Raw genomic sequence first — 94829 nt, forward strand, 5'->3', positions numbered from 1 at the left:
GAGGAGTACCCAAGTCTGGCTGAAGGGGTCGGTCTTGAAAACCGAGAGGCGTCGAAAGGCGCGCGGGGGTTCGAATCCCTCCTCCTCCGCCATCACTTTCGTTTGCTTATATTGTGCCGGCTTAGCTCAATTGGTAGAGCAACTGACTTGTAATCAGTAGGTTGCGGGTTCAAGTCCTGCAGCCGGCATCATTGTGGCGGCTATGGCGAAGTGGTTAACGCACCAGATTGTGGCTCTGGCATTCGTGGGTTCGATTCCCACTAGTCGCCCCATAACATCACATTTTACTTCATTATGCGGGTGTAGTTTAGTGGTAAAACCTCAGCCACGAGCGACGCTTCGTCGAGTAAACTACGAGTTGCCTCGACGCATCCATCATCTTTGAATATGCTAGTAGAGGAAGAGGCATGACTGAGCGAGATGAATGTTGTTGCTTATTATAAAATTCGACGTGCGGGTGTAGTTTAGTGGTAAAACCTCAGCCACGAGCGATGCATCGTCGAGAAAGCGGCGAGTTGCCTCGACGCATCCATCTTCGTTGAGTATGCTAGTAGAGGAAGAGGCATGGTCGGGCGTGGTAAATGATTGTAGGTATACTGAATTGAAGCGTGCGGGTGTAGTTTAGTGGTAAAACCTCAGCCTTCCAAGCTGATGTCGTGGGTTCGATTCCCATCACCCGCTTACGTGGGCCTATAGCTCAGCTGGTTAGAGCGCACGCCTGATAAGCGTGAGGTCGGTGGTTCAAGTCCACTTAGGCCCATTTGTATTTCTAAATGTTATGTTTTTATTCCGCAGTAGCTCAGTGGTAGAGCACTCGGCTGTTAACCGAGCGGTCGTAGGTTCGAATCCTACCTGCGGAGCCATTTGGAGAAGTACCCAAGTGGCTGAAGGGGACGGTTTGCTAAACCGTTAGGTCGCGTTTTGCGGCGCGCGGGTTCAAATCCCGCCTTCTCCGCCATTGCCACATATGGCCCGTTGGTCAAGTGGTTAAGACACCGCCCTTTCACGGCGGTAACACGGGTTCGAATCCCGTACGGGTCACTAATAAAAGTAGGGCTAACCTTGCAAGGTTAGCCCTACTTTTTTGTATTAGATGCATCGTTTTTCTAAACATTATCCTCATTTTCGTACGGTTCACTCACGTCATTTCTCTTTTCTAAAAACTTTTTTCCATACTCGCCATGTTGATGAATAGATGGATGTTCCACCTGAACAGTTACATGAGAGAGATTGTATTTTTCCTTTAGCAGTTCATTAATAGCTAAAATGATGCAAAACGGCTGGATGCATTCGTTGATAAGAACATGCGCTGTTAAAGAATAATGATCGGTTGAAATGGCCCAAATATGCAGTTCATGTACATCTTCAACCCCTTCAACAGCGAGAATATCGGTGCGAATACGCTCGATGTCAAATTGAGGGGGCACGGCATCCATTAAAATAAAATATGATTCACGAACAATTTTTGCACCGCCTATAAAAATAATAGTACCAATCACGATGCTAATAAGCGGATCGAACATATATAGCCCTGTAAAGTAAATGAGTATGGCTGAAATAATGACACCGATGGAACTTAATAAATCACCAATGAAATGCCATAATGCGCTTTTTACATTTAAATTTTCTTCTTCCTTTATGCTCCTACTTAAGACGATGGTTAATATGAGATTAACGACAAAACCGATCGTTGCGATCGTTAACATGAGTGAAAACTGAATGTTTTCAGGATGAATAAAACGACGAATCCCCTCAATGAAAATCCCAATAGCAATAATCATGAGCGCTAGTCCGTTCAAAAATGACGCAATAATTTCAAAACGTAAATAGCCAAACGTAAATCTTTCATTGGGAGGACGGGAAGCTAAGTAAATCGCAATCATGCTTAAGCTTAATGCAATGACATCAGAAGCCATATGTACTGAGTCTGACAACAAGGCGAGGGAGTTGGATAAAATGCCTCCAATGATCTCCACAATCGTGAAAAAAGTTGTTAATATCAATGTCGTCCAAAGCGCCTTTTTTGACGCAGTTTGTGCTTTCATATGTGGCAAGTGATGATAATCGTACATTATGCATTCCCCTTATTTAAATTTAATATTAAAAAATATAAATAATAATTACTATAAACTAGTTTATATAATTATTATTTGATACTCAAGTGATAATTATATGAACGTTCATATTGATTTTCATTTCGTCACATTTTTATGTGATTTGTTGAACGATGTTGAAAAATATCTTAATTTTCTTACAGGAATTTTATATAGCTTTGTGTAATATATTCAGTACGTAATTGTTTTTGGGCATTTTATTTCAGAAAGGGTGAGAAGGTGTATGTTAACGATGAGTCCAACTGATTTGCAGATGCATTTATTCCATGAAGGAACATTTTATCAAAGTTATCAATTATTTGGCGCGCATTTAGTGAAACAAGATGGAACGATTGTCACTCGTTTTTGTGTATGGGCTCCACATGCTAAGGAAATTCGGCTTGTTGGAACGTTTAACAACTGGAACGGGGAACAACATAAATTAACAAAAATAAATGAACAAGGAGTATGGATGATTGTTGTCCATGAAAATTTAGAAGGGCATCTATATAAATACGAAATTATAACAAAAGATGGACGCACCTTTCTTAAAGCTGACCCATACGCGTTTTATGCAGAAGAACGCCCCAATACTGCCTCTATTGTATATGAATTAGATGGATATAAATGGAATGATCAGGCATGGCAAAGGAAGAAAAAACGTAAACGGGTTTATGACCAACCTATGTTTATTTATGAAGTTCATTTTGGTACATGGAAAAAGAAAGATGATGGGCAGTTTTATACATATAGGGAGATGGCAGATGAGTTAATTCCTTATGTTGTTGAACATGGATTTACTCATATCGAGTTGTTACCACTTATTGAGCATCCGCTCGATCGCTCGTGGGGATATCAAGGAACAGGTTATTATGCTGCAACAAGTCGGTATGGAACGCCACACGATTTGATGTATTTCATCGATCGGTGCCATCAAGAAGGAATTGGTGTCATTTTAGATTGGGTTCCTGGACATTTTTGTAAAGATGCACACGGATTGTATATGTTTGATGGTGAACCGACGTATGAATATGTGAATATGCAAGATCGCGAAAATATTGTTTGGGGAACGGCGAATTTTGACCTAGGAAAATCGGAAGTGCATAGTTTCTTAATTTCAAACGCTCTGTTTTGGCTTCGGTATTATCATATTGACGGTTTTCGTGTCGATGCTGTTGCGAACATGCTTTATTGGCCGAACAGCGATGTGCTACATCCAAATCCATATGCGATTTCATTTTTAAAAAAGCTGAATGAAGTTGTATTTGCTTTTGATCCAAGCGTGCTAATGATTGCAGAAGATTCAACTGATTGGCCGAAAGTAACAGCGCCGACGTATGATGGCGGGTTAGGATTTAACTATAAATGGAATATGGGCTGGATGAACGACGTGTTAAGTTATATGGAAACGGGCATGAGTGAACGAAAACATATGCATCACAAAATGACATTTTCTCTACTTTATGCTTATACGGAAAACTTTATTTTACCTTTATCCCATGACGAAGTAGTACATGGAAAAAAATCGTTGTTGAATAAGATGCCCGGCGATTATTGGGATAAATTCGCCCAACTTCGCTTGCTTTACGGCTATTTTATGACTCATCCAGGAAAAAAACTATTATTTATGGGTGGAGAGTTCGGACAGTTTGATGAGTGGAAAGATTTAGAACAACTCGACTGGGTGCTATTTGATTTTGATATGCATCGAAAAATGGATGATTACGTGAAATCCCTCACGTATTTTTATAAAAAACAAAAGGCACTATATGAATATGATCATGATCCAAATGGGTTTGAATGGATTGATGTGAACAACGCTGAACAAAGTATTTTTTCTTTTATTCGGCGCGGAAAAAAAGAGGAAGATACGCTAATTGTTGTTTGTAACTTCACAAATGTTGTATATGACAATTACAAAATTGGTGTGCCATTTCTGACATCATATCGGGAAGTATTCAACAGCGATGATGTGATGTACGGTGGTGCGGGACATATAAACAAAAAGCCACTTAAGGCATGTGAAGAACCATATCACGGAAAGCCGTACCACATTCGAATGACGATTCCGCCGTATGCTATCACTATTTTACGGCCAACTAGAAAAAGAGAAGGGAAGGAAAGCTATGGTACGAAAAAAGTGCGTCGCTATGCTGCTCGCAGGGGGACAGGGAAGTAGGTTAAGTTCATTAACAAAAAATTTAGCTAAGCCCGCTGTGCCGTTTGGAGGAAAGTATCGCATTATTGATTTTACGTTAAGTAATTGCGCCAATTCCGGTATTGATACAGTTGGCGTGCTGACTCAATATCAACCGCTAGAGTTAAATACGTATATTGGAATTGGTAGTGCATGGGATTTGGATCGGAAACATGGAGGGGTGGCCGTTCTTCCACCGTATGCAGAATCTTCTGAAATGCGGTGGTATAAAGGAACAGCAAACGCGATTTATCAAAATCTAAACTATTTAGAGCAATACGATCCGGAGTATGTGCTCATTCTTTCAGGTGACCATATTTATAAAATGAACTATGCGCATATGCTACAATACCATATCGAGAAAAAGGCAGATGTGACGATTTCTGTTATTGAAGTGCCATGGGAAGAAGCGAGTCGTTTTGGCATTATGAACACAAATGAGGAGATGGAAATTGTTGAGTTTGAAGAAAAGCCAGCTCATCCGAAAAATAATTTAGCCTCCATGGGCATTTATATTTTTAAATGGTCTGTTTTAAAAGAATATTTGGAAATGGACAATCGCAACGATCGTTCGAGTCATGATTTTGGCAAGGATATTATCCCTTTACTTATCGATGAAAAAAAGCGACTTGTTGCCTATCCATTTAAAGGATATTGGAAAGATGTCGGTACAGTAAAGAGTTTATGGGAAGCAAATATGGATTTACTCGAAGATACCCCGGCATTAAACTTATTCGATCATACGTGGCGCATTTATTCTGTCAATCCGAATGAGCCACCGCAATATATTGCTCCATATGCGCAAGTAAAAGAATCTTTAGTGAATGAAGGATGCATTGTTGAAGGGCATGTAGAGCATTCTGTATTGTTCCAAGGGGTGCACATTGCACAAGGTGCAACGGTAAAAGATTGCGTTGTTATGCCCAATGCGGTTATTGGGAAAAATGTATACATTGAAAAAGCGATTGTTCCACCGAACATAGAAATTCCAGACGGAACTTCCATTTATGCTAGTTCATCTGAAGGGGAAGTCATTCTTGTAACAGAGGGGCTTTTGGGACATTTTTCAGAGAGAGAGGATGAAAAGCTGTGGGAAAATTAATGCTTGGGGTCATTGATGCTACAACATATAAGAAGGAAATGAACGATTTAACGCTCCAGCGTTCGATTGCGGCTGTCCCGTTTGCTGGGCGTTACCGATTAATCGATTTTGTTTTGTCGAATATGGTAAACTCATGTATTGAAAGTGTCGCTATTTTTCCAAAGTATCAATATCGCTCGTTAATGGATCATCTTGGTTCGGGGAAAAATTGGGATTTGAACCGAAAACGTGATGGATTATTTTTTTTTCCTTCGCCTGATCTTCCGATTTCCCATATCGGCTCGTTTCAACATTTTCAACAACATATTGACTACTTTTTGAGAAGCACGCAAAAATACGCTCTCATTTGCAATAGCTATACAGTATGTAACATTGATTATGAAGAAGTGTTAAAGCGTCATATTACCAACCGTTGCGACATTACCCGCATATGTCATCGTGGTCAATCACTTGATATGTTTATTTTAGAAACATCATTGTTGCTTGATTTAATTGCAAATCAACAAAACAATCGTTACCAAAGTATTGTCGACGTCGTCAATGATGAAACGAACGGATTAACGGTATGCGACTATGAATATAATGGGTACGTTGCGATCATCGATAGCATCGAGCGTTATTTTTATCATAGTTTGGAGCTTCTTCAACCAGATGTGTGGAAACAGTTGTTTTTAAAAGGGAGACCTATTTATACGAAAGTAAAAGATGAACCACCGACAAAGTATACATCGCACGCTTGCGTTCGCAATGCGATGATTGCGAACGGATGCATCATTGAAGGAAAAGTTGAAAATAGCATTATTTCGAGGGCAGTTAAAATCGGAAAAGGAACTGTTGTCCAAAATAGTGTTGTCATGCAAAAAAGTCAAATTGGAGAAAATTGTTACCTCGAGTATGTCATCATAGATAAAGATGCTCGTATTGGCGATGGCGTTCAATTGATCGGGACGCCGAAGGAGCCAATCGTCATTCGAAAAGGGACAATACAAGGAGCGCTGATGAAATCGTGAAAGTGTTATTTGTTGTATCAGAATGTGTACCATTTGTGAAAACAGGCGGTTTAGCCGATGTTGCTGGTGCGCTACCAAAAGAGCTGAAAAAGCTCGGAACCGATGTGCGTGTCATGTTGCCGAAATATGGATTGATTCCGCAACATATGCGTCAAAAAATGAAAAAAATAGCTGAACTCGTTGTTCGCGTTGGCTGGAGAAGGCAATATTGTGGAATTGAACAGTTAGAACATGAAGGAATCACATACTATTTCGTCGACAACGAATATTATTTTAAACGCGATTCATTGTATGGGCATTACGATGATGGCGAGCGTTTTTCATATTTTTGCCGGGCCGTTCTGGACTGTCTTCCGGTCATCGACTTTCAGCCAAATGTCATTCATTGTCATGATTGGCATACAGGAATGATCCCGTTTTTGTTGCGTGAAGAATATATGAGAAATTCATTTTACGCACAGATAAAAACGGTATTTACAATTCATAATTTGCAGTTCCAAGGCATTTTTCCACGCGAAATTTTGGGGGACTTGCTAAATTTAAGCGACCGCTATTTTTCAATTGAACATTTAGAGTTTTACGGACATGTCAGTTTTATGAAAGGGGCGCTCGTCTCCGCACATCTGATCACTACTGTTAGTCCGACGTATAAAGAAGAGATTCAAACACCGTATTACGGTGAGCGGCTTGACGGACTGTTGCGTGCGCGAAGCTCACATTTAGTTGGTATTTTAAATGGGATTGATGATGGAATATATAATCCGAAAAAGGACCCATATATTGCAGTGCCATATGATGTGACGACGATTGCGCGAAAAAGCATAAATAAACGGGCGCTTCAACAACATTTTTCGTTACCGTCAGAGGAAGATGTTCCGGTAATTGCGATCGTTTCGAGATTAACAAAGCAAAAAGGGTTGGATTTGGTCAAATGTGTATTTCATGAAATCATTGCTGAACACGTGCAAATGATTATTCTCGGAACAGGAGAGTGGGAATTTGAACATTTCTTTCACGAAATGGCAATGACGTATCCGGATCGTGTGCGGGTATATATCGGCTTCTCGGAGCAGCTTGCCCATCAGATTTATGCCGGTGCTGATATGTTTTTAATGCCATCTCAGTTTGAGCCGTGCGGTCTTGGGCAGCTCATTGCGATGCGTTACGGGGCTGTGCCGATCGTCCGAGAAACAGGTGGATTAAACGATACGGTGCAGTCATTTAACGAATTCACGAAAGAAGGAACAGGTTTTACGTTTAAAAACTTTAACGCCCATGACATGTTATATACGATTCAACGAGCTCGTTCATTTTATGAACAAAAAGAAATATGGGAAAAAATTATAGAACAGGCGATGAGTCGCGACTACAGTTGGGCCAAATCAGCATTTAAATACAATCAATTATACGACGAACTAATGGCTGGGAGTGACATCTATGTTCACGAATAAAGAAGAGTTTAAACAGACATTTTTAAAACGATTAGAAATGATGTACGGAAAACGTTTTTGGGAGTCAACCGTTCTTGATCAATACAATACGTTAGGTCATATGATTCGAGAGTATATTAGCAAACATTGGATTCAGACGAACGAACGATACCGTGCTGAGCATAAAAAGCAAGTATATTATTTATCGATTGAATTTTTGTTGGGACGGTTGCTAGGAAGTAACTTAATGAATCTTGGCATACGAGATGTTGTCGAAGAAGGGTTGAAAGAACTAGGGATTGAATTGAGCCACATTGAAGAAGTCGAAATCGATGCGGGACTAGGAAATGGAGGGCTTGGGCGCCTAGCTGCTTGTTTTTTAGACTCGCTTGCTTCGCTTGACTTGCCCGGGCATGGTCAAGGTATTCGATATAAGCATGGGTTGTTTGATCAAAAAATTGTAAATGGTTATCAAGTCGAACTCCCGGAACAATGGTTGCGTCATGGAAACGTTTGGGAAGTGAAAAAAGAGGATTTAGCGGTAGAAGTCAATTTTTGGGGGAAAGTGGAATGCTACGAACAAAACGGTCGGTTAACGTTTCGACATTATGATACGGAAAAAGTGATGGCCGTCCCTTACGATATGCCTGTTATCGGATATGATACGACGACTGTAAATACGTTGCGACTATGGAGTGCCGAGCCTGCCAAATTTCCGCTTCATAAGCATGTGATGCAATATAAAAGGGAAACGGAAGCAATTTCTGAATTTTTATACCCTGATGACACGAATGATGAAGGGAAAATTTTAAGACTAAAACAACAATATTTTCTTGTTGCTGCAAGTATCGGGAGCATTGTACGTGATTATCGTCAGCGGTACGGACATTTACATCATTTCCATCGCCACGTAGCTATTCATGTGAATGACACGCATCCTGTATTAGCGATTCCAGAACTTATGCGCATCTTGCTAGATGAGGAAGGAATGGGATGGGACGAAGCGTGGCATATTACGACGAATACGATTTCTTATACGAATCATACAACATTATCTGAAGCGTTAGAAAAATGGCCAATCTACATTTTTCAACCACTTTTGCCGCGAATTTATATGATTGTGCAAGAAATTAACGAACGGTTTTGTCGTGATTTATGGAATCGATATCCTGGTGATTGGAAAAGGATTGAGGAGATGGCCATCATTGCTCACGGATTAGTGAAGATGGCTCATTTAGCAATTGTAGGAAGTTATAGTGTAAATGGGGTCGCGAAAATCCACTCTGAAATTTTAAAGCATCGCGAAATGAAATGGTTTTATGAGTATTTTCCAGAAAAATTTAATAATAAAACGAACGGTATTACACATCGACGTTGGCTATTAAAAGCGAATGATCAACTTTCCACACTCATTAGCGAAGCCATTGGAACAGAATGGATAAAACAACCAGATCAGCTCATTCAACTAAAAAAGTATACAACGGATCGCTCGTTTCAAGAGCAATTGGCAAAAGTGAAGCACTTCCATAAACAACAATTAGCAACATATATTCAAGAAAAAACAGGGGTTATTGTGGATGATTCGTCGATTTTTGATGTGCAAGTGAAGCGGCTGCATGCATATAAACGGCAGTTGTTAAATGTGTTGCATATTATGCATTTATATAATCGTCTAAAAGAAGATGAGCATTTTGCCATGCATCCGCGCACGTTCATTTTTGGCGCAAAAGCATCACCGGGATATCATTATGCGAAACGAATCATTAAGTTAATTAATTCCGTGGCGCAAAAAGTGAATGGTGATGAGCAAATTAACGGGCGATTAAAAGTCATTTTTTTAGAAAATTACCGTGTTTCGTTAGCAGAAAAGATTTTTCCAGCTGCTGATGTGAGCGAACAAATTTCGACAGCTAGTAAAGAAGCATCTGGAACGGGAAATATGAAATTCATGATGAACGGAGCGATTACGATTGGAACACTTGACGGGGCAAATATTGAAATTTTAGAGCGCGTTGGTCATGATAATATGTTTATTTTTGGGTTAACCGCGGAAGAAGTGTTGCATTATTATGCAAATGGCGGTTATCATTCGTATGAATATTATCATCATGATCAGCGCATTCATCAAGTGGTCAACCAACTTGTGAATGGCTTTTTCCCTGATGCATACGACCATTTTGAACCGATTTACGATTCGTTGCTCGCCCATAATGATCAATATTTTGTTTTGCGCGATTTTGCATCGTATGCTGATGCGCAACAGCGGGTTGGGACAACGTATGAAAATCGCAATAAATGGCTAGAAATGAGCGTCGTAAACATCGCTTGTTCGGGATATTTTTCAAGCGACCGAACCATTGAAGAATATGCTCACGACATTTGGCGCATTCACTAGCAAAAAAGGGATTGTGGCATTAGCTCACAACTTTCCGAAAGTAGCCGGCATCCGTCAGCTACTTTCATTAAACATCGAGAAAATATAAAAGCAAGTGGAGAGAAACGAATTGTTTTTCTCCACTTGTTTCATTTTAGGGACTTATCGGACAGTCCTTTTTTAAGAAGTATAAGGATCTTTCTCATAAGCAGGAAGATCACCGAGCGGGGACATAAGATGTTCATCATCAAGCATTTGTTCGTATTGCTCGTGGACGATATTTGGATAAATGGTAATACCTGTTCCGTAAAGGTCTGTTGCTGCAAATGTTTCAAATGGCTCTACGTATCCAATTTGTTCCCCTGCGTCGATATACATTCGATCATAATGTTCCGCATCTTCTTGCACGTCGGAAGGTGTATCGGACGTACCGAAGCGAGCAACCTTTTGCCAGCTATCTTCGGCATCAAATGTTTCTGCGTCTTCATGAACGACAAATTCGCCGAATGGGGGAGACAGCACGCTTTCTTCAATGGGACGCTGTTGTGAAACTGCTTGATCGGTGCTATGTTCTTTACAAAACGTCGTTTTTGGAATGGCTTCAAGACGCTCCAATGGAATTGGTTTTCCACATACTTCACAAATTCCATATGTCCCTTCTTCCATCGCTTGTAATGCGCGCTCGATATCGTGAAGCTCTCGTTCCGTATGCTCGTTTAATGCGAGATCTTTTTCCCGCTCATACAGCTCTGTTCCGCTATCTGCGGGATGGTTATCGTAGTTCGATAACTCCCCAACGGAATCATAGGTAGACGTTTTTGTGAGCCCGAAATGGTCGTTTTGCTTTAGTCGCTGTTCGATTTGTTGTTTTTCTTGCAATAACCGTTTACGCAAAGCGGCTACATGATGCAATATCATCCCTCCTTAACGTTTCGCTACGTATAGTATTTACTAAAAAGAAAAAACCATAGCGCGAAGGCTATAGTTTTTTTAGCTAGCTATTGTATCCAGTAATGAATGAATAGACCAACGACAAGTAAAAAGCCGAATTGTGTATTTGTTTGAGCTGTTGCTTTCATGGCTGGCATCATTTCGATTGGTTTTGTTTTTCCAACAAATCCTTTCGTCGCTTGCCACGCCTTTGGTATGCTGAAAAATACGAGCAACGTCCATGGTGAGATGGTTTTGCTAAAAACAAGCGATGCGATCCATAAAAACGATGCAATAAACATGCTACCTAATAGCCAAATGGCTCGTTGTCTTCCAAGCAAAATAGCTAATGTTTTCCGACCGCTTTTTTTATCTCCATCTAAGTCGCGAATGTTATTGGCTAACAAGATGGCCCCGACTAAAATAGAGATAGGGACGGAGACAAGCATAGGTGTCGTTGTAATCGTGCCTGTTTGAATAAAAAATGAAATTAAAATAATAGTAAATCCCATAAAGAAGCCTGCCGCTAACTCTCCAAACGGCGTATAAGCAATTGGAACAGGTCCACCCGTATAAAAATATCCAGCAGCCATGCAAACCGTGCCGATGACAGCTAGCCACCAACTGCTATTGGCGCAAATGTAAACGCCGAGTAGCATAGCGATCGCAAAGAAAGACCAAGCGAGCAATAAAACAGTTTTTGGCGAAATGCCATCGCGAACAATAGCTCCACCGATTCCGACAGATTCGGGTGTATCGAGCCCTCTTTTATAATCGTAATATTCATTAAACATATTTGTTGCAGCTTGGATAAATAATGAGGCAACGAGCATGGCAATGAATAAAGGGGAGTGAATTGGTTCTTCATCTACGGCAAGCACCGTACCAACGGAAACAGGAATGAACGCCGCAGTCAGCGTATGTGGTCGCAATAGGCGCCACCAAACGCGCCAGTCTCGTTTATAGCGAACAGTTCCGATATTTGAACGTACTGGTGTTGGCATACCCTTCTTCTCCTTTAAGAAAAATGTCGTTCACAATAAGTTTAGGGAAGAGGGGAAAATGTGTCAATGTTTTGACAGCATAAATTGTTTCCTATCTCTAAAAAACAATATTATAATGGAAAAGGGATAAAAAGTTTAAGTATAGGCGTGATACAAGGTGGTTACTTTATATCAAAGCAAAGTTATTGACCAAGTGCGTGATGCGTTAAACAAAAAAAGGCATATGGCTAGTGTCGCTGTAAAAATAAAACAAATCGACCCACTCACCTTTTTTGAAGCTGGCGCAAAGTTATTCCACGGTCAGCGTTTTTACTGGTCAGATTGTTTGCGTGAACAAACGTTTGTTGGGCTTGGACATGCGTACGTCATAAAAAGCGAAAATAAGACGAGTGAGCGGTTTCGTGAAGTGGAATATGCATGGAAACAAATGGTGGAAGGCGCTTTCATTCAAGGTGAAGGACCGCTTATGTTTGGTGGATTTGCTTTTGATCCGATGAAGCGATCAGCTGAACATTGGGATAACTTCCCTTCTGCTCAGTTTGTTGTGCCTACATTTTTGTTGACGAAGAAACAAGATGAAACGTGGCTTACAGTTAACGTCGTTCATGAATCCCTTGAACAAATCGAGCATATGATAGATTCGTTATTTGCACAGCACGAGGAAGGGAAATGGGGCGGCTCGTACGTTGTAAAAAAAGAGGAAGTCGCGCGTGATCATTGGCTTCATGCTGTTCATCATGCAATGCGTCTCATTCAGCATGGAGTCATTGAAAAAGTTGTTTTAGCTCGTGAACTGGTTCTTTCCTTTTCTGAGCGGCTAAACTATGCCCATGTGTTGCGCTCGTTGCGCGAACAACAGCCGATGAGCTATATTTTCGCATTTGAAAACGGATCACCTTGCTTCATCGGGGCATCACCGGAACAGCTTGTTAAAAAGAACGAAGATATATGTGAGACAGCTTGTTTAGCAGGGTCTATTCGTCGTGGGCATACGATAAAGGAAGATGAAGAGCTTGGTCGATGGTTGTTAAGAGATGAAAAAAATCGTCACGAGCATGCGTTTGTAGTCGATATGATTGAACGTGCGATGAACGAAGTATGTGCGGAAGTCATCGTTCCGAGTGAGCCGGTTCTCTTAAAAATGCGACATATTCAACATTTGTACACACCTGTTCGTGCGAAAGTTCACGATGACGTTTCTATTTTTTCACTTGTTGAACGACTACATCCGACACCAGCGCTCGGAGGATTTCCAAAAGAAAAGGCAGTACAAACGATTCGGGAGATTGAGCCGCTCGATCGCGGATGGTATGCTGCTCCAATTGGTTGGGTTGATGCTAAAGGAAATGGAGAGTTTGCGGTGGCGATTCGATCGGCATTACTTCATGATCATGAAGCGCATTTATTTGCTGGATGTGGTATTGTTGCTCACTCTAATCCGCGTAGCGAGTATGAGGAAACGAATGTAAAGTTTAAGCCGATGTTATTAGCGTTGGAGGGGAAATGAAGATGAATGACATGACGGTATACGTTGCAGCGTTTGTTGAGCAATTAGCTCATATGGGGATACAGCAAGTTGTAGTTAGTCCAGGTTCCCGTTCTACCCCTCTTGCGATGATTATGGCAGAACATCCAGCTTTAAATATTCACGTCCATATTGACGAGCGTTCTGCTGCCTTTTTCGCATTAGGCATCGCGAAAGTTTCTGGGAAGCCAGTCGCTCTCGTTTGCACATCTGGAACGGCAGTGGCCAATTATTACCCAGCAATCGTTGAGGCATATTATGCCCGTGTTCCGCTTGTCGTTGTTACAGCTGATCGGCCTCATGAACTGCGCGATGTCGGAGCGCCACAGGCGATTGATCAACTGCATATGTACGGTTCGTATGTAAAATGGTTCGTTGATATGGCTCTTCCAGAAGGGAGTGAGCAGATGATTCGCTATGCGGAAATGGTAGCTGCCCGTGCAGTATGTGTTGCATCATCTGTTCCGAAAGGCCCGGTTCACATTAATGTTCCGCTACGCGAACCGCTCGTTCCTAAAATCAACGAACCATTATTTTCGTCATCTTCTTCCGCTCGTGCTGTCTACAAAGGAAGTAAGCATCTGAGCGAAGACATGATCGATGAATTGTATGAACAGCTGCACAATGTCGAAAAAGGGGTAATTGTATGTGGAGATTTGCATGTAGAAGGGTTTTCTGAAGCGGTTGTTCAGTTAGCTGAAGCATTGCAATATCCTATTTTAGCTGATCCGCTCTCTTCCTTGCGAACAGGTGTACATGAAAAGCGGTTCATTATTGAATCGTATGATGCGATGTTAAAATGTGAATCGTTTATGAAACGGTTCGCTCCAGATGTAGTGATTCGTTTCGGAGCAATGCCTGTATCTAAATCGCTTTACGTTTGGTTACAACATCATAAACAAGCGAAACAAATTGTCGTCGATGAAGCAGCACAGTGGCGAGATCCGACATTATCACTTCATACGCTTGTTGAGGCAAATGAAGTGCAATTTTGTTATCAATTAGCTGAACGTGCTTTTGCTGCGAACCGTTCGTCACAATGGGTCAATGAATGGAAAAAAATGAATGAGCAAGCGAAGCGAATATTGTTGCAAGCAAAAGAAGAAGAGGCTATGTTCGAAGGAAGAGTGTTTATTGAATTATGTGAACTATTGCCTGATGGGGCGACTCTTTTCGTCGGAAACAGCATGCCGATTCGCGATGCGGATACATTTTTTATGTCATCGAATAAACGAATTCGCTTATTAGCCAATCGTGGGGCAAACGGAATTGATGGGGTTGTATCGAGCGCTCTCGGGGCAAGCTATGTTGCCCAACCGCTTGTGCTAGTCATTGGAGACTTGTCGTTTTATCACGATGTAAATGGTTTACTTGCGGCTAAATTACAAAAGCTACATGCGACAATCATCGTATTAAACAATAACGGTGGAGGCATTTTCTCCTTTTTGCCACAGGTGAATGAACGAAAGCATTTTGAACGGTTATTTGGAACGCCGACGCATTTATCATTTCACCATGTTGTCGACATGTATGACGGGCATTATGAAAAGGTAGAGACGTGGGAACATTTCCGTCAAGCGTTAACAAATGCATTTTCCCGTGAGACGTTAAATGTCATTGAAGTCCCTTCGTCACGCGAATATAATGTCAAAATCCATCAAAAATTGTGGAAAGATGTTTCCCAGGAAATGTGCAACTTGTTGAATAAAGGGGAATGGGCATGAAGTTTGTCATTCATGGGCAAACGTATTATGTAGAAATGTACGGAAGCGGGCAGCCGCTCTTATTGCTGCACGGCTTTACAGGCAGCTGTCGCACGTGGCATCCGTTTGTTGAAGCATGGGGCGAGCATATGCAATGCATAGCGATCGACATCGTTGGTCATGGACGGACAGATGCCCCTTCTTCTGTCGAGCGATATCATATTGAAACGGTCGCGAAACATATTGCTACATTGCTTGAGCAATTGGAAATAAAAAAAGCTCACGTCTTAGGCTATTCCATGGGTGGGAGGCTTGCGCTAACATTTGCGGTTCGTTATCCGCATCTTGTTCAAACATTAATATTGGAAAGCAGCTCCCCAGGATTAAAGACGGAAAAGGAGAGAATAAAGCGGCGCGAAGAAGATGAGCGATTAGCACAGTTTATTGAAAAACATGGGGTGGCGTCGTTTGTTGAGCGATGGGAAAACATCCCGTTGTTTTCTTCGCTCCAACGTCTTCCATTAGATGTACAACAACAATTGCGTGAAGAACGTCTGCAGCATCAAGCGATCGGGTTAGCGAACAGTTTACGTGGCATGGGAACAGGAGCCCAACCTTCTTGGTGGGACACGTTGCACCAATTGACAATGCCAACATTGTTGATTTGTGGAGAAAATGATGAAAAGTTTTGTCGAATCGCGTCAGAAATGGTACAATTATTACCAAACGGAACGCTCATTACCGTTCCGCATGTTGGGCATGTTGTGCATATTGAACAGCGTGAACGGTTTTGTACACTTGTTCAACAATTTGTGTTAAGAGGAGGCTTGTTGTATGGCGATTGAATGGATAAAAGAGAGGGAATATGAAGATATTTTATATGAAACGTATAACGGCATTGCGAAAATTACAATTAATCGCCCAGAAGTACATAATGCGTTTCGCCCGAAAACGGTCATGGAGTTAATTGATGCATTTGCTTATGCCCGTGACGACTCGAATATTGGTGTGATTATTTTGACGGGAGCAGGTGGCAAAGCGTTTTGCTCTGGCGGTGATCAAAAAGTGCGTGGGCATGGGGGATATGTTGGCGACGATCAAATTCCACGCTTAAACGTGCTGGACTTGCAACGTTTAATTCGCGTTATTCCAAAACCAGTCATTGCGATGGTCGCTGGTTATGCAATTGGTGGAGGTCATGTGCTACATGTCGTGTGTGACTTAACGATTGCAGCAGATAACGCGATCTTCGGACAAACAGGGCCGAAAGTTGGAAGCTTTGATGGCGGGTATGGGGCTGGTTATTTAGCACGTATTGTCGGCCATAAAAAAGCGCGTGAAATTTGGTATTTATGCCGCCAATACAATGCTCAAGAGGCGTTGGAAATGGGATTAGTCAACAAAGTTGTTCCGCTTGAGCAACTTGAAGAAGAAACGGTGAAATGGGCGGAGGAGATTTTAGAAAAGAGCCCGACAGCGATTCGTTTCTTAAAGGCTGCATTTAATGCCGATACAGATGGACTTGCAGGTATTCAACAACTTGCTGGAGATGCAACGCTTCTTTACTATACAACGGATGAAGCTAAGGAAGGACGCGATGCGTTTAAAGAAAAGAGAAAACCGGACTTCAAGCAGTTCCCGCGTTTTCCGTAAACACGACAGCAGCTTGATGTGTGCGCATCAAGCTGTTTTTTTGAAGGTGGTGTGAAGATGATTCCAAATTGGTTACGTCAACGTGCACATTTAACTCCGAATCGTGTAGCGCTATACGACGACACACAATCGATTTCATTTGCGGAACTTCATGAACGAGCGGTAAAACGGGCGCGGCAACTCGCGTATCTCGGTGTAAAAAAAGGTGACGTTGTAGCTGTTTTAATGAAAAATAGTGTGCACATGGTTGAAATTATTCACGCCATTCAATATATTGGAGCTATTGCTTTATTGCAAAATGTTCGGTTGTCAGTTGAGGAAGTAAGGTGGCAACTTGAACATAGCGGAGCCCGTTTCGTTATTTGTGATGAATCGTTTCCTGATGAACGAGCGGTCATATGGAATGAGTTTGTTCATATGGATGAACGAGATGGACAATGGCAAACGATGTACAATTTTGACGATGTGGCAACGATTATGTATACATCAGGAACAACAGGGAAGCCGAAAGGTGTCATGCAGACGTATGGGAATCATTGGTGGAGTGCGATCGGTTCTGTCCTTAACCTCGGATTGCGTGAAGATGATTGCTGGCTTGCAGCAGTTCCTTTTTTTCATGTTAGCGGTTTGTCCATTTTAATGCGTAGCGTGATTTATGGAATTGGAGTGTACATCATGTCTTCGTTTGATGCAAAGCGCGCGAACGAGTTCATTGCTCAACGGAACATAACGATCATGTCCGCTGTGAGTACAATGGTACAACAAATGGTTAAGGAATTGAAACAGCCGTATCCTTCGTCTTTTCGTTGCATGCTCATCGGTGGCGGTCCAGTGCCGGAGTCTTTATTGCAAAGGTGTGATCGTTTGAATATACCTGTATATCAAACGTACGGAATGACGGAGACAGCTTCCCAAGTTGCTACATTATCCCCGGAGGCGCGCCATAAGCATGGTTCAGCAGGAAAGCCGCTTTTTCATATGAACATTCGGATTGAAAAAGACGGGGAAATTATGCATGCAAATGAAGCGGGAGAAATTGTTGTCAAAGGCCCGAGCGTGATGAAAGGATATTGGCGAAATGAGCAGGCGACGGCCGCTGTTTTAAAAGACGGTTGGTTATATACCGGGGACATCGGATATATTGATGAAGAGGGATTTTTATATGTGCTCGATCGTCGCTCGGATTTAATTATTTCCGGTGGTGAAAACGTATATCCAGCTGAAATTGAATCCGTACTTTTGCAACATGAAGTTGTCAAAGAAGCGGGAGTGGTCGGTGTAGCAGATGAAACATGGGGACAAGTGCCATATGCGTTCGTTGTGTTAAATGATGAACACATAACAGAAGAGAAATTAAAGCAATTTTGTATGAATAAACTCGCAAAATATAAAGTGCCAAAACGAATTCAAGTTGTTGATCATTTGCCGCGCAACGCTGCGAACAAGCTGATGCGTCATGAGCTAAAAAAGTGGGTGAAACAATAAAGGAGGCAGGGGTGCCTCCTTTATTGATATCCTTTTGCTGTTTCTTTCGTAATTTTTTCTTTGAACAACTTGTAGCTCCAAAGTTGGTAACTAATGATGATAGGAACCATAACGATCGCAACACCGAGCATAATTTTTAAGTTTAGTTCGCTTCCCGCTGCTTCAAAAAGTGTTGTGCTATATTTCTCATCGATGCGCGAAGGAAGCATGTTTGGGAACATACCGATAAAGCCTGTTGCCATAAGTGTGAAAATAGTTAAGCAAATGTTTGCAAATGCAAGCCCGATTCGTTTTTGCCATACGAACAATAACATAAGCAACGCACATACGAAAGTAAGGGCAGGTACGATCCAAAGAATCGGAGCTTTCGTAAAGTTATCAAATAGTGTTGTCCGATTGCTTGTCGCAACAAAGAAAAGAGATAGTACGACAGCAGCGACAACAGAAGCTGGCCGTGCAATTTGATATGCTCGTTGTGCCACATCACCAACAGTTTTAATCATAATCCATAAAGCGCCAGATACAATGAATAAGCTTGTGAACAACAATCCACCTAATAGCCCATATGGATGTAACAAGCCGAGAAATGTTCCTTCATACCCCGAAGGTCCGATTTTTAAACCGTAAAATAAATTAGCAAAGGCGACGCCAAATAAAAGTGCTAAGGCAACACTACTAATTGTAAATGCCCACTTCCAACTTGTTTGCCAACGTTTCGACTCGTCTTTATGCATAAATTCTAATCCTGCTGCTCGGAAAAAGAGAGCGAATAAAATAAGCATCATTGGTGTGTACAAGAAGCTAAATAAGTCTGCATAAACGGCTGGAAACGCGGCGAATGTCGCCCCACCTGCTGTAATTAACCATACTTCGTTTCCGCCCCAAAAAGGTCCAACGGCTTCTTGAAGCTGATTTCTTTCTTGACGGTTTTTCGCTAAAAACGGGAATAACATTCCTGTACCGAGTGTATATCCATCTAAAACAAAGTAAACTGTCCAAATCAGCCCCCACAAGCCGAACCAAATGATCGCAACTGTTTCATGAGACATGTTGAACTTCCCCACCTTTCGTAGCTGTGGATGCATACGGTCCTTTTTTCGCATATTTCAACATTAAGTACACGTCAGCAATAAGCAAAATCGTATAAAACACGACTAAGCTGACGAGCGAGAAAAGGATTTGTGAGAGCGAGATTGGCGATACTGCCTCAGCTGTACGCATGAGACCATAAACAGTCCACGGTTGGCGACCGACTTCCGCAACGACCCATCCAGCATTAATCGCAACGTACGGTAACAAAACGGAATACATGACTACCTTTAAGAAGCGTTTTGATTCAATTAATTTATTTTTACGATACAAGTAAAACCCATACCAACATAAAGCGACGAAATATAGTCCGAGTGCGACCATTAATCGAAATGAGTAAAACACAATATTGACGTTCGGTCGTTCGTCTTTCGGAATTTGATCAAATCCAACGACTTTTCCATCAAACGAATGCGTATAAAAGTAACTTCCGAGCTTCGGAATCGTTAAAAATTCAACGATATTTCGTTCGTTTTTTGGATCCGGAATTTGAATAATATGAAAAGGTAACCCCTCTTTCGTTTCCCAAACAGCTTCTAGTGCTGCTCCTTTAGCAGGCTGCATCTTTGCCGCAAACGATGCTGATTTATGACCGATAAATGGTGTTGCTGTTGTCGCGATAAGACCTAGAATAAGTGCATACTTAAACGATTTTTCGAAAAATACGACATGCTGCTTACGCAACAAATGCCATGCGCTAACAGCCATCACAAAAAACGCTCCAACAATATAACAGCTAACGATTGTGTGCACAAACATATGCCAAGCATATGGATTCGTCACAACTTCCCAAAAGTTTTGTAGTTCGATGCGACCGTTTCTCTCAATATACCCGACCGGATTTTGCATAAACCCGTTTGCTGTAATAATCCAAAGTGCTGAAATGTTTGTACCGAGCGCAACCATCCAAATCGAGAACGCACGAAGCTTTGGAGAAATTTTGTCCTTCCCAAATAGCCAAATCCCCATAAATGTCGATTCTAAAAAGAAGGCAACGAGCGCTTCAATAGCGAGCGGAGAGCCGAAAATATCCCCCATATATTTTGAATACTCTGACCAGTTTGTGCCGAATTGAAATTCCATTGTAATGCCTGTGACAACCCCGAGAACGAAGTTAATTGCAAATAGTTTCCCCCAAAAGTCTGCCATTTGCCGATAAAGTGGATTTTTTGTTCGTACATGTTGTGTTTCCATCCATGCAATTAAAACAATAAGTCCAATCGTTAATGGAACGAACAAAAAATGATAAAAAACTGTAATGGCAAATTGAAAACGGCTAAGCAAAAGGACGTCGCTCATCTATCTCCCTCCAAGACGTTAAATATTTTTATATGTATAAGAGTAACCGCAACAAGTGAGAAAGAAGTGAGGGAAATGTTGCAAAGGTGTGACGATAATTTAAAAAAATGTGTCTATTTACTATGATTAACGTGAAAAAGAGAAACCTCCTTGCGATGGGCAAGGAGGTTATTTTCACTCGTTCGGTTGGAATGTTTTACAGTCCGTTTCTGTTGAGCTCGTCGCTATGGAGCCAGCATGGCTTACGATGTAAATGGCGTCTGCACTACATCGATTGTCTTGCGACCAAAACTGACAATTTTGTACTTCACAAAGTACATCTTTTGCCATGACCATTCCCTCCTTTCGATATGCTGATGTTAGTGTTGACAAAAGATTCACAAGGCATAACATGAAAAAACGAGCAAAAATAGTGAGAATTTTTATCATTAAATATTGACATAGATAATCATTCTCAATTAGAATGTAGTTGTGCAGTATAAAACAAAAAGTCGGAGGGAATGAGATGTCATCGTTATTAGTTGTTGGAGCTGATCATTTAGGAAACATTACTGATAAATTAAAAAGCTCAGGGTTCAAGGAAATTATTCATTTAGATGGAAGAAAAGTGAATATGGTGAAGCGACAAATTCCGGAGCACGTTGATATCGTATTCGTTATGACTGATTATATTAACCATAATTTAGCGAAAGTCATTAAACAAAAAGCGAAAGATCAGCATAAGCCGATTTATTTTGTGAAGCGTTCATGGAGCTCGATCCAAACGGTTATTCAACAAATGGGGGATGAACTAAGGGGGAGATGACATTGTGGCAATCGTTTTTAAATGACGTGCTAGCTTATCATTACAATATATCTCCATCTCATCGTTCATCGCTTACGTTGCTAAAAGGGATTGAACGGGCAACATCATCGTTTTCAATCGCTTCTTTTGACTCTCCCGTTACATATTATAAAACGATTGCGCAAATGACTGACTATTTGCTTCGTTTCGTTGCTCATGATCGGTCATTTGTTCATATATTTGACGAACGTGTAGCATTTATAACTGCATCTTGTACGTCTGAAACATGCGTTGTCCCATCATGTATGAATGTTTTCATTTTTGATTGCACCCCATCATTGCACGTATGTCGCCAATTTGAAGAACGGTTCGGACAAAAACCGAGAGCAGTGCGAATGTATTACGTCATGAAAAATCGTTTATTTCACGTCGTATTGAAAAACGAAGCATCTTTTACACACTTATTATAAAAAACCGGGCGACTACCCGGTTTTTTATAATTCATCAAATCCGTTTATATCTGTTGTTTTTGTGTATGACCGTGGGCGCGCTTCAAAAAAGTCAGTCTTTCCTAAGTTTACATTTTCGTCGCTAAACACGCGAATCCATGGCATACAATTTTCATCAGCATCGTATCGGTCATCTAGCCCAAGCATACGTAGCCGTTTATTTCCAAGATATTCGATATATTTTTCCATCTCTACTACATCAATCCCATCTATATCGCGTAACACGAAGCGCGACCATTCTACTTCATAACGGATCGCTTCATCGATGTAATCATATATCCATGCAGAAAATGATCCATCTTCATCAATATGTCGATTTTCCCATAATACAGCGCGAACAAGTTGAGAAATAAAGTAGCTATGGCATAGTTCATCTTTGTTGATATAGCTAATCATTGTAGATGTTTTTAACATTTTTTCATTTCTAGCCAAGTTATAGAAAAAGGCGAAACCGGAGTAAAAATTAATCCCTTCTAACACGAGTGAAGCGACAAGAGCCTGACAAAACGTTTCAACAGTTGGTTGTTCACGAAATGCTTCATATACGCGGATGACATGTTCATTTCGTTTATAAATATGTGGGTTCGTGCGCGCCATTTCAAAGGCGCGATGTTGCTCAGACAACTTTTCTATAGAAGCAAGAACGTAAGAATAAGATTGGTTATGAACGACTTCCTGTTGTTCAATAATGGAAAAAATAGCTTTTACGCTCGGATCTGTAATGTATTCTTTCATTGCTCCAATAAAGTTCGGCTGAACGGAATCTAGAATGGAGAGCAAACCGATAATGTGTAAAAATGCATCACGTTCACGTTCGCTTAAATGACGCCATTGTTTAATGTCATCAGACATGTTAATTTCAAATGGCGTCCAAAAGTTTCCAAGTAACATTTTGTATATATCATAAAAATGATTATATTTAATATCGTTCCAATTTAAAATGCCGCTTGCTTTTCCATTTATAATGCTTGTTGCTTTATTTGGATGCGACGGTTCCAACAATTTCACTTTCGTCAATAACAAAACGTTCGACCTCCTGCAATAGTTGTTGTACGAAAATAGCTGGCAAATGTTTTTGGTGACCGCGCGGCGATTGCTCGATTTTTAGCGTACCAAGTACCGATGTAACTTTTTGTAAATGGTACGCCATTTCATCGACAGCCCGGCAATAGTACGTCCACATTTGATCTCCTGTGCCAAACAGCGCCACAGGGGGCAAAGGAAGTTTTCGTTCTTTAATGAGAAAACGTAACAGTTTTCTCATCTCATCTGGAAGTTGTCCATTCCCCCACGTATATGAACCGAATAAAAGAAGGTGTGTTTCACGGATGAGCGACTCGATTGCAAATGCGTGTTGGACATCGATTGTTTTTACAGCATGTCCGTACGATAGAAAAGCTTGTTCAATCAAAAGGGCAACTTCTTTTGTGTTACCAGTTTTTGATGTATAACAAATAAGAACGTTCATTTGTTTCTCTCCCTTATGATGAGCAAACGTCGCATTCTTCAATTGTTACTGCTGTGCTACGAACGTAATATGTCGATTTCAATCGTTCTTTCCATGCGGTTAAGTGCAAGTCAAGAAGATCTTTTGCTTTAATTGTGTTGTATACATATAAATTAAAGCTTAAAGACTGATCGACATGTTTTTGTCGCGCTGCATTTTGACGAATGCTCATTTTTTGATCCACTTCGTAAGCGTTATCGTAATACCAATACGTTTTGGCGCATAAATCAGGTACGGTCACCGGAATTTTATAATTCTTCTTTTCTTCAAAATATAAACGGTTAAATACAGGGTCGCATGACGCTGTTCCGTTTGCTAAAACGGAAGTCGAAGCATTCGGTGCGGGTGCCATTAAATAGCCGTTTCGTACACCGTGCTTCATGACTTGTTGTTTTAAATCGTCCCAATCTAAATCATCATGTGATGTGTAACCACGAAGTTCAAAGTATGCGCCTGTATGCCAATCCGAACCCTCAAAAGCAGGATACGCTCCTTTTTCTTTCGCTAATTCCATGCTCGCTTTAATTGTGAGATAAGCGATTTTCTCAAATAATTTATCGGCAAATTGAACGCTTTCTTCACTATTCCACTTCATACCTTTTAACGCTAATAAATGATGCCATGAGAACGCTCCTAGACCAATTGCTCGATATTTTTTGTTCGTTATGACCGCCTGTAACACTTCGATACGGTTTTCGTTTAAGTCGATGACGTTATCTAACATGCGAACTTGAATAGGAATCAACCGCTCTAATACATCGTCTTGTACCGCACGAGCTAAATGAATGCTTGATAAGTTACATACGACAAAGTCGCCCGGTTTTTTATGGACAATAATTTCTCCATCTTGTGTGTATTCTTTTGTTACTGTAGTAGCTGACATATTTTGCATAATTTCGGTGCACAAATTAGACGAATAAATCATTCCTGCATGTTTATTTGGGTTCATGCGATTCGCTTCGTCGCGATAAAACATATACGGTGTTCCTGTTTCTAATTGTGATTTCATGATACGTTTCATAATTTCAATGGCAGGTACACGCTCTTTACTTAAATCAGGATGGTTGACACATTCTTCGTATTTTTCTCGGAATGAGCCTGAACCACGTTGTTCATCGTAAAAATCTTCAAGTCCTAATGGGTTTCCGCCTTTGTCTTTCCAACCCATCACTTGTTTCACTTCATGCGGGTCGAATAAATACCAATCCCCACGTTTTTCGACTTGTTCCATGAATAAATCAGGAATGCATACGCCGTAAAATAAGTCATGGCATTTTTGTCGCTCATCGCCATTGTTCAGCTTCGCATCTAAAAAGGAGAAAATGTCTTTATGCCAAACGTCTAAATAGACGGCAATCGAACCTTGACGTGTTCCTAATTGGTCTACGGATACCGCTGTATTATTTAATTGCCGCATCCACGGAATGACACCTGATGATACGCCTTTAAATCCTTTAATATCAGAATTTCTTGCACGAATTTTCCCTAAATATACACCAATTCCGCCGCCGCCTTTAGATAGGCGTGCAACGTCTGTATTCGATTCGTAAATGCCGATTAAGCTATCGTCGACTGTATCAATGAAACAACTCGATAATTGACCGTAAGATTTACCTGCGTTTGCATACGTTGGTGTCGCTACTGTCATATATTGATTAGATAGCGCCCAATACGCTTCTTTTACAAGCTCCATGCGCTTTTCTTTCTTTTCGTTAGCCATGAGTGTTAGCGCAATTGTTAAGAATCGCTCTTGTGGCAATTCGTAAATCTCGCCATTGTAGCCCTTGGCTAAATAACGATCAACTAATGTTTTTAAGCCGATATATGTAAATCTTTCATCTTTTTTCGGATCGATCCATGCGCTCGCTTCTTGTAACTCTTTTTTCGTATATTGCTCAAGTAAAAACGAATCGTAAATGCCAAAATCGCAGAGCGTTGTTTGCAATTCATAAAAGTAGCGGTATGTTTCGGATACATTGTAGCCGCGGTTTGTAGCTGCTTCATCGTATAGTTGTTGTAAATAGAGGCGAGCCGCTACAAATGTCCAATCTGGTTGTTCGACGGTGATTTCATCAAGTGCATTTAAAATGAGTTTGTTCATCATGTCGTCGTATTTTCGTGTGTGCGCAAGTGCACGCACGGTACGCTCGATGTACCGCTCACTTGATAAGTGTGGAAAGTCTTTGAAAATATGAGACAATAGCGTGCGAATCGTTTCTTCATTTACTTCAGTTCGTTCTTTTATGTGCATCATGTAAAATCCCTTCCCCTTATAAAATAAAAAACATCCGCTTTTGTTGAGCGGATGAAACGATGGAAAAAGGCATGCTTTCACCATCGTTTCATCTTCTCAATCCCCGAAGAATATGAAACGGTACAAGCAAGGCAGGTCTCCTGACTCGCGCTTCATCCTACTTTGGATTCCTTCCCATATATGCGCCACAAAAGCTGACATATACAGTGGTGTTGTTTCCATTTCGTCTGCGCACACAGTTGCGGGGACAGTTCTGGATTCGCACCAGATTCCCTATTAAGTCCGTTCGGACACCTTTGCTTGTCGGTTACAATTACAATATATAGTTATTATATTGTTTGTATATCACAATATGTTGTATGAAAAACGTTTACGTTTAAAACTATAGCGGAAAATTTCAACATTTGCAATCATTATTTTTCATCATTTGCTAAATAACGATGATCTTTCATAAACAGACGCCAAAAATAAAGGAAGCGCCATTAATTTTTCCGATTACTTCCATAAAACCTGGCCATAGAAGGGAGAGCTGCACTCCTGCAATCGTACCGGATGGAATGGCTACACCAAGCAAAATGGCGAGCGCTTTTGTCCAGCGATTAGCCATAAGAGCATAGTCGTTATCTTTCGTTTTTTGATACGTGAGTTCCGCAAGTAAAATCATAAGTGGAATGCCGACGCCCAGCGTTGCGAAAATAATATGAAACGCCATTGTAGTTCCAAACAACGTTCTTGCTGTTAATACGTGGTCCATACCGAAATGTTCATCCCTTTCCATACAATGTCGTTTCATAGTTTGATGTGAAAAGGGAAAAAATATACAAAAAAATAAAGCGACCGTCGTGGTCGCTTATTGCAATGCTTTTTTTAATGCTAATATGTTTTCATTCATAATCGTAAAGTAATCTTTGTTATTTTTTATATCATCGTTTGTACGTGCTTCTAGGTTATGAAGAATAAGCACGTCTGCTCCAATTTCATTTTTGACAACTTCAGCAATTTTAGAAGTGACATTTTGCTCAAAGAAAATGTAACGTATGTTGTTGTCTTTTGCGGTTTGAATGATTGAAGCGAGCTGCTTTTGCGATGGTTCATTTGTTGGTGACAATCCTGTTACACTTATTTGCTTGATGCCGTATCGTTTTTCCCAATAGCCGTATGCCGCATGAGCGACAAGAATATCATTTCTTTTCGCTTCCTTCATTAATTGCTGGAACTCACCATCGAGCTGTTCGAGCTGTTGTTTTAGCGAAGTAAAGTTTTGCTCAAAATTTTCTTTTGCTTCAGGCTTTAGCTGGATAAATGTTTGTTTAATCGTCTCAGCCATTTGAATGGAATAGATCGGATCGAGCCAGACGTGCGGATCTACATCGCCATGATGGTGCTCATCTTCATAGGTATGTTCATCTTCATAGGTATGTTCATCTTCATGGGCATGTTCATCTTCATGGGCATGTTCATCTTCATGAGTGTGTTCATCTTCATGGCTATGATTTGTTGGAAGTAGTTCCATCCCTTTCGTCGCTTCGACAAACTCCACTTTCTCATTTTGTAGCGTCTGAATGATCCGATCGACAAATCCCTCCATCCCTTGTCCGATGTAGATAAAAGCGTCCGCATCAGCAATTTGTTGCATCGTTTTTGCTGTCGGTTCATATGTGTGTGCATCTACACCAGGAGGGTATATGCTTTCGACTTGAACGTGCTCGCCACCAATTTGTTGTGCGAAATGTTGAAGCGGATATACCGTTGTATAAACGATAAGCTGATCGTTCTTTTCCTCACTTTTCGATTCGTCCATCTGTTCTTGTTTGGAACATCCAAACAATGTTAATGTACTCGCAAGTGCGATGGATAAAATGTTTTTTAACTTCATTATTCTCCTCCTTCTAAGAAAGAAAGATGTTTCCTTTCATCAGACAGATAACATCTTTCCCGTTCCTGTTTTATTATATCGTAATCGTTACGATTTGAAAACTATGAAATAGCCGTAAATGGTGGAAGTGGATCGACAAAAGTAGACCAATCTTCTTTCATTTCTTCGTCTGTTAACAGGCATGTATCGAGTGAGGAAGAGATGACCTTTTCATCCATATCGACGCCGATAAACACGAGTTCTGTCATACGATCTCCATATGTCTCGTCCCATTTAGCACGCAATTCAAGTTCTTCTTGCAACATTTGCTCGCGCTCATGCGGAGGGTACATAGCAATCCACTCACCTGCTCCTTGCAACATAATGGACGGACCAGCTTGTGAAAGAAGACCGCACATATTGTTGCGCGAGGCAAGCCAGAAAAAACCTTTCGCTCGAACGATTTCAACAGGCCAGTTTTCAAGCCAATGCATAAGCCGCTCAGGATGGAATGGACGACGGCGGCGATAGACGAAAGAAGAAATGCCGTATTGTTCTGTTTCCGGTGTATGTTCTTCATTTAGCTCTTTCATCCATCCAGCAGATTGGCTTGCTTTTTCAAAGTCAAATAAACGTGTGTTTAAAATGTGATGAAGCGCTACTTTTCCATATGTAGCACGAATGATGTTTGCTTCCGGATTCAATTTGCACAAAAGGGCTTCCAATTCGTCCGCATCTTCTTTAGAAATGCAGTCGACTTTATTTAAAATAATGACGTTTGCAAACTCAATTTGGTCAATTAATAAATCTACAACTTCACGTGTATCTGTTTCATCCACCGCCTGCTTGCGATCTAACAACGTTTCACCAGAAGCAAAATCATGCCAGAAGCGATTTGCGTCCACGACGGTAACCATCGTATCTAACCGACATGTTGACGTTAAATCGATTCCAAACTCTTCATCCATATATGTGAACGTTTGAGCGACAGGAATAGGCTCGCTAATACCGGATGATTCGATAACAATATAATCTATGTTTCCTGTCTTAACAAGTTTCTCGACTTCTTTCATTAAATCTTCCCGCAATGTACAACAAATACAGCCGTTTTGAATTTGCACAAGCCTTTCTTCTGTACGTGAAAATCCACCTTGTTTAATTAATTCCGTATCAATATTTACTTCACTCATGTCATTCACAATAACAGCAATTTTTAACCCTTCGCGATTGCTTAAAATATGGTTAAGCAACGTTGTTTTTCCTGAACCTAAATATCCACTCAATACCGTAACAGGCACTTTCATTTGTCATTCTCCTTTCATAAAACGTAATCATTACGGTTTATATTGTTTATCATAACGAAAAAAAAGAGAAAGAACAACTATTTTTGCTCTTTCTCAGGGACAGGATCAAACCCTCCAGGGTGAAACGGATGACATTTTAAAAGGCGTTTGATCGTTAAATAGCCACCTTTTAAAGCACCGAAGCGGCGAATCGCTTCTAATCCGTAGTGTGAACAAGTCGGGTAGAAGCGGCATGTTGGCGGTTTCAGAGGGGAAATGAAACGTTGGTAAAAACGAACGAGCAAAATAAATATGTATTTCATGAGATACACCTACCCCTATTTTTGTTTATTGTAACATAGTTGTTTGAAGCAATTCCAATAAAAAAAGATGAAAAAAGTTGGACTTTTGTGTATGATAAAAACGTGACAATTGAAAAAGAGGTGAGAAATATGCCTTCAGTAGAAAGCTTTGAACTGGATCATTGTGCGGTTAAAGCACCGTACGTTCGCCATTGCGGCGTTCATCAAGTCGGTAGCGACGGTGTTGTGAATAAATTTGATATTCGTTTTTGTCAGCCGAATAAAGAGGCGATGCAGCCAGCAGCTATTCATACGCTCGAGCATTTGCTTGCGGTACATATTCGCAAGCATGCCGAGAAGTATGACCATTTTGATATTATCGACATTTCCCCAATGGGATGTCAAACGGGCTACTATTTAGTAGTTAGCGGTACGCCAACAGTCGAAGAAATTATTGATTTGTTAGAAGCGACGATGAATGAGGCGTTAACCGTGACAGAAGTACCAGCCGCAACAGAAAAAGAGTGCGGTCAAGCAAAGCTGCATGATTTAGAAGGAGCGAAGCGATTGATGCGCTATTGGCTATCACAGCCAAAGGAAGAATTGAAAAAGGTGTTCGGTTAAAAAATAAAGGTTCAGGCGCGCTATACGTCTGAGCCTTTATTTTTTCAGTTGGCAATTTATCAGCTATGCTTTCGAAGCGGTAACTACCAATACAATGGTTACATGTCTCTCTACATTGTTCATGCAAAAACGTATCGTTTTCCAAAAAATTTTTTGTTTGTTATAATGAAAAAGGGGAAAGTTTATAATCGAGGAGGGAACAAGGATGAAAGAAAAATTAATTGACATTGTCAACAAACAAATTGCAAACTGGAACGTGTTATATGTAAAATTACACAACTACCATTGGTATGTGAAAGGGCCGCAGTTTTTTACGTTGCATACAAAATTTGAAGAGTTGTACAATGAAGCGGCACTACATATTGATGAGTTAGCAGAACGTTTATTAGCATTAGGTGGAAAACCGTTAGCGACGATGAAAGATTATTTAGCGGTAGCTTCTGTACATGAAGCAAAAGGAAATGAAACAGCGGAAGAAATGGTAGCGGAAATTGTTCGCGATTTTGAGACGATGACTGAAGAATTGAAAGCTGGCATGGACTACGCCGGAGAAATTGGAGATGAAACAACAGGCGATATGCTTTTAGGCATTCATCAAAGCTTAGAAAAACATATTTGGATGTTAAAATCTTTTCTCGGATAAGGCGGATTTACCGCCTTTTTTTGTATAAAAAAAGAATACCGACTCACACTAACCGTAAACGAACGGAAAAGAGGTGGGGCGATGAAAAAGACGTACTATATTTCGGTGGCGCGCGGTGAAATTTCGCAAGTAAAAACGGCTTCACCGTGGGATTTTCGCATTGAAGCGACGGACGAACAAATTATTCAGTTGCGTGAATATTTTGATGAGATGTATTCGTCGGATTGGCAATCATTTTGGCGTGCGCATGTGCCATATGTACAATATCATTATGACCGCCCGAATGACGGTTATGATCACGCGATGAAAAAAGTGTATGGACTTATTTATGAGCTTGGGGATGAAGAAGCCAAACAACAAATTGAAACGATGGGGATCATTGAACATTGAAAGCTGTCGCCAATTGTTCTGTATGGTACAATGAAGAAAACATGCAGTTGAGGGTAGACGGCGATGATTATATTTCAAGATTATTATGGATATGATGTTCGACTGTCATTTTCTGACCATCCTTTTTCACGACGTCCAAAACATGTTTTTGTCATTTGTCGTTACGGTAACCATTGGTTATTGACAAATCACGCAGTACGTGGGTTGGAGTTTCCGGGTGGCAAAGTAGAAGAGGGAGAGACGGCAGAAGAGGCAGCTATTCGTGAAGTAAGGGAAGAAACTGGCGGCATCGTTCAAAAAGTGACGTACGTTGGACAGTACGAAGTAAACCGCCCGAATGAAATGATTGTAAAAAATATTTACTTTGCCTATGTTAAATCTTTGGAACAAAGGGAGTCGTATTTTGAAACAAATGGTCCTGTGCTCATTGAGTATATACCAGATGATATAGCAAAAGATGAACGATTTAGTTTTATTATGAAAGATGGCGTATGGACGTATACAAAACAAGAGTTACAGCGGCGGGGAATGTTGTAAAACCCCACCGCTTTTTGACGTGTGGGGTTATGCGCCCTTCACTAATTTCTTTTCAAGCCAACTTACAAGTTGATACATGATGCTCGAAAGTAAAGCAATCATAAGTAAACTTAATAAAACGAGTGTGAAGTTAAACACCTGGAACCCGTAAATAATCATATAACCGAGTCCTTGTTTAGAGACGAGGAATTCACCAACAATAACACCGACCCAAGATAAACCGACGTTTACTTTTAACGTTGAAATGATTGTAGGAAATGAAGCGGGTAAAATAGCTTCTATGAACCATTGTCGCTTCGTTGCGCCGAATGTTTGGAGCACTTTTATATAATTTGCATCGACTTCTTTAAACGATGTATAGACGACAATGGTTGTAATGATGATCGAAATGATCGCTCCCATAGCTACAATTGATGTCATATTCGGTCCGAGTGCGACAATTAAAATTGGCCCAAGCGCCACTTTTGGCATCGCGTTTAAAATGACTAAATACGGATCAACGATTTTTGATACACGCGGAAACCACCAAAGCATCGTAGCGAAACAAACACCGATAATTGTACCAACGATAAAGCCGAGTACAGTTTCTGTCAATGTTACTGTTGTATGCGCAAGCAACGTATGATCGCGTAGTTTGGTAATTAACAAATGCCAAACTGAGGATGGCGAGCTGAACAAGAGAGGATCGATCCAGCGGAAGCGGCTCGCTATTTCCCATAAGCTAAAAAATAAAACCATAATCATTATTTGAAAAAGACGGACGATTCGTTTTTCTCGTTTTTCATGTGATAGATGTTGATCATATATGCGTTGTAACCATTCATGTTTGTTCAATGTTCTCTAACTCCTTCCAAATCATTTGAAAGAGCGGTGGAAAATCTGGATGTTGGCGAGCTTGAAACGGTGTGCATGCTTTTAATGAATCTGGAACGGTAACGATTTTTTGAATTTTTCCCGGCCTTGCGGTAAATAAAACGATGCGATCGCTCATCGCAATAGCTTCGCCAATATCGTGCGTGACGAGAAGGGCAGTTTTTCGATATTGTTTTAACGTCTCCCATACGAGGTCTTCAAGCTTCAGTTTTGTTTGATAATCAAGCGCTGAGAATGGCTCATCGAGCAATAATATTTTCGGATCGGTTGCGAGTGTTCGTACGAGTGCGGCGCGCTGGCGCATCCCCCCAGATAATTCATTCGGATAGCGGTCGTCGACGTCACGCAACCCGATTTGGTGTAAAAGAGCGAGTGTTTGTTTTTCTGTTTTCTCACTATATTTTCCAGTTAGCTTTAATCCGAGTGTGACGTTTTGTTTGATCGTTTTCCAAGGGAACAAATAGTCATGTTGTAGCATATATCCGATCGTTTGACGCATGGTGTATATTTCTTTTCCTTCAATCAACACTCGTCCTTTTGTCGGTTCAATCAATCCAGCAATGATGGAAAGGAGCGTCGTTTTTCCGCAGCCGCTCGGGCCAAGAAAGGAGAGAAATTCTCCCCTCTCGACATTTAGCGACAAATGATCAAGAGCCAATACGGCGGACTGATTCGTGACGTAGGCGTGCATCACTTGATCAACCGTTAAAATGGGCATTATGTTCACCTCTTTTTCGCATTTTCGGCAAACGATGTATTGACTAAAATAGAGTGATCGACGTACGACGGTAATTCATTTGCATCTTTCATGATGTTTTGCAGATGGTTCCACTCTTCCTCATCTAAAATCGGATCTGTAGCGTATGAGCCTTGTTTTTTATAGCGATCGACGACTTTTTCAATGAGCGCGACATCCGTATTTTCAAAGTACGGTTGAATGACTGTTGCAATCTCTTTGGCGTCATGTGTTTGCACCCATTGTTGAGCTTTATAAAGAGCTCGTGTGAATTTATCAATCACATCTTTATTTTTTTCAATGAAGCTTTGTTTCGCCATAAATGTTGTGTATGGGAGATGGCCAGACTCTGTTCCAAATGAGGCGACAATATATCCTATTCCTTCTTGTTCAAATATGCTAGCAGTCGGTTCAAATAGCTGTACGAAATCGCCTGTTCCGCTCGCGAACGCATTAGCAATATTCGCAAATTCAATATTTTGAATAAGGTTTAAGTCTTTATGCGGATCAATTCCGTGCTGTTTGAGCACATACTCTCCAACCATTTGTGGCATGCCGCCTTTTCTCTGTCCTAAAAATGTACTTCCTTTCAATTGATCCCATGTGAAGTTTGCAATCGGTTCGCGTGAAACTAAAAATGTTCCGTCTGTTTGTGTCAACTGGGCAAAGTTGATGGCCGGATCAACAGCACCTTGGCTATATACGTAAATGGACGTTTCCGAACCGACGAGCCCAATATCTGCTCCGTTCGATAAAAGGGTCGTCATCGTTTTATCACCGCCCCACGTTGTATTTAGCTCAATATGAATCCCTTCTTCAGCAAAAAAACCTTTTTCAATGGCAACATATTGTGGTGCATAAAAAATGGAGCGGGTTACCTCTGCAACGCGCAACGTTTTTACATCATTTGATGAGCAAGCTGTAAGTAAGAACATGAAAATAATGAACAAAAATCCCCATTTTCGCATGCATTTCCCCTCTTTCCTTTCGTTTGCTTTATCGTATGCGCCTAACGAAAATGTGTGAATTCCCTAAAAAGAAAACCGTCGAGCATACATAGCTCGACGGTTTAGTTAATCGAATGCAAGGCGATTAATTCATATGTAACGATCGTTGTCCCGTTTTCAAGAACGAGTTTTTTGACGACAGCTTGTCCTGTCACTTCTCCGTGCTTTGTCCGTCTTACTTCTAAAGGAACATCCATTGGATATAAGCGATACCCTTCCTTCTCCAAAATAAATAAGTTATGCTCGATCCGTTTTTCCTTTCCGTTTGTGACAATCATCGTTTGTACTTCTAATGGCATGCCCATGTATTTCACCCCATACTGTGCGCTTTTACCTTCATTGAAACATATTTATTATGAATGTACAACTACATCGTATATGTTTATACCAAATAGTAAAAATAAATCATATGATCAGGTAATAAATTTTGTTGACAGGACGAGAATGTAAATGATACGATGGCAGTAAGCTTAAAAGAGAAATGTATCAATATTCGTTTCTTTTAAGTGAAGTTTTTACGTATGAGGGGAGTTTTTTATTACATGAAACAATTTCATTCATTCGGGTGGTATGCAGCTCGTATTGCTCCGTATTTGCCCGAAGAAGCATTTCGTCCTGTTCCGTCTCGATTGTTTGGTGGGCTTGCTTACATGTTCGTTTTAGTCAGTAGCATTATGACGATTTCTCTACTTGATCTTCATTGGGCGTGGAACGGATTGCTTTCTATCGTTATCGGTTTTTGTTTTGCGGGTTTAGGTTTTCTAGGGCATGAAATTTTGCACGGGACAGTTGTCAAACGGGCATGGCTTCGTGATTTGTTAGGAGGGATTGCCTTTTTGCCGCTTTGTACAGGACCGAAGCTGTGGAGAAAGTGGCATAACGCCACACACCATGTGCATACACAGCATGAGGAGCTCGATCCTGATGCATGGCCGACGATCAAACGTTTAGCTCAAAGTCGTTTTCTCCGTTGGATTTATCGTATTCCGTTTCCTATTCGTGCGTTTTTCTCGTTTTTGTCATTAGCAGGGATGTTTACCGTTCATTCGCTTCATATGCTTCTTCATTTTTGGAAGGAGTTTGAGCGCGGAAGTCGTCGTGCTGTATTTTGGCAGTTTGTATTGCCATGGTCGGTATGGATTGGTTTGCTTTTTGCGATTGGCATTGAGAAATGGATATTCGCGTTTGTTCTTCCTTTGCTAATTGGCAATGCGATTGTTATGGGATACATTTCAACGAACCATCGTTTAAATCCGCTCGTTCCGGTCAACGATCCGTTAGCGAACAGTTTAACAGTTATCGTTCCGAAGTGGGTAGATGTGTTACATTTTAACTTTTCCCATCATACAGAACATCACTTATTTCCAGCGATGAGCTCAAAATATTATCCGTTAGTGAAGCAATATATTAAACAACTATGGCCGGATCGTTATCATGAAATGCCGATGACAAAAGCGTTAATTGCGCTATGGAAGACGCCACGGCTTTATCATGAACAAACGGAGCTGATCGAACCACGCGGGGGGCACGTGTACGGAACGCTTGGAAACGGATTAAATATAGATGACATTTCGGATAAAGGGAAAGAAGAAGATATCACTATAAAAAAAATAGCTAAGCAAAAATAAAGCGTCGCGTGCCGGCGCTTTTCTTATATGTTGAGAGACGTGGCAAAATACGCCACGCCTTATTTTTTCATTGTAACATGAGGGGGAGTTTCAAATGGTGTTCGTGTAAAAACGGTTCGTTCGTTAATATTGCTTCTGTTTGACCGTCATATACGATCGTTCCATCAGCGAGTACAATTGTTCGTTCACAACATTCAAGCACAAAGTCAAGATCATGTGTTGTAACGACTCTTGTGTGAGGTAATGATCGAACGAGTTGAATAAGCGCCCGTCGTGCTTTTGGATCTAACGCAGCTGTTGGTTCGTCCATGAGCAATATGTTCGGTTTCATCGCAAGGATAGTAGCGAAAGTGACGAGACGTTTTTCCCCTTCTGAAAAAAAGAGTGCTTGAATAAACAAAATGACTGCCAAAGTTAAAAACGCTGCATACGGATCGAGCAACGCTGCAAGCAGCAATCCGTCGTCTAAATGTCCACTTGACCCTGTACCCGGGATGCAAAGTTAATCATTTGCGCCGCAAATACAAATGCTCCGAGCACCCCCATAAGAAGTAGCTTTTTTTCATCCGCTTCGATGTTTAACTTTTTTAATGAATAGCTTGCTATTCCCGCGGTAGCCCCCACATCGCTATTCCTACCGCAGGTGAAATAAGCGCATCTGACATATGCACCATAAATCCCCCCCCTTATGTCTTATTATAGGGGATATGTATCATTGAAAGTCATTTCATTTTTCTTTTTCGTTTTCGTTTGGTTGTGATACAACGTTTCTTTTTTTGTCACAAATCCCGGTTTTATCTTTGTCGTTTGTGCGAGATGACAAAAATGAAAAAGCTGCCGATGAATAGGCAGCTTTTTTTGTTATGCAATTGGTCCACCGAGTTGTTCAATACGCGGATCAACATTCGTAAATTTTTTAAAGTTTTCGCGGAATTTAGCCGCGAGTTGTTTAGCTTTTTGTTCGTATGCTTCCTTGTCTTCCCATGTGCTCTTTGGCTGCAACACTTCATCAGGGACACCTGGGACATGGAGAGGAATATGCAAACCGAAAATTGGGTCTTGAACGGTTTCGACGTTGTTTAATTCTCCTTCTAACGCTGCTTTCACCATGGCGCGCGTATAAGATAGCTTCATTCGCTCGCCAACCCCGTATCCACCACCGGTCCAACCTGTGTTTACTAAAAATACTTGAACGCCATGGGCATCGATTTTTTGCCCGAGCATCTCCGCGTAACGCGTTGCAGGAAGCGGTAAAAACGGTGAGCCAAAGCATGTAGAAAACGTTGCTTCAGGCGATGTTACTCCGCGTTCCGTACCAGCGAGTTTGCTCGTGTAGCCGCTTAAAAAATGGTACATCGCTTGTTCTTTCGTTAGTTTGCTAATTGGTGGCAATACACCGAACGCATCTGCTGTTAAAAAGACGATTGTATGTGGATGACCCGCCACGCTCGGTTGAACAATATTGTCCATCGCTTCGAGCGGATACGCAGCGCGCGTATTTTCGGTAAGTGTCGCATCATCGTAGTTTGGTATGCGCGTGTCTGGATCGATGATGACGTTTTCTAATACAGAGCCGAAGCGAATGGCATCGAAAATTTGAGGCTCTTTTTCGCGCGATAAATTGATGCATTTTGCATAGCAACCGCCCTCGATATTAAAGACGCCGTTGTTCGACCACCCGTGCTCATCATCGCCGATTAAGCGACGGCTTGGATCGGCAGAAAGAGTCGTTTTTCCTGTGCCGGATAAACCGAAAAAGAGTGCGACATCTCCTTCTTGCCCTACGTTTGCTGAGCAGTGCATCGGGAAAATTCCTTGTTCTGGTAATAAAAAGTTCATTACAGAGAAAATAGATTTTTTCATTTCGCCAGCATACTCTGTTCCACCAATGAGCACTGTGCGACGTTCAAATGAGATGATAATAAACGTTTCTGAACGTGTGCCGTCTACAGCTGGATCAGCTTTAAACGTTGGAGCAGAAATGATTGTAAATTGCGGCTCGTGCGTTTTTAGTTCCTCTGCTGTTGGACGAATGAATAATTGATGAGCGAATAAATTATGCCAAGCAAACTCATTCACTACTTGAATAGGTAAACGATAAGCTGGATCGGCACCCGCAAAACCGTTAAATACGAACACTTCTTTTTTTGTCATTAAATAATCAACGACTTTATTGTAAAGACGATCAAACACTTCTTCAGAAATTGGCTGATTAACTGTTCCCCAGTCAATTTTATGTTTAACAGATAATTCTTCAACGATATATTTATCTTTTGGGGAACGGCCTGTATATTTTCCGGTCGTTGCGCAAACAGCACCGGATGAAGTGAGAATGCCTTCTTGACGAGTTAACACTTTTTCTACTAATCGTGGTACAGATAAGTTATGAAAAACCCCATCCCTTTGCAAGAGTGTTGATAATTTGTTTGTCAGTTCAATGGAATTCATTGGACAAAACCTACCTTTGTTTGATTTATTCTTCATGTAAAAAAGTATAACACATTTTAATAAATAATCCATACTAATTCGTGTATTTTTCTTGAATTTATTTTCAAGATCATTGTGGCATAAAAAACATTGACTCGTTTCATACAGATATGATATGATGCTGAAATGAACGGATACTCTTATCCCGAGTTGGTGGAGGGGGACAGGCCCGATGAAACCCAGCAACCGTCACATGCGTGAAAAGGTGCTAACCTGTGGCAAGGGGACGCCCTTGAACGATAAGAGTGAAAGGCGCAGACAAATGCAAAAACCTTTCCTCTGAGGGAAAGGTTTTTTTCACGATAGACCATAATAAGAGGGATGAGTACCGTATCATTTGCCATTATACTGAGGAGGAATGTTTAAATGCCTAAACGTCGTCTGTTTACATCTGAATCTGTAACGGAAGGGCATCCGGATAAAATTTGCGACCAAATTTCCGATGCGGTTTTAGACGCGATTTTAGCAAATGATCCAAACGCGCGTGTTGCATGCGAGACGAGCGTAACGACAGGACTTGTTTTAGTGAGCGGAGAAATTACGACATCTACATATGTAGATATTCCGAAAATTGTTCGCGACACGATTCGTGAAATTGGCTATACCCGTGCGAAATACGGTTTTGATGCAGATACGTGCGCCGTATTAACGTCAATTGATGAGCAATCACCAGACATTGCGATGGGTGTTGACAAAGCGTTAGAAGCGCGTGAAGGACAAATGACAGACGAAGAAATTGAAGCGATCGGTGCAGGGGACCAAGGATTAATGTTTGGCTTCGCGTGCAACGAAACGAAAGAGCTTATGCCGCTTCCAATTTCGCTCGCCCATAAACTTGCGCGCCGTTTATCAGAAGTGCGTAAAGAAGACATTTTACCTTACTTACGTCCGGACGGAAAGACGCAAGTAACGGTCGAGTACGATGAAAACGGTAAGCCTGTGCGCATCGATACGATCGTTGTTTCTACACAACATCATCCAGAAATTACACAAGATCAAATTGTGCGCAATATTAAGGAGCATGTCATTAAGCCTGTCGTTCCAGTAGAATTGATCGACGAAAACACAAAATACTTCATCAACCCAACAGGTCGCTTCGTAATTGGTGGTCCACAAGGCGATGCAGGTTTGACAGGACGTAAAATTATCGTTGATACGTACGGCGGTTATGCTCGTCACGGCGGTGGAGCATTCTCAGGAAAGGATCCAACAAAAGTGGACCGTTCGGCAGCATATGCCGCTCGCTACGTAGCGAAAAACATCGTTGCAGCAGGTCTTGCGGATAAATGTGAAGTGCAGCTAGCGTACGCGATCGGTGTTGCGAAGCCTGTATCTATTTCGATTGATACGTTCGGAACAGGTAAAGTATCTGAAGATATTTTAATCGAAGTTGTTCGCAATAACTTTGATCTTCGCCCAGCAGGCATTATTAAAATGCTCGATCTCCGTCGCCCGATTTATAAGCAAACAGCAGCTTATGGTCACTTCGGTCGCACGGACATTGATCTTCCTTGGGAGCGTACAGATAAAGCGGAAGCATTAAAACAACAAGCGTTACAGTTAGCGAAGTAAGCAAGAGAAAGAGGGTTGCATCATGTAACTCTCTTTCTTTGCTAAAAAAGTGGGGTGGCATAATGTGTGGATTCGTTGGTTGCATTTATGATCGACCGAAGCAAGCATGTGATGAATGGAAAAAGACGTTCCAACAAATGAATGATATCATTACTCACCGCGGACCAGACGATGAAGGATATTTTTTTGATGAGCATGTACATTTCGCATTTCGACGTTTAAGCATTATTGATTTAGAAGCAGGCCATCAGCCGCTCTCATACGAAAACGACCGATACTGGATCATTTTCAATGGAGAAATTTACAACTATATTGAACTGCGTGCACAGCTCGAGCAGAAATATACGTTTGCGACGCACTCAGATACGGAAGTGATACTAGCGTTATACGCTGAAAAAAAAGAGGCATGTGTGCAACAATTGCGCGGTATGTTCGCTTTTGTTATTTGGGATAAAGAAGAAAAAACGGTATTTTCTGCGCGCGATCCGTTCGGAATTAAGCCATTTTTTTATGCTGCCCAAGATGATCGTTTCCTCGTTGCTTCGGAAAAGAAAAGCCTTTTGTTAGCAATAGACGGGGATATTAACAAAGAAGCACTTCACCATTATTTAACGTTTCAATATGTTCCAGAGCCGTTGACGATGACGACAGGTGTTTATAAGCTAAAGCCAGGTCATTACATGGTAAAAAAAATCGGCGAACAACCGACATTTGTTCGCTATTTTACTCCATCGTTCACGCCGACAAATCAATCGGAAGAAAAGTGGATTGCCGATATTCGAAACGCTCTTATGAAGTCTGTTGAAGTGCATATGCGCAGCGATGTACCAGTCGGCTCTTTCTTATCTGGGGGAATCGATTCTTCGCTCGTTGTCGCCGTGGCGAAACAATTTCATCCTCATCTTGAGACGTTTTCAGTCGGGTTTGCTCATGAAGGATTTAGTGAGATTGACGTAGCAAAGGAAACAGCTGAAAAGCTAAATGTTCGACATTATAGCTATATAGTTTCCCCGGAAGAATATGTACAACATCTGCCGCACATTATGTGGCACATGGATGATCCTCTCGCTGACCCAGCAGCTGTGCCTCTTTATTTTGTTGCTCGTGAAGCAAGAAAGCGCGTTACCGTCGTATTATCAGGTGAAGGGGCAGATGAACTGTTTGGGGGATACAATATTTACCGTGAACCACATTCGTTACGTTTCTTTACCTATCTTCCGAAGCCGATGAAGCACATATTGCGCGTACTCGCCCGTCTTCTTCCAGAAGGGATGAAAGGAAAGAGCTTTATTGAGCGTGGTACGACGCCATTACGCGACCGATATATTGGCAATGCGAAAATGTTTGAGGAGAAAGAAAAAGCTCTTATATTGAAAGAATATAAGAGTCATTGGGCATATACGAGCATCACGAAACATTTGTACGATGAAACGTCTTTGTATCATCCGGTCGAACAAATGCAATATGTCGATTTGCATACATGGTTATGCGGTGACATTTTATTAAAGGCTGACAAAATGACGATGGCTCATTCCCTCGAATTGCGCGTCCCATTTTTAGATAAAGAAGTGTTCGATGTTGCTAAGCATATTCCTGCTCATTTGAAAACGAAGAATGGGACGACGAAGTATATATTGCGAAAAGTGGCAGAAGGACTTGTACCAGATCACGTATTATACCGTAAAAAACTCGGTTTCCCTGTTCCGATTCGCCATTGGTTAAAAGATGAATTGTACGATTGGGCAAAAACGACGATTCAACAAAGTGAAACGGATGACGTATTCCATAAGCATGTTCTTTTACAGTTGCTTGATGAGCATGCGACAGGAAGAGCTGATTATAGTCGGAAATTATGGACGGTGCTTATGTTCATGATTTGGCATGCCGTATACGTAGAGGAGAAGTATGATTTCTTCAAAGAACACGTTGCTATCCGCTCTCATGCGTAACGAGAGTGACGCGTGTGAATGACTTGCTCGTAGTGGGAAAGAAGTTCGCTGAATATGTTTTCCCAGTCTTTCGTCTGGGCATATTCGCGAGCGGCTTTCCCCATTTGTTTTCGCTCCTGTTCACAAAATAGCGGAAAATGAAGCAATACCAAATAGCGTACCGAGCATACAACCGGCAAGCACATCAGAAGGGTAATGAAGCCCTAAGTAAATGCGCGACACGGCAACGCTAACGGCAATAGGTAAAAGACAAACAGCAAGCGCTGGAGCGTATAGTAAAAACGGAACGATGACAGAAAACGCGGCTGTTGTATGTCCAGAAGGAAATGAATGATCGGTTAATGGATTTTTTGTTACTCGCGTATGGCGAAGGGAAATATAAGGTCGTTTACGTGGGTACATTTTTTTCATGACTGCCACAGGGATATGACTAAAAGCTAATGCAGCAGCACTCGCTATGGCGGCATCTCGCCATTCATCCTGCAGCAGCCAAATGGCTAACAAGACGGCTGTAATTGAAAAGGTTGCTCCCCCGACATGTGTAATGGAACGAAAGTATATATTCAACCATTTGTGGTCGAAATAACGATTAATGCTGTAAAATAATTTACATTCCCAATCGTACCACTTTTGCAACATAAGCCATTCCCCCTAACTTTATGATAAAATACGTGTGTTAAGTAAATAATAAAACAATGTAAAAATACCACGCTTATTTGCTGCGTGGCTTGCTAGCTTGAAGCGTCTTGTAATATTGTCCTTTTTCTACGTACTCACGGCGAATGCGAGCCATTTCGCGCTCGTCTTCTTCTGTTAATGGCCGGATTACTTTTGCTGGGCGTCCGAACGCAAGGGTGCGTGGCGGTATTTTCTTTCCTTGTGGAACGAGGCTACCTGCACCGATAAAAGCACCTTCACCAATTTCGGCGCCATCCAAAACGATCGACCCCATACCAACAAGGGCGCCTTTTCGCACGATTGCGCTATGTAAAATGACTTGATGACCAACGGTAACATCATCTTCAATGATGAGCGGATTGTTTGGACTTTGATGCAGGACAGAATTGTCTTGAATGTTCACACGATTGCCGATGATCGTTGGTGCAACATCTCCACGAATGACGGTGTTGAACCAAATGCTCGTTTCTTCTCCGATCGTTACATCGCCTGTAATAGTAACGTAATCTGCAATAAAGGCGGAAGGTGCAATGTTTGGTGTATGTTCTTTATATGGATAAATCATTTCACTCGTCCCTTTCAGTTCAATTTGTTATATTTAGTGTACAAATTTTTCGTCTATTCGTAAATATAAAAAGGAGGGGAAGTATATGTGGAAATGGGAAGGAGAAAACGCAAAAGGAACGATCGTAATCGTTCACGGTGCCGCTGAACATCACGGTCGGTATAAATGGCTTATTGAAATGTTTCGCACGCACGGTTTTCATGTCGTTGCGGGAGATTTACCAGGACAAGGAACGACGTCGCGCAGTCGAAGAGGACATATCGATTCATTTGACGAATATATCGAAGCAGTTGCAAGCTGGGTGCATGAAGCAAGCGTGTATGAACAGCCAATTTTTTTACTTGGTCACAGTATGGGGGGACTTGTTGTCATTCGCACATTACAAGAAAAACGTCTTCCTGTGCGCGGCGTTATTTTGTCTTCTCCTTGTTTAGGGCTTGTTCATTATCCATCGAAAGCACTTGAGATCGCCTCGCGCATTTTAAATGTTATTCATCCGAAAAAGCGATTTCCATCGGGGTTAACGGTAGAAATGGCGACTCGAAACGAAGAAGTGCGAGAAATGGATAAAAACGATTCATTGTATGTCACAAAGGTGTCTGTGCGTTGGTATCGTGAGTTAGTGAAAGCCATTCGTGTCGCCCATGAAAAAATTGCCGACTTACGAGACGTGCCAATACTCGTCATGCAGGCGGGGGATGATAAAATTGTCGATAAACATGCAGTCAAATCATGGTTTGATCAGTTGACGGTGAGCGAAAAAGTATATAAAGAATGGCCGAAACTATATCATGAAATTTTTAACGAACTTGAACGTGAACAAGTATTTTTATATGCCCATACGTTTTTAACTTTGCAGTTGCAAAGGGGTGAGATGATTGAACGTGCCAACCAATCCTTTTAGTTTAATGCGCGCTGTATATCGTCGTGTATTTCCGCTTGTGCATCGCGAATTAGCTGTTTGGAAAAAAAGAGCTCAAGCTATTCCGAATGAAGAATTGCGAAAACAAGCGTTGGCGAGCATCGCAACAAAAACGTTCCATTGTGAAGGGGGAGCTATTTTATCGTTGCTTTCAGGGAAAGAATTGGAGCGGTGTGTTCGCTTTATCGTCGCTTATCAAACGATTAGCGATTATTTAGATAATTTATGCGATCGGAGCACGTCGCTTGATCCGAACGATTTTCGCGCATTGCACGATTCGATGATGCACGCATTAACTGTCGGAGCAAAAAAAGAGGCGTATTATCGCTATCGGACGGAGCAAGATGATGGTGGGTATTTGCACGCTCTTGTCGATACGTGCCAAGAAACGTTAGAAGGAGTTCGTCATTATGAGTTGATCGCTCCATTTTTACACGAGCTCGCATCATATTATTGTGATTTACAAGTACATAAACATGTAAAAAAAGAGGAGCGAGTCCCTCGACTTAAACAATGGTTTGCTCAATACGAAGCATCGTTGCCGAAAATGGAATGGTATGAATTTTCCGCTTGTTCTGGCTCAACGCTCGGCATCTTTTGTTTAGTTGCTTACGCTTGTAATGATGCGTTCGATCAGCGTCTTGCACAACGTGTGCGCGACAGCTATTTTCCGTACGTACAAGGGCTGCACATTTTGCTTGATTACTTCATTGATCAAGAGGAAGATCGGCAAGGTGGGGATTTAAATTTTTGTTTTTATTATCCGAATGAGGAGGCGCTATTTGCCCGTTTGCGTCATTTCATTGAAGAAGCAGATCGCCATATTGCACAGTTGCCACATCGCGAATTTCATCGCTTCATTCATCGTGGTTTGCTCGGATTATATTTATCAGATGAAAAAGTACACGAGCAAGAAGGTATTCATAAGCTAGCGAAACAATTGTTGCGTTCCGGTGGCATGACGTCCCACTTCTTTTATTGGAACGGCAGAATGTATCGAAAATGGCAAAAATGGATGTATGCGTGAAGAAAACGGGTGTATAATGGAAGAAAAGAAGAGAGGGATGAATATGTCGTTACCTCGCTTTTCACACGTCACGTATGAACAATATCTAATTATGCGTCAACATAGTGATGAAAGATTAGAATATATTGATGGCGTCGTTTATATGACACCTTCACCGAGCATCCAGCATCAACTCGTATCAAGCAATCTTCATACAATATTCGGGAGTTATTTGAAAGGAAAGACATGTAAAGTATTTGCCGCCCCTACGGATATTGAGCTAGTGAGTGAAACATGTTCTGAAAGAAAGCTCGTCATTCCTGATTTAAGCATTATTTGTGATCAAACCGGATTTACAGACACAAAATATGTCGGTGTTCCGACGTTAATTGTTGAAATACTCAGTCCTTCGAATCAAGCGTACGATTTAGTGACGAAGTTTAATTTATATATGGAATATGGTGTAAAAGAATATTGGATTGTCAATCCAATGAAACAAGCCGTGACCGTTTATGTATTAAATGAAGATAGGCTATACGAGCAGGCGGATATTAAAGTAAGTGTTGGAACTGTTCAATCTGTTTGCTTTCCAGGTTTGTTTGTTCATTTAGAAGAAATATTTCACTAACAAAGCAAAAGTAGCGATAGGGAAGACCGATCGCTACTTCTTACCTCTTCTCAATCGCGACGATAAACGGCGGATGATTGATTTGATTCATAAATTCGTATCGAATGACGTGTGCGCGTTGTTGATCGATTGTTGAAACGTATTGTAAAAGAGCATCACGCTCGATTGCTCCTTCGGGATGACCATGATAAATGACGAGGACAATGATTCCTTCCGGAGCTATGATCTCAAGCAATTGTTCGATGGCAGCAATCGTTGAGTTTGGTTTTGTAACAATTTGTTTATCTCCCCCAGGCAAGTAGCCGAGATTAAACATCGCGCCGGTAATGCGTCCTTTATATTGGGAAGGGATATGTGTATGAAGTTCCGCGTGGCTCGCTTGTAGGAGCGTGACCCGTTCTTCCATACGATGTTCACGCAGTCGTTTTGTTGTGTTTTCAATTGCTTGTGCTTGAATATCGAAGCCGAACACATGCCCAGACGGCCCGACACGTTCAGCTAAATAAAGCGTATCATGACCGTTGCCAACCGTTGCATCGACGACGATATCTCCCTCTTTGACAGCTAAGTCGATGAGCGAGCGCGCAAACGGCAAAATGCGCATGAGTTTCATCATCTTTCTCCCTTTCGTACATATTTTTTCCCTTGATAACTATTACGTCGCTCTAATTCGGCATTGATGGCGTTTAACACTTCCCATTTGTTGACGCTCCACATCGGACCGATCATTAAATCGATCGGACCGTCTCCTGTAATACGATGAACGATCATCTCTGGCGGCAATACCTCTAGCTGATCACAAACGAGTTGCACGTATTCGTCGAACGTTAAAAAGCGAAGCATTCCTTTTTCATATTGCTTCACCATCGGAGTTCCTTTTAGCAAATGTAGCAAATGAATTTTAATGCCTTGCACATCTAAATGAGCGACCGTTTTTGCTGTTTCCATCATCATGTCGTACGTTTCAAGCGGTAATCCGTTAATAATATGGGCGCACACGCGAATGCCGTGTTTGCGTAGCTTTCGCACCCCATCTACATAGCACGAAAAGTCATGCGCTCGGTTAATTAACGTGGCGGTTTGTTCATGAACGGTTTGCAAGCCAAGTTCGACCCATAAATACGTTCGTTTATTCAGTTCAGCTAAATAGTCCACGACATCGTCAGGTAAACAATCAGGGCGAGTTGCGATCGACAACCCGACGACTCCTTCTAAATGCAACACGGTTTCGTATTTTTCACGCAAGACGTCAACGGGTGCATGTGTATTTGTAAACGCTTGAAAATAGGCGATATATTTGCCGTCTTTCCATTTCGTATGCATTTTTTCCTTAATTGCATGAAATTGCGTCACTAAATCGTCTGTTCGCCTACCTGCAAAATCACCGGAACCGGCTGCACTACAAAATGTGCAGCCACCGTATGCGACTGTACCGTCGCGGTTTGGACAATCAAATCCGGCATCAAGCGACACTTTGAACACTTTTTCACCAAATGTTTGACGTAGGTGGTAGTTCCATGTATGGTAGCGCTTATTGTCATTTGTATATGGAAAAGGATTCATTTTGATCACCTCGCATCATTTTAGCATTGTAGCACGTTTCGAGTGAGAAACTCAACGGGATCGTGATAAACGTCAAAAAAATGTGCAAACTATAAAGTGATCGAGAAGAAAGGAAGGGATGCGTATGGCAACAAGACAGGCGATGGATGAGTTTTTGCAACATTGTGAAGATGTGCTTCGCTATGCAAAGGAGCAATATACGGAAGCAAGCAAGCTTGAACATTATAACGATACAGAATATGTAAAAGCTCAGCAAATGCTCGAACATGCGGTGACCGATTTGGCGCATTTTTCGTTAAGTTGTAACGCCCAACAGCGCGAGCAATTGCATCGCATGCGCCTGCAGCTTGAACAATTACAAAACGATATGATTTTACTTCGTCACTAGGAGGAAAACGATGAAAAAACGTTCGAAACAAAACAATCCAGAACAAAAAACATTGCATGCGAAAGATTTTGGTGATCCGATAAAAGAAGTGAAACAAAGGAATGCGAAAAAAGGGCAAGAAGCAAAAGCGGAATATCATAATGAAACGTAATTTCCCCACTCGGACATGCTCCGGGTGGGGGATAGTTTAGTTTTGCTTCAAAATGTCATCTAGTTTTTCTTTGGTAAGGTTTGTCACCCCGTAAAAAACAGGATCAATATATGTGCTTGATGCTTTTCCTGCTAATTCATATTCAATTTTTGGTGAAACAATATAAAAGTGAGCGCTTTGTTCCGCCTTTTCAGCAAAAGTAAAATACATATTTATTGTTTCGTTTGGACTTACACTCTGTTTTTCCGATTTATCGTTTATCTTTACATCTTTTGTCTGTAAATAAGTGTTTTCTACAGTTACACCCTTTATTTGGATCGTATGCTTTGAAACGTTTTTCAGCTTTGCTTGAAAAAATTGCGTATTTGGATAAGCTGTCACATACTCATTTTGTGGAGTAAATATTCCTTTCTCGTCTACAGCTAACTTGATTTGACCGATCGGGAATGTCTCTTTATATTTTTGATCAAATATGAGAGTTATTTTAGATAGTGTCGCGCTACTTACTTCTTTTAAACGTAAATTTACAGCGATATTAAATAATTGAAAGTCTTTGTATTTATCACCTTTGATAAGATCATATTGCATGTCATCGATTGCGTGTGAGATTTCGGGAAAATCGATAGATGTTACGTTTGTTAGAGGGCTGTCACTTAATAAAATGAAGTTAAGAACAAAAGGAGCATCTTTTTTTGCTACATATACACCGTCCCATTTCCCGAAAACAATAAATTTTTTCATTTGTTCCGACTGGCATCCGAGAATAAGAAAACTGATGAGAATAGAGAAGATGAGAAAAAATTTTTTCATCATTTATTGTCAACTCCCTTTCATTTTAGTGTATAATAACCTAATCATAATAAAATAACTACCTGAAATATTTTTAATTATTTTATACTTTTTGTATCATGTGTATCATCTATATGATTGAGTAGCCATGCTTAAATACACTTGCAACGAGGGTGTAAATTTTTTAAAATAATGTGTATAATGAAATAATGGAAAATGACGGTGAAAAGGAGTAGTAGTAAACAAATGGTCGGCAGAGAGTTGACGGGTGGTGCGAGTCAACCGAAGTTTGTTTACGAACTCGCCTTGGAGTCGCGTGTGCGAATGAAGTAGCATGCGCCGTGAATCTGCGTTAATGATGAAAGTGAGTGCACAATTCGTGCGCTAACAAGGGTGGTACCGCGGGAGAATCCTCTCGTCCCTTTTTGGGATGGGAGGTTTTTTGTTTTTCATTTTTGTTAAAAATGGATTAAAAGGAGGTTTGTCACGTGAGTTTTAATCATCGTGAAATCGAAAAAAAATGGCAAAAGTATTGGGAAGAAAATAAAACGTTTCAAACGACAGAAGATGAAGGGAAGAGAAAATTTTATGCGCTCGACATGTTTCCGTATCCGTCAGGGGCAGGTTTGCATGTTGGCCACCCTGAAGGATATACAGCAACGGACATTTTAGCGCGCATGAAGCGCATGCAAGGATATAACGTGCTACATCCGATGGGGTGGGATGCGTTCGGGTTGCCGGCTGAGCAGTATGCACTTGATACCGGAAATGATCCAGCGGAATTTACGGAAAAAAATATTAACAACTTCCGCCGTCAAATTAAATCGCTTGGTTTTTCATATGACTGGGATCGCGAAGTGAACACGACCGATCCGAACTACTACAAATGGACACAATGGATTTTCTTAAAATTGTATGAAAAAGGATTAGCGTATATGGATGAAGTGCCGGTCAACTGGTGTCCTGCACTAGGGACGGTGCTTGCGAATGAAGAAGTCATTGATGGTAAAAGTGAGCGCGGTGGTCACCCGGTCATTCGTAAGCCGATGAAACAATGGATGCTTCGCATTACGGCATATGCTGATCGCTTGCTTGAAGACTTAGAGGAGCTTGATTGGCCGGAAAGCATTAAAGAAATGCAACGAAACTGGATCGGTCGCTCGGAAGGAGCAAACATTCATTTCCAAGTTGATGGACATGATGAAACGTTTACGGTGTTCACAACACGTCCCGATACGTTATTCGGCGCAACTTATGCGGTGCTCGCTCCTGAACATCCGCTCGTTGAAAAAATTACAACACCGGAACAAAAAGAAGCTGTCGAAGCTTATTTAAAACAAATTCAAAGCAAAAGCGACCTTGAGCGCACAGATTTGGCGAAAGAAAAAACAGGTGTATTTACGGGAGCGTATGCGATCAATCCGGCTAATGGTGAAAAATTGCCAATTTGGATTGCAGATTATGTGTTAATGAGCTACGGCACGGGGGCAATTATGGCGGTGCCAGCGCATGATGAGCGAGATTATGAGTTCGCGAAAAAATTCAATTTGCCGATCAGGCAAGTCGTTGCTGGTGGCGATATTTCGAAAGAAGCGTACACAGGTGACGGGGAACACGTGAACTCTGATTTCTTAAACGGGTTAAATAAAGAAGAAGCGACGAAAAAAATGATTGAATGGCTAGAAGCAAACGGAAAAGGTGAGAAAAAAGTATCGTATCGCCTCCGCGATTGGTTGTTTAGCCGCCAACGTTATTGGGGCGAACCGATTCCGATCATCCATTGGGAAGACGGCACGATGACACCAGTGCCAGAAGAGGAATTGCCGCTTGTATTACCAAAAACGGATGAAATTAAACCGTCAGGCACAGGAGAGTCTCCGCTAGCCAACATTGAAGAATGGGTCAATGTCGTTGATCCGAAAACGGGCAAGAAAGGTCGTCGCGAAACGAATACGATGCCACAGTGGGCAGGAAGTTGCTGGTATTATTTGCGCTATATCGATCCGCATAACGAAAAGCAATTAGCCGACCCTAAAAAATTAGAAAAATGGTTGCCTGTCGACATTTACATTGGCGGCGCTGAACATGCCGTATTGCACTTGTTATATGCACGTTTTTGGCATAAGTTTTTATACGATATTGGCGTTGTGCCGACGAAAGAGCCATTCCAAAAGCTATTTAACCAAGGAATGATACTTGGGGAAAATAATGAAAAAATGAGTAAGTCGAAAGGAAATGTCGTCAACCCAGATGATATCGTTGAAAGCCATGGCGCCGATACGTTACGTTTATACGAAATGTTTATGGGACCGCTAGAAGCATCGATCGCATGGTCGACAAAAGGGCTTGACGGTGCACGCCGTTTCCTCGATCGCGTATGGCGTCTATTCGTTGAAGAGAACGGTCAACTAAATCCGAAAATCGTTGACAATCCGGAAACAGATACGCTTGAACGTGTATACCATCAAACGGTGAAAAAAGTAACAGAAGATTACGAAGCGCTTCGTTTTAATACCGCCATTTCACAATTAATGGTATTCATTAATGAAGCATATAAAGCTCCTGTATTGCCGAAAGCATACATGGAAGGATTCGTAAAACTGTTATCGCCAGTTTGTCCGCACATTGCTGAAGAGTTGTGGGAAAAACTAGGTCATAGCAACACGATTGCTTACGAAGCTTGGCCAGCATACGATGAAGCAAAATTAGTTGAAGATGAAGTTGAAATTGTCATTCAAGTGAATGGAAAAGTACGTACAAAACTACATGTGCCAGCTGATGCAACGAAAGAACAACTTGAGCAATTAGCAATGGAAGACGAAAAAATTAAAGAACAAATTGAAGGAAAAACAGTGCGTAAAGTGATCGCTGTACCAGGAAAATTAGTGAACATTGTTGCAAATTAATGTACAAAGCCTCTCGCACATGTGGCGGGGGGCTTTCGCTAAAGAAAGGGAGAGATGGATGAAAGAAATGACAGCCGCTCAATTAAAACAAATGATCGAAGCTGGGGAGCGAATTCAGGTTATTGACGTGCGTGAAGATGAAGAAGTCGCTTTTGGAATGATTCCGTCGGCGATTCATATAAAAATGGGGGATATCCCTCATCGAATGAACGAATTAGATAAAAATGAAACGTATATGATTATTTGCCGTTCAGGTGTTCGGAGTGAACATGTTTGTACGTACTTAGAGGCGCACGGTTACAACGTATGCAACATTGTTGATGGGATGCTCGGCTGGGACGGAGAAGTTGTGTAAAGATAAAACAATAAGATCGCTTCGTGGCGATCTTATTGTTTTGCATATATGGCAGCGTGCATTCCAGCGAGTCGTCCGGTGACGAGTGCGGCAGTAATATTGTAGCCGCCTGTATAACCATGAATGTCTAAAATTTCTCCGCAAAAATAAAGACCTTTCATTAACTTCGATGCCATTTCCTTCGGATGCACTTCTTTCACTGACACGCCACCCCCTGTGACGAACGCTTTTTCAAGCGGCAACGTGCCATGAACGGAAAAAGAAAACGTCTTGCATATCGCGACGAATGCGCGAACTTTGTCGTACCCTAACGTACTCGCGGTCGTTTGCGGATCGATCGCTACTTGTTTAAGTAAAAATAATATATATCGCTCAGGAAGAGGGAGAAGTGCCTTTACAATATTTTTTATCGTTTTTTTCGGTTCTTCTTTTATGGCACGCACAATGCGTTGAAATAACGCTTCTTCTTTATCATCTGGCAAGGCATCGATCGTCATCATAACGGGCGGTTGCTTTTTTAATTGTTTGACGACAAACTGGCTACAACGTAGTGCTGCTGGTCCTGAAACCCCAAAATGTGTAAAAATCATATCCATACGATGTGTCACGATTCGTTTCCCTTTTTCGTTTAATACGCTTAACGCGACGTCACGCAACGATAGCCCTTGTAACGTTCGCTCTTGAATAAATGGCTCATGAGAAATGATTGGCACTTCGGTTGGGAACAGTTCTGTAATCGTATGTCCAGCTTTTTCGGCCCACGCGTAACCGTCACCTGTGGAACCTGTATGAGGCACAGACTTTCCACCGACGGCAACGACGACAGCCTTTGCGCGAATGATTTCTTCTGTTTCAAGTTTCACCCCATACACTGCGCCATCTTTATATTCAATGTCCTTCACAGGTGAGTGAACGCGAATATGTACACCTAAGCGTTTTAACTCACGAAGAAGAGCTTGTACGACAGATTGAGCGCTATCGCTGATGGGGAACATGCGACCGTGGTCTTCTTCTTTCAATGGGACACCGAGCCGTTCAAAAAAACGGATAATATCCTCATTATTAAATACCGAAAAGGCACGATATAAAAAACGACCGTTTCCTGGGATATGTTGAATGAGTTCATCCACCGGCCGTCGATTTGTGACATTACATCGTCCACCGCCCGAAATGGCTAATTTTCGACCAAGCTTATCCCCTTTATCAAGGAGAAGTACACGTCCCCTTTGTTCGCCGGCGGCAATGGCAGCCATTAACCCTGACGGTCCTCCACCGATCACTACGACATCATATATCATGACTTTCACATCCTTTCTGTCAAAATTATAATGATTTTATGAAAAAGAAAAAAGTGTGCTAAAATAAGTGAAGCAATGAATCCGTTAAGGAAGGGATAATATGTCGTCATCAAAATTGTTGCGCGGGACGTTTATTTTAGCTGGGGGTGTATTTTTATCTCGCATTTTAGGACTTATATACGTCTTCCCATTTTACCAACTCGTTGGTAAACAAGGGGGGGCACTTTATTCATATGGCTACGTTCCATATACGTTGTTTATTAGCATTGCCACGATGGGTGTGCCGCTGGCGGTATCAAAGTTTGTGTCGAAATACAATGCACTTGGGGAATATGCGATCGGGCGAAAATTGTTTCGTTCAGGCGTTACGTTAATGGCGATTACCGGATTTCTCGCTTGGCTCATTTTATATATGAGCGCACCGTTGTTAGCGCCATTTGTCGTCAATGATGATGGATACGGCAACTCCATTGCTGATGTTACTTCCGTGATTCGTGCCGTTAGTTTTGCTTTATTGCTCGTGCCGATGATGAGCTTAATTCGTGGATTTTTTCAAGGGTATGAATCAATGGGGCCAACAGCGCTGTCGCAAGTTATTGAACAACTTGTACGCATCGTCTTTTTGCTTTTAGGGAGCTACATCGTGTTGCGTATTTTCGGGGGCTCGCTAACAACAGCTGTTCAAGTGGCAACGTTTGCAGCATTTGTCGGAGCGGTTGGTGGACTAGCTGTGTTATTGATGTATTGGTTCAAGCGTAAAACATTTTTAGATGAGCTATTAAAACAAGATCGCGGCACCATTGATATGTCATTAAAAGACATGTATAAAGAATTGATCGCCTATGCTGCGCCTTTTGCTTTTGTTGGCTTAGCGATGCCATTATATCAATTGATTGACCAATTTACGTTTAATAAAGCGATGGCAAGTATCGGGCTCGGTGCGATTTCTGAGGACGCATACGGCATTTTCAACGTATGGGCGCAAAAACTCGTCATTATTCCGGTTACGTTAGCTACATCGTTTAGCTTAACGCTTATTCCGACGATTACGAAAGCGTACGTGCAAGGGCAGAAGAAACAGTTACGAAAATATTTAAACGATACGTTTCAAGTCGTCATGTTTATTACGTTGCCTGCTGTTATCGGTATGGCGCTTTTATCTGAATACGTATATGCTGCTTTTTATAGTTATGATCCACTCGGAACAGAAGTGTTGCGCGCATATGCCCCGACAGCTATTTTCTTTGCATTATTTTCTGTTACGGCTGCCATTTTACAAGGAATCAATAAGCAAAAATTTACCGTTATTAGTTTATGTATTGGGTTGTTGTTCAAATTGCTTTTTAACTATATGTTTATCGTTTCTTTTGAAACGGTGGGAGCTATTTTGGCAACGACGATTGGATACGCTTTATCGGTCGGGATAAACTTATGGATCATTCAACGTTACACAAATTATCGTTATCATTTCGTCGCTAAGCGCATATTGTTTATGGGAATTTTAACAGCGATCATGTGTGCTGTCGTTTGGCCGATTGTAAAACTAATTGATCGTTTCTTCCATTACAATGGCAGCATGATCCAATCGGTCGCGATCGTTGCGTTCGGTGGATTCATTGGAGCGGCTGTTTATTTTTATTTAAGTGAGCGTTCAAACTTGTTGTATATGTTATTTGGAAACAGGTTTTCATTTTTGCGAAAAAAAGAAAAGAAGGCTGTATCGTAGCCTTCTTCTTTCTATTAGAAATCGCTGCTAAACGGGAATCCAAGCTGACGCTCAACGCGTTGAAGGCGTCGATTTAAATTGTTAATTTGTTGTTGTTGTCGCTCGGTGATGCGTTCAAGACGGTCGACGCGACGCTCAAGAGAGCCGCTTGGAAATCCAGGTGTTCCTGGGAATGTTGGTGTTCCAGGGAATCCCGGCATAAACGGAGTGCCTCCGTAATAAGGCATACCAGGCATTTGCTGTTGTTGTTGGCGTTCATCCATTCGGAAAACTCCTTTCGCTTTGATCGTTACGTAGGCAGTATATGTGACAATTGCCATACGTGTATGGACGGATGCCTAAAAACGAAAAACATTTGGAGGGATTTTAGTGTTACGAATCGATAAACTGTTGGCAAATATGGGATACGGAACGAGAAAGGAAGTGAAAAAGCTATTAAAAGCAGGCGTCGTTAAAGTCGATGGGATGACGGTAAAAGATGCGAAAACGCACGTCGATCCTAAGGAACAAGTTGTTACCGTATGGGGGGAAGAAGTCGAGTATAAGCCGTTTATTTATCTCATGATGAACAAACCGAAAGGGGTTATTTCAGCAACGGAGGATGCGGTCGAAGAGACAGTTGTTGATTTGCTAGAAGAGGAAGATCGCATATTTGATCCATTTCCTGTTGGACGGTTAGATAAAGATACAGAGGGGCTATTGCTGTTAACAAATGATGGTCAGCTTGCTCATCAACTATTGTCACCGAAAAAACATGTTCCGAAAACGTATGAGGCGATCATTGATGGAGAAGTAACAGAAGAAGATGTTGTTGCCTTCCAGCGCGGTGTCGTGCTCGACGACGGGTATGAAACGAAACCAGCAAAACTTGTTATCGTTCGCTCCGGTTTACGTTCTGACGTGCAAATTACAATTACAGAAGGGAAGTTTCATCAAATTAAACGAATGTTCCAAGCGGTTGGCAAGCGAGTCGTTTACTTAAAGCGGGTTCAAATGGGACCGTTGCCGCTCGATGAAACGTTAGAGCCTGGGGAATATCGTGAGTTGACGGATGAAGAAATCGCTTTATTAAAGGGAGAAAAGAAAAAATAGGAACCTGCTAGGAGATTCCGTCTATATGCATGCTGTTATGATGACATCTTGACTCTTTTTTTAGTTGTTGTCCATTTACCTTTGCTAGGGCTGTGAATTAAGTCGTTGTATGCTAACACGTTTAAATCCCGCTGAATCGTTCGTGGGGTAATGCCGAATTCGTCCACGAGCTCTTGCGTTGTCACTGTTCCTCTCTCGCTAATGAACATGTAGACGGACTTAATACGAGTTAGCATGCGATCGGTAGATGGTTTCAAATGATCACTCCCTATCGTCACATCATTCGTATGGTACAACAAAGATGAAAAACTAGATGTCTCATTATTTATTTTACACGAAAACATAAGAAAAATGCTATAAATTTGCTGAATTTTACACAATATTAACACAATTTATACCATATTTTTCTGCGGAAAGGATGAATGTAGCAATGAATGTGAACTGGATGGAAGAAGTAAAAAAGCGAGAGTCAGCGCTTTTGAAAGATTTGCAAACATTTTTGCGCATTCCAAGTGTGCGAAATGAACATACAGCTACACAAGAGGCACCATTAGGAAAAGAGGTGTATGAAGCGCTTTGTTACATGTTAAAGCGTGGTGAAGAAGAAGGGTTTGTCACAAAAAACGTTGACGGACTAGCTGGTCATTTGGAAATGGGCAATGGTAAAGAGATTGTAGGGATATTATGTCATGTAGATGTTGTTCCCCCTGGCGACGGTTGGACGTTCGATCCGTTCGGAGGAACGATTGTAGATGGGAAAATTTATGCCCGAGGTGCACTCGATGATAAAGGTCCGACGATCGCTGCCTTTTATGCGATGAAAATTGTCAAAGAGCTCGGTTTACCGTTAGCTAAGCGCGTACGAATGATTATTGGAACAGATGAAGAGAGCGATTGGCAATGTGTTGAGCGTTATTTTCAAACGGAGCAAATGCCAACGCTCGGTTTTGCACCTGATGCAGACTTTCCGATTATTTATGCTGAAAAAGGGATCGCCGATTTTGATCTGATTCAACAGCCAACAAACGAGCGAAGTGAATATATCCTTCTTTCGTTCCATGCCGGGCGCCGATACAATATGGTACCGGATTTCGCTGAAGCGGCTTTGCGGTTAACAGATGGGGAAGCGATGAAAGAACGTTTTCTCGCATTTTTACAAGCACATGATATTGATGGTGAAGCACATAGCGACGGAGAGACGTTCACTTTGCGCGTTCGTGGCGTTTCGGCTCACGGAATGGAACCGAACAATGGTGTAAATGCTGGATTATGGCTTGTGAAATTTTTGGAAAACGAACAACTTGATCCGCAAGCCAACGCGTTTGTTCGATTTGTTTCCCAATATTTTCATGAAGATACGCGCGGAAGACAATTAGGGGTTGCACATACAAACGAGGAACTCGGTGATTTGACGATAAACGTCGGTGTTCTTTCATATACGAATGAACATGGTGGAAAGATCGGCATCAACTTGCGCTACCCTGTGACGAATGACATCGTGCATACGAAAAAAATGATTGAGCAAGTCGCTGAGCGTCATGCGTTTGCACTGACGGATTTTTCGAATTCTGCACCTCATTATGTAGCAAAAGATCATCCGCTCGTTCAAACGTTGCAACGCGTCTATGAAGAACAGACGGGTGAACGAGCGTCACTACTTGCCATCGGCGGTGGGACATATGCTCGTTCGTTACAAGCTGGGGTAGCATTCGGCCCGTTATTTCCGAATCGTCCGGATGTGGCGCATCAAAAGGATGAGCATATGTTTATTGACGATTTGTTAAAAGCAACGGCCATTTATGCTCAAGCGATTTATGAGCTAGCAAAATGACAGTTTCCAAAAATATGTTATAATGAAAAGTGCCGTCGATCGTGACGGTACTTTTCGTTATTTTATTCGATATGGGGGATGTTTGTGTATACACGTATTTTTCGAGCATTTTATTTTTTACAGTTTTTTAGTTTTGGTTCGCTCTTTCCGTTGCTATCTGTATATTTAAAAGATGAAGTCGGTTTGTCTGGGACGGAAATTGGGATGATTATGTCCATTAGCCCGATCGTCATGATTTTTACTCAGCCTATTTGGGGGATGGCGAGTGATTATACGCGCAAGCCGGTTCAAGTGTTAATCGTATCTTTATTAGGGACGGCTTTATTCGGACTGATGTATTCGCTCGCCCACTCTTACGTATCGTTGCTTGTTATTGCTGCTCTGCTTGCAGTTATGCAAAGTGGCATCGTGCCTCTGTCTGATAGTATTACCCTTCATTATGTACAAAAGGCAAATGAGCAATATGGATCGATTCGGCTTTGGGGGGCGCTTGGGTTTGCGTCGGCTGTTCCTGTCGCTGGACAAGTGGCTGAGTGGTTTCACCTCCGTTTCATTTTTTATATTTTCGTGACGTTGCTCATCATTTCAAGTGCATTAGCATGGAAATTACCGAGAGAGCAAGCAAATGCAAAAGTGAATATTCGTGAGGGAATGAAAGAACTTATTCGTATTCCGCCGTTTCTTTTGTTTTTATTGACAACGTTTCTCGTTTTTGGACCGATTTATGCGAACAATTTTTATTTCGGTATTTTCATTACAGATTTAGGAGGAACGCTTGCAGGAGTGGGGATCGCATTTTTATTGGCGGCAGGTAGTGAGGCGCCGTTTATGAAATTTGCTGACGGTGTCGTTCGGAAATTCGGGATGATGAACGTGCTATTAGTTGCAACAGCTTTATCTTGTGCTCGTTGGTTATTTTACTTTTTTGAGCCTCCGTTAATGATTGTTTATGCGACAACGATTGTGCAAGGAGCGTCCGTTGGTTTATTTATTCCAGCAGCGTTGCAATACGTTCGCGATGTGACACCTGAACATGTGCGCACAACGGCTGTATCGCTTTATGCTACAGTTGGAAATGGACTTGGAAGCTGGTTTTGCACGTTTGTAGGAGGATATATTTTAGAGCGTTGGACGATTGAGCATGTATATTTATTTTTTGGATTGTTGACGCTTGGAGGAATGGTTATTTTCGCGTGGCAGTCAAAAAAGGCGTTGCATAAGGTATCGGAAATTTGATAAAATTTAGAAAATTGAGAGTGGGGGAGATGAATGCATTATTTTTTAGCGATCGCTTTGCCAGATGAAGTGAAGCGGCGGTTACATGCCTTCATTTCTGAGTGGGGAGCGCCATTTCGTCTGTTCGTTCATGAGGCGGATTATCATATGACGCTCGCGTTTTTAGGACGTGTCACGGAAGTCGAACGAAAACAAATTGCCCAACTAATGCCCGAGGCGGTAAAGAAACATCGAGCTTTTCCATTGCAACTAAGTGAAGTTCATTCATTTGGTTCTCGCGTTTTATGGTATGGGGTGAAAGAGGAACCCCGTTTGTTTTCACTTCGTCAAGACGTGTATGATGTTTGTCGGCGTATTGGCTTTTCGCTAGATAGTCGGCCATTTACGCCTCATATTACACTTGCGAAAAAATGGAGTGGATCACTTCCGCTTTCGCTTGAGCTATATCCACGAAAAATGGATGAGGAGGACATTTCCTTTTTTGTTCGTGATGTTGTATTGTATGAAACGCATATGGATAAAAATCCGAAATATAAGCCGATTATGCGCTTTCCTCTTTCGTCATAAATAAGAGGAGGAGAAGAGATGGGGATTACGGTCATTCAAATCGGGGGATTGTATGTATTGTATATCATCGGTTCACTCATTCAGCGACTGCTTCATGTTCCAATTCCAGGAAGTGTGATAGGAATGCTGCTCTTGTTTTTTCTTTTAATGACAGGGATTGTGAAAGAAAAGTGGGTTGCGCGTGGCGCAAATATGCTTTTATCTCACTTAACCCTTTTGTTTATTCCGGCAACAGTTGGTGTCATGGATTATGTTGAGCTTTTTTCTGGAAAGGGGATATGGTCTGTCGTCGTCGTTGTCATTAGCACAACTATAGTTATGTTTTTTGTTGGTTTGATTGGACAGTGGGCACAAACACGCGAACAAAAGCGACAAATGCGCGAGGTGAAGGGAGCATGATTGGAATCAGTTTGCTCGTCTGGACGATTTTTGTCTATATGGCTATGCGCAAATTGTATGCCCGCTTTTATTTTCCATTGCTCGTGCCGATTGCTACAAGTACAGTCGTGATGATCGTTACGTTATCGATTTTTCGTGTCTCATATGAGCAATATATGACTGGAGGAAAATGGCTCGTTCATTTGCTCGGTCCTGCAGTCGTCGCTTTAGCTTTGCCGCTCTACCAACATCGCCATACGTTAAAACAGTTTTTATGGCCGTTGTTATGCAGTACATTTTTTGGCACAATGATCGGGATGGGGAGCGGCCTATTATTGGCTCGCCTTTTTCATTTACCGGAACAGGTCGTTCGTTCGATCATTCCGAAATCAGTTACATCGCCTGTAGCAATGGATATTGCGAAGTTGATTGATGGCATACCGACGCTTGCGGCAGTATATGTAATGATTGCTGGAATTTTTGGCGCGATGTTTGGTCCTAGCCTTTTTCGTATGTTTCGCATAACAACAGCATTAGGTATAGGGAGTGGGCTTGGCGCGGCTTCGCATGGGATTGGTACGGCAAAAGCACTTGAAATCGGAAAAAAAGAGGCTGCCATTAGTTCTGTTGCGATGACGCTAAGTGCAATTTTTGCCTCTCTTCTTTGCCCGTTGTTGCTTTTGTTGTAGAATGAAAGTAACCATTCGATGCTGGAGGTTCGATTGTGGGACAGCTCATTAAGCTTCAAGATTATATTTCGCGCTACGAGCTAGATATTTACCATTATCCGAGCGAGTTTATTCGCTTGAAAAAAAAGCAATGGGAACGAATGAAACAAGCGTGGGGGGCGGGGCAATTCGCTCCGAAAGTACAGTCATCTGAGTCGTGGAAATGGCTTGAGGAAGAACCGTCGCTTTTTGATAAAATGAAACAAATATGGAGAAGGAAGAAAATAGAAGAAGAGGAGAACGATCAGCCGAAGGAAGAAGACGACTTTGCTTTTTCGGTTACGTCAGAGCCTCGGACGATAGAAGAGTTAAAAATATTATTTTTAGAGAAGTTATTTCAACTGCAAATTCGTTGGGCAAGTTCGACATTGACAGAAGAGTCCATTATTCATCCGAAATATTATCATGATGTATATTTAAAATATTTTTTACAACGTTTTCCTGACACATATTTATGTATGTATAAACCTGTATTTTTATTAAAAAAAGCACCGGTTGAGTTAAATACGATTCTCATTAGCCCAACAACGACGTGGTGCATTGCGTTTACAGAGGAACAAAGCAACAACATTATCGTCGGTTCGGCAGATCGGTTTTGGACGGAGATGGTTGGCGGGATAGAACGAAAAATCGTCAATCCGATGACTTCGCTCGATCGAACGGAAAAAGTCGTCCAAACTATTTATAAACGATGTTCCGTTGATATGCCGATTAAGAAAGTGTTAATTAATCGCGAAGGGTATATTGATTATCGTTATGCTCCGAACGATCTAGAAATCATTGATCGCCGCCATTATGACGCATGGTTTATGTCGCTCAGACAGTTGACGATGCCGCTAAAGCATGTACAGCTCAAGGCTGCTCAATCGTTGCTAACATATTGTGATGCGCGCTATTATGACCCGCTTATAGTAGAAGAGATGGAAGAGGCTGACGAGTAAAGTTCAGCCTCTTTTTCAAATATGTCGCCAATTGTTACAACGAATCATACGAATAACATAAATACTTTTTTTGTCCTTTTTGCATAATAAGTAAGTAACCGGATGGTAAAAGTGGAAACGGAACGGTACATGATATACATAATGTATTATTTCCCCCTCCCTGTTTTTTATTATAATTCATAAAATAGCGGATTAAAAAATCGGAAGTTGGTGACCGGTCATGCTCCCAAAACAACAGTCATTTGAAGCCTATTTAGATGAATTGACAATGATTACTATTTTATTTCCATGCCATGTTGACCAAAAACGTGCGCCGATATTTTTTTTATGCGATGATAAAAAAACAGCATATCGCTTAACGATTCGTTCAAGTGAGAAGCATCATTCATTTATAAAATATGAGTGTCTCGTTCCTTTTATCGTTGAATTAGGAAAGCGATATGTCGTTTACACGGAAGAAGGGTGGCAAGCTCCATTGCAAGTAGGAGCTGTGATGCGCACGAAAGCGTTTGATGATTTGTATGCATATGACGGAAATGATCTTGGTGCAACGTACGATCCGGAAAAAACAACGTTTAAAGTATGGGCACCAACGGCGACAGACGTACTATTAAAGCTTATTCATCCAACAACGAAAGAAGAAACGACTTATGTCATGACGCGGGAAAAAAAAGGATTATGGACATATACCGTTTATGATGATGTTGAACGCTTTTTGTACACATATATGACGTATGTGAACTTTATTTGGCGTGAAGCGGTTGATCCTTATGCGAAGTCCGTTTCCGTGAACGGAACATATGGCGTTGTTGTAGATCTTGCAAAGACAAACATACCGAAACCGTCAATGTCTCCGTTTATTTTGATGACGGATGCAATCATTTATGAAATGCATATACGCGATTTCACAATTCATCAAGAAAGCGGGGTGAGACAAAAAGGAAAATATGTTGGTTTAACGGAGCGCGGAACAACAGGTTCAAACGGAACATTAACAGGACTTTCATATATTAAGCAGCTTGGTGTGACGCACGTTCAACTTATGCCTGTGCAAGATTTTGAAGGAGTTGATGAGCTTCAGCCGCTTAAGATGTACAATTGGGGATATAATACAGTGCATTACAATGCTCCAGAAGGAAGCTATGCGACTGATCCGTATGATCCGTATGTGCGTATCATCGAGTTAAAACGAGCCATTCGTGCTTTCCAACAGGAAGGCATTCGCGTCATTTTAGATGTTGTATATAACCACGTATACGTTCGTGAAACATCATCGTTTGAACATCTTGTTCCCGGATATTATTTTCGCTATGAACGAAATGGCTATCCATCAAACGGAACGGGAGTAGGAAACGATTTAGCTTCCGAACGGAAAATGGTCAAAAAGTTCATTATTGACTCGGTAACATATTGGTTAAAAGAATACGGCGTCGACGGATTTCGTTTTGATCTCATGGGCATTTTAGATATAGATACGATGAATGATGTGCGGCGAGCCATTGATGAGGTCGATCCAACTGTTATCATTTTAGGGGAAGGATGGGATTTAACAACACCGTTACCATCCGAAAAAAAGACGACAATCGCTAACGCAAAACACACACCGCGCATCGCATATTTTAACGATCGTTTTCGCGACTACGTCAAGGGAAGCACGTTCGACATTCATGAACGAGGCTTCGCTTTAGGAGATTGTTCATATAAAGAAGCAGTAATCGGAGCGATTCGTGGAAGCATCCACCTCTTTTTCTCTCCGAGGCAAAGTGTGAATTATGTCGAATGTCACGATAATCATACGTTATGGGACAAAATGGCCGTTGCAAACGCTCATGAAAGTGAATATATTCGACGGAAGCGTCAAAAGCTAGCGACAGCTATCGTTTTATTATCGCAAGGTATTCCGTTTTTGCATAGCGGTCAAGAGTTTTATCGGACGAAAAAAGGGGTGGAAAATAGCTACAACGCCCCTGACGAAGTGAACCAAGTCGATTGGAATGAGAAGAGCAGATGGGAAGAAGATGTGCGAGAAATAATGGAACTCATTGAACTTCGGAAAAAGCATGGTGCGTTCCGGTTTTTAACTGCTGATCAAGTTCGGCGTCACATGAAATTTTATGACACACATCCATCCGTCATTGCTTATCAGCTTGTTGATGTTGGCGTGTATGGCCCATGGAAGCAAATTGTTGTCGTTTATCATAACGAAGAGAAAAAGGCGATGTTACCGCTAGCAGATGGAAAATGGAAAGTAATGTTTAGCTCAGAAAAGGAATGGTCATGGAATGTTTGTGAACAGTTTATTGAAATAAATGGAATTGGTACGTGGGTATTAATTCAATGTTGACGGAGGAACGATAGGAAAGATAAAATCTAGTAAGATGACAATCGTTATTTTTATTTTGATTAAGTCGAAAGGTGAGCTCACTTGGAACAGTTACTAGGTAAGGAGTGGGAAATCTCCCCCGCAGGCGGTGCGACAGGGGATGCATATATTGCGGAGCACGATGGGAAGAAGCTGTTTTTAAAACGCAATTCTTCCCCATTTTTAGCTGTTTTGTCAGCAGAAGGAATCGTCCCAAAACTAGTATGGACGAAAAGAATGGAAAATGGAGATGTAATTACAGCACAACAATTTTTACATGCGCAAGAATTAAAACCGCACGATATGATGAGCAAACAAGTTGCTCAATTGCTTCGAAAAATTCATCGTTCAAAAGAACTGTTAGCGATGATGGAGCGACTTGGCAAAAAGCCTTTGTTGCCGAATCGTCTGTTAGAAAAAATAAAGGAAAACAGATGTGATGAGCTGAAAGAACATCCGATCGTAACGGAAGCTATTGCATTTTTAGAGCTTCATGTAGATGACGTGCGCTATGCAGATTATGTCGTTTGTCATTGTGATATGAACCATAACAATTGGTTATTGACAGAAGACAATCAGCTTTATTTGATCGACTGGGATAGCGCGATGATTGCTGATCCTGCGATTGATATTGGCATGTTATTGTACGCCTACATTCCACGAGAGCAATGGGAAAACTGGTTGGAAGAGTACGGTTTAGCGTTTGATGAACAACTGCAGTTGCGTATGAAATGGTATACGGTTGCTCAAACGATTGCGTTGCTCATGTGGCATAAGGGGAGAAATAACGAAAAGGAAATGCAACGTTTGCTGCATTTCCTTGAACATTTGTTACGTTAATTGATCCATCCACTCGGCGAGCTGTTGTTCATGCTGGTCGATGTGTGAAGATAGGTCAGTTGCATTTTTTCCGCCTTGACTATATGTGTAAATATGAGACAATGTTTGTTTCATTTCAGAATGAATAGCATTGTTTGCCATGAGTGATTTGGCAAGGCGCTCAATCTGTTCGCATTCCGCTACTGTTCCTGAACGATCAAGTTGGTGTTCGGACAAAATGTCTTTTAGTACGGTTAACTGATGTTCATGATTAATGGCCATGTTCATCCCCCTATTCGTTTATTAATATGGCCATTTTTATCTTTTTGTATGCAAAGAAACGGAGGATGAAACGTGCGTTTACGGAATAAGCCTTGGGCAAAAGAAAAAATTGCTGCATATCCACAATATATCATTCCACAACCTGAACAATATAAAGGTCGGTGGCACGAATTATTTTCAAACGACCGTCCGATTCATATTGAAATTGGGACAGGAAAAGGTCGTTTTATTACGGAAATGGCAAAAATGCATCCACACATTAACTATATCGGTATTGAGCTGTATGAGAGCGTCATTGTATGTGCGCTTGATAAACTCATCGATCATGATTTACCGAATTTGCGTTTATTAAATGTGAACGCGAAAGAGTTAACGAACATTTTTGCCAAAGGAGAAGTTGAACGTATTTATTTAAACTTTTCTGATCCGTGGCCAAAAAAGCGACACGAAAAGCGCCGCTTAACTTATCGTACATTTTTAGAGCTATATGAAAACATTTTAGTGGATGAAGGGGAAATTCACTTCAAAACGGATAATCGTGAGCTGTTTGAATATTCGCTTGTTAGTTTTTCGCAATACGGCTTAGTTCTTCAGTACGTCAGCCTCGATCTTCATCGAAGCGGCTTCGAAGGAAATGTGATGACAGAATATGAACAAAAGTTTTCTGAAAAAGGAAATCCTATTTATCGTTGTGAAGCGAAGTATCGAAAACCTATGTAGTAAATCGGGCATAGGTTTTTCTCTTTTCTGAATATTTTTGTAATGTTAAAATGGAGAGTGAAAGAGGGCAAGGGGGAAAATAGATGGAGAAATTAACGATCGGTCAAGCAACAATGACGTGGCTGAATGGGGGAATTACTCATTTAGATGGGGGAGCGATGTTTGGCGTTGTGCCAAAACCGCTTTGGGTAAAAAAATATCCATGTAACGACCATAACCAAATTCCGCTTCGTACCGACCCGATTTTATTGCAGGTAGGTGGGAAACATATACTCATCGAATCAGGGATTGGACGAGGGAAGCTAACGGAAAAGCAAAAGCGTAATTTTGGTGTAACAGAAGAATCTGCTTTAGAGGAACAGTTAGCCCTCCTTTCTTTAAAACCGGAGGATATTGATCTTGTGTTAATGACACATTTGCATTTTGATCATGCGAGCGGCTTAACAAAATGGGAGGGAGACACGCTTGTCCCGATGTTTCCGCGCGCCCGCATCATCACATCAGCAGTAGAGTGGGCCGAGATGAAAGAGCCAAACATTCGCTCGCGTAATACGTATTGGGAAGAAAATTGGGAAGCCATTGTTGACCAAGTTGATACGTTCGCAGAACAGTTAGAAGTTGTTCCAGGTGTTACGATGGTTCATACAGGTGGCCACAGTGATGGACATGCGATTATTATCATTACATCTGAAGGAGAGACAGCTATTCATCTCGGCGATTTAATGCCGACACATGCGCATCAAAATCCACTTTGGGTTATGGCATATGATGATTATCCGATGACATCCATTTTCGCTAAACAAAAATGGATAGCTTACGGAGTTGAAAACAGAGCATGGTTTACATTTTATCACGATACGTACTACCGAGCTGTTCGTTGGAACGATGAGTTTCAAATCGTTGAATCGCTTAAACGTCAGTAAAACCCAAGCTGCTTTGCTTGGGTTTTACAGTTTTTTTGCTTCAATAATCGTTCCGGTTTTTGCATCAATGAGGCATTCATATGCACCAGTAGGACAGGTAATTCCGCCGCGATAAATGTTGTAGCGAAGGCCATTTTTTTCAACTGTCTCAACGGTCGTTTGAATCCATGATCCAGTAATCTCACCTGTTTGTTGAAACGCCTGTTTTGCTTTTTGAAGCGCTTGCTCAGATGAAATCAATCGGTTATGTTGCCACTCATTCCATATGTATGCTGCCGTCGCACCGACAACGATACCGGTTAGAAACGTTTTTATACGCATTATACATTCCTCCATTTTTCTTTTAGTATACCGAATTGTGCGAGTGGAAACTACATGTAAAATTCGCTACAATGACAAATAGCGAGCAAAGAAAGGGGAAATCATGATGGATTTGCAATTGTTTCAAACGTTAACCGAATTGCCAGGAGCGCCGGGAAATGAACATGCGGTGCGCGCTTTCATGCGTGAACAATTACAAAAATATGCTGATGATATTGTGCAAGATCGTCTCGGAAGCATTTTTGGTGTGAAGCGTGGCAAAGGAAATGGACCAGTAGTGATGGTTGCTGGACATATGGACGAAGTTGGTTTTATGGTCACCGCCATCACTGAACAAGGAATGATTCGCTTTCAACCGCTTGGCAGTTGGTGGAGTCAAGTATTGCTAGCTCAGCGTGTGCACATTATAACGGATCACGGACCAGTTGTTGGTGTGATCGGCTCGATCCCACCTCATTTGCTTGACGAAGAGCAAAGGAAAAAGCCGATGGATATAAAACATATGCTTATTGATGTTGGAGCGGATGATCGTGCTGATGCGGAGCGCATGGGTATTCGTCCAGGACAACAAATTGTGCCGATTTGTCCGTTTACACCGATGGCGAACGGAAAAAAAGTGATGGCGAAAGCGTGGGACAATCGTTACGGTTGTGGTTTAGCCATTGAGTTATTAAAAGAGTTAAAAGATGAAACGTTGCCGAATGTACTATATTCTGGAGCGACTGTTCAAGAGGAAGTAGGTCTTCGTGGGGCGCAAACGGCAGCAACAATGATCCAACCAGATATTTTCTTCGCACTAGATGCAAGCCCAGCAAACGATATGACAGGGGATGAAAAAGAGTTTGGGCATCTTGGTAAAGGCGCGCTTGTCCGCATTTATGATCGCACGATGATTACACATCGCGGCATGCGAGAGTTTATTTTAGATACAGCGGAAACGCATCGTATCCCTTATCAATATTTCGTTTCGCCAGGCGGTGGAACGGATGCAGGAAGAGTGCATACGGTTAATAGCGGCGTCCCTTCAGCTGTTATTGGCGTTTGTGCTCGTTATATTCATACGCATGCTTCCATCGTTCACATAGATGATTACGAAGCGGCCAAACAGCTATTAGTCGCTCTTGTTAAACAATGCGATCGCGCGACAGTAGATGCAATTCGTCACAATGCTTAAGGGGAATGTGAGATGAAAGTTGCCGTTGGAACGAAAAACAGTACGAAAGTGAAGGCGGTACAAGCTGTATTTCACGAGATGCATCATACGATCATCGCAAGTGATGTGCAACCGAGCGTGTCAAAGCAACCTTTCTCCGATGAAGAAACGTTGCAAGGAGCGATCGAGCGTGCGACATTAGCCGTCCGTGAACAACAAGCGCATATCGGGATTGGTTTAGAAGGTGGCGTATTTATTGCACAAGATGAGACGATTTGGTTATGCAACTGGGGCGCGCTCGTTGACCGAGATGGAGTCGTCGTTGTCGCAGGAGGGGCGCGCATTCCGCTACCTGATGAAATTGGGATCCAATTGAAGCGTGGAAAAGAATTGGCTGAAGTTATAGATGAATATGCAAATCGTCGCGATGTCCGTTCTAATGAAGGGGCGATTGGCATTTTGACAAACGGAACGCTCGATCGAACAAATATGTATACACATATTGTTTATATGTTAAAAGGGCAATATGAGCATAAGAAAGGGTGGATAAATAGATGAAAATGATTGAAAGCATCGAGCAATACAATGAAGTCATTCAGCGTGGAAAAGTGATTATGATGTTTACGGCTGATTGGTGCCCAGATTGTCAAGTAATAAAACCAATTTTACCAGAAATTGAAGCACAGTTTTCAGACTATACGTTTTATGCTGTTGATCGCGATCAGTTGATCGATTTGTTTACGGAGCATAACGTATTTGGCATTCCGAGTTTTATTGCATATGAAAATGGGCGAGAACGTGGACGGTTTGTGAGCAAAGATCGGAAAACAAAAGAAGAAATTGTAGCGTTTATTCAACAAAGTTTAGGTGGGCGTAATGAATAGTCGGCAAATAAGCGATCACATTCAACAGCGGCTATCTCATTATCCATGGGATTTTCGATGGGATCGGAAAAAAGATACGCTCCGAATTGAACATCGGGAAACGAAAAAAGGAGTGACGATCTCCTTGCCACCAATTATCGCAAAATGGGAAATTGAGAAAGAGCGTGCCATTGACGAAGTCGTTTATTACGTCGAACAAACATTAACTGCATTACATGATCATTCGTCGTTACATGGAAAAGAAAAGCATATATATCCAGTCATTCGTTCTACCTCATTCCCGACAAAGACGAACGAAGGAACGATGTTTATTTATGACGAACATACGGCAGAAACGCGCATTTATTACGCTCTCGATTTAGGGACGACGTATCGGCTAATTGATGAACGTTTAGTCGAATCGGAACGATGGGATGTGCAACAATTAAAAGAAGTTGCCCGCTTTAACGTTCGCTCATTGCCGACGACGGTGAAAGAAGATCGTGTCGCCGGCAATACGTTTTACTTTTTGAACACAAACGATGGATATGATGCAAGTCGTATATTAAACGACGCTTTTTTGAAAAAGTTTTCTGAAAAAATAAAAGGAACGATGTTACTCGCTGTTCCTCATCAAGATGTACTCATTATTGCTGACATTGAAAATGAAATCGGCTATGATGTACTTGCGCAGTTGACAATGAGTTTTTTCGCGAGCGGCAGAGTGCCGATTACTGCGCTTTCCTTTTTATACGAAGAAGGACAACTTCAACCCATTTTTATTCTTGGAAAAAATCATCGAAAGGATGAGAAACAATGAATGTATTTTACAATCGTGAAGGGATTGGCGATACGTTGCTTATTACGTTGAAAGCTGTTGATCCACAAGCACGTGCTTTTGAGAAAAAGGGAGATGTTGTGCGCATTTTTAATGAGCAGACAGGGGAAACGGTCGGCTACAATATTTTTCAAGCATCTACATACGGTGCATTTGAAGGAAATGGCGTCGTTGAATTAACAGAACAAGTGATTGCGACAATTAACGATATATTGAAAAAAAATGGCGTAAATGAACAAGTAACAGCTGATTTATCGCCAAAATTTGTCGTCGGTTATGTAAAAGAAAAAGAGAAACATCCGAATGCTGATAAACTAAGCGTTTGTCAAGTAGATGTTGGAAACGAAACGTTACAAATTGTATGTGGGGCTCCGAACGTAGCCGCAGGACAAAAAGTGGTTGTAGCAAAAGTCGGAGCGGTTATGCCAAGCGGTCTCGTCATTCAAGAAGCGGAATTGCGAGGAGTGAAGTCGTACGGAATGATTTGTTCTGCGCGCGAACTAGACTTACCGAACGCTCCGCAAGAGAAAGGCATTCTTGTTTTGAATGATGAATACGAAGTAGGGCAACCATTTTTCAGCTGACTTCCGTTGCGGTAGTCAGCTTTTTTTGTGGTAAAATAAAACCGAATGCACAAAGAAAGAAAGAGTGAGAATAAAATGGGCTTGTTAAAGGCATTACTTCGCTATTTATTCAGGGGGGATGATGAGACGAAAGAAAATCGTAAACATCCTCCGTCTATGCCGATGAACGAACATAAAGAAATTGAAGCAAAGGTCGTTTACGAATATCCGAAAGGAAAGTTTCGTTTTCCATTAATTCCAGATGAACCAAAAGAAAGCACATATGAACAAAAACAACCATCGCCACAAATCGTTTCGTTTGAACAAAAAACGTACCGCCCAGAACGTACGCGCAACGAATCGCATGCATTTCGCCCAACCGATGTTCCGTCTCCTGTATTTGGTTATAGACGAATAGAACGTGTCGAACGAAAAAACGAAAATGAGGGAGTAGTCGAATTTGAACTTCCAGCTGTTGACGAAGTCGAAAAAGGGGAACGGGTGCATCTACAAGTAAGCGAATGTCCGAAGGAAGAGACGAACGATATGATACGACTAGAAAAACATGTACAGCAAGAGCAAAAACCGGATATACAAGAAGAAAACGAGCATGTTAATGAAAAAGATGAAGAAATGCCAGGGCAACAGCACAAAGAAGAACGGGTACGTCAGCGAAGCGGTGTACCGTATAACGTGATGATGTTGAAACAAGATCGAGAAAAGTGGAAGGAGCGGAAAGAAAAGCAAGCGTACGTATTTCCGTCGCTGTCGTTGTTACAACTTCCACTCATTCGCCACGAAGACGATGAGGCGTGGCTAAAAGAACAAGCTGAGCGTCTCAACGAAACGTTTAAAAATTTTAACGTTGGAGCAACAGTTGTTCACGTGACGCAAGGTCCGACGGTTACCCGTTTTGAAGTCCAGCCAGAACTTGGTGTAAAAGTGAATAAAATTACGAATTTAGCGGACGATATTAAATTAAATTTAGCGGCTGTAGATATTCGTATTGAAGCTCCCATTCCGGGGAAAAACACGATTGGGATCGAAGTGCCTAATCGCTCAAGCCGCCCTGTTTTCATTCGTGAAGTGTTACAAAGCGAAGCGTTTCAACAGTCAACCTCTCCATTGACGGTTGCGCTAGGATTAGATATTTCAGGTAAACCGATCGTAACCGATTTAAAAAAGATGCCACACGGATTAATTGCCGGTGCAACTGGATCAGGAAAAAGCGTATGTATGAATGCGATGTTAGTCAGCTTGTTGTATAAAGCGACGCCACGTGATGTCAAGCTGCTCCTTATTGACCCGAAAATGGTCGAGCTTGCGCCATACAATCATATTCCACATTTAGTCAGCCCCGTTATTACAGATGCAAAGGCAGCAACAGCAGCGTTAAAATGGGCTGTATGTGAAATGGAGAGAAGATATGAGTTGTTTGCACATACAGGTGTGCGCGATATCGTTCGTTATAATGAGTTAGTGCGAAAAGCACAAAAGCCAGAACAACATCTACCTTATATTGTTATTGTCATTGATGAATTAGCAGATTTAATGATGGTTGCGCCAGCTGATGTCGAGGAGGCAATTTGTCGCATCGCACAAAAAGCGCGGGCGTGTGGTATCCATTTGCTTGTTGCTACACAAAGACCATCTGTTGATGTCATTACCGGACTAATTAAGGCGAATATTCCAACGCGCATCGCCTTTTCCGTATCGTCACAAATTGATTCGCGCACGATTATCGATATGAATGGAGCAGAAAAATTACTCGGTCGCGGCGATATGTTATTTTTAGAAAATGGAACAGCAAAACCAATTCGCTTACAAGGCAATTTTGTGTCTGATGAGGAAATCGAGCGCGTCGTGTCCCATGTGCGTCAGCAAATGGAGCCGTCGTATTTATTTCAACATGATGAGCTATTGCAACAACATACACAAGCTGATGAAGATGATGAACTGTTTTATGAAGCGTGTGAGTTTGTCGTTCAACAAGGTGGTGCCTCCACATCGAGCTTACAACGTCGTTTTCGTATTGGGTACAACCGAGCGGCTCGTTTAATTGAAATGATGGAGCAGCGTGGAATTGTATCGGCACCAAAAGGAAGCAAGCCGCGCGATGTGTTAATTAATGAACAAGATCTTGAACAACTACAAGACACGATTTAGATAGAGTAGTCGTGAAATAAAAAACATGCTATGCTAAATACGTGAAAACGATGGCTGAAGGGGAAAGCAAAATGAAAGAAATTGAATTGAAATTACAAGGGAAAATTAAACGGCTAACAAATAAAACGTTTAAATTTGATGAGCGTGTGCGAGATGGCTGGTTTTCAGCCGTATATTTTTTGAAGACGCGTGAAATCGTGAAAGAGTTTCGTCCGAATAACATTGTTACGATGCAATTTTTTCAAAAGGAACATGCTGTGTTATGCGGGACAGATGAAGTCATTGCATTGTTACATACGTTTGCTGATGAGCCAGAAAAATTAGAAATTTATTCGTTAAAAGACGGCGATAAAATTAGCCCATTTGAAACGGTGTTGACTATTACAGGTCCATATCAAAATTTCGGATATTTAGAAGGAATTATTGACGGCATTTTAGCTCGTCGCACATCTGTGGCAACGAACGTATATAACGTTGTAAAGGCGGCGGCATTATCCGGCGTGCAAAAGCCGATCATTTTTATGGGAGATCGTGATGATCACTTTATGATGCAAGCAGGTGATGGGTATGCTGCTTTTATTGGCGGCTCAACTGCCCAAGCGACGCATGCGATGAACGAATGGTGGGGAAAACAAGGAATGGGAACGATGCCGCATGCGCTCATTCAATTGTTTGATGGCGATGTCGTTGCCGCGACAAAGGCGTACCATGCGAAATATCCAGATGATGATTTAATTGTTCTCGTTGACTATAACAATGACTGTATCACAGACGCGTTAAAAGTGGCTCACGAATTTGGGGATAAGTTAAAGGCCGTTCGCGTTGATACGTCACGAACGATGATCGACCAATATTTTATTCGCCATCCAGAAGTGCTTGGAACATTTGATCCGCGCGGTGTTAACCCACCACTTATTTTTGCTTTGCGTGAGGCGCTTGATCGTGAAGGATTTGAGCATGTAAAAATTGTTGTAAGCGGCGGATTTAATGAGCAGCGCATTATTGAGTTTGAAAAACAAGGTGTGCCGGTCGATATGTACGGAGTGGGGAGCAGCTTGTTAAAAGTACATATCGGTTTTACTGGCGATAACGTGTTATTAAATGGAAAGCATCAAGCGAAAGCCGGCCGACGCTATCGGCCGAATCCGCGCCTTGAAAAAGTTGAGTATACACCTCAGTAACGCGGAAAAACTGATAGAAGAACGTCTCTTCTATCAGTTTTTCTTATCATCGCAGTGAAACGATGGTATAATGAACGTTGTTACATAAGATGAAAAAGAGCAAAACGAAATTTGTGTCATATACTGTTATATAGATCAACGATAGTTGGTGGAGGTTTTTTTATGACTATTTATCATTTTGTCGGCATTAAAGGAACTGGAATGAGTGCACTTGCTCAAGTGTTACACGATATGAAATGTGTCGTGCAAGGTTCAGACTACGATAAACGATTTTTTACGCAAGAAGCTTTAGAAAAGAGAGGAATCCCTATTTTCCCGTTCAGCGCCGAAAATATTCAAAAAAATATGATCGTGATTGCAGGTAACGCATTTCCAGATACTCATGAAGAAATTGTGGCGGCGCGCGAGCTCGGTGTACCGGTTGTTCGTTATCATCAGTTTTTAGGTGAGTTTTCGAAAAAATTCACGAGTGTCGCTGTCACAGGTGCTCATGGAAAAACATCAACGACAGGGTTGCTTGCTCATGTTATGCAAGGAGCACAGCCAACGTCATATTTGATTGGAGATGGTTCCGGAAAAGGTCAGGAAGAAAGTAAATATTTTGTGTTTGAAGCGTGTGAATATCGTCGTCACTTTCTAGCTTATTCTCCCGATTATGCCATTATGACGAACATTGATTTTGACCATCCTGATTACTTCGCTAATATTGAAGATGTATTCTCAGCATTTCAACAAATGGCATGGCAAGTAAGGAAAGGGATCATTGCTTGCGGAGATGATGAGTATTTACAAAAAATCCAAGCTAAAGTACCTGTCGTTTTTTATGGTTTCGGAGAAGATAATGATTTTCAAGCGCGCAATATTGTGAAGACGCCGGAAGGAACATCGTTTGACGTGTTTGTACGCCATACATTTTTCGCGCCTTTTCATATTCCGCGATATGGCGATCATAATGTACTCAATGCGCTTGCAGTCATTGCGCTTTGCCATTATGAAGGAATCGATGTTAACATTATTCAAGAACGCTTAACGAATTTCCCTGGTGTGAAACGCCGTTTCAATGAGAAGCTGTTTGGCTCTCAAGTGCTTATTGATGATTATGCCCATCATCCGACAGAAATACGGGCAACAGTTGAGGCAGCAAGGCAAAAATATCCGGAGCGCGAAGTTGTTGCGATTTTTCAACCGCATACGTATACAAGAACACTAACATTTTTACAACAGTTTGCGGAAAGTTTATCGCTCGCTGACGCCGTATATTTGTGCGATATTTTCGGATCGGCGCGGGAGCATCAAGGGAAATTATCGATCGAAGATTTGCGTGCAAGAATTGACGGAGCAAAGCTTTTGCATGAAGAACAAGTCGATATGTTGAAAAAACATCATGATGCTGTGCTCATTTTTATGGGAGCGGGCGATATTCAAAAGTTTCAAGAGAAATATGAGCAATCGGTTCACGTATAAGTAAAAAAGCAACTATGATGCGCTCATAGTTGCTTTTTTCATCTCCTCATACGTGACGTTCCAATGCGAAGCGTGCCATTGTGCACCTTGTTCGGTGATCCATAGCACTTGAGGAGATTCGTGTCTCACATGAAACATTTGTGCAATATGTTGCGACAACGGGCGAGCGTGTTGCACATGTAAGTAATATGCATGAATATGTGGGAAGTCATGTGTAAATTGCTCAAACTCTATCCATGCCCGATGGCTAATTGGACATGTAAGACTATTTTTCAAAAATAAAAATGGTCGCTGTGACAAACAGATTTGCTCAAACTGTTCGATTGTTTCAATTTTCTCCATGTGTATCATTTCCTTTATTCAAACGTTTTTCTACATCATGAACAGCTTGTTCCGTTTCTTTTAACAACTGTTCGACATCCGATTGTTCGACATCCGATGAAGGGAGTGGGATGGAAATGGATGGGAACGGTTTTTGCTCCTCTTGATCTACGTTGCTTGGTTCGTTTTTTACTCCAGATAAATCATGTAATATTTGTTCCCCTCGAATAGTGGATTCATGCAATAGTTGTTTTCCTTTTTCGCTCGATAAAAATAATGCAGTTGCAGCACCGGCAATGCCGCCAACAATAGCACCGAGTAGAAAAGAATGATTTTTTGACATACAAACTCCTCCTTATTTTCGTTTTCCTTTCCATTTCGTCCATAGTTCAATGAGTGTTTGCCCCCATTGAATCGCCTGTGTAATTTTTTTTTCATTTGTTGCTAACGTTTTACATATTGAATCGTTAAATGATTGAACGGTTACACCTACTTGTTTGACCGCATCAAATACACTTTGCAAGCTTTCAGCTTTTTTATGCATATCATCTGCGAGCGCGTTCGTCTTATGTAGTAATTGTGCCGTTTCTTTCCCGATTTCATGCATTTGTTTTTCGACTTCCTCAACGGTTTTTGCTACGTGTTGTAATGTTGTTTGCAAAGTTTTCAATGTTTGAACGACATAAATGACTAAAACAAGAAAGGCGATCGCGATGAGCGCAACACTACTGTATAAAACGATATCCATTGTAAAGAACTCCTTTCTAGCTATCTTACTTTTCATTCGACAAAATGAGAAAAAATCCTGCAAAAAACTCCAAATTTTTTGTGGATCGGTTACAATATACATGTACATATGATGGAATGGAGGAATACAAAATGAAAGACCCGCGTATTGAAAAGTTAGCAAAAAATTTAATCCATTACTCGCTCCGTTTACAAAAAGGTGAAAAAGTATTAATTGAAAATTTCGGTTTACAGCGGGAGCTTGTCATCGCTCTTGTGCGCGAGGTGTATGCCGTAGGCGCTTACCCGTTTGTGTCGTTAAAAGACCATCAAGTTGATCGCGCACTTTTGCTCGGTGCACAAGAAGAGCAGTTTAACATGATGGCTGAATTTGAAGCAAATGTTATGAAACAAATGGATGCCTACATCGGTTTACGTGCGGGCGATAACATCAATGAGTTTGCTGATGTGCCAGCTGACAAAATGAAAATTCACGGAAAAACAATTATGCAAAAAGTGCACCGTGACATTCGTGTGCCGAAAACGAAATGGGTCGTGCTCCGTTACCCTAATCCGTCGATGGCTCAGCTTGCGAAAATGAGCACGGAGGCGTTTGAAGATTTTTATTTCAATGTATGTAACTTAGACTACGGAAAAATGGATAGAGCGATGGACGCGCTCGTCGAACTGATGAATAAAACTGACGAAGTACGCATTACAGGGCCGGGTACAGATTTAACGTTCTCAATCAAAGATATTCCTGCTGTAAAATGTTCGGGTCAGATGAACATTCCAGATGGGGAAGTGTATACTGCTCCTGTACGTGATTCGGTAAATGGTACAATTACATTTAATACACCATCCCCTTATCAAGGATTTACGTTTGAGAACGTGAAATTAACGTTTAAAGATGGGAAAATTATTGAAGCAACCGCTAATGATACAGAGCGCATCAACCAAATTTTCGATACCGATGAAGGAGCGCGCTATATTGGCGAATTCGCGATCGGAGTCAATCCCTACATTCAACATCCGATGCAAGATATTTTGTTCGATGAAAAAATTGATGGAAGTTTCCACTTTACACCAGGTCAATGTTACGATGAAGCATACAACGGCAACCATTCCAACATTCATTGGGATATGGTTATGATTCAACGCCCAGAATATGGTGGCGGTGAAATTTACTTTGACGGCGTACTCATTCGTAAAGACGGTCGATTTGTTATCCCACAATTAGAGCCGTTAAATCCAGAAAACTTAAAATAAAAGAAAAAGCAACTATGGCGCGTTCATAGTTGCTTTTTTTACAATCCATTTAGTTTTTCTTATCCCAAACAATTTCGAGTTGATCTCCTGGTGCGAGCGGTTCATAAAATGTTGTCGGTTCGCCGTTTTTAAGCAATGTAAACGTTGTTGAAGCCCCGTGAGGAATAGCGACTTCGACATATTGAAATATATCTTGAAAAATGAAAGGTTCCATTTTTTTTTCATAGAATTGAAGCACGTCTCCATGTTGGACCGTATCGTTGTCGCTAAGCTCAACACCGTCACGATAAAACGCGCCGATTTGTTTCGTTAACGTCAATGTTTCCCCATGAAATATAATTGGCATGGAATAATACAGTTTCAGCTGTTTTGCTTCGGCAATTTGAGCAATCGTTCGCTCGTTTTGTTTATGAACAACGATCGTGTCTCCGTCTTCAAATGTGGCATAGCGTTGGCATTCGATTCCATTCCGATATATTGTTCCACTCCATTCAGGAAACGTGATTTTTTTTTCGTTCAATATGAATGTAAACGGTTCGAGTTGCTGGATAAGATGCTCGTTTTTTGTCGCTTGTAAAAGTTGTTCAATCGTTTCAGGCATGTGAACGACAATGTCATCTCGATCACATAAAACGGTATCGAGAGAAACATGTTGTCCGTTTCGTAATATAACAGGCTCAATCGTATATCGTTGTCCGTTAATTGTCACTTGTTTTGTCGGCAATGATTCAAGTAAGTCACGAAGGTGAACGGTCGCCTGTTTGCCGTCTCGTCCTTTTTCAACAACGATGTCGTCCCCGTTTGTAATCGGTGTATCAAATGTGGCTCGTTCACCATTTTTCATTATGAGCGGTGGTTCGCCGTACGTCCCTGGTATAGTAATCGTTTGCCCGTTTAACGTCACAACGCAAGCGAGGCCGGGTTTTCCATACAGTTTATGTAATTGAATACCGACTGCTAATAGCGCATCGCCAATCGTCAGTTGTTTCATATCAAATAGGCGAATAGGCTGACCATTTACATGAACTGTTACGTATTGAATAGGCGTTTGCTTTGCAGCAATTGCAATTCCAATCGGAGTGACGAGTTCTGGTCGATGTTTCATCTCCTCACGGTCAATGTGCAATTTTTGGATGGCATCAATACCGCGAATAGCCACGCGATTTTCGGGGAGATGAAGCTTTTGAGCGAGCCGTTTTGGCAGTTCAGGTGTTAAGCTTCCTCCTCCAACGAGCATGACTGCTTTTGGTGGTTGATGATTGTTTAACCGCAAAATTTCTTTGCTGATCGCATCAGCGAGGCGATCGATTGCATCTGAAATCGTTGTAATCATTTGTTCTCGTAGTACTTCCGTTTCAAAACCGAGAACGTCTGTAATCGTTATCGTTTCTTTTGTATGCAAGTCACGTTTCGCTTGTTCAGCAAGAGGAAAATCAAGTAAATACGCATCTGAAATGGCTTCAGTAATTTCATCTCCTGCCATCGGTACCATGCCGTAGGCGATGACTGTACCGAGATCGGTAATGGCGATATCAGACGTTCCTGCCCCGATATCTACGAGCGCTATATTTAATCGTCTCATAGTTGGAGGAATAAGTACGTTCAATGCAGCAATCGGTTCAAGTGTTAGCGCCTCCATTTCCAAATGGGCGCGTTGTAGTGCGGCAAGAAGTGACTCAACAACGAGTCTCGGTAAAAATGTAGCGATCACTTCAACGCTTGCCTCGTCTCCTTGCTGATCAATTAAGTTGCCGATTTCTTCTCCTTCGATTTCGTATCGTGTGACGGAATAACCGACACAATAATAATGATGACTTTTTTCGATAGATGATTTTTCGGCTAACGTAGTTTGTGCTTGTTGAACAGCAGCAAGTTCTAGATACGCTACATCCTCGTGTGTTAAAAGAGGCTTTCCTTTTATTGAAATAGTAATTTTCCCTTTTTCTGTTTTTAATGAGCGTCCTGCAGCTGCAACACATACACGGGTAAGAGGTCCGTGTCGTTCCTCTAATATTTTTTTTATATCGATAATGACTTTCGCAACAGCGAGCACATCGTGAATTTGCCCGTCAAGCATTGCCCGTTCTTCATGTTCTTTAATGACCATGTCCTCAACTTGATATTGCCCGTCTGTTTCCTTTAAAATAATGCCAACTACTGAACGCGTGCCAATGTCTAGTGCAAAAATCAAGGTTCTCACCTTCTTTTTCGAAAATTAAAAAATTCTTTATTGCTTAAACGCGTTTTATAAATAAAGGGGTGACAACTTTACCCACTTCGTTTATAATAATCTCTAATTATATTATATAGAAATGTACCACATTTTTTAGCTTACATAAAGAAAGGATGAGATGAATGAGCAACGAACGATTAGATGAGCTGAGAGCGAAGGTTGATGAGCTAAATTTGCAGTTGTTAAAGTTAATTAATGAACGTGGGCGTCTCGTGCAAGAAATTGGGAAAATTAAAGACGCACAAGGTACGTATTTTTATGACCCTGTTCGCGAACGAAAAATGTTAGATTTAATTTTAGAACATAATGATGGACCATTTGATACAGCGACGTTGAAACATATTTTTAAGGAGATTTTTAAAGCCGGTCTTGATTTGCAAGAAGACGATCATAAAAAAGCATTGCTCGTATCTCGAAAGAAGAAGCCAGAAAATACGATTGTCGACGTGAAAGGTGAAAAAATTGGTGATGGCAATCAATATTTTGTTATGGGACCGTGCGCGGTTGAAAGCTACGAACAAGTAGCGGAAGTAGCGCAAGCGATTAAACGACACGGGTTAAAATTGTTGCGCGGTGGAGCGTATAAGCCGCGTACATCGCCGTACGATTTCCAAGGACTTGGAGTCGAAGGATTAAAAATTTTAAAACGGGTAGCGGACGAGTTCGATTTAGCGGTCATTAGTGAAATCGTCACACCTGCGGATATTGAAAAAGCGCTCGATTACATTGATGTTATTCAAATTGGAGCGCGCAATATGCAAAACTTTGAGTTGTTAAAAGCAGCTGGTCAAGTGAATAAGCCAGTATTGTTAAAACGCGGGTTAGCTGCTACGATCGAAGAGTTTATCCATGCGGCAGAGTACATTATGTCACAAGGAAATGGTCAAATCATTTTATGTGAACGTGGAATTCGCACGTACGAAAAAGCGACGAGAAATACGCTTGATATTTCAGCCGTACCGATTTTGAAAAAGGAAACGCATTTGCCTGTGTTTGTCGATGTGACACATTCAACAGGACGCCGTGATTTGCTTTTACCTTGTGCCAAAGCTGCGCTTGCGATCGGAGCTGACGGAGTGATGGCAGAAGTGCATCCAGATCCAGCCGTTGCCCTATCCGATTCAGCTCAACAAATGGATATTGATCAATTCAATGAGTTTATGGAGGAATTGAAGTCGTTCCAAAAACAATTTGTAAAAGCATAACGAAGAAAAGCTGGTGAAGTGTTCACCGGCTTTTTCTTATGAATTTACTTGTGAAAACGTTGCACTTAGGTAATCATTTATCGTATGATATTTTTACATAAAATTGCGATTCACGACAGTTTTCGATATATAGAGCATAAAAAAAGGAGTGTATGTGATGAATGTAACAATTTATGATGTAGCAAGAGAAGCAAACGTGTCTATGGCGACCGTTTCGCGTGTAGTTAACGGTAACCCGAACGTCAAGCCATCAACGAGAAAAAAAGTGTTAGAAGTCATTGAACGGCTTGGATATCGTCCAAACGCGGTAGCACGTGGATTGGCAAGCAAAAAGACGACGACGGTTGGCGTGATCATTCCCGATATTTCGAATATTTTCTTTGCAGAAATGGCGCGCGGAATTGAAGATATTGCAACGATGTATAAATATAACATCATTTTGAGCAATTCTGATCAAAACAAGGAAAAAGAGTTGCACTTATTAAATACAATGCTTGCGAAACAAGTTGATGGCATTTTATTTATGGGTGGCGACATAACGGAAGAGCATGTCGAGCAGTTTAAAAAATCGGATGTGCCGATTGTATTGGCGGCAACAATCGAACGAAATGAGATCATCCCGTCTGTCAACATTGACTACGAACAAGCGGCTTACGATGCTGTTCATATGCTTATTGAAAAAGGACATGAACGAATTGCATATGTGACAGGTCCGCTGAATGATCCGATTAACGGGTTAAAAAAATTAGCTGGTTATCGTCGTGCCTTAGAAGAAGCGAGCATTGCTTATGATGATGAACTTGTTGTTGAAGGGGATTACACATATGACTCTGGCATCGAAGCGTATGACAAGTTAGCCGAACTTGCAGAGCGTCCAACAGCGATCTTTGTTGGAACAGATGAAATGGCTCTCGGGGTCATTCATGGTGCGCAAGATCGCGGCGTACGCATTCCTGATGAATTGGAAGTTGTCGGTTTTGATAATACACGTTTAGCAACAATGGTTCGTCCAAAGTTGACGACGGTTGTACAGCCGATGTACGATATTGGCGCTGTGGCGATGCGTCTATTAACGAAATATATGAATAAAGAACATGTTGACAATCACATCGTCGTGTTGCCGCATCGTATTGAATATCGCGATTCGACAAAATAGGCGGCGCGGCTCACTGTGCGTACGAACATAGAAAAGGGTGTTCGCTACTTTTCGGAACACCCTTGTTATTTTGTTATAAGTTTAACCGTTGTTTATTGCTTCGGATTGGATGGAGCGCTTTCATGACAGTTTGGGCATTTTTTTCTGAAATTTCAGCCTTTCTCGGAATAGGTGGGTATAAGTCTTCTGGATCATCCCACTTGAGTGGTAAAGAAACGGGAGCGTGCCGTTGCCAGCGGGCGATCCATTCCTCCGGTAAAGATTCAGAAATATCGGATTGTTCTGTCATTTCAAACCATAATAACGCCCATGCACGTGGAACAACGCGCCAAATGTCATACCCTCCTCCTCCGATCGCAATCCAACGGCCGTTGCAATATTGATGCGCGATTTGATGCGCGATTTTTGGAATTTCGCGATAAATACGCATCGTTGTACACAAATGTGTTAATGGATCATAATAATGTGCGTCCACTCCATTTTGAGTCAAGATGACGTCCGGACGGAAAAAGTCAGCAATTTCGATCAGCGCTTCTGTATATGCTGCTAACCACGACTCATCTTCTGTAAACGCATCAACGGGAATGTTGAAAGAGTAGCCATATCCTTTTCCTTGTCCTCGTTCATTCACATTTCCTGTACCAGGGAATAAGTAACGCCCTGTTTCATGGATTGAAAACGTGCATACATTCGGGTCATCGTAAAACGTCCATTGCACCCCGTCGCCATGGTGGGCATCTGTATCCACATATAAAACACGCACACCGTACTTTTCTTGCATATATTTAATGGCGACAGAGCTATCATTGTAGATGCAAAAACCTGATGCTTTGCCACGAAATCCATGATGGAGCCCTCCCCCTAAACTGAGCGCATGCTCAGCCTTGCCGGAAAGTACGTAATCAACTGCTGTTAATGTTCCGCCAACAAGAAGAGCGCTCGCTTCATGCATATTTGGAAAAATGGGTGTATCTTCTGTACCTAATCCATAATTGAGGGCAACTTCTTCTGGCAGTTGTCCTCTTCCTGCTTTTTTTACTGCTTCAATGTAATCGGTATCATGAACAAGTGCTAGCTCTTCGTCTGTTGCTAGACGTGGTGCTACAATTTGTGAATCATGAAGCGCGCCCAGCGTCTGTAATAAGTCGTACGTGAGTTTGACGCGCAGCTGGTTGAACGGATGGCGATCATGGAACTTGTATGTTTGGAATGCATCAGAATAAATAAATACGCTATTTTTACTCATGATGAAACCCCCGGCAAGTTCGGCCATAAAACGTCGTATCCTTGTGCCTTTAAATCATGAATAATCGTCATCGGGTTCATCGTTTGAATACGAAAAACAAGAACTTTATACATTTCATTTTGATCAGGATAGATGAGAACACTTGAAATATTGATGTTATGTTTTTGGAAAACAGAAGCGACTTCGCTTAACATTCCTGCCCGATTCGGCACTTTAATTTCGATTTGCGATCCAGGTTGGTGAGCCCCTGTCAGTTGCACAAGTGTGTACAACAAATCGCTTTCTGTAATGATGCCGACAAGTTTATTTTCTTTGACAATGGGCATGCAGCTAATGCGGTGTTCGTAAAACAAAGCGGCTATTTCTTCGACGAAGTCAAGCGGATGTCCTGTAATGACGTTTGTTTTCATAATGGTGCTTAACGGTTTTTGCAAATCTTCGAGATGTTCATTCGCGTGGAAAATAGACGGACTTGCATCGCGTAAATCTCGGTCGGTAACGATGCCGATGACATGTTGTTCATCATCGACAATAGGTAAGTGACGAATGTTTTTTTGCTTGATGATATTTAGCGCATCACCAATTGTGTTTGACGGCTTTAATGCGATAACATCCGTTTTCATTATTTGTTCGACAATCATTTCCCCATCCCCTTTGTTTTTAATACATGAAGCGGTTCATAAAGCGTAATTGGTCAAATTTTTGAATAGATTGCTGATCGACGCGTTTTCCGATTCGAGCCATTAAACAATTAGCTGGATGTGAACAAATTTCTGGATCGTCCGTTGCGTACCAGACGAGTCCACCTGCGTTCATCATTTTCTCCATTACTTTTCGATATTCCCATACGTTTAAACCCGTTCGTTTTAAATCCCAATGCCAATAGTACTCTGTTGTAATAATGATGTAATCTTCCATCGCATCATCCATCATGGCAACTTTCAACAAATTTTTTCCGACACCGCAGCCTCGAAAGTCTGGGATAACTTCAATTGCACCAAGTTCGATTAAATTTTCCATCTTCCCTTGCGACCATCTTTCTAGCGGGTCGGGATATAAAAAGGTCACGTAGCCAACGATCGTATGACCGTGGCGAGCAATAATAATTCGTCCTTCTGGAAGGCCAGCAATTTCAATGAGCGCTTGATGTTGTTGATGCGGCTGACGAAATGCTGTTAAATCGTGATGAAATTCATAACTAGCTAGTTTTTCGGGAGAAATCGGCCCTTCAATAATTAACGTTCCTTTCGGTGTTTTTAACTGTTTTGCGTTATATGTTTTTTTATGCTCCATTACCCCACCGCCTACTGAAATGATCTTATTTCAATTATACATAAAAAAATAAAAATTAAATCGTTTTCATAATAAACACAAATGAAAATTTTTTAAAAATTGAGAAATCATTTATAGTATAATATAATACGAGTGTAAAGACTTCAAACAAGGGGGAGTTTGGGATGATTAAAGTGGAAACGCTACCAGTCATTCAAGGGGATTTTAATTTAAAAAACTATGAAGAAACGTATCAAACGTTTGACTGGTCAGAGGCGGAGAAAAACTTTTCTTGGTACGAAACTGGAAAAGTGAATATGGCGTATGAAGCAATTGATCGCCACGTAGAAACGTTTCGAAAAAACAAAGTCGCTCTTTACTATCGCGATGCGACAAGAGAAGAAAAGTACACATTTAAAGAAATGAAAGAGTTTTCGAACAAAGTAGCCAACGTGTTAAAAGAAGTGGCTGATGTTGAAAAAGGTGATCGCGTCTTTATTTTTATGCCTCGTTCACCAGAATTATATTTCTCTGTGCTTGGTGCAATTAAACTTGGTGCAATTGTTGGGCCGCTTTTTGAGGCATTCATGGAAGGAGCAGTCCGTGATCGTTTAGAAGATAGCGAGGCAAAAGTGATTATTACAACACCTGAACTGTTGCCGCGAGTGCCTGTCAATGAACTACCGGCATTAAAATACGTATTTTTAGTCGGAGATGACGTGAAAGAAGAAGGCCCATTTTTTGATTTGAAAAAACGGATGAATGCCGCAAGCAAACATTTTGATATTGAATGGGTCGGACGTGAGGACGGTCTCATTTTACATTATACATCTGGTTCAACAGGGAAACCAAAAGGTGTATTGCATGTGCATAACGCTATGATCCAGCATTATCAAACGGCAAAATGGGTGTTAGACTTAAAAGAGGACGATGTATATTGGTGCACAGCTGACCCAGGTTGGGTAACGGGAACATCATATGGTATTTTCGGTCCGTGGCTTTGCGGAGCATCAAACGTCATTGTAGGGGGACGATTTAACCCAGAAGCGTGGTACAAAACGATTGAAGACTATGGTGTGACAGTATGGTATAGTGCACCGACAGCATTCCGGATGTTGATGGGTGCTGGGGACGAGATTGTGAAAAAATATGATTTGCGTTCACTTCGCCATATTTTAAGTGTTGGTGAACCGCTCAATCCAGAAGTTGTTCGCTGGGGAATGAAAGTGTTCAACCGTCGCATTCATGATACATGGTGGATGACAGAGACGGGAGGTCAGCTCATCTGCAACTATCCATGTATGGAAATTAAACCGGGATCGATGGGCAAGCCGATTCCAGGAGTCAAAGCAGCGATTGTTGATGATCAAGGAAATGAATTGCCACCGTATCGTATGGGGAATTTGGCGATTAAAAAGGGTTGGCCGTCCATGATGCGTGCTATCTGGAACAATCCACAAAAATATGAGTCATATTTCTTGCCTGGTGATTGGTATGTATCTGGTGATTCTGCGTATATGGATGAGGACGGATATTTTTGGTTCCAGGGACGAATTGATGACGTCATTATGACAGCTGGAGAGCGTGTCGGTCCGTTTGAAGTAGAAAGTAAGCTCGTTGAACATCCAGCTGTTGCAGAAGCAGGTGTCATCGGAAAACCGGATCCAGTGCGCGGTGAAATTATTAAAGCGTTTGTAGCTTTACGCGAGGGGTACGAGCCGTCAGAAGAATTAAAAGAAGATATTCGTAACTTTGTGAAAAAAGGCTTAGCAGCACATGCCGCACCGCGTGAAATCGAGTTTCGTGACAAACTTCCAAAAACGAGAAGTGGAAAAATTATGCGTCGCGTCTTAAAAGCTTGGGAGCTAAACTTACCGACAGGTGACTTATCAACAATGGAAGATTAAAAAAATCGGGCTCGGCCCGATTTTTTTAATTAGTTGATGGTTGCTCTTCGGTCGGTATGTCTATCGGTTGTTCATCGGTTGATTGCTCAGGTGGTGTAGCAGGCAGCATGCGAACGATATTTGACGGATTTGATTCCAATCCAGCGATGTCGACAGCAGTAACATAATATATTCCTTGTTTTAACGGTATGCTTTTTTGTTCTCCTTTACGTATTGTTGCGATGACTTGAAACGGTGCTGTTTCTGATGCTGTGTAATATACGCGATAACCAATGACGTCTTGTTCGTGATGTTCGCCCCAGACGAGCTTTGCTCCTTTTTGTTGCACTGCAAGCGGATCTGGTTTTTTACCGTTTTCTTGAAGTGTTTTTGCTACAAATACATGTTTCCACTTGTCGTTTCGAGGAAGCAGTTGGCTCATATCTTTTATATGTTGAATTCCCCATTGTTCAAGCAATGAACCGTCAATCATTACGCCTTCCTTTGTAAATTCCCTCGGTGTTGATGGAAGCGCAACGTATCGTTCTCCGTTTAATTCGACGAAAGCCCCGCTCACTAAATACTGATCTTCTTGTTTCGGTACGAAGGCGGTATTGAATAAATCACTTTCTATAAGTCCGAACCGTTTGCACGTTTTTGACGGAAGTAATCCGGAAATGACACAATATGAACGTTGTACAATGCCACCTGGCATGTGAAATCGCTCTTGTGGCGCAATCAGCTCTGGACGAATGTCGTATGCCCCGTTTATTAATTGCGCCCATAGTAGTAAGTTTCTTTGGGAATATGATAGTCCTTTATAACTTTTTTCGAGTGGCTTTGGTGTATCATATCCCATCCATATACCGAATGTAACATTCGGGTTTGTTGCTACGAACCAAGCATCTTTCGTATTTTGGCTCGTTCCGGTTTTTCCAGCCCAGTCTGCTGAAAATTTCAGCTTGCCATTTAAAAAGGCGGCCGTGCCGGAGCGAATGACGTCGCGCATCATATCAATCGTTAAATAGGCCGTTTGTGGCGAAAATACTTCTACCGGCTTTGTTTCATGCTCGTATACGACATTTCCGTTTTTATCGACAATTTTTTCGATTAAGTACGCATCGATAAACGTTCCGCCATTAGCAAATGTTGCGTATGCGTTTACGTTCTCTTCAATCGTTACCCCTTTTGTCAATCCGCCAAGCGCAAGTGACAAGTTGTGTCCATCCCCTGTTGTTAAACTTGTAAAGCCCATTTTTTCTAAATAGGAAATGGGGCGTTGCTCGATGATGCGCGCATACGTCCGAATGGCAGGAATGTTATACGACTTTTTCAACGCATGACGTACGGATGTTAAGCCATGCGTTTTTCCATCCGCGTTTTTCGGTCGGTACGGACCTTGTTTCGTTGGGATTTCCAACTCGATATCTGGGATAACAGAGCCAGGCTGAACGATGCCCATTTCCATCGCTGGTGCATAAACAAGAAGTGGCTTCATCGTTGAACCGTTTGAACGATATGCTTGTGTTGCGTGATTGAGCTGTTCCCGTTTATAATCTCGTCCGCCGACAAAACTAATGATGCGTCCTGTTTTGTTTTCGATTAAAATCGCTCCCACTTCGACTGGTTGACGAACAGAAACGATTTGTCCTGTTTTTTCATCCTTTTTTCGTACAATCGTATCGCTTCCAAAGTAAGGATATTTTTCAACAATTGCTTTCATTCGTTCATATATGTTTTTATCAATTGTCGTATAAATTGTATACCCATTTTGACGCAGTTGTTTTTCCGCTTTTTCAGCATATTCCCTATATAGTTGATCATTTGATCGTACATCTTGTCGTTCGTATCCGTCTTTTTTCGCTAATAAATCAATAAAAATATCCTTTGCACGTCGTTCGATTTCAAACGTGAGCCAAGGATACTTTTCAACAGGAGAGGGTAAAGAAGACACAAAATCTTTTGTAATGTCATACGCTAGCGCTTCTTTGTATTGTTTTTCCGAAATGTATCCTGCTTTTTTCATGCGCGATAATACAGTTTTCATCCGATTTAACGCTGGGGATAAATCGTTTTTCAACTCCCCTTTGCTTGTAAAAGGTGTATAGCGAAATGGACTTTGTGGCAATCCTGCTAAAAAAGCCGCTTGTGGCAATGTGAGTTCTTTCGCATCGATGCCGAAAACGCCTTTTGCAGCAGCTTGAACGCCAGCAATATTTCGTCCGGATGCGTTTCGTCCAAACGTTACAACGTTAATGTAGGCTTCTAAAATTTCATCTTTCGTAAAAAATTTCTCAAGGCGTAAAGCAAGTAATACTTCTTTTGCTTTTCGCTCAAACGACACTTCGCTTGTTAAAATTTGATTTTTTACAAGTTGTTGTGTTAATGTACTTCCTCCGCTGCGTGTTGAGGAGTTTGTTGCTTCTTGAAAAATGGCACGTATAATAGCTTTTGGTACAACCCCTTTATGTTCATAAAAATGTTCATCTTCCGTCGCAATGACGGCTTGAATGAAATAAGGGGAAACTTGCGAAAGTTTGACTTCATCGCGTTCTAAATCTGAACGGAAATAGCCAAGATATTCACGATTGGCGAAGTAAATGTGTGTCGTTTCTTCATAGTTATAAATATCTTTTTTCATTTCTTTGTACGGGATCGGTTTGACATCTTTTACAAGCGAGGCGAAATATCCGACACCGACACCGAAGGCAAAACTAAATGCGCATAAGCTTGCGATGAATATAATTAAACATACATTCCAAACGACTTCATATGTAATTGTGAAATGGCGCCATAGTTTTTGCCATGAAAATCGGACTTGTTTTTCTGACATAGTGACCTCCCATCCGTATTGTATTTCCATTATTATATCATAATTTGTTTTTTTATATCGGAAAATGTCTAAATTTGTTTGAAGACCTTGACAACGATTTGTGTTTTATGATAAAAGAGAGTATGCTGACATGTAAATAATTGAGCGATGATCGGAATGAGTAGTGCTTATCTCCCTGCGACCAGAGAGCTAGTGGTTGGTGTGAACTAGCGCATAGATGAGCATGAATTACCTTCGGGAGCATCTTTTGCGAACGGCGTGTGCCAAGTAGCAAAAGACGGTGTCGACCGTTATGGCAATGAAGCGAGAGAACATAGGTGTTCTCTAAGTAGGGTGGTACCGCGATAAAAACTCGTCCCTTCGTGTGAAGGACGAGTTTTTTTATTTCAATAATGGATAGAAAGGGTGGTCGAGATGGATTTGCTTCAAGATTTGCAATTTCGTGGTTTAATTAATCAAATGACGGATGAGGATGGACTGAAAGCGTTACTAGCAGAGGAGCGTGTAAAATTATATTGCGGGTTTGATCCAACAGCAGATAGTTTGCATATCGGTCATTTGCTCCCGATTTTAATGTTGCGTCGTTTCCAACAAGCAGGGCATCAACCGATTGCGCTCGTCGGTGGGGCAACAGGACTCATTGGAGACCCAAGCGGAAAGAAAACAGAGCGAAAATTAAATGAAAAAGAGACAGTCGCTTATTACAGTGAGCGAATTAAACAACAGCTAAGCCGTTTTTTAGATTTTGAGAAAGTCGACAATCCAGCCATTATTGCAAATAACTATGAATGGATCGGTTCGCTTGATGTCATTACGTTTTTGCGTGATGTTGGGAGAAACTTTGGAATTAACTATATGCTTGCAAAAGAATCCGTACAGTCGCGGTTAGAAACAGGCATTTCATTTACGGAATTTAGTTATATGATTTTACAGGCGTACGACTTTTTAAAACTGTACGAAATGTATGGATGTAAGTTGCAAGTAGGCGGAAGTGACCAATGGGGGAACATTACAGCTGGGTTGGAACTCATCCGAAAAACAGAAGAAGATGCAAAAGTGTTTGGATTAACCGTTCCGCTCGTCACAAAAGCAGATGGGACGAAGTTTGGTAAAACAGAAGGTGGAGCGGTATGGCTTGATGCTGACAAAACATCCCCATATGAATTTTACCAATTTTGGATTAATACAGATGACCGTGATGTCGTAAAATATTTGAAATACTTCACGTTTTTATCACATGAAGAAATTATCGAATTGGAAAAACAAACAGCTGAATCGCCAGAAAAACGTGCGGCGCAAAAAGCTTTAGCTACTGAGATGACGCGTCTCGTTCACGGAGAAGAAGCATTGCGACAGGCGATTAACATTTCTGAGGCGTTATTTAGCGGGGAAGTGGCGAAATTAACAGCGAATGAAATTGAGCAAGGATTTAAAGATGTCCCATCGTATGTATGTCATGAAAAGGAAGTGGCGCTTGTTGATTTGCTTGTAGCGAGCGGTATTTGTTCATCGAAGCGCCGAGCGCGTGAAGATGTAACAAATGGAGCTATTTACGTAAACGGTGAACGTGTGCAAGATGTGAATAAAGTCATGACAGATGCAAATCGCATTGAAGGTCGCTTTACAATTATTCGGCGCGGTAAGAAAAAATATTATTTAATTCGTTACGCATAAAAAATCCTCTCTGCTTTGGCAGAGAGGATTTTTTATTAACGAGAGTAGAACTCAACGATTAATGCTTCGTTAATTTCAGCAGGTAATTCAGAACGCTCTGGTAAGCGAGTGTAAGTACCTTCTAATTTGTCTGCATCAAGCGTTAAGTAGTCAGGTACGAAGTTGTTTACTTCAAGCGCTTCTTTAATAATTTGAAGGTTGCGAGATTTTTCGCGAACAGAAATTGTTTGACCTGGTTTCACGCGATAAGATGGGATATCCACACGGTTGCCGTCAACTAAAATGTGACCATGGTTTACTAATTGGCGAGCTTGACGGCGAGTGCGCGCAAAACCTAAACGGTAAACAAGGTTGTCTAAACGGGACTCAAGTAAAATCATGAAGTTTTCACCGTGCTTACCAGCCATTTTTCCTGCTTCTTCGAACGTTTTACGGAATTGACGTTCATTGACACCGTACATATGGCGAAGCTTTTGCTTCTCTTGAAGTTGCATGCCATATTCAGATAATTTTTTACGTTGTCCTGGACCATGTTGACCTGGTGGATAAGGACGTTTTTGTAATTCTTTACCTGTTCCGCTTAACGAAATGCCAAGGCGGCGAGAAATTTTCCATGTTGGACCTGTATAACGAGCCATAAATGCTCCTCCTTTGTTTTTATTTTTTGTAAAATAAAAACAGTCGTGCCTCACTATTTATCGCCATTTTGTTTTCATGTATCCTCGCCCTAGCAGCTGAGAGTTACACGATACAGCCTCCAGTTAGAGACGAATGTTCTCTACGGGGAACAAAATGGACATACAAACGTGAGCACAAAGGCTGCAATATTTTACACAAAGGCTATTATAATTTTTTTTTACGTCTAAGTCAATCATTTTTGTATAGTCTTTATGGTAAGGATTATGGTATGATATAATAAATAGGTCTTAGGTTTTAGAAATATGACAAATACTTTCATTTTTTTATTTATATGGTTCATCACCACAACATGTACTTGACAAGCGGAGGATTTTCTTGAGCCGCCGTGTACGAAAAATCTGATTTACTGATTTTTTCTTATAAGTACAGAGAAGGCGTGTTCTGAAATAGTCAAGTACAACTTTCGGTGAAGATCCATTTATATGGTTTATACATATAAAGAGTGGGAGTATGTGCGGGTGAGTGGAGAAAATGAACGTTCAACAACGCGATCAATATGCCATATTTAAACAAAAGTTTTTTGACTGGTTTTTGACTGAAGAAGATTTTACAGATTTACCTCGCATCATTCAAGCGCTCATCACCTTATTACAAAAAGAGTTTCATTTGTTAGATGTCACCTTTTACGTACTTAACCCGTTTAAACATGCTTTTGAGCCTGAAGTGACGACTGACTGTATGATTAAGCAGCGCCGGGAACATGCCTCGATTCCATTTGATAGTCATCTAAAAGAACAGTTTGACGACGTTATGATTATTGATGACGGAAGCGAGATTAAAACGGTGCAGTTCGGGGTGTATTTTCCAGAAGATTCATGCAGTCTCGTTCGTTTTCGCATACATGAGCGGGATATGCTACCAACATCGTTTATTAAACAAATGAAACACGATTTTTTAAAAGTGTTTGCCCGTATTCGTAAAGTATCTGAAGTATTGAGTGAGGAAAAAAGATATGAACAGTTGCATCGAGCGACAACAAAAATTCATGCCTCGATGAATATTGGTGATGTGCTTGAAGAAATTGTGAAAACGTTAAAGGACGTGTATCCGGCGTTTACGTGCCATCTATTTTTATCACACGATAGTACAACAGATCGCGATTTGCCGATCAAACTGCTTACGTTTGAAAACGAAGACGAGCATATGGGGGCGATGAAAGCATATGTTACTGGACATATTCAGCTCTATGATTCGCTCGTTCATAAACGGTCCGTCATTTATGCACCCATTAAAGGAGCGCAAGGAATTTACGGGGTAATTGAGATGATCGCCCCAACGGTGATGGAGTTGCCAGAAAGGGAAATCCGCTTCATCTCCTTGCTGGCAAATACGGCCGGTAGCGCATTAGAAAATGCTAAGCTATATGAGCAGTCTAAACGGTTAATCGCCGATTTGCAACTCATTAACGAGACGATCCATCATTTGAATACGAATTTACGATTCCAAGACGCATTAAAGTTTATGATTGAGAAAATCAAAACGTCATTTGATGCGCAGGAAGTCGGTTTTATTCTTTTGCAAGAGAAAGAGCGAAAAGTACTCCCTGGAAGTACGCCGTTTTTCGAATCAAAGGAAGCGAGAATATATGTTGATTTCGTTTTCCGCCGTATTCAAAATGCTCGTGATACTCTATTTTTAGGTGATGTAAAAATTCATAGCGACCATACGAAGCGATTTCGTTCACTTATGGCTGTACCGATGATGCGCGGCATGATGAAAGGTGTAGCGATTGTATTGCATCAGGAGGCGTATCATTTCTCATTTGATATGTTCAAATTGTTACAGTCGCTCATTCATCACTCTACATTGGCGTTTACAAACGCGGCGTTGCGTGAAGAGCTAGAGCGTATGGTGATTACGGATCGGCTAACAAACTTATATGCACGCCATTACTTAGACGAACGTATCCAACGTTCGATGGAAGAGGATGGTCTAGGCACATTTATTTTAATAGACATTGATAATTTCAAAAAAATAAATGATACGTATGGGCATCAAGTAGGCGATGAAATCATCATTCAAGTAGCAAATATTATTAAAGCGAACATCCGTCAAAACGACATTGGCGCTCGGTGGGGAGGGGAAGAACTCGCCATTTATTTGCCGAAGGTGTCGGTTCATACAGGTTTATCGATTGCGAATCGGCTTGTGCAAAAAGTTCGAGAATTAACTGATCCACCTGTAACTATTTCGTGTGGAGTATCGTACTGGAAGAAAAATCGCGCTCACTCTGTTAAAGAGTTATTTAATCGTGCGGATGAGGCGTTATATACAGCGAAACGGACAGGGAAAAACCGAGTCGTTGTCCAAGAGTAATATAAAAGAGGCCGTGTTTATCGGCCTCTTTTATACGTCAAGATGATGTACGAGCGTTTCGACAAACCGCTCTAAATACTGTTCATCCATCTCATCGAAACGGCTTTTTATTGGGCTATCGATATCAAGCACTCCGATGACGCGACCATTTTTAATCATTGGAACAACAATTTCAGATTGAGATGCGGCATCGCATGCGATGTGCCCCGGAAATGCATGAACATCTGCGACGCGCATCGTTCTTTTCTCATTAGCTGCAGTTCCGCACACGCCTTTGCCGAACGGGATACGTACACACGCTGGGAGCCCTTGAAAAGGTCCGAGAACGAGTTCGTTTCCTTCTGCTACATAAAAACCGACCCAATTAATATCGTGCAAAAAATAATTCAATAAAGCGGAAGCGTTCGCTAAGTTCGCTACAATATTTTTTTCATCTGAAATTAACGCTTTCAGTTGTTCGATGACAAGTGTATAATTTTCCTCTCTTGTCCCTGTGTATGTTTGCGTATGAAACATGTATTTCACGAAACTTACGCAAGGAAGCCCCTGCCTTTAGGCACGGGGAGGAATTGCCTTACGCAAGTTCCGCCACCCCCTTTCCATAAGCATATCCGTCAAATCGCTGAATGACTTGGACATATCTATAATTTATTCCTTGTGCGATACGCTTTCCGTCCTTGCCTTTAATATCGAAACTTCCAGTCTTTCTACATGCGACTTCGCCAAACCAAACGCCTTGATATTTCCCTCTTGGGA

The 94829-nt window shown here is 41.5% G+C and carries 91 protein-coding genes, 7 tRNA genes, 3 pseudogenes, 2 riboswitches and 2 other annotated features; of the genes and pseudogenes, 59 read left to right on the top strand and 42 right to left on the bottom strand.

The genetic code is table 11. The features are described 5' to 3' along the window. Positions 1 to 115 precede the first annotated feature (115 nt). The 7 genes from BM213_RS01420 to BM213_RS01450 all read left to right on the top strand — a co-directional run bounded on the left by BM213_RS01420 (position 116) and on the right by BM213_RS01450 (position 1041). A tRNA-Thr gene (locus BM213_RS01420) sits at positions 116 to 188 on the top strand. Positions 189 to 196: 8 nt separating this feature from the next. Beyond that, positions 197 to 272 (top strand) — tRNA-His (locus BM213_RS01425). A gap of 338 nt (positions 273 to 610) precedes the next feature. Further along, positions 611 to 681, top strand: a tRNA-Gly gene (locus BM213_RS01430). Positions 682 to 686: 5 nt separating this feature from the next. After that, positions 687 to 760: transfer RNA gene (locus BM213_RS01435), tRNA-Ile, on the top strand. 28 nt (positions 761 to 788) lie between these two features. Continuing rightward, positions 789 to 863, top strand: a tRNA-Asn gene (locus BM213_RS01440). 3 nt (positions 864 to 866) lie between these two features. Continuing rightward, positions 867 to 958: transfer RNA gene (locus tag BM213_RS01445), tRNA-Ser, on the top strand. Positions 959 to 969: 11 nt separating this feature from the next. After that, positions 970 to 1041 (top strand) — tRNA-Glu (locus BM213_RS01450). 65 nt (positions 1042 to 1106) lie between these two features. Here the strand turns inward: BM213_RS01450 and BM213_RS01455 are convergent. Then, positions 1107 to 2072, bottom strand: a complete 966-nt coding sequence (locus BM213_RS01455) for a cation diffusion facilitator family transporter (protein ID WP_091700171.1) — start codon at positions 2070 to 2072, stop codon at positions 1107 to 1109. Between the two features lie 265 nt (positions 2073 to 2337). Here BM213_RS01455 and glgB point away from each other — a divergent pair, with 265 nt between their 5' ends. The 5 genes from glgB to BM213_RS01480 are packed head-to-tail and all read left to right on the top strand — an operon-like array spanning position 2338 to position 10227. After that, the gene (gene glgB / locus BM213_RS01460) at positions 2338 to 4272 is read left to right on the top strand and encodes a 1,4-alpha-glucan branching enzyme (protein WP_091700173.1); all 1935 of its coding nucleotides are present in this window, start codon (positions 2338 to 2340) and stop codon (positions 4270 to 4272) included. Beyond that, a complete protein-coding gene (locus tag BM213_RS01465; protein ID WP_003397727.1) occupies positions 4220 to 5392 on the top strand; it encodes a glucose-1-phosphate adenylyltransferase in 1173 nt (390 codons plus the stop codon). Before glgB ends, BM213_RS01465 begins: the two co-directional genes overlap by 53 nt. Beyond that, positions 5380 to 6402: a GlgC family sugar phosphate nucleotidyltransferase gene (locus tag BM213_RS01470; RefSeq protein WP_091700175.1), complete on the top strand. Its 1023-nt coding sequence runs from the start codon at positions 5380 to 5382 to the stop codon at positions 6400 to 6402. The genes BM213_RS01465 and BM213_RS01470 overlap by 13 nt, the downstream gene beginning before the upstream one ends. After that, positions 6399 to 7853 carry a glycogen synthase GlgA gene (gene glgA / locus BM213_RS01475; protein WP_091700177.1) on the top strand — a complete coding sequence of 485 codons (1455 nt, stop codon included), beginning with the start codon at positions 6399 to 6401 and terminating at the stop codon, positions 7851 to 7853. The genes BM213_RS01470 and glgA overlap by 4 nt, the downstream gene beginning before the upstream one ends. Then, complete coding sequence (locus BM213_RS01480) at positions 7840 to 10227, top strand: glycogen/starch/alpha-glucan phosphorylase (RefSeq protein WP_091700180.1); 2388 nt, start codon at positions 7840 to 7842, stop codon at positions 10225 to 10227. Before glgA ends, BM213_RS01480 begins: the two co-directional genes overlap by 14 nt. 159 nt (positions 10228 to 10386) lie before the next feature. Here BM213_RS01480 and BM213_RS01485 read toward each other — a convergent pair whose 3' ends face one another. Further along, a complete protein-coding gene (locus BM213_RS01485) occupies positions 10387 to 11124 on the bottom strand; it encodes a yteA family sporulation protein (RefSeq protein ID WP_091700182.1) in 738 nt (245 codons plus the stop codon). Between the two features lie 80 nt (positions 11125 to 11204). Further along, the gene (locus BM213_RS01490; RefSeq protein ID WP_091700184.1) at positions 11205 to 12140 is read right to left on the bottom strand and encodes a 1,4-dihydroxy-2-naphthoate polyprenyltransferase; all 936 of its coding nucleotides are present in this window, start codon (positions 12138 to 12140) and stop codon (positions 11205 to 11207) included. A gap of 157 nt (positions 12141 to 12297) precedes the next feature. Between BM213_RS01490 and BM213_RS01495 the strand changes: the two genes are divergently transcribed. The 5 genes from BM213_RS01495 to BM213_RS01515 are packed head-to-tail and all read left to right on the top strand — an operon-like array spanning position 12298 to position 18506. Next, entirely contained in the window at positions 12298 to 13647 is a 1350-nt protein-coding gene (locus BM213_RS01495) for an isochorismate synthase (protein ID WP_091700186.1), read from the top strand. Positions 13648 to 13649: 2 nt separating this feature from the next. Next, positions 13650 to 15389, top strand: a complete 1740-nt coding sequence (menD, locus tag BM213_RS01500) for a 2-succinyl-5-enolpyruvyl-6-hydroxy-3-cyclohexene-1-carboxylic-acid synthase (RefSeq protein WP_091700188.1) — start codon at positions 13650 to 13652, stop codon at positions 15387 to 15389. After that, positions 15386 to 16213 (top strand): 2-succinyl-6-hydroxy-2,4-cyclohexadiene-1-carboxylate synthase, encoded by an 828-nt coding sequence (gene menH / locus BM213_RS01505; RefSeq protein WP_091700190.1) that lies wholly within the window; start codon positions 15386 to 15388, stop codon positions 16211 to 16213. The genes menD and menH overlap by 4 nt, the downstream gene beginning before the upstream one ends. After that, on the top strand, positions 16203 to 17021 hold the full coding sequence (gene menB / locus BM213_RS01510; RefSeq protein WP_006320645.1) for a 1,4-dihydroxy-2-naphthoyl-CoA synthase: 819 nt from the start codon (positions 16203 to 16205) through the stop codon (positions 17019 to 17021). The genes menH and menB overlap by 11 nt, the downstream gene beginning before the upstream one ends. A gap of 57 nt (positions 17022 to 17078) precedes the next feature. Beyond that, positions 17079 to 18506, top strand: a complete 1428-nt coding sequence (locus BM213_RS01515) for an o-succinylbenzoate--CoA ligase (RefSeq protein WP_208601848.1) — start codon at positions 17079 to 17081, stop codon at positions 18504 to 18506. Positions 18507 to 18526: 20 nt separating this feature from the next. On the opposite strand, the gene cydB is transcribed toward BM213_RS01515, so the two are convergent. The 3 genes from cydB to BM213_RS01530 all read right to left on the bottom strand — a co-directional run bounded on the left by cydB (position 18527) and on the right by BM213_RS01530 (position 21224). Further along, entirely contained in the window at positions 18527 to 19555 is a 1029-nt protein-coding gene (gene cydB / locus BM213_RS01520) for a cytochrome d ubiquinol oxidase subunit II (RefSeq protein WP_091700194.1), read from the bottom strand. Then, positions 19545 to 20894 (bottom strand): cytochrome ubiquinol oxidase subunit I, encoded by a 1350-nt coding sequence (locus BM213_RS01525; RefSeq protein ID WP_091700196.1) that lies wholly within the window; start codon positions 20892 to 20894, stop codon positions 19545 to 19547. The genes cydB and BM213_RS01525 overlap by 11 nt, the downstream gene beginning before the upstream one ends. 174 nt (positions 20895 to 21068) lie before the next feature. Next, a complete protein-coding gene (locus BM213_RS01530; protein ID WP_091700198.1) occupies positions 21069 to 21224 on the bottom strand; it encodes a DUF1540 domain-containing protein in 156 nt (51 codons plus the stop codon). A 175-nt stretch (positions 21225 to 21399) separates the two neighbouring features. Between BM213_RS01530 and BM213_RS01535 the strand changes: the two genes are divergently transcribed. Further along, on the top strand, positions 21400 to 21699 hold the full coding sequence (locus BM213_RS01535) for a DUF2325 domain-containing protein (RefSeq protein WP_091700200.1): 300 nt from the start codon (positions 21400 to 21402) through the stop codon (positions 21697 to 21699). Next, a complete protein-coding gene (locus BM213_RS01540; RefSeq protein ID WP_208601849.1) occupies positions 21696 to 22148 on the top strand; it encodes a diverged REC-like domain-containing protein in 453 nt (150 codons plus the stop codon). Before BM213_RS01535 ends, BM213_RS01540 begins: the two co-directional genes overlap by 4 nt. 24 nt (positions 22149 to 22172) lie before the next feature. Here BM213_RS01540 and BM213_RS01545 read toward each other — a convergent pair whose 3' ends face one another. The 7 genes and pseudogenes from BM213_RS01545 to yidD all read right to left on the bottom strand — a co-directional run bounded on the left by BM213_RS01545 (position 22173) and on the right by yidD (position 29409). Further along, positions 22173 to 23210 (bottom strand): ribonucleotide-diphosphate reductase subunit beta, encoded by a 1038-nt coding sequence (locus tag BM213_RS01545; protein ID WP_091700204.1) that lies wholly within the window; start codon positions 23208 to 23210, stop codon positions 22173 to 22175. Beyond that, complete coding sequence (locus BM213_RS01550) at positions 23164 to 23655, bottom strand: flavodoxin domain-containing protein (RefSeq protein WP_091700206.1); 492 nt, start codon at positions 23653 to 23655, stop codon at positions 23164 to 23166. The genes BM213_RS01545 and BM213_RS01550 overlap by 47 nt, the downstream gene beginning before the upstream one ends. Before the next feature lie 13 nt (positions 23656 to 23668). Further along, a complete protein-coding gene (locus BM213_RS01555; protein ID WP_091700332.1) occupies positions 23669 to 25948 on the bottom strand; it encodes a ribonucleoside-diphosphate reductase subunit alpha in 2280 nt (759 codons plus the stop codon). A 114-nt stretch (positions 25949 to 26062) separates the two neighbouring features. Beyond that, a riboswitch (cobalamin riboswitch) is annotated at positions 26063 to 26261 on the bottom strand. Between the two features lie 156 nt (positions 26262 to 26417). Next, positions 26418 to 26702: pseudogene (locus BM213_RS01560) on the bottom strand (cytochrome ubiquinol oxidase subunit I); the annotation flags it as partial. Between the two features lie 96 nt (positions 26703 to 26798). Beyond that, positions 26799 to 27824, bottom strand: a complete 1026-nt coding sequence (locus BM213_RS01565; RefSeq protein ID WP_091700208.1) for a metal ABC transporter substrate-binding protein — start codon at positions 27822 to 27824, stop codon at positions 26799 to 26801. A 101-nt stretch (positions 27825 to 27925) separates the two neighbouring features. Further along, positions 27926 to 29107: a GTP-binding protein gene (locus tag BM213_RS01570; RefSeq protein ID WP_091700210.1), complete on the bottom strand. Its 1182-nt coding sequence runs from the start codon at positions 29105 to 29107 to the stop codon at positions 27926 to 27928. Positions 29108 to 29184: 77 nt separating this feature from the next. Then, positions 29185 to 29409: a membrane protein insertion efficiency factor YidD gene (gene yidD / locus BM213_RS01575; protein WP_091700212.1), complete on the bottom strand. Its 225-nt coding sequence runs from the start codon at positions 29407 to 29409 to the stop codon at positions 29185 to 29187. Positions 29410 to 29538: 129 nt separating this feature from the next. Here yidD and BM213_RS01580 point away from each other — a divergent pair, with 129 nt between their 5' ends. The 4 genes from BM213_RS01580 to ytkD all read left to right on the top strand — a co-directional run bounded on the left by BM213_RS01580 (position 29539) and on the right by ytkD (position 31582). Continuing rightward, entirely contained in the window at positions 29539 to 30012 is a 474-nt protein-coding gene (locus BM213_RS01580; protein ID WP_003397762.1) for an S-ribosylhomocysteine lyase, read from the top strand. Between the two features lie 205 nt (positions 30013 to 30217). Beyond that, on the top strand, positions 30218 to 30655 hold the full coding sequence (locus tag BM213_RS01585) for a Dps family protein (protein ID WP_091700214.1): 438 nt from the start codon (positions 30218 to 30220) through the stop codon (positions 30653 to 30655). 81 nt (positions 30656 to 30736) lie between these two features. Beyond that, the gene (locus BM213_RS01590; protein WP_003397765.1) at positions 30737 to 31045 is read left to right on the top strand and encodes a hypothetical protein; all 309 of its coding nucleotides are present in this window, start codon (positions 30737 to 30739) and stop codon (positions 31043 to 31045) included. 63 nt (positions 31046 to 31108) lie between these two features. Beyond that, positions 31109 to 31582 carry an RNA deprotection pyrophosphohydrolase gene (ytkD, locus tag BM213_RS01595; RefSeq protein ID WP_091700216.1) on the top strand — a complete coding sequence of 158 codons (474 nt, stop codon included), beginning with the start codon at positions 31109 to 31111 and terminating at the stop codon, positions 31580 to 31582. Between the two features lie 27 nt (positions 31583 to 31609). Here the strand turns inward: ytkD and BM213_RS01600 are convergent, their stop codons facing one another. From BM213_RS01600 to BM213_RS01615, 4 genes are all read right to left on the bottom strand, one after another. Further along, positions 31610 to 32416: an ABC transporter permease gene (locus tag BM213_RS01600; RefSeq protein WP_091700218.1), complete on the bottom strand. Its 807-nt coding sequence runs from the start codon at positions 32414 to 32416 to the stop codon at positions 31610 to 31612. Beyond that, positions 32403 to 33173, bottom strand: a complete 771-nt coding sequence (locus BM213_RS01605; protein ID WP_091700221.1) for an ABC transporter ATP-binding protein — start codon at positions 33171 to 33173, stop codon at positions 32403 to 32405. The genes BM213_RS01600 and BM213_RS01605 overlap by 14 nt, the downstream gene beginning before the upstream one ends. A 5-nt stretch (positions 33174 to 33178) precedes the next feature. Then, positions 33179 to 34159 (bottom strand): ABC transporter substrate-binding protein, encoded by a 981-nt coding sequence (locus tag BM213_RS01610; protein ID WP_091700223.1) that lies wholly within the window; start codon positions 34157 to 34159, stop codon positions 33179 to 33181. A gap of 101 nt (positions 34160 to 34260) precedes the next feature. Next, positions 34261 to 34503, bottom strand: coding sequence for a DUF2584 domain-containing protein (locus BM213_RS01615; RefSeq protein WP_091700225.1), 243 nt, complete (start codon positions 34501 to 34503; stop codon positions 34261 to 34263). Between the two features lie 237 nt (positions 34504 to 34740). Between BM213_RS01615 and desB the strand changes: the two genes are divergently transcribed. After that, a complete protein-coding gene (desB, locus tag BM213_RS01620) occupies positions 34741 to 35826 on the top strand; it encodes a Delta(10) desaturase DesB (RefSeq protein ID WP_091700227.1) in 1086 nt (361 codons plus the stop codon). Between the two features lie 67 nt (positions 35827 to 35893). On the opposite strand, the gene BM213_RS14765 is transcribed toward desB, so the two are convergent. The 3 genes and pseudogenes from BM213_RS14765 to pckA form a co-directional block, all read right to left on the bottom strand. Further along, positions 35894 to 36157 (bottom strand): ATP-binding cassette domain-containing protein, encoded by a 264-nt coding sequence (locus BM213_RS14765; RefSeq protein ID WP_341864898.1) that lies wholly within the window; start codon positions 36155 to 36157, stop codon positions 35894 to 35896. 36 nt (positions 36158 to 36193) lie between these two features. Next, positions 36194 to 36497, bottom strand: a pseudogene (locus tag BM213_RS15195) (energy-coupling factor ABC transporter permease); the annotation flags it as partial. Positions 36498 to 36687: 190 nt separating this feature from the next. After that, positions 36688 to 38274, bottom strand: a complete 1587-nt coding sequence (gene pckA / locus BM213_RS01630; RefSeq protein WP_091700229.1) for a phosphoenolpyruvate carboxykinase (ATP) — start codon at positions 38272 to 38274, stop codon at positions 36688 to 36690. Between the two features lie 176 nt (positions 38275 to 38450). Next, positions 38451 to 38559: riboswitch (SAM riboswitch) on the top strand. 120 nt (positions 38560 to 38679) lie between these two features. Between pckA and metK the strand changes: the two genes are divergently transcribed. Both metK and asnB read left to right on the top strand, forming a co-directional pair. Next, positions 38680 to 39885, top strand: a complete 1206-nt coding sequence (metK, locus tag BM213_RS01635; RefSeq protein ID WP_091700231.1) for a methionine adenosyltransferase — start codon at positions 38680 to 38682, stop codon at positions 39883 to 39885. A 62-nt stretch (positions 39886 to 39947) separates the two neighbouring features. Continuing rightward, the gene (gene asnB / locus BM213_RS01640) at positions 39948 to 41834 is read left to right on the top strand and encodes an asparagine synthase (glutamine-hydrolyzing) (protein WP_091700233.1); all 1887 of its coding nucleotides are present in this window, start codon (positions 39948 to 39950) and stop codon (positions 41832 to 41834) included. On the opposite strand, the gene BM213_RS15130 is transcribed toward asnB, so the two are convergent. The 3 genes from BM213_RS15130 to BM213_RS01650 all read right to left on the bottom strand — a co-directional run bounded on the left by BM213_RS15130 (position 41825) and on the right by BM213_RS01650 (position 43077). Beyond that, positions 41825 to 41938 carry a glycosyltransferase family 1 protein gene (locus tag BM213_RS15130; protein ID WP_143091163.1) on the bottom strand — a complete coding sequence of 38 codons (114 nt, stop codon included), beginning with the start codon at positions 41936 to 41938 and terminating at the stop codon, positions 41825 to 41827. The two genes, asnB and BM213_RS15130, sit on opposite strands and share 10 nt — an antisense overlap. Before the next feature lie 16 nt (positions 41939 to 41954). After that, a complete protein-coding gene (locus BM213_RS01645) occupies positions 41955 to 42473 on the bottom strand; it encodes a phosphatase PAP2 family protein (RefSeq protein ID WP_091700235.1) in 519 nt (172 codons plus the stop codon). A gap of 73 nt (positions 42474 to 42546) precedes the next feature. Beyond that, complete coding sequence (locus BM213_RS01650) at positions 42547 to 43077, bottom strand: gamma carbonic anhydrase (RefSeq protein WP_091700237.1); 531 nt, start codon at positions 43075 to 43077, stop codon at positions 42547 to 42549. A gap of 85 nt (positions 43078 to 43162) precedes the next feature. Here BM213_RS01650 and BM213_RS01655 point away from each other — a divergent pair, with 85 nt between their 5' ends. The 3 genes from BM213_RS01655 to BM213_RS01665 are packed head-to-tail and all read left to right on the top strand — an operon-like array spanning position 43163 to position 45633. Next, positions 43163 to 43981 carry an alpha/beta hydrolase gene (locus tag BM213_RS01655; RefSeq protein WP_091700239.1) on the top strand — a complete coding sequence of 273 codons (819 nt, stop codon included), beginning with the start codon at positions 43163 to 43165 and terminating at the stop codon, positions 43979 to 43981. Continuing rightward, positions 43956 to 45026: a tetraprenyl-beta-curcumene synthase family protein gene (locus BM213_RS01660; RefSeq protein ID WP_091700241.1), complete on the top strand. Its 1071-nt coding sequence runs from the start codon at positions 43956 to 43958 to the stop codon at positions 45024 to 45026. The genes BM213_RS01655 and BM213_RS01660 overlap by 26 nt, the downstream gene beginning before the upstream one ends. Before the next feature lie 43 nt (positions 45027 to 45069). Next, positions 45070 to 45633, top strand: coding sequence for a Uma2 family endonuclease (locus BM213_RS01665; protein ID WP_091700243.1), 564 nt, complete (start codon positions 45070 to 45072; stop codon positions 45631 to 45633). A gap of 40 nt (positions 45634 to 45673) precedes the next feature. Here BM213_RS01665 and mnmM read toward each other — a convergent pair whose 3' ends face one another. Together mnmM and mnmL are read right to left on the bottom strand one after the other, a co-directional pair. After that, the gene (gene mnmM, locus BM213_RS01670) at positions 45674 to 46246 is read right to left on the bottom strand and encodes a tRNA 5-(aminomethyl)-2-thiouridylate-methyltransferase MnmM (RefSeq protein WP_143091164.1); all 573 of its coding nucleotides are present in this window, start codon (positions 46244 to 46246) and stop codon (positions 45674 to 45676) included. Next, on the bottom strand, positions 46246 to 47196 hold the full coding sequence (mnmL, locus tag BM213_RS01675; RefSeq protein WP_208601850.1) for a tRNA modification radical SAM protein MnmL/YtqA: 951 nt from the start codon (positions 47194 to 47196) through the stop codon (positions 46246 to 46248). Before mnmL ends, mnmM begins: the two co-directional genes overlap by 1 nt. Before the next feature lie 124 nt (positions 47197 to 47320). On the opposite strand from mnmL, the gene BM213_RS01680 reads away from it, so the two are divergent. Together BM213_RS01680 and BM213_RS14585 are read left to right on the top strand one after the other, a co-directional pair. Next, positions 47321 to 47584 carry a YtzC family protein gene (locus tag BM213_RS01680; RefSeq protein ID WP_091700249.1) on the top strand — a complete coding sequence of 88 codons (264 nt, stop codon included), beginning with the start codon at positions 47321 to 47323 and terminating at the stop codon, positions 47582 to 47584. A 10-nt stretch (positions 47585 to 47594) separates the two neighbouring features. Next, positions 47595 to 47735 carry a hypothetical protein gene (locus BM213_RS14585; RefSeq protein ID WP_009361597.1) on the top strand — a complete coding sequence of 47 codons (141 nt, stop codon included), beginning with the start codon at positions 47595 to 47597 and terminating at the stop codon, positions 47733 to 47735. Positions 47736 to 47771: 36 nt separating this feature from the next. Here the strand turns inward: BM213_RS14585 and BM213_RS01685 are convergent, their stop codons facing one another. Further along, positions 47772 to 48548 (bottom strand): hypothetical protein, encoded by a 777-nt coding sequence (locus tag BM213_RS01685; RefSeq protein WP_091700251.1) that lies wholly within the window; start codon positions 48546 to 48548, stop codon positions 47772 to 47774. A gap of 189 nt (positions 48549 to 48737) precedes the next feature. Then, positions 48738 to 48950: a binding site (T-box leader), on the top strand. Between the two features lie 62 nt (positions 48951 to 49012). On the opposite strand from BM213_RS01685, the gene leuS reads away from it, so the two are divergent. Then, entirely contained in the window at positions 49013 to 51430 is a 2418-nt protein-coding gene (gene leuS / locus BM213_RS01690; protein WP_091700253.1) for a leucine--tRNA ligase, read from the top strand. Positions 51431 to 51488: 58 nt separating this feature from the next. After that, positions 51489 to 51785: a rhodanese-like domain-containing protein gene (locus BM213_RS01695; protein ID WP_003398411.1), complete on the top strand. Its 297-nt coding sequence runs from the start codon at positions 51489 to 51491 to the stop codon at positions 51783 to 51785. Between the two features lie 32 nt (positions 51786 to 51817). Here the strand turns inward: BM213_RS01695 and BM213_RS01700 are convergent, their stop codons facing one another. Then, positions 51818 to 53083 (bottom strand): BaiN/RdsA family NAD(P)/FAD-dependent oxidoreductase, encoded by a 1266-nt coding sequence (locus BM213_RS01700; protein ID WP_091700255.1) that lies wholly within the window; start codon positions 53081 to 53083, stop codon positions 51818 to 51820. Between the two features lie 100 nt (positions 53084 to 53183). On the opposite strand from BM213_RS01700, the gene BM213_RS01705 reads away from it, so the two are divergent. Then, positions 53184 to 54809 carry a putative polysaccharide biosynthesis protein gene (locus tag BM213_RS01705; RefSeq protein WP_091700257.1) on the top strand — a complete coding sequence of 542 codons (1626 nt, stop codon included), beginning with the start codon at positions 53184 to 53186 and terminating at the stop codon, positions 54807 to 54809. A gap of 14 nt (positions 54810 to 54823) precedes the next feature. On the opposite strand, the gene BM213_RS01710 is transcribed toward BM213_RS01705, so the two are convergent. Next, complete coding sequence (locus BM213_RS01710; RefSeq protein WP_077429246.1) at positions 54824 to 55072, bottom strand: hypothetical protein; 249 nt, start codon at positions 55070 to 55072, stop codon at positions 54824 to 54826. Between the two features lie 106 nt (positions 55073 to 55178). On the opposite strand from BM213_RS01710, the gene BM213_RS01715 reads away from it, so the two are divergent. Next, on the top strand, positions 55179 to 55901 hold the full coding sequence (locus BM213_RS01715; RefSeq protein WP_091700259.1) for a pseudouridine synthase: 723 nt from the start codon (positions 55179 to 55181) through the stop codon (positions 55899 to 55901). Between the two features lie 35 nt (positions 55902 to 55936). Here BM213_RS01715 and BM213_RS01720 read toward each other — a convergent pair whose 3' ends face one another. Then, positions 55937 to 56158, bottom strand: a complete 222-nt coding sequence (locus tag BM213_RS01720) for a DeoR family transcriptional regulator (protein ID WP_003398403.1) — start codon at positions 56156 to 56158, stop codon at positions 55937 to 55939. 173 nt (positions 56159 to 56331) lie between these two features. Here BM213_RS01720 and pepV point away from each other — a divergent pair, with 173 nt between their 5' ends. The 8 genes from pepV (at position 56332) to BM213_RS01765 (ending at position 64784) form a co-directional block, all read left to right on the top strand. Then, entirely contained in the window at positions 56332 to 57732 is a 1401-nt protein-coding gene (pepV, locus tag BM213_RS01725; protein ID WP_091700261.1) for a dipeptidase PepV, read from the top strand. Between the two features lie 84 nt (positions 57733 to 57816). Next, positions 57817 to 58968 carry an MFS transporter gene (locus BM213_RS01730; protein ID WP_091700263.1) on the top strand — a complete coding sequence of 384 codons (1152 nt, stop codon included), beginning with the start codon at positions 57817 to 57819 and terminating at the stop codon, positions 58966 to 58968. A 33-nt stretch (positions 58969 to 59001) separates the two neighbouring features. Then, positions 59002 to 59535, top strand: coding sequence for an RNA 2',3'-cyclic phosphodiesterase (gene thpR / locus BM213_RS01735; RefSeq protein ID WP_091700265.1), 534 nt, complete (start codon positions 59002 to 59004; stop codon positions 59533 to 59535). Between the two features lie 18 nt (positions 59536 to 59553). Further along, positions 59554 to 59934 (top strand): CidA/LrgA family protein, encoded by a 381-nt coding sequence (locus BM213_RS01740; RefSeq protein WP_091700267.1) that lies wholly within the window; start codon positions 59554 to 59556, stop codon positions 59932 to 59934. Then, positions 59931 to 60602 carry an LrgB family protein gene (locus BM213_RS01745; protein ID WP_091700269.1) on the top strand — a complete coding sequence of 224 codons (672 nt, stop codon included), beginning with the start codon at positions 59931 to 59933 and terminating at the stop codon, positions 60600 to 60602. The genes BM213_RS01740 and BM213_RS01745 overlap by 4 nt, the downstream gene beginning before the upstream one ends. A gap of 35 nt (positions 60603 to 60637) precedes the next feature. Continuing rightward, the gene (locus BM213_RS01750) at positions 60638 to 61582 is read left to right on the top strand and encodes a glucanohydrolase (protein ID WP_091700271.1); all 945 of its coding nucleotides are present in this window, start codon (positions 60638 to 60640) and stop codon (positions 61580 to 61582) included. A gap of 220 nt (positions 61583 to 61802) precedes the next feature. Beyond that, on the top strand, positions 61803 to 63926 hold the full coding sequence (gene pulA / locus BM213_RS01760) for a type I pullulanase (RefSeq protein WP_091700275.1): 2124 nt from the start codon (positions 61803 to 61805) through the stop codon (positions 63924 to 63926). 81 nt (positions 63927 to 64007) lie between these two features. Next, positions 64008 to 64784, top strand: a complete 777-nt coding sequence (locus BM213_RS01765; RefSeq protein ID WP_091700277.1) for a phosphotransferase family protein — start codon at positions 64008 to 64010, stop codon at positions 64782 to 64784. On the opposite strand, the gene BM213_RS01770 is transcribed toward BM213_RS01765, so the two are convergent. After that, positions 64776 to 65045, bottom strand: coding sequence for a YtzH-like family protein (locus BM213_RS01770; protein WP_091700279.1), 270 nt, complete (start codon positions 65043 to 65045; stop codon positions 64776 to 64778). The genes BM213_RS01765 and BM213_RS01770 overlap by 9 nt on opposite strands. Before the next feature lie 72 nt (positions 65046 to 65117). Here BM213_RS01770 and trmB point away from each other — a divergent pair, with 72 nt between their 5' ends. Then, positions 65118 to 65765, top strand: coding sequence for a tRNA (guanosine(46)-N7)-methyltransferase TrmB (gene trmB / locus BM213_RS01775; protein WP_091700281.1), 648 nt, complete (start codon positions 65118 to 65120; stop codon positions 65763 to 65765). A gap of 83 nt (positions 65766 to 65848) precedes the next feature. After that, the gene (locus tag BM213_RS01780) at positions 65849 to 66688 is read left to right on the top strand and encodes a YtnP family quorum-quenching lactonase (protein ID WP_091700283.1); all 840 of its coding nucleotides are present in this window, start codon (positions 65849 to 65851) and stop codon (positions 66686 to 66688) included. A gap of 24 nt (positions 66689 to 66712) precedes the next feature. Here BM213_RS01780 and BM213_RS01785 read toward each other — a convergent pair whose 3' ends face one another. Further along, positions 66713 to 67009 carry a PepSY domain-containing protein gene (locus BM213_RS01785; protein ID WP_091700285.1) on the bottom strand — a complete coding sequence of 99 codons (297 nt, stop codon included), beginning with the start codon at positions 67007 to 67009 and terminating at the stop codon, positions 66713 to 66715. Between the two features lie 106 nt (positions 67010 to 67115). Here BM213_RS01785 and BM213_RS01790 point away from each other — a divergent pair, with 106 nt between their 5' ends. The 8 genes from BM213_RS01790 (at position 67116) to murC (ending at position 75237) form a co-directional block, all read left to right on the top strand. Then, the gene (locus tag BM213_RS01790; protein ID WP_091700287.1) at positions 67116 to 68183 is read left to right on the top strand and encodes a M42 family metallopeptidase; all 1068 of its coding nucleotides are present in this window, start codon (positions 67116 to 67118) and stop codon (positions 68181 to 68183) included. A 12-nt stretch (positions 68184 to 68195) separates the two neighbouring features. Beyond that, complete coding sequence (locus BM213_RS01795) at positions 68196 to 68720, top strand: DUF84 family protein (protein ID WP_091700289.1); 525 nt, start codon at positions 68196 to 68198, stop codon at positions 68718 to 68720. Beyond that, positions 68717 to 69046: a thioredoxin family protein gene (locus BM213_RS01800; protein ID WP_091700291.1), complete on the top strand. Its 330-nt coding sequence runs from the start codon at positions 68717 to 68719 to the stop codon at positions 69044 to 69046. The genes BM213_RS01795 and BM213_RS01800 overlap by 4 nt, the downstream gene beginning before the upstream one ends. Then, positions 69039 to 69845 carry a DUF1444 domain-containing protein gene (locus tag BM213_RS01805; protein WP_091700294.1) on the top strand — a complete coding sequence of 269 codons (807 nt, stop codon included), beginning with the start codon at positions 69039 to 69041 and terminating at the stop codon, positions 69843 to 69845. The genes BM213_RS01800 and BM213_RS01805 overlap by 8 nt, the downstream gene beginning before the upstream one ends. Next, complete coding sequence (gene ytpR / locus BM213_RS01810) at positions 69842 to 70447, top strand: YtpR family tRNA-binding protein (RefSeq protein WP_091700296.1); 606 nt, start codon at positions 69842 to 69844, stop codon at positions 70445 to 70447. Before BM213_RS01805 ends, ytpR begins: the two co-directional genes overlap by 4 nt. A gap of 75 nt (positions 70448 to 70522) precedes the next feature. Beyond that, a complete protein-coding gene (locus tag BM213_RS01815) occupies positions 70523 to 72592 on the top strand; it encodes a DNA translocase FtsK (RefSeq protein ID WP_091700298.1) in 2070 nt (689 codons plus the stop codon). A 71-nt stretch (positions 72593 to 72663) separates the two neighbouring features. Beyond that, on the top strand, positions 72664 to 73773 hold the full coding sequence (locus BM213_RS01820; RefSeq protein ID WP_091700300.1) for a nicotinate phosphoribosyltransferase: 1110 nt from the start codon (positions 72664 to 72666) through the stop codon (positions 73771 to 73773). A gap of 162 nt (positions 73774 to 73935) precedes the next feature. Beyond that, positions 73936 to 75237 (top strand): UDP-N-acetylmuramate--L-alanine ligase, encoded by a 1302-nt coding sequence (murC, locus tag BM213_RS01825; protein WP_091700302.1) that lies wholly within the window; start codon positions 73936 to 73938, stop codon positions 75235 to 75237. Positions 75238 to 75249: 12 nt separating this feature from the next. Here the strand turns inward: murC and ytxJ are convergent, their stop codons facing one another. Genes ytxJ through BM213_RS01840 form a run of 3 tightly spaced genes read right to left on the bottom strand, consistent with a single transcriptional unit; the run spans position 75250 to position 76306 of the window. Next, a complete protein-coding gene (gene ytxJ, locus BM213_RS01830) occupies positions 75250 to 75579 on the bottom strand; it encodes a bacillithiol system redox-active protein YtxJ (protein ID WP_091700304.1) in 330 nt (109 codons plus the stop codon). Continuing rightward, entirely contained in the window at positions 75566 to 75901 is a 336-nt protein-coding gene (locus BM213_RS01835) for a YtxH domain-containing protein (RefSeq protein WP_091700306.1), read from the bottom strand. The genes ytxJ and BM213_RS01835 overlap by 14 nt, the downstream gene beginning before the upstream one ends. A 12-nt stretch (positions 75902 to 75913) precedes the next feature. Next, on the bottom strand, positions 75914 to 76306 hold the full coding sequence (locus tag BM213_RS01840) for a DUF948 domain-containing protein (protein ID WP_091700308.1): 393 nt from the start codon (positions 76304 to 76306) through the stop codon (positions 75914 to 75916). A gap of 131 nt (positions 76307 to 76437) precedes the next feature. Here BM213_RS01840 and BM213_RS01845 point away from each other — a divergent pair, with 131 nt between their 5' ends. Next, the gene (locus BM213_RS01845) at positions 76438 to 77553 is read left to right on the top strand and encodes an aminopeptidase (RefSeq protein ID WP_091700310.1); all 1116 of its coding nucleotides are present in this window, start codon (positions 76438 to 76440) and stop codon (positions 77551 to 77553) included. A 49-nt stretch (positions 77554 to 77602) separates the two neighbouring features. Here BM213_RS01845 and pilM read toward each other — a convergent pair whose 3' ends face one another. Continuing rightward, the gene (gene pilM / locus BM213_RS01850) at positions 77603 to 79753 is read right to left on the bottom strand and encodes a cell division protein FtsA (protein WP_091700312.1); all 2151 of its coding nucleotides are present in this window, start codon (positions 79751 to 79753) and stop codon (positions 77603 to 77605) included. Positions 79754 to 79908: 155 nt separating this feature from the next. Between pilM and BM213_RS01855 the strand changes: the two genes are divergently transcribed. Together BM213_RS01855 and ccpA are read left to right on the top strand one after the other, a co-directional pair. Then, positions 79909 to 80991, top strand: coding sequence for a bifunctional 3-deoxy-7-phosphoheptulonate synthase/chorismate mutase (locus tag BM213_RS01855; RefSeq protein ID WP_003398371.1), 1083 nt, complete (start codon positions 79909 to 79911; stop codon positions 80989 to 80991). Positions 80992 to 81148: 157 nt separating this feature from the next. Then, positions 81149 to 82147 carry a catabolite control protein A gene (gene ccpA / locus BM213_RS01860; protein WP_091700314.1) on the top strand — a complete coding sequence of 333 codons (999 nt, stop codon included), beginning with the start codon at positions 81149 to 81151 and terminating at the stop codon, positions 82145 to 82147. 73 nt (positions 82148 to 82220) lie between these two features. Here ccpA and BM213_RS01865 read toward each other — a convergent pair whose 3' ends face one another. From BM213_RS01865 to BM213_RS01875, 3 genes are read right to left on the bottom strand one after another with little or no spacing between them, the layout of a single operon-like run. Beyond that, the gene (locus tag BM213_RS01865; RefSeq protein WP_091700316.1) at positions 82221 to 83393 is read right to left on the bottom strand and encodes an acetoin utilization protein AcuC; all 1173 of its coding nucleotides are present in this window, start codon (positions 83391 to 83393) and stop codon (positions 82221 to 82223) included. Then, on the bottom strand, positions 83390 to 84034 hold the full coding sequence (locus tag BM213_RS01870; protein ID WP_091700318.1) for an acetoin utilization AcuB family protein: 645 nt from the start codon (positions 84032 to 84034) through the stop codon (positions 83390 to 83392). Before BM213_RS01870 ends, BM213_RS01865 begins: the two co-directional genes overlap by 4 nt. Positions 84035 to 84053: 19 nt before the next feature. Then, positions 84054 to 84686: a GNAT family N-acetyltransferase gene (locus BM213_RS01875; protein ID WP_003398366.1), complete on the bottom strand. Its 633-nt coding sequence runs from the start codon at positions 84684 to 84686 to the stop codon at positions 84054 to 84056. A 167-nt stretch (positions 84687 to 84853) separates the two neighbouring features. Here BM213_RS01875 and acsA point away from each other — a divergent pair, with 167 nt between their 5' ends. Beyond that, positions 84854 to 86572, top strand: a complete 1719-nt coding sequence (acsA, locus tag BM213_RS01880) for an acetate--CoA ligase (RefSeq protein WP_091700334.1) — start codon at positions 84854 to 84856, stop codon at positions 86570 to 86572. Between the two features lie 25 nt (positions 86573 to 86597). Here the strand turns inward: acsA and BM213_RS01885 are convergent, their stop codons facing one another. Further along, positions 86598 to 89384 carry a transglycosylase domain-containing protein gene (locus tag BM213_RS01885; RefSeq protein WP_091700320.1) on the bottom strand — a complete coding sequence of 929 codons (2787 nt, stop codon included), beginning with the start codon at positions 89382 to 89384 and terminating at the stop codon, positions 86598 to 86600. Positions 89385 to 89522: 138 nt separating this feature from the next. Beyond that, positions 89523 to 89747 (top strand) — a binding site (T-box leader). Positions 89748 to 89798: 51 nt separating this feature from the next. On the opposite strand from BM213_RS01885, the gene tyrS reads away from it, so the two are divergent. Further along, positions 89799 to 91058, top strand: coding sequence for a tyrosine--tRNA ligase (tyrS, locus tag BM213_RS01890; protein WP_091700323.1), 1260 nt, complete (start codon positions 89799 to 89801; stop codon positions 91056 to 91058). Positions 91059 to 91093: 35 nt separating this feature from the next. On the opposite strand, the gene rpsD is transcribed toward tyrS, so the two are convergent. After that, positions 91094 to 91696 (bottom strand): 30S ribosomal protein S4, encoded by a 603-nt coding sequence (gene rpsD / locus BM213_RS01895; RefSeq protein WP_003398030.1) that lies wholly within the window; start codon positions 91694 to 91696, stop codon positions 91094 to 91096. Positions 91697 to 92228: 532 nt separating this feature from the next. Here rpsD and BM213_RS01905 point away from each other — a divergent pair. Beyond that, on the top strand, positions 92229 to 94073 hold the full coding sequence (locus BM213_RS01905) for a sensor domain-containing diguanylate cyclase (RefSeq protein ID WP_244149161.1): 1845 nt from the start codon (positions 92229 to 92231) through the stop codon (positions 94071 to 94073). A gap of 30 nt (positions 94074 to 94103) precedes the next feature. Here the strand turns inward: BM213_RS01905 and BM213_RS01910 are convergent, their stop codons facing one another. Next, positions 94104 to 94589: a GAF domain-containing protein gene (locus BM213_RS01910; RefSeq protein ID WP_091700329.1), complete on the bottom strand. Its 486-nt coding sequence runs from the start codon at positions 94587 to 94589 to the stop codon at positions 94104 to 94106. Positions 94590 to 94647: 58 nt separating this feature from the next. Continuing rightward, positions 94648 to 94829, bottom strand: a pseudogene (locus tag BM213_RS01915) (RNA-guided endonuclease IscB); the annotation flags it as partial.

The organism is Anoxybacillus pushchinoensis, from assembly GCF_900111795.1.
GTDB lineage: Bacteria > Bacillota > Bacilli > Bacillales > Anoxybacillaceae > Anoxybacillus > Anoxybacillus pushchinoensis.

Bases quoted from the DNA above. Each gene is read 5' to 3' on its own strand.
- BM213_RS01455 (WP_091700171.1), bottom strand. From the start codon at position 2,072: ATGTACGATTATCATCACTTGCCACATATGAAAGCACAAACTGCGTCA.
- glgB (WP_091700173.1), top strand. From the start codon at position 2,338: ATGTTAACGATGAGTCCAACTGATTTGCAGATGCATTTATTCCATGAA.
- BM213_RS01465 (WP_003397727.1), top strand. From the start codon at position 4,220: ATGGTACGAAAAAAGTGCGTCGCTATGCTGCTCGCAGGGGGACAGGGA.
- BM213_RS01480 (WP_091700180.1), top strand. From the start codon at position 7,840: ATGTTCACGAATAAAGAAGAGTTTAAACAGACATTTTTAAAACGATTA.
- BM213_RS01485 (WP_091700182.1), bottom strand. From the start codon at position 11,124: ATGATATTGCATCATGTAGCCGCTTTGCGTAAACGGTTATTGCAAGAA.
- BM213_RS01490 (WP_091700184.1), bottom strand. From the start codon at position 12,140: ATGCCAACACCAGTACGTTCAAATATCGGAACTGTTCGCTATAAACGA.
- menD (WP_091700188.1), top strand. From the start codon at position 13,650: ATGAATGACATGACGGTATACGTTGCAGCGTTTGTTGAGCAATTAGCT.
- menH (WP_091700190.1), top strand. From the start codon at position 15,386: ATGAAGTTTGTCATTCATGGGCAAACGTATTATGTAGAAATGTACGGA.
- menB (WP_006320645.1), top strand. From the start codon at position 16,203: ATGGCGATTGAATGGATAAAAGAGAGGGAATATGAAGATATTTTATAT.
- BM213_RS01515 (WP_208601848.1), top strand. From the start codon at position 17,079: ATGATTCCAAATTGGTTACGTCAACGTGCACATTTAACTCCGAATCGT.
- cydB (WP_091700194.1), bottom strand. From the start codon at position 19,555: ATGTCTCATGAAACAGTTGCGATCATTTGGTTCGGCTTGTGGGGGCTG.
- BM213_RS01525 (WP_091700196.1), bottom strand. From the start codon at position 20,894: ATGAGCGACGTCCTTTTGCTTAGCCGTTTTCAATTTGCCATTACAGTT.
- BM213_RS01530 (WP_091700198.1), bottom strand. From the start codon at position 21,224: ATGGCAAAAGATGTACTTTGTGAAGTACAAAATTGTCAGTTTTGGTCG.
- BM213_RS01535 (WP_091700200.1), top strand. From the start codon at position 21,400: ATGTCATCGTTATTAGTTGTTGGAGCTGATCATTTAGGAAACATTACT.
- BM213_RS01540 (WP_208601849.1), top strand. From the start codon at position 21,696: ATGACATTGTGGCAATCGTTTTTAAATGACGTGCTAGCTTATCATTAC.
- BM213_RS01550 (WP_091700206.1), bottom strand. From the start codon at position 23,655: ATGAACGTTCTTATTTGTTATACATCAAAAACTGGTAACACAAAAGAA.
- BM213_RS01555 (WP_091700332.1), bottom strand. From the start codon at position 25,948: ATGATGCACATAAAAGAACGAACTGAAGTAAATGAAGAAACGATTCGC.
- BM213_RS01565 (WP_091700208.1), bottom strand. From the start codon at position 27,824: ATGAAGTTAAAAAACATTTTATCCATCGCACTTGCGAGTACATTAACA.
- BM213_RS01570 (WP_091700210.1), bottom strand. From the start codon at position 29,107: ATGAAAGTGCCTGTTACGGTATTGAGTGGATATTTAGGTTCAGGAAAA.
- yidD (WP_091700212.1), bottom strand. From the start codon at position 29,409: ATGAAATACATATTTATTTTGCTCGTTCGTTTTTACCAACGTTTCATT.
- BM213_RS01580 (WP_003397762.1), top strand. From the start codon at position 29,539: ATGCCTTCAGTAGAAAGCTTTGAACTGGATCATTGTGCGGTTAAAGCA.
- BM213_RS01585 (WP_091700214.1), top strand. From the start codon at position 30,218: ATGAAAGAAAAATTAATTGACATTGTCAACAAACAAATTGCAAACTGG.
- BM213_RS01590 (WP_003397765.1), top strand. From the start codon at position 30,737: ATGAAAAAGACGTACTATATTTCGGTGGCGCGCGGTGAAATTTCGCAA.
- ytkD (WP_091700216.1), top strand. From the start codon at position 31,109: ATGATTATATTTCAAGATTATTATGGATATGATGTTCGACTGTCATTT.
- BM213_RS01605 (WP_091700221.1), bottom strand. From the start codon at position 33,173: ATGCCCATTTTAACGGTTGATCAAGTGATGCACGCCTACGTCACGAAT.
- BM213_RS01610 (WP_091700223.1), bottom strand. From the start codon at position 34,159: ATGCGAAAATGGGGATTTTTGTTCATTATTTTCATGTTCTTACTTACA.
- BM213_RS01615 (WP_091700225.1), bottom strand. From the start codon at position 34,503: ATGGGCATGCCATTAGAAGTACAAACGATGATTGTCACAAACGGAAAG.
- desB (WP_091700227.1), top strand. From the start codon at position 34,741: ATGAAACAATTTCATTCATTCGGGTGGTATGCAGCTCGTATTGCTCCG.
- BM213_RS14765 (WP_341864898.1), bottom strand. From the start codon at position 36,157: ATGAAACCGAACATATTGCTCATGGACGAACCAACAGCTGCGTTAGAT.
- pckA (WP_091700229.1), bottom strand. From the start codon at position 38,274: ATGAATTCCATTGAACTGACAAACAAATTATCAACACTCTTGCAAAGG.
- metK (WP_091700231.1), top strand. From the start codon at position 38,680: ATGCCTAAACGTCGTCTGTTTACATCTGAATCTGTAACGGAAGGGCAT.
- asnB (WP_091700233.1), top strand. From the start codon at position 39,948: ATGTGTGGATTCGTTGGTTGCATTTATGATCGACCGAAGCAAGCATGT.
- BM213_RS15130 (WP_143091163.1), bottom strand. From the start codon at position 41,938: ATGGGGAAAGCCGCTCGCGAATATGCCCAGACGAAAGACTGGGAAAAC.
- BM213_RS01645 (WP_091700235.1), bottom strand. From the start codon at position 42,473: ATGTTGCAAAAGTGGTACGATTGGGAATGTAAATTATTTTACAGCATT.
- BM213_RS01650 (WP_091700237.1), bottom strand. From the start codon at position 43,077: ATGATTTATCCATATAAAGAACATACACCAAACATTGCACCTTCCGCC.
- BM213_RS01655 (WP_091700239.1), top strand. From the start codon at position 43,163: ATGTGGAAATGGGAAGGAGAAAACGCAAAAGGAACGATCGTAATCGTT.
- BM213_RS01665 (WP_091700243.1), top strand. From the start codon at position 45,070: ATGTCGTTACCTCGCTTTTCACACGTCACGTATGAACAATATCTAATT.
- mnmM (WP_143091164.1), bottom strand. From the start codon at position 46,246: ATGAAACTCATGCGCATTTTGCCGTTTGCGCGCTCGCTCATCGACTTA.
- mnmL (WP_208601850.1), bottom strand. From the start codon at position 47,196: ATGAATCCTTTTCCATATACAAATGACAATAAGCGCTACCATACATGG.
- BM213_RS01680 (WP_091700249.1), top strand. From the start codon at position 47,321: ATGGCAACAAGACAGGCGATGGATGAGTTTTTGCAACATTGTGAAGAT.
- BM213_RS14585 (WP_009361597.1), top strand. From the start codon at position 47,595: ATGAAAAAACGTTCGAAACAAAACAATCCAGAACAAAAAACATTGCAT.
- BM213_RS01685 (WP_091700251.1), bottom strand. From the start codon at position 48,548: ATGATGAAAAAATTTTTTCTCATCTTCTCTATTCTCATCAGTTTTCTT.
- BM213_RS01695 (WP_003398411.1), top strand. From the start codon at position 51,489: ATGAAAGAAATGACAGCCGCTCAATTAAAACAAATGATCGAAGCTGGG.
- BM213_RS01700 (WP_091700255.1), bottom strand. From the start codon at position 53,083: ATGATATATGATGTCGTAGTGATCGGTGGAGGACCGTCAGGGTTAATG.
- BM213_RS01705 (WP_091700257.1), top strand. From the start codon at position 53,184: ATGTCGTCATCAAAATTGTTGCGCGGGACGTTTATTTTAGCTGGGGGT.
- BM213_RS01710 (WP_077429246.1), bottom strand. From the start codon at position 55,072: ATGGATGAACGCCAACAACAACAGCAAATGCCTGGTATGCCTTATTAC.
- pepV (WP_091700261.1), top strand. From the start codon at position 56,332: ATGAATGTGAACTGGATGGAAGAAGTAAAAAAGCGAGAGTCAGCGCTT.
- thpR (WP_091700265.1), top strand. From the start codon at position 59,002: ATGCATTATTTTTTAGCGATCGCTTTGCCAGATGAAGTGAAGCGGCGG.
- BM213_RS01740 (WP_091700267.1), top strand. From the start codon at position 59,554: ATGGGGATTACGGTCATTCAAATCGGGGGATTGTATGTATTGTATATC.
- BM213_RS01745 (WP_091700269.1), top strand. From the start codon at position 59,931: ATGATTGGAATCAGTTTGCTCGTCTGGACGATTTTTGTCTATATGGCT.
- pulA (WP_091700275.1), top strand. From the start codon at position 61,803: ATGCTCCCAAAACAACAGTCATTTGAAGCCTATTTAGATGAATTGACA.
- BM213_RS01770 (WP_091700279.1), bottom strand. From the start codon at position 65,045: ATGGCCATTAATCATGAACATCAGTTAACCGTACTAAAAGACATTTTG.
- BM213_RS01780 (WP_091700283.1), top strand. From the start codon at position 65,849: ATGGAGAAATTAACGATCGGTCAAGCAACAATGACGTGGCTGAATGGG.
- BM213_RS01785 (WP_091700285.1), bottom strand. From the start codon at position 67,009: ATGCGTATAAAAACGTTTCTAACCGGTATCGTTGTCGGTGCGACGGCA.
- BM213_RS01790 (WP_091700287.1), top strand. From the start codon at position 67,116: ATGGATTTGCAATTGTTTCAAACGTTAACCGAATTGCCAGGAGCGCCG.
- BM213_RS01795 (WP_091700289.1), top strand. From the start codon at position 68,196: ATGAAAGTTGCCGTTGGAACGAAAAACAGTACGAAAGTGAAGGCGGTA.
- BM213_RS01800 (WP_091700291.1), top strand. From the start codon at position 68,717: ATGAAAATGATTGAAAGCATCGAGCAATACAATGAAGTCATTCAGCGT.
- BM213_RS01805 (WP_091700294.1), top strand. From the start codon at position 69,039: ATGAATAGTCGGCAAATAAGCGATCACATTCAACAGCGGCTATCTCAT.
- ytpR (WP_091700296.1), top strand. From the start codon at position 69,842: ATGAATGTATTTTACAATCGTGAAGGGATTGGCGATACGTTGCTTATT.
- BM213_RS01815 (WP_091700298.1), top strand. From the start codon at position 70,523: ATGGGCTTGTTAAAGGCATTACTTCGCTATTTATTCAGGGGGGATGAT.
- BM213_RS01820 (WP_091700300.1), top strand. From the start codon at position 72,664: ATGAAAGAAATTGAATTGAAATTACAAGGGAAAATTAAACGGCTAACA.
- murC (WP_091700302.1), top strand. From the start codon at position 73,936: ATGACTATTTATCATTTTGTCGGCATTAAAGGAACTGGAATGAGTGCA.
- ytxJ (WP_091700304.1), bottom strand. From the start codon at position 75,579: ATGGAGAAAATTGAAACAATCGAACAGTTTGAGCAAATCTGTTTGTCA.
- BM213_RS01835 (WP_091700306.1), bottom strand. From the start codon at position 75,901: ATGTCAAAAAATCATTCTTTTCTACTCGGTGCTATTGTTGGCGGCATT.
- BM213_RS01840 (WP_091700308.1), bottom strand. From the start codon at position 76,306: ATGGATATCGTTTTATACAGTAGTGTTGCGCTCATCGCGATCGCCTTT.
- BM213_RS01845 (WP_091700310.1), top strand. From the start codon at position 76,438: ATGAAAGACCCGCGTATTGAAAAGTTAGCAAAAAATTTAATCCATTAC.
- BM213_RS01855 (WP_003398371.1), top strand. From the start codon at position 79,909: ATGAGCAACGAACGATTAGATGAGCTGAGAGCGAAGGTTGATGAGCTA.
- ccpA (WP_091700314.1), top strand. From the start codon at position 81,149: ATGAATGTAACAATTTATGATGTAGCAAGAGAAGCAAACGTGTCTATG.
- BM213_RS01865 (WP_091700316.1), bottom strand. From the start codon at position 83,393: ATGAGTAAAAATAGCGTATTTATTTATTCTGATGCATTCCAAACATAC.
- BM213_RS01870 (WP_091700318.1), bottom strand. From the start codon at position 84,034: ATGATTGTCGAACAAATAATGAAAACGGATGTTATCGCATTAAAGCCG.
- BM213_RS01875 (WP_003398366.1), bottom strand. From the start codon at position 84,686: ATGGAGCATAAAAAAACATATAACGCAAAACAGTTAAAAACACCGAAA.
- BM213_RS01885 (WP_091700320.1), bottom strand. From the start codon at position 89,384: ATGTCAGAAAAACAAGTCCGATTTTCATGGCAAAAACTATGGCGCCAT.
- tyrS (WP_091700323.1), top strand. From the start codon at position 89,799: ATGGATTTGCTTCAAGATTTGCAATTTCGTGGTTTAATTAATCAAATG.
- rpsD (WP_003398030.1), bottom strand. From the start codon at position 91,696: ATGGCTCGTTATACAGGTCCAACATGGAAAATTTCTCGCCGCCTTGGC.
- BM213_RS01905 (WP_244149161.1), top strand. From the start codon at position 92,229: ATGAACGTTCAACAACGCGATCAATATGCCATATTTAAACAAAAGTTT.
- BM213_RS01910 (WP_091700329.1), bottom strand. From the start codon at position 94,589: ATGTTTCATACGCAAACATACACAGGGACAAGAGAGGAAAATTATACA.